This window comes from Butyrivibrio fibrisolvens, assembly GCF_023206215.1.
Lineage (GTDB): Bacteria > Bacillota > Clostridia > Lachnospirales > Lachnospiraceae > Butyrivibrio > Butyrivibrio fibrisolvens_C.
Genome location: NZ_CP065800.1, coordinates 3,689,914 through 3,805,256, shown reverse-complemented (window position 1 = coordinate 3,805,256; position 115,343 = coordinate 3,689,914). Strand labels below are relative to the sequence as shown.

Genomic DNA, 115,343 nt, shown 5'->3' with positions numbered 1-115,343 from the left:
ACCGCCTTGCAGAAAACAGAAAGCTTATAATCGGCGGCGTTGACATCCCTTATGAAAAAGGACTTGATGGACATTCAGATGCGGATGTTCTTGTTCATGCAATAATGGATGCGCTTCTTGGCGCAGCAGCTCTTGGAGATATAGGTAAGCTTTTTCCGGATACAGATCCTGAATTTAAAGGAGCTGATTCTATGAAGCTTCTGGCTGAAGTTGGCAGAAGGCTGGATGAGGCACGTTTTATAGTAGAGAATATTGATGCTACCATTATCGCTCAAAGACCTAAGATGAGACCTTATATTGACACTATGAGACAGAATATTGCTGATGTTCTGGGACTTGATATCACTCAGGTCAATGTTAAGGCTACTACAGAAGAGGGACTTGGGTTTACTGGATCTGGAGAAGGTATATCTTCTCAGGCTATATGCCTTCTGACAACTCCTATGGATGCACCGTCAAGGAATGCGACATTCCAGACCGGTGAAGCGTCAAGCGACGGAGGCTGTGCAGCCTGTCCGGGATGTGGTATGAACTCTTGATCATCAAGAGGTTAAGTTTGAAAATGTTCCATTTTCAAAACCAAATTAGTGTTGCAAGCTCCACTAATTTGAACCATTAGTCACTCGCTTTGCTTGTGGCATGAGGTTATTTTAATAGAAATACAGAAAATACTACATACGGAGAATAATAAAATGGCTCATAAGTTTACTTTTTATAATACACTTTCCAGAAATATAGAAGAGTTTAACCCCAGAGAAGAAGGCAAGGTATCTATGTATACCTGCGGACCTACTGTTTATCATTATGCGCATATCGGTAATATCAGAACTTATATCATGCAGGATGTTCTTATCAAATCCCTTATGTATGCAGGTTATGACGTTAAGAGAGTTATGAATATCACTGACGTAGGACACCTTTCATCAGATGCTGATACAGGCGAAGACAAGATGCTTGCCGGTGCTAAGAGAGAGCACAAGAGCGTTATGGAGATTGCCAAGTACTATACAGATGCTTTCTTTGCAGATTTTGATGCTGTTGGCAATAAGAGACCTGACGTGATAGAGCCAGCTACTAATTGCATCCCTGAGTTTATCCATATGATTGAAGTTCTCCTTGAAAAGGGATATGCATATGTTGCCGGAGGCAATGTTTACTTTGATACCAGTAAGCTCAAAGATTATTATGTTTTCTCTTCAGAAGTCGAGAAAGAGGCTCTTCAGGTTGGCGTTCGTGATGATGTAGAAGAGGATGCCAATAAGAAAAACAAGACAGACTTCGTCCTTTGGTTTACAAAGTCCAAATTTGAAGATCAGGCACTTAAGTGGGAAAGCCCATGGGGCGTTGGATATCCCGGATGGCATATAGAGTGCTCATGCATCGCTATGAAGCATCTTGGTGAATATATCGATATCCACTGCGGCGGCGTTGACAATATTTTCCCTCATCATACCAATGAGATCGCTCAGTCTGAAAGCTATTTGGGACATGAATGGTGCAAATACTGGTTCCATTCCAATCACCTTAACGATCAGTCAGGCAAGATGAGTAAGAGTAAGGGTGCTGTACTTACAGTATCTGTACTCAAAGAAAAAGGATATGATCCGCTTGTTTACAGATTCTTCTGCCTGCAGTCTCATTACAGGAAGCCTCTCGTATTCTCATTTGATGCACTTGATCAGGCAGCAGCTACATTCAATAAGCTTGTAAAGAGAGTAGCTGAACTTAAGGATGACGGAGCTGTAGATGAAGCTGTACTTAAGGACTTTGAAGCAAAGTTTGCAGACAGCGTATGCGGTGATCTTAATACTGCAATGGCTATCACTATATTGTATGATGCTCTTAAAGCCGATACTAATGATAAGACCAAGCTTGCTATCATAGAAAGTTTTGACAAGGTTCTGTCACTTGATCTGATAGCTCATGCTAAGGCTCTTTCTGAAGAAGGTACAAGTGTAGATCCTGAGCTTGAGAAATATGTACTTGATGCTATTGAGAGAAGAGCACAAGCCAAGAAGGCTAAGGATTTTGCAACAGCAGATGCTATCAGAAACGAGCTTCTTGAGAAAGGTATTGAGATCAAAGATACAAGAGAAGGCGTAGTATGGAAAAAGGTCTGAATGATTACAATATAGGCCCTGATAGTGAAATTATGGATGAATCTTGCGAAAGTGCCTGCATAAACAGCAGTGATATAGCTGACCTTGCAGGTGTTATCCGTGATTCATTCGGACTTAAGAAGATAGATATGAGAACGTATTCACCACTTGCGCTTGCATTTATAGGTGATAGCGTATATGAGATAATAATACGTTCTCTTGTTACTGAACAGTCCAACAGGCCTGCCAATACCCTGAACAAGGCCAAGGTGCACTATGTTAATGCTGCAGCTCAGGCATTTATAATAGACTCTATCATGGACAGATTGTCTGAAGAAGAAGCTGCAGTGTATCATAGAGGAAGGAATGCCAAGTCCTACACAAGTGCCAAGAATCAGTCGGTGATCGATTATCGCAAAGCTACAGGGCTTGAAGCTTTGTGTGGTTATCTGTATCTGGCCGGGAGACTTGACAGAGTGCTGGAGCTTGTACAATATGGTGTGAAGCTTCTTGATTCTAAAGATGGGAAATAATAGTTTATAAACAGTTTACTCTTGGAGATATATATGAGAGATAATAGTAATTTTAGAAAAAATGATCATAAAAATGATAGCAGGAATGGTAATAGAAAAGACGAAAGACATGGCAGAAGTCTTGGCAGAGTCTCAGATAGATATAACAGCAGGGAAGACGATAGAAAACGCCGCCCTGTAAGAGACATGGCAGATGATGCTGTGGACGAAGAGATTGAGGTTCCGGAGAATTCTCTTGCTATAGAAGGAAGAAATGCAGTAGTAGAAGCTTTTAGAAGTGGTAAGACTATAGACAAGCTCTACGTTCTTGATGGATGCACAGATGGCGCTGTATCTACTATCCGTCGTGAAGCCAAAAAGGCTGGAACTATCGTTAAGTTCGTTTCAAGAGAACGTCTTGATCAGATATCTATAACAGGTAAGCACCAGGGAGTTATCGCTTTTGCTGCAGCATATGATTATTCTGAGATAGAAGATATATTCAGCAAGGCAGAAGCTGAAGGAAAGGCTCCTTTTGTTCTTATTCTAGATAATATCGAAGATCCTCACAACCTTGGAGCTATCATAAGAAGTGCCAATGTTGCAGGAGCTCATGGTGTTATCATACCCAAAAACCGCGCAGTTGGCCTTACAGCTACAGTGGCCAAGACTTCTGCAGGCGCGCTTAACTATACACCTGTTGTAAAGGTTACCAATATCTCTAAGACCATAGAGGACCTCAAAAAGCGCGGAATGTGGTTTGTATGCGCAGACATGGATGGCAAGCCTATGTATGATCTTGATCTTACAGGCCCTATAGGACTTGTTATAGGCAATGAAGGATCAGGCGTTAGCAGACTGGTAAGAGAAAAGTGTGATATGATCGCATCTATCCCTGTTAATGGTGAGATCGAATCCTTGAATGCATCTGTTGCTGCCGGAGTCCTTGCATACGAGATCGTACGTCAGCGCAGAATGAAGAAATAAGAGACAGATACAGATCTTACAGGTCGCGATCATTAGTGTTTATAAACTAAGGCGTAAGACTTAATTCTGCATAATGTGGAATTTACTTTTACATTCAATCCATGATTAGTATAATGATAAAATGTACTTGCGTATTTGAACGATTTATGTTATTATTACAAAGCTGTCTATGTGGACAGCAGCACAGTCGGAAATTGTGCATTCAAAAAAGATGCGGAATTTTTCGAAAGTTTATTCAGATATAGAAAGGTGAGTAAAAAATGAAGCAGGATTTACAGCCAGAATTCTATCAGGCAACAGTTACATGCAACTGCGGCAATACTTTCACAGTAGGTTCCACAAAGAAGGAGATTCACGTAGAAATTTGTTCTAAGTGCCATCCATTCTACACTGGCCAGCAGAAGGCAGCTTCAGCTCGTGGTCGTATTGACAGATTCAACAAGAAGTACGGCATCAAGACAGAAGCTTAATAGAGCAAGACTTTGCTTGAGATTCAGTAAGGATCCAATGATGAGGTTGAGGCAAGAGCCTCAGCCTCATTTTTTATAGGTGCGCCTAAGCGCGTACCTTCTGCAAATTACTAGATGGGGGATGACTATATATGAAAAAGAAGATTACCCATTATTCGGGAATTGGAGGACAGGCAGTACTTGAGGGGGTTATGATGCGCAATAAGGACCTTTATGCAGTCGCTGTTCGCAAACCCGATGGACAGGTACATGTCGAAATAGATGAGTATCATGGTATTTTATCAGGATCGCCTCTTCTTAGGATTCCATTTATACGAGGAATTTTTGTTTTTATAGATTCACTTGTTCTTGGTACTAAGGCTCTTAACAGATCTGCGGACTTTTACGAGGATGAAGAAGAGGATGCTACAGGCGCTGACAAGGCGGCTGATGCTGTTACGGGCGGTAATGGAGATAAGTTTTTCTCTGTTTTAACTACGATATTTGCATTTGCGCTTGCTATAGGTCTTTTTCTGATACTTCCCGAAAGACTGTCTGCATGGATGAATACTTACCTTCAGAGTCAGGCGCTTCAGGCTGTAGCTGAGGGTATTATAAGAATTGCTATCTTCATTTTGTATATTCTTGCTATCACACTTATGCCTGATATTAAGAGGCTTTTCAGATATCATGGAGCTGAACATAAGTGTATTAACTGCATCGAATCAGGGCTTCCGCTTACTGTATCCAATGTAAAGCGCTCCTCTAGATTCCACAAAAGATGCGGAAGCAGTTTTATACTATTTGTTCTTGTTGTAAGTATCATATTGTTTATGTTTATCAATACCGAAAGCGTAGCGATGAAGCTTCTGTATCGTATATTGCTTCTTCCTGTTGTTTCGGGCATATCCTACGAACTTATCCGTTTTGCAGGTAAAAGTGATAATCCGGTTATATCTATTATCTCTAAGCCGGGACTTCTTCTTCAGCGTCTGACTACCAAGGAGCCGGATGATTCGATGATCGAAGTCGGTATTGCTTCTGTAGAGGCTATTTTCGATTGGAAAACCTATCAGAAGGATGTTTTCGGATTTGATTTTGCTGATGAAGATGAGGAAGATGTTCTGGAATGATTTATTCAGATATTTATAAAAATGCATCCATTAGACTAAAGGAAGCCGGTGTGCCGGAGTATCAGCTCGACGCCCGGCTTCTTCTTGAATATGTATGCGGCACTGATTATAATACGCTTCTGGTTCATGGAGACAGGGATGTGTCGCCTGAAGAAGAAAAGAAGTATAATGAACTTATAGAAAAAAGAGCGTCCAGGGTCCCTCTTGCCTATATAGTAGGATATCAGGAATTTATGGGACTTACATTTGATGTTAATGAGAATGTACTTGTGCCGAATCAGGATACAGAGACTCTTGCAGAAGAAGCATTGAGAGAACTATCTGACGGAATGCGCTTTATGGATCTTTGCACAGGATCCGGATGCGTTGCGCTTAGTATTCTTAATTATACCAATGATACAAGCTGTGTCATGACAGATATATCCGATAAGGCTATAGAAGTTGCGACAGGTAACAGGGACAGACTTGGTTTTAGCGATAGAGCTGAAATTGTTAAGACGGATCTTTTTCCACAAGATGACGATAAGAAGTTTGATATGATCGTATCAAATCCACCTTATATCAGAACTGATGTTATAGCCACGCTCCCTCCTGAAGTGGGCAAGGGCGAGCCGTATATAGCGCTTGACGGCGGACAAGACGGCCTTATATTCTATAGACGCATAATTGAAAATGCACCTAAATGGCTGTATACAAGTGGCTGGCTTATGATGGAGATAGGATATGATCAGGGCGATGCTGTTGCTGGCCTTATGAAAGATGGCGGATTCCATGAAGTGGAAGTCATAAAAGATCTGGGCGGCAATGACAGAGTTGTAAGAGGATGCCTGTATTAGTTTTGGTAAATTAATGTGATTGAATAGATTGGATTTATTATGTTAGATAAACTTGAAGCTATATTGCACAGATATGAAGAAATCGGAATGGTACTTACTGAACCTGATGTGGCATCAGATGCTGACAGATTCAGAAGACTTATGAAAGAACAAAGCGATCTTACACCACTTGTTGAGAAGTATTTAGAGTACAAAAAGTGTAAAGAAGCTATAGAAGACAGCATGCAGATGCTGGAAGAAGAGACAGATCCTGAGATGAGACAGATGCTCAAAGATGAGTGCAATGAAAACTCAGAAAGACTTCCTTTGCTTGAACAGGATCTTAAGATACTTCTGATACCTAAGAATCCGGATGATGATAAGAACGTAATCGTCGAGATAAGAGCAGGCGTAGGCGGAGATGAAGCTGCGCTCTTTGCGTCTGACCTATATCGTATGTATGTTAAATATGCTGAAAGTAAAGGCTTTAGAACATCACTTATCAACGTTGAAGAAATAGGTATAGGCGGAATGAAGACTGTAAGCTTCATGGTTGAAGGAAGCGGTGCCTATGCTAAGCTTAAATATGAAAGCGGAGTTCACAGAGTACAAAGAGTACCTGTTACAGAATCCGGCGGAAGAATTCATACATCTACAGCTACTGTAGCTGTTATGCCTGAGGTTGAGGATGATGTTGATATCGATATACCTCCGGAAGATGTTCGTATGGATATTACAAGAGCATCAGGTAATGGTGGTCAGGGAGTTAATACTACAGACTCTGCTGTAAGACTTACCCACCTTCCTACAGGTATAGTCATCTATTCACAGACAGAGCGATCACAGCTTCAGAATAAGGCTAAGGCATGGGCTCTTCTTCGTGCCAAGCTTTATGATCTTAAGATCCAGGAGCAGCACGACAGTGAAGCTGAGCTTAGACGCAGTCAGATAGGAACAGGAGACCGATCTGAGAAGATCCGTACATATAATTTCCCTCAGGGAAGAGTTACAGACCATAGGATCAAGGTTACACTTCACAGAATAGAAGATGTACTAAACGGTGATCTTGATGAGCTTGTAGATGCTCTTACAACTGCAGATCAGGCTGCAAAGCTTCTGAAGATGCAGGAATGATCTGGTCAGTATGCTAACCATACTTTGATCTGATTGTGAGCATACGCTCATAACATTAGTAATGTGGTGTTCAGATAGATATGTGATCTGATATTCTTGTATAGGAGGCTGATCATGAATGCTGAGCTTAAACAGGAACTGATAGACTGGGGCGTTAACTGGGAAGAAGTCAAAGCACGTCTTGTAGGTAATGAAGATCTGGTTGAGAAGTTCATGCTCAAATTTATAGATGATCCTAGTATGGAAAGACTTAAAAAGGGCCTTGATAACAACGATCCCAAAGAAGCTTTCCAGGGAGCTCATGCCCTTAAAGGTGTAGCCTCAAACCTTGCTCTGGAAGGTGATGGTTTTCTTAATCAGATCAAAGAAATAACTGAGATCTTAAGACCCGAGAGAATAGATAATGCTCCTCAAGTCTATGAGAAGTTAAGACCAAAGTATGACGAGCTTATAAGAATTCTTAGTAAATATAAATGATACTTTTAATAAAACGCCTGTATAGTAGCAGATACTATGCGGGCGTTTTTTGCGTCATATGCGGCGATTGGATATCAAACAGATGCCTGAAAAGAATACTGAAAAAGAATGCTTACTGCTTTCTTCGGATTAGTGTGTATTATATCTCTTCAAATTCGATATTATGAGAAGCAAGGAACCTTTTTATGCTCTCATCCCAGATCTGCTCGTAAGACTTATCTAAAGAGAATGTTCTAATCGCAGCAGCACTTGTTATAGTGGTGATACCTTCTGCAAACTTAACATTAATAACAAATGCTACATCCCTACTTGTAAGAGCTGATCCCTTCTTTTCAAGAAGCGCATCAGTATGCTCGGGCTTAACCTGCATGATAAACTTAAATCCCAAAGGTGTATGACGCCCTTTGATAAGCTCAAAGCATACACTCTTAATATCGCTCCATCTGGATAGCTCATAAGGAGCCTCTTCTGATACAAGATCTCCATAAAACTCTTTATTGATATGCCCATCTATTGTATAAGAGTTGCCGGCCTTAATAACCGCTTCTTCCAAAAGAAATTCATCAAAATCACTTCCCCTAAGCAAAGTGTTCATGAAATTTTTAGTGTGAGTAATCTGTAAAACAATCATTTCTTTCCTCGCAATAAAGATTATCCAAAATAATATCTGTATTATAATATCATTTTTGCCTTAAGAATACTATGACGCATGCAACAAAAGCATTAATAACAGCGCGGCAATGATTTATATTCTATCCGCCTCCCTCACAAAAACTTCAAGGATACTGCACCGCCCTGCTTGCACCGCCCCGGCCGCCTGTTTACCCTCCAGCTGTTAATAAAGCCGTGCCATCACATCAAGTTTTGGTTTACGCATCGTATGTTAGGTGGTATTATGTAGTAATGAGAACTACATTGCTTTATCGGAGGATATATGAGTTTTAAAATTGTATATGACAGCTGCTGCGATTTGCCTGAAGAGTATTATAGTGATCCAAGATTTCAGAGTGTCCCGCTCTCTTTGGAAGTAGGCGATTATCATATCATGGATGATGAGACTTTTGATCAGGCACAGTTCCTTAAACATGTTGCTGAAAGTGAGGAATGTCCCAAGTCAGCATGCCCTTCACCTGATAGCTACATGCAGGCATTTAAGACAGATGCTGATCATGTATATTGTATTACTCTTTCATCTAAGCTTTCAGGAAGTTATAATAGTGCACTTATTGGCAAAGACCTTTATGAAGAAGAGTATGGTGAGAAGGATATCTTTATAGTAGATTCTCTTTCTGCCAGCTGCGGTCTTGGACTTATTGCGCTTAAGATCATGGAATATGAAGAGCAGGGTCTTTCTTTTGAAGAAATTGTAGAAAAGATATCAGCTTTCAGAGATGATATGACTACATTTTTCGTACTTGATAATCTCGAGACACTTAGAAAGAATGGACGCCTATCCGGAATGAAGGCTCTTGTTGCTGCTACACTTAGCATCAAGCCTGTATGTGAAGGCGTAGAAGGAAATATTGTTCAAAGAGGACAGGGAGTTGGCATTCGCAAAGCTCTTGTGAAGATGGTTGACCTTATAGAGAAGGAAAGTCGTGATGTTGAAGATAGAATTCTTGCAGTAGCACATTGTAACAACTTCGAAAGAGCCATGCTTGTGCGTGATATGATCCTTGCCAGAAAGAAATTCAAGGACGCCATAGTAGTTGATACCAGAGGCGTAAGCTCTATGTATGCAAATGATGGTGGTATTATCGTTACTTACTGATATTACAATCCTTTTTCTTTTTTGAGCTGCTCTTTAATATGTTTATTGAATTCAAGCGAAAGCCAGAATTTGTGACCATCATCCATGATCACACTGAAGGCTTTCGTTTTTTGTATGTGTCTTATATTTATGATCGTCAGATCAGAAGCCGGGAGAAGGTAATAGAAAGGCTCCAGATCTTCATAGAACATATAGATAGTGGACAGGATAGTTATGATCTGCCCGTCTACAAGCTTTATTTCGATGCGTCCTCCGCCGTTTTTACAATGAGCATAAAGGATATCATTGCCATTGACATAGATGGTCCCGTTATCATCTCTAAGTTCTATAAGCGGTTCCTTGTTTGATCTGGATTCTTCGCAGATATCAAGAACTTCTCTGAGTCTATTCTTGAGAATGGGTTTGGTCATGAAGATGAAAACTTCTTTTTCTTCATCCGTAGCCAGACTTTCATAATCGATAGCAGAGGAACATAAGATGATCTTGCCGCTTACGTTGATCTTTCTAAGCGACCTTGCAACTTCAATTCCGTTCATTCCGCTCTCAGAGATATTGGTCATATCTATGAAGATGCCGTCATACATCTGCGGAGTCTGCATAAGAGAAGGTATGTTTCCATAAAGATCTATGAAAAATCCCTCCAGACCGTTTTTCTTGTTTGCATCAGATGCGCGCTCCAAAAGCCTTTGCATCTGCTTTCTGTCAGCTATATTGTCATCACAAACTGCTATATGCATGATTTTCCCCTTTGTCCCCTCTAAAAAACATTACATAAATCTGAAGTTTACGAAGTAGCACACTGCTATTACAGATATTACCTGCAGTATAAGAATTGTAGGCATAAAAACTACAAAGTACCAGTGTCTTGTCTTGTGCCTAAAAAAGAACATGCCTATGGTACTTCCGATGCTGCCTCCTATTAAAGCTAAGATAAATAAAGTCGCCTCGGGGATTCTGTAAGAACCTGCCTTGGCTTTATGTTTATCAATTCCCATGGCTGCAAAACCAAGAAGATTGACTATTAAAATATAAGATGTAATGAGAATGATTGAATTCATAGAAATAACCTCATGTCACGAACCAAGTGAGTAGCTAATGGTTTAATCCTCCCCCGAAGATACTAAAGCAAATTGTAACACTTAAAAAGCGCTTATCCAATGTATAGAATACACAAAAAATAGTTAATGAGCAATTAAAAAGACATTCGGAAGTGCAATACCAGCTATTGCCGAATGTCTTTTATAATGATAATGTATGTATTCATTTAAAGAAAGGCTTGTACATATCCGCTCATTTCATTCGTGGATATGAGCGGATAAGTTGCTGTGGCCTATGCTTTTTGATATGATGCAGATTTCAAATGTTACTTTTGACCATTACGTCTTGATATTGATAAGTGGTATTATTTCTTCTTTACAGAGGTCTTTGCTGACTTCTTGGCTTTTTCATCAACTTCCTGCATTTTAAGAGCGCGGACTTTGAGTGAGAGACCGAAGAGATTGATGAATCCGCTTGCATCTGTGTGATCATACATATCGCCTGTTGTGAAGGAAGCGATATCCTGATTGTAGAGTGAGTATGGTGATGTTGTTCCGGCTTTTATGATATTGCCCTTATAAAGCTTGAAGTGAACTTCACCTGTCACGTACTGCTGGGTGCTTTCAATGAAGGCCTGGACAGCTTCGCGAAGAGGTGTGAACCATTTTCCTTCGTATACAATCTGAGCGAGCTTAGCTCCCATTTCCTGTTTGAGAGCATAGGTATCACGATCGAGGATGAGCTCTTCAAGCTGCTGGTGAGCTTCATAGAGGATAGTTCCTCCTGGAGTTTCATATACGCCTCGGCTCTTCATTCCTACAACACGGTTTTCTACTATATCGATGATTCCGACACCGTTTTTGGCACCAAGTTCGTTGAGAGTGCGGATGATGTCGGAGACTTTCATCTTCTTGCCATTAACTGTCTTAGGAACACCTTTTTCAAATGTCATAGTAACATCAGTCTCCTTATCCGGAGCATCCTGAGGTGTTACACCAAGAACGAGCATATGCTTATAGTTGGGTTCCTTAGAAGGATCTTCGAGTTCGAGACCTTCATGGGACAGATGCCAGAGGTTACGGTCACGGCTGTAGCTGTTGCTGTGAGAGAATGGAAGATTGATTCCGTGCTTTTTGCAGTATTCTTCTTCATCTTCGCGGGACTGAAGCTTCCAGTTAGGATCACGCCAGGGTGCGATCACGCGGATATCGGGTGCAAGAGCCTTAAATGCAAGCTCGAAACGGATCTGGTCGTTTCCTTTGCCGGTTGCACCATGGCAGATAGCAGTTGCGCCTTCTTTTCTTGCAATCTCAACAAGACGCTTGGCGATAGCCGGACGAGCCATGGATGTTCCAAGGAGATATTTGTTCTCGTATACTGCATGAGCCTGAACACAAGGTACTACGTAATTGTCACAGAAATCATCTGTTATATCTTCTATATAAAGCTTGGATGCTCCGCTTGCTTTGGCTCTTTCTTCAAGGCCATCAAGTTCATTGCCCTGTCCGCAGTCAGCACATACACATACAACGTCGTAGCCGTAGGTTTCTTTGAGCCATGGGATGATCGCGGTAGTGTCAAGACCACCTGAATATGCAAGGATAACTTTTTCTTTTTTCTTAGTAGCCATTGATAATTCCTCCATTTACTTATGAATAAAAATTCTGTGTGATAATGTATATTTAGTAATGATAAATCTCATATTGTCCATAAAGCTGCCCGATCTTGCATAAAATCTATGCAAATAGATGAGCACTTGTATGTGTGACAAAAGTAAATATACTACTATTTGATGCATAATGCAAGAAGAAAATGTATAAATATTACAATAATTCAAAAATAATGTATAAATATTAAAATATTACTTGCATTATTATACACCCGGTCGTATACTATGACATATATTCTTATGAATGTGACAGATAAAAAGCGCATTCGGTGCACTTTCTTATATAAATAAGTTGGTATACTGGGTATTTTGTTTATACATTTAAGAATGATCAAAAAGAAAATGGAATTTTTACTATTAAATACATTATAATGAAATGGTGCGTTTTAGTAAATTTCCATCACAAAAAACAGAGTAAAATTAATCTGTATTAAGTTATTCAATATCGGATTGATGTAGTGGCTTTTAGATCATTGATCGTAAGTTCAATTAAAGAAAGTAAGACACTGCAATCGGAGGTGTGAAATGATCAAAGTTGGAATTATTGGCGCAACAGGATATGCCGGAGCAGAAATTGTAAGGCTACTTCAGATGCATCCTCAGGCAGAAGTTGTATGGTATGGCTCCAAAAGTTATATAGATCAGAAATATGCATCTATTTATCAGAATCTTTTTAAAATAGTAGATGCAGATTGTCTTGGCGAAGATATGGACAAGCTATCTGATGAAGTTGACGTGATATTCACAGCAACTCCTCAAGGCCTGTGTGCATCACTTGTCAATGAAGATATTCTTAATAAGGTCAAGATCATTGACCTTTCAGCAGATTTCAGACTTAAAGATGTTTCCGTTTATGAAAAGTGGTATAAGATCGAGCACAAAGCTCCAAAGTATATTGATGAAGCTGTCTACGGACTATGCGAGATCAACAGAGATAAGATAAAGGGCGCAAGGATCGTTGCTAATCCTGGATGTTATACGACATGCTCCATTCTTACAGCTTATCCTTTGGTCAAAGAAGGACTTATCGATCCGGATACTCTTATAATAGATGCACTTAGCGGCGTATCAGGCGCCGGAAGAGGAGCCAAGGTAGCTAACCTTTACTGCGAGGTCAATGAAAGTGCAAAACCTTACGGAGTTGCCAATCACAGACACACTCCTGAAATAGAGGAGCAGCTTGGATATGCGGCAGGCAAAGAGATACTTATAAACTTTACACCGCATCTTGCACCTATGAACAGGGGAATCCTTGCAACAGAATATGCAAGCCTTAATAAGATAGATGGTAAGCTCCCTACACCGCAGCAGATCCGTGATGTATACAATAAGTATTATGGAAAAGAGAAGTTTATAAGAATACTTGATGATGGTGTATATCCTGAGACAAGATGGGTGGAAACTTCCAATTATGTAGATATAGGCTTTAAGATTGATGAAAGGACCGGCCGCATCATTATGATGGGCGCACTTGACAATCTTGTGAAAGGCGCAGCCGGACAGGCTGTACAGAATATGAACATTCTGTTCGGACTTGAAGAGAGCATGGGACTTGATATGGTCCCTTGTTTTCCTTAACAATAGAACACGACTTTAGAAAATGCATTATGTCAGTTATCTTATGCAGGCACAGATGGCATTTGATGACTGGCAATGTGATCTTTCTTAAGTCGCCAATATTTAATAGAAATTAAAAGTGTTTTTTCACTTATGGCATGAGGTAAAGTAATGGTTCGTGTAATGACAATAGAAGATTATGACGAGGTATATGCACTTTGGATGTCGATCAAGGGATTTGGGATAAGGAGTATAGATGATTCTAAAGAGGGGATCGAGATTTTTCTAAAAAGAAATCCTACTACATGCTGTGTTGATGTAGAAGATGGCAAGATAGTTGGTGCCATACTGTGCGGACATGATGGAAGACGCGCCTGCATGTATCATGTGTGTGTTTCGCCGGATTATAGGCGAAGACATATAGGACAGCACATGGTTGACTTTTGTCTTAAGGCCCTTAAGGAAGAAAAGATATGCAAAGTCGCACTTAATGCTTTCGTTACCAATGAAGCTGGCAATGCATTCTGGAGCAAGATGGGATGGATCCTTAGAAATGACATGAACTATTACGATCATGTTATTGATCCGGATAATGTTACTATATTTAATATATGATTTTTATTTAATAAAAAAATATGTCAAAAATCATGATTCTATGATGAAGTCAGGAATTCGTAAATAAGAAATACCTACGATAGAATTTGCGATTAATAGATTTGTTTTTTAAAAACGATTGTTTATTTATATTCAGGATGAGGTTTGATATGAAGATTATAGAAGGCGGTGTTACAGCACCAATCGGCTTTAAAGCAGCAGACTTTGCAGCAGGCATCAAATACCAGGGACGTACCGATATGGCTATGGTCTATTCGGATGTGCCATGTGAATGCGCAGGAACATTTACTACCAATCAGGTCAAGGCTGCATGTGTTATGTGGGACAAGAAGATAGTTGAATCAGGATCCAAGATGCAGGCTGTTGTTATTAATTCCGGAATAGCCAATGCATGTACGGGGCAGGAAGGGTTTGATGCCTGCGAAGCTACAGCCAAGGCTGTTGAGAAAGAACTTGGAGTTCCATATGATACAGTAGCTGTTGCATCTACAGGTGTTATAGGCATGCAGCTTCCTGTAGATAAGCTTGTAAACGGAGTGACTGGCATGGCAGGGATTCTGAGTCACGACAAGGAAGCCGGAACCAAAGCTTCTAAAGCAATAATGACAACAGATACCATTAATAAAGAGTATGCTCTTACTTTTGAAGTTGGTGGTAAGACTGTAACAGTCGGAGGTATGAGTAAAGGGTCAGGAATGATACATCCTAACATGTGTACCATGCTTGGTTTTATCACAACAGACCTTTCTATTGACAAAACGCTCATGCAACAGGCACTTTCTAGCGTAGTTAAGGATACCTTCAATATGATAACAGTAGACGGAGATACCTCAACTAACGATACCCTTCTGCTTATGGCCAATGGTCTTGCGGGAAATGATACTATTACTTCCAAGAACGAAGATTATGATAAGTTTTATGAAGCTCTTTTTACTATATGCAGATTCCTTGCAAGGAAGATGGCAGGTGACGGAGAGGGCGCAAGCAAGCTCTTTGAAGCCAAAGTTACAGGAGCAAAGACTAAGGATGACGCAAGAACTCTTGCAAGAGCGATAGTAGGCTCTAATCTTTCTAAGGCTGCAATATTCGGATGCGATGCCAATTTCGGAAGGTTTTTGTGCGCTATGGGATATTCCGGGGCGAAGTTTGATCAAAATGATGTTGAACTCTTTTTTGAAAGTAAGAAGGGAACACTTAAGGTATTCGATCATGGCAATCCGATTGACTTTGATGAAGAATATGCAGTCTCTATTATGAAAGAGGATGAAGTTATGGTAGTTGCCAATATGAATGAAGGAGATCAGGAAGCAACAGCTTTTGGGTGTGATCTTACATATGATTATGTCAAGATCAACGCAGACTATAGAAGCTGAAAATATACCCAAAATATATTTTTACTGATCAAATATGAATGAGTCAGTATGCTGAATGCAAGCTACATAATCAGATCATTTGAGCTAAGGAGAATAAGACAGTGGACAAGGATATGCAGGATGTAATGAAAAAAGCTGAGGTGCTTATCGAAGCGCTTCCATATATTCAGAAATTTAATCGTAAGATAATAGTTGTAAAGTACGGCGGAAGCGCTATGAGCAACGAAGATCTTCAAAGAAATGTGATCCAGGATGTTACACTTCTTAAACTTGTAGGATTTAAGCCTATCATAGTACACGGGGGCGGCAAAGCCATCAGTAACTGGGTTGGCAAAGTTGGCAAAAAAGCTGAGTTCGTAAACGGGCTTAGAGTAACGGATTCAGAAACTATGGAAATAGCAGAAATGGTTCTGTCCAAGGTCAATAAGCAGCTTGTTACAATGGTTCAGGAACTGGGTATCAAAGCTATAGGCTTAAGTGGTAAGGATTCAGGGCTTTTACATGTTAAGAAAAAATATTCGAATGGCCAGGATATAGGATTTGTAGGTGATGTAGATAAGGTTGATCCTGAGATACTCTATGATCTTCTTGACAGAGATTATCTTCCGATCATCGCACCTATTGGTCTTGATGATAATTTTGATACCTATAATATCAATGCAGATGATGCTGCATGTGCTATAGCTAAAGCCGTAGGAGCTGAGAAGCTGGCCTTCCTTACAGATATAGAAGGAGTATATAAGGATATAAATGATAAGACATCTCTTATCAGCCGTCTGACATGCTCGGAAGCAGATGATCTTATAGCTTCCGGCCAGATAGGAGGCGGAATGCTTCCAAAACTTGGAAATTGCGTGTCTGCAGTTAGGGAAGGTGTCAACAGAGTTCATATTCTTGACGGAAGGATACCGCATTGCCTTCTTCTTGAGATCTTCACAAACAGAGGTATCGGTACCATGTTTATGAATGATACAGATGAGCTGACTTCATGTGCTAAATGATCAGAATTTAGTATATAGCATAAGAACGGAAGATATTAAGATCTGACTTTTGGCAAAAAACATATATGGGTTAAGAGAGGAATTAGTTGAATATGTCTGACAAAATGAAAGAATACATAGATGAGGCCGAGAAAGACCTCCTTCATACATATAATCGCTATCAGGTAGTTCTTGATCATGGCGATGGTGTACATTTATATGATATTGATGGTAAGGAATATCTTGATTTTGTATCAGGAATAGCCGTTTTTGCTCTTGGCTATAACAATAAAGAATACAATGATGCGCTCAAAGCTCAGATAGACAAAATTATTCATACATCCAATTATTACTATAATGTGCCTGCAATAGAAGCTGCCAAAAAACTCAAGAAAGTCAGCGGCATGGACCGTGTGTTTTTTACTAATTCAGGAGCTGAAGCTATAGAAGGAGCTTTAAAAGCTGCCCGTAAGTATGCATATCTTAAGGATGGAAAAACAGATCACGAGATCATCGCCTTAGAGCATTCCTTCCACGGAAGGACTTTCGGCGCTTTGTCTGTTACCGGCAATCCCAAGTATCGCGAAGCATTTGAGCCTATGATCGGCAATATACGTTTTGCTAAGATGAATGATTTTGAGAGCATTCTTGAAAACGTTAATGACAAAACCTGTGCTATAATCATGGAGACTGTTCAGGGAGAGGGCGGTATTTTCCCTGCCGAAGAAGAATTCTTAAGAAAAGTCAGAACTTTATGTGATGAAAAAGATATCCTTCTTATACTGGATGAGATCCAGTGCGGAATGGGAAGAACAGGCCATATGTTTGCATGGCAGAGCTATGGTATAAAGCCTGATATCATGACCTGTGCCAAGGCTCTTGGATGCGGAGTTCCTGTAGGTGCATTCCTCCTCAATGAAAAGACCGGACAGAATTCTCTCAAGGCCGGAGATCACGGTACTACATATGGCGGCAATCCTCTTGCATGCGCTGCTGTAAGTAAGGTGCTTGATTTATTTGAGCAGTACAATATAATAGACAATGTGAATTCAGTAGCTCCTTACCTTGAAAAAAGGCTTGATGAGCTTGTAGATAAATATGATTTTGTGACCAAAAGGCGCGGCAGGGGCCTTATGCAGGGACTTGTCTTTGACAGGCCTGTAGCAGATATAATTGTCAGTGCTATGGACAAGGGACTTATCCTTATTAATGCAGGACCTTCTATAATCCGCTTTGTTCCGCCGCTAGTGATATCCAAAGATGATGTAGACAAGATGATAGAGATCCTGGATTCTTGTCTTAGAGAGATCTAAAGACATTTGATGACATCTTTTATCCAGATATCGATGATACTTATTTGTACGTATGCTGCGCCTTAATAATGTTGGGAGATTTTTTGATGAATAAGAAAAAAAGACTTCTGTCAGTTATTATGGCAGTATGCGTACTTTTTGTTACTATGTTTGCGGCAGTTTATGGTGGAAGTGTACTGGCGGATGAGAATAGTTCTTTTTTTGCAACCAAGAAAACAACTATAAGACTCTGGTATGATGATGATGCGCTTACAGATTATCTGCTGCAGCTGTCAGTGACCTATAATGATACACATAAATACACAAGACTTGAACCTACACTTGTATCAGCTCTTGAATATCTTGAGAATATTTCAGCGGCATCAGCTGCCGGTGAGATGTATCCTGATCTGTATATTCTTACTAATGATTCTTTAGAAAAAGCATATCTTGCAGGACTTGCACTTCCTGTTACAAGCGACACTCTTTCAGATACCCAGTATCCATCTGCAGCTCTAAAGAGTGTGACCTATGATGGCAAGTATATCGCATATCCTTATTATTTTGAGACCAGTACACTTATCTATAACAAGACCTATCTTGAGAATGCAGCAAGAGACAGTCTTGAGAATGAATATTATATGGAGAATGTTGAAGATCCGCAGCAGGATGCTGACACTCAGGAATCAGACAGTGCTTCTTTTGAAGGCTCTGTAGAAATATCTGATGATCAGGTCGAGCAGCGTGTCGATGAGATGATCCCTGATACTATAACTGATATTATTGGATTTGCAGAGACTTATAATGCACCTGCAGAAGTTGAAGCGGTATTTAAGTGGGATGTGTCAGATATTTTTTATAATTACTTCTTTGTAGGCAATTATATCAATATAGGTGGAGATGCCGGAGACAATTCACAGCTTATAGATGTATATAATGAAGATGCAATAAGATGCATGGACCTGTATCAGCAGCTCAATCAGTTCTTTGCCATTGATTCAAAAGGCTCATCATATGAGGAGATAATACAGGATTTCATAGGTGGTAAAATCGTATTCACACTGGCTACAACTGATGCTCTTGATACAATAGCTAAGGCACAGGAAGCGGGTGAATGTCCTTATGAATACGGAGTTGTTACAATGCCGTCTCTTACTGATGATATAGGAACGAGAACTATGTCAGTTACCAGATGCATCGTTGTAAACGGCTATTCAGAACACTCTAAAGAAGCGTCAGAGGCAGCGGAATATATCTGCGGACGATATGATGACACTTTATATGAAATGACCGGTAAGGTTTCGGCCAATAAAAATGTTCAGCATTCAGAATCCGGAATCAAGGGCTTTATGGAAGCTTATGAAGGCTCTGTTCCAATGCCCAAGATGATCGCAACATCTAATTTCTGGATGCAGCTTGAGATATCCTTTGAAGAAATCTGGGAAGGCGCAGATCCTAATGAGACACTTAGAAAGGTATCCAGTCAGGTTAAGACCCAGGTATCAGGAAGTGAACAGACTATAGAAGAGTCTCCTATAGATTTTACTAATGATGTTACCTGGACGCAGGCTCAGGAATATTATGATGAGGGAATGACTGAATAATAATAGTTAATACGTTATTGTTTTATATAAAGACTTTGTAAGTTTAAAAGGACTTGCAAGGTCTTTGTTTTTGAAATAAAATAAAGTAGTATGCATGGCGGGATCCTCCAATTAGGAGGAACATGCAGTTTAAAAGATCAAAAGCCGGATTGATACCGGTACTTGTTGTTGCAACACTACTTATGTGTGGCTGCAAATCAAATGATTATCAGGTTATACAAAGTAAAGATTCATCTATAGAATCAAGTACTAAAGATTCTGTAGAAAGCGGCTCTTTGAATGAGGCTTCAATATCGAAGAACTCTATAGCGGATGCTTCTGCGACAGACGATTCTGTAGCGGGTGCTTTTGCAGATGGCAATAGTACTGATAATAGCAACTTTGATGGAAGTATATCTGATGTTATCATCAAGGTATATGTATGCGGAGCTGTTAATAACAGCGGCGTCTATGAATTATCATCCGGAGATAGGATTGCTGATGCGATTGATGCTGCAGGAGGCTTTAGCACTGAAGCTGCCACAGAATATCTGAATCTTGCAATGGTTGTTTCTGATGGTATGAAGATTCAGGTACCTACAACTGATGAGATCGAAGAACTTGAAAAGGCGGAGGCTCAAAGTAGTAGTGACAACCAGGCGGATGTCAGTGCAGATACATCATTTGTTGTGACAGGTGATGGAAAGCCCGTAGATACCAATAAACAGAATAGTGAAGCTGATAATACTTCTGCCTTGTCTTCTTGTGATAATGCTTCTGATAGCAGCAACGTACTTGTTAATATCAATACTGCAGGAGTAGATGAACTCTGTACCTTGAGCGGGATCGGTAAATCCAGAGCAGATGCCATAATCGCTTATCGTAATGAGAATGGACCTTTTAAGAGTATTGAAGATATCAAGAAGGTCAGTGGGATCAAAGACAAAGTATTTGAACAGATCAAAGATAGTATAACAGTATAGAAAGTGGGGACGATATGTCACGTAAAGCACTTGTTGTTGATGATGAAAAGTCAATTGTAAAGGGACTTAAATTTAGTTTGGAACAGGATGGAATGGAAGTTGACTGCGCATATGACGGCGCTGAAGCTTTAGAGCTTGCCAAGGCCAATAAATACGATATCATTCTTCTGGATGTAATGCTTCCTGAACTTTCAGGTTTTGAAGTATGTCAGGCAATCAGAGAATTCAGCAATGTTCCTGTTATCATGCTTACTGCTAAGGGTGATGATATGGACAAGATCCTGGGCCTTGAATACGGTGCTGATGACTATATCACAAAACCATTTAATATACTGGAAGTAAAAGCAAGGATCAAGGCTATCATCAGACGAGCAGCATCTGTAGAATCCATGTCTGAGATGGTATTTGGTGATCTTAAGATCAATAAAGAATACAGAAGAGTATTTGTAAGAGATAAGGAGATAAGCCTTACAAGCCGTGAGTTTGAAGTATTAGAGCTTCTTGCTGCACATTCAGGCAAAGTCTTTTCACGTGATGAGCTTCTTACAGATATCTGGGGTGATGAGTATCCGGGAGATGTTAGAACAGTTGATGTTCATGTCAGAAGACTTCGTGAGAAACTCGAATCTAATCCAAGCGAGCCTAGATATGTAAGAACAAAGTGGGGCTCAGGATATTATTTTCAGGCATAAATCAGTATGAATCTGAAAACATTTTTTGGTGAATTATTACATAAATTAAAAATAGTCAATATATTCAAAAGTCTGCGTGCACGTATCTTCGTACTTGTCTTTGTGACAGGCCTTATATCCTGTCAGGTTGTCCACTTTGCAATATTAGAGACATATGAAGGTCGTGCGGTTGCAGTTCGTACAACTGAGGTTCAGACACAGGCTCGTATCCTTGCTGATCATCTGATCACCTATGGATACCTGCAGGATACCTCATCTGAAGTTGTCGGTGCTGAGCTTGACATGCTTGCCAATCTTTATGATGGACGTGTCATGATCATTGATGACAATCTCAAAATTATCAAAGATACCTATGGTATAAGTGAAAAGAAGACCATTATCTCAGAAGAGGTTGTAAAGTGCCTTAAGCAGGGCGATAACGGTACAACATCTGTTTATGATGCTAATAATGGTTATATTGAGATCACTACACCTATCACTAAGAGCCAGATTGTAGAAGATGAAAACGGCAAGGAAAAAGAAATTGAGACGGTAGTAGGTGTCATACTTACCAGTGTATCTACTGATAATATCAGTACTACTCTTGACATTCTGAATAAGAACGCAAGCTCTATAGAACTCATAATAATAATTATTATCTTTATGTTTTCTTTGTTTGCAGCTAATATTCTGCTCAAGCCTTTTGACAGGATCACAAGTGCGATCAATGATATCAAGGCAGGATTTACCAATGAAGAGATCTCTGTTCCGGATTATCTTGAGACAGAGCATATAGTTACTGCCTTCAACCAGCTTCTGTCCAGGATGAAGACTTTGGATGAATCCCGTCAGGAGTTTGTATCCAACGTATCACATGAGCTTAAGACACCGATAACATCTATGAAGGTACTTGCTGATACTCTGGTGGCTCAGCCGGATGCTCCTATTGAGATGTATCAGGACTTCATGCAGGATATTAGTAAGGAAGTTGACAGAGAAGCTACGATAATCGATGATCTTCTGTCTCTTGTCAAGATGGACAAAACAGCGGCGCAGCTCAATATCTCTACTGTTGATGTCAATGAGATGACTGAGATCATACTAAAGAGACTTCGTCCTATAGCACGAAAGAATAATATTGAACTTACATTTGACTCAAGGCGTCCTGTTACAGCAGAGATAGATGAAGTCAAGCTGTCACTTGCGATTATGAATATCGTTGAGAACGCTATCAAATATAATAAGGAATCGGGCTGGGTCAAGGTAATACTTGATGCTGATCATCAGTCCTTTACTATTACAATATCAGATTCAGGTGTTGGTATACCTGAGGATTCAACAGATCTTATCTTTAACAGATTCTATAGAGTAGATAAGTCAAGATCACGAGAGATAGGTGGAACAGGACTTGGTCTATCCATAACCAAGAGTGCGATACTGATGCACAGAGGATCCATTGACGTAGATAGTGTCCTTGGTGAGGGTACTACCTTTACTGTTACGATACCGCTTAGCTATGCTAAGTAAGATGAAGTAAGGCTAAGTGTTGTTATGGATAGTGAAGTTGACTTAAGTATAGTGAAGTTAGACTAAGAATGATGAAGAAATATCAGGTATGACTACCAAAGAGTAAGTGAAAAAATACAGGGATTAAGTGAGATAACAGGGAGAATCAGAGTCAGAATGAATAGTAATATTTTTCTCTGAAAAAAAGAATATCAAAGGTCGTTAGAGGAAGAATAGTGCTTGTTCTTATTCTTGCTGTCTGCATGACTATGACCGCGTGTGCAGGTAAAATTGGAATGTCAGGTGACGCGGAAAAAGCTGATAATGAAGTTAAGATTTATTATGTCAACTCTTCTGAAACAGGGATTGTAGCTGATGACTATACTCTAACATCTGATATCAAAGATACGGATGCTGTAATAGCAGAGCTTATAGAGCAGCTTTCTCAAAATCCTGATACTTTTTCTTATGAAGCTCCTCTTGCAGGCAGGATCGCCCTAATAGATTACAAATTGACAGATGACAGCCTCATTCTTAATTTTAATGAGTCTTATAATTCTGTTGATCATGTTACTGAGATCCTTGACAGAGCTGCTATGGTTCGTACACTTACTCAGATTGATGCGGTGAAGACTGTTACTTTTCAGGTTGGCGGAAGCCCGCTTACTGATGCTTCAGGTAACGTTATAGGAACTATGACTGAAGATACCTTTATCTATAATGCAGGTAACGAGATCAATACATATGAGAAGGTGACACTTACTCTTTATTTTACAAACGAGTCTGGAGACGGACTTATCAAGGTATATCGTACTGTTGTATTCAATAGTAATATACCTATGGAGAGAATCGCGCTGGAACAGCTTATCGCCGGCCCTAACACAGATGAAGTATATCCTACGATCAACCCTGCTACCAGTATAAATTCAATAACAGTAAGAGATGGTATCTGCTATGTCGATCTTGATTCTGCATTTACGACAGAGCCTTATACTGTTACAGCTCAGACTGCAATATACTCTATAGTTAATACACTTTGTGAATTTGCTGAAGTTAATAAAGTTCAGATAACAGTTGACGGCAATAAAGATGTCAAGTTTATGGACAGCCTAAGTCTTTCAAGTACATATGAAAGAAATCTTGAGATCATAGAAGAGTAAAAATCAGTAAAAGTTAGAAAAACCAGAAAATAGAAAAATCAAAAAATAGGAAAATAAGAAAATGTTTAGAAGGCCACTATGCCTTGTTACAATGGCATTTGTGGCGGCTGTCTTTATATTTCTCTTGGTATATCCGCCGGATTATTCTGATCTGGGATATGAAAACGGAGAATATATCACAATATCGGGAAAAGTCACTTCCAAAGAGACCGGAACCGATTTCGATGACAATCAGGTTCAAGTTCTATATATCGAAGATTCTGAAAAAGAGGATACTATAGTAAAAGTATACCTTGCGTCTTCGTATCAGGATATCTATGATAATATCCCCAAAATAGGTGAACAGATAACAGTGCAAGGGGAATACTATGCCTTTTCAAGAGCAAGTAATCCCGGTGAGTTTGACAGCCGCACATATTATAAAATATTGAAAATTGAATATCAGATAAGGGAAGGTATAGTCAAATATAACAATAATGATCCGGATAGATTTAAAGAATCATTGTATAGGATGAGAGAGCATCTAAAAAAGATCATTGATGATACCTTTGAAGATGAGGATGCATCTGTAATGAAAGCAATGCTTCTTGGAGACAGAACATCCATGGATGAAGATATAAAGGGATTGTATCAGGGCGCAGGAATAATACATATTTTAAGTATATCAGGGCTTCACATATCGATTCTTGGAATGGGTCTTTATAATCTTCTTAGAAGATTAAGGCTTAGGATAATGCCTGCTGCATTGATATCTATTGCAATGATGATGTCATACGGTATAATGTGCGGAATGGGTACATCAGCGATAAGAGCTATCATCATGTTCTGTATTCATATGTTAGCTATAGTTCTGGGACGTACCTATGATATGCTGACAGGCCTGTCTGTAGCTGCCATGCTCCTTATATTCGAGGAGCCTTTGTATATCTATCATAGCGGCTTTTTGATGAGTTTTGGAGCAGTTATTGCAATAGGACTTGTACTGCCTACTCTGTCACAGGACATCATTCCAAGAGATGCGGATTATACAAAGCGTATGGATAAACTCATAAGGAATTCTGAAAACAGGACAGTCAGAGATTATCTTATGATCGCCAGAGAAAAGATCGTGGAAGGCGTATTGTCTATAGTAAGAGCATCGCTATCAGTATCTGCTGTGATCTTGCCTGTGCAGATGAATACGTATTATACATTCCCTGTATATTCTGTCTTTCTTAATATTCTGGTACTTCCTTTCATGACTATATTACTGGGACTTGGAATAGCAGTACTTACCTTGGGAAGTGTTTGCACAGGAATAGCTTTGTTTCCCGGATTTATGTGCCACATCATCCTTACCATGTACAAAGGGATATGTATAGGAAGCAGGTACCTTCCTGCAAATACCTGGTATGCAGGACATGCCGATGCATGGCAGGTGGTGATTTATTATATTCTACTTATAGTATTCATAATATCTCATAAGTATATAAGAGAATATATAAAAAGAAAACTTGATCCGGAAGATTCCGGCAAAAACGGTGTTGCAGAAAAACGCCCTGAAAAACAAAAAAGAATCATATACCCGTATCTTGTATATCTTATACCGGTGGTAGCAGTATGGATCCTGGCTATAAGAATAAGACCGGATCTGCGGCTATCATTTCTTCATGTAGGACAAGGGGACGGTATTGTAATAGAAATGGAGAACATGACCTATCTTGTAGATGGAGGCAGCACCTCAAGATCCAATGTAGGCAAGTATATATTGACACCGTATCTTAAGTATGAAGGGATAGGATATATTGATGCATGTATCATAACTCATGAAGATAAGGATCATATATCAGGTGTATTGGAATTATTGGAAGCTATGTCGTCAGGAGGGATCAGGATTGGAAGTCTTATACTTCCGGATTGTGATACCAGATGCAGAGAATCCGGCTATGAGCAGCTGGAAGAAGCTGCAATAAAAGCAGGCGTTCCGGTTTCTTATATAAAAAGAGGCGATCAGCTTCGTACAGGAAGCAGCGATATCACCATAACCTGTATAGGCCCTCCTGAGGGAATGTACACAGACGGAGCCAATGCACACTCCACTATCCTTTATATAGAGCACAAAAACTTTTCAAGTCTTCTTACAGGAGATGTAGAAGAAGAAGGACTTAGAAGTCTTAACGAATTCATGAGTCAAAACAGTAGTGAGTTTTCAGATCTTACTTTATTAAAGGTTCCGCATCATGGGTCAAGATATACGACAGATGAAGAGTTTTTGGATATACTGGATCCCCTTTGTAGCGTAATATCCGCAGGCAGGAACAATATGTACGGACATCCACATGAGCAGGTACTTGAAAGGCTTGAAGCAAGCGGATGTAAGTATTTTATAACGTATGAACAAGGCGCTATAACTGTAGATAGCGATGGCAGGGGAGATACACTCAAGTTAAAAAGCTTTCTTGCCAATAATGGATTGTGGTAAGATATAGTAAATGACTTTAGGAATATATATGCTGCATATTAAAGGTGGCATGGTATCGGGAGGCAATGATGCCGGCAAAGACATCAGAATTTAAAGCTAAGCATAGCGAGATAGTTAAAGATATAAAAGCAGAAGATTTTAAACATTGCTACCTTGTATATGGCGAAGAAGCATATTTAAGAAATCAGGTCAAAGATGAACTCAAAAAAGCTCTTTTAGGGACTGGTGATTCCATGAATATGAGCCGCTATGAAGGCAAGGATATAAATGTCATGGAAGTGATAGATATGGCAGAGACTATGCCTTTTTTTGCTCCAAGACGAGTTATAGTGGTAGAAGAGTCAGGACTTTTTAAAAACGGATGTCCGGAACTTGCCGATTATATAAAGTCGCCATCAGAGACTGCGTATTTTCTATTTGTTGAAAGCAGTGTTGATAAAAGAAAAGACATGTTCAAAGCTGCCAATTCGAAAGGACTTACCATTGAGTGTGATACGCCGGATATAGCCGATCTTAGGGTATGGGCAGGACGAAGACTCAAGAATAATGGACTTATGGTAACAGAAGCTACATTGAATTTTTTCTTCGAAAGAGTTGGAACAGATATGTCTAATGCTGCCAATGAACTTGAGAAGATCAGCTCATACTGCATGGGAAGAGATAGCGTAAGTGTTTCAGACGTTGACGCGGTATGTGCTAACTGGCTATCTAATCAGATATTCGCTATGACAGATGCTATAGTAGAACATAATCAGAAGAAGGCTATGGATCTGTATTATGATCTTCTGGCACTTCGTGAACCACCGCAGAAGATACTGGCACTGATATTCAGGCAGTTCAACATCATGCTGCAGGTCAAAGAAATGTCTGATAATCATAAAGATAAGGCAAGTATCGCATCAGCAGTTCATCTGGCACCGTTCATAGTCTCTAAATATATAAACTGGGCCAGATCATATACCATAGCGCAGCTCAAAGCATGCCTTGAAATGTGTGTTGCAAGTGATGAAGCATACAAGAGCGGTAAGCTAAATGATGTGATAAGCGTAGAAATGATAATAGTAAAGTGCTCAGCCAGATGATCTGTAACCTATATACTAAACAGATAGGTATTTTTATTTAAAAAAATATATAGAAAAAATATATAGAAAAATATTTTGAAGTTAACTTAACTTTCCCCAAAAGTTTGGGAAGGTTTAGGGATTATTATAAAATCATGGAGGACTAACATATGGAAAGACCATTACCACAGCAGATTTACAGACATTTTAAAGGGAATCTATATCAGGTTCTTACTATCGCGATTCATTCTGAAACCGGAGAAGAGCTTGTAATATATCAGGCGCTCTATGGAGATTATAAAGTTTATGCAAGACCTCTGTCCATGTTCACAAGTCCTGTCGACAGGTTGAAATATCCTGATGTTTTGCAGAAGATGAGATTTGAACTTGTGGATCCTGAAAGCTTATCTGATCAGGGAAAAGAAGATGCAGAAGCATTAAAACGTCAGGAAACACATAATACAGTAATCTTAGGCTCACATGATACATTAAGCGGATCAAAGGCTACAGGATCACCGGATATATCAAGAAGTGATGATACAGAATCTATGGATACTGTAAAAAGCTCATTTGTAGTTCGTCCTGAGAAAAAGCAGGAGCTTAATATAAATATTCAAAAAGAACCTGAAAGAGAACCTGAAAAAAAGGCTTCTGCAACTGATACTGACAGTTATTTTATGAATAAAACTATAGAAGACGAGGCTGATGAACTTAACCTTGATCCTAATGTAGTAGCTTTCCTTGATAGCGACTCTGCCAAGGCAAGGCTTCAGATCCTTGAGAAGATAAGACCTATAGTAACAGATGACATGATAGATATAATGGCTATGGCCATAGATGTGGAAGTTGAGCCGGGAGATGTGTATGACAGGCTTGCAGATCTTCGAAACTGTCTTGATACTATAGCCAGATTTGAAACAGAAAGACTTAGATAAGAACTGCTTAAAATAAGAATTATGAATATAAAAAAGCTCTTTACTTTACATGGCGTAAGGTAAAGAGCTTTTGTTATGTTAAGATCAATTATTTTTAGTAAGCACTTGTATTAAAGTCTGATCTCCTGAGTTGCAACTTCGCCGTCTTCCATAACAGGATCGATGAAGTGGATCTTCCTTAGGAAGTTAAGTGTTATATCAGAGCGATATACAACATAATACATTATAAGAGCCAGTGCTATAGCACTCACAACATCGATAACGCAGTGCTGCTTGATGAACATTGTAGATAGTACGATCGAAAGTGAGATGAAGTGTGAGCACAGTTTCCAGCCTTTGCTGAATCTCTTGCTATACTGAATACTAAATGCGCCGCCTATAGCATTGTAAACATGCATGCTAGGGAAGACATTGGTAGGCGTGTCATATTTATAAAATACAGATACAAGAGCTGTAAATATATTGTTCCTCTCAAACTGAGCCGGTCTTAGGTACTGAATAGTAGGGAAGATCGTTGATATGATAAGGAACAATGTCATACCTGTTCCGAGAAAGATCATGAATCTCCAATAATCTTCCTTCTCGTATTTGAGAAGAGGATATGCAGTACAAAAAGCGATAAAGAAGAACCATAGAATATACGGAATAACGAACACTTCCATAAATGGTATCATATCGTCGAGTCTTGTGTGCATTTCTGTAAAGTGTATGACTTTACGAGTTTCTATGTAGTTGAACCATACTAGGTATATAACGGCATATATAGCAGTGGGAATCGTCATAAGGATGGATTCTTTGATTCTTGTAGCCGTTATAGGCTTACTGAACTCATCTGCTTTGATAAAATTTTGCATAGTATTTTCCTTCTCTGATAATGTAAAATGGCATGATGTCTGAATTTACAAATACTACTATACTCGTTCATACCGGCATTATCAATATGAAACTGACTGAAAAAATATCGATATTTCGGTAAAAAATGGTCAAATATTACAAAAAATGTAAAAAAAGCAAATTCATAATAGATATCGGATTATCAGACCATGAGTTTTAGTTTAAAACCTGTGTTCTTGATCAAAATATCATCAGATTTTACGGAAACTTCGCCGTCAGTATGAACCCATAAAGGCTTTTGTGTTTTTATATGTATCTCAGAACTCTTTAGTGCATGAATTCCATTGTACTTGAACTGCTTACCTTTTTTGGCAGAAGGTAGTGCTCTCATTATGGTAAAAAAGGACATATCTCCTGCGGCACATACGTCAAAACAGCCATCGTTACAGTCAGCATAAGGGCCGAACATAAATCCGCCACCTTCAAAAGGATGAATCATCATTGCAGCAAAAATAGCTTTATCAAGGTGGAGCTTTTCACCTTCTTTGGTAGTGATATCCATAGCGTTTTTTTCTATAGAGAATATCTGATGAAGAGCTATAAGAAGATATGTGAGCTTCCCGAGATTGATTGCATTAAGGACTTTCTTGAGCCTTGAAGAAAGAGCTTCTTCGCATACTGCAGCATCGAAGCCTATTCCTGCACTGACATCAAAGTATCTTGTGGTCTTAACTTCATCATCATGAAGTCTTGAATAGGTGGATGAAATATTGTTGTATGTGATCTGGCCGATATCTGAAGTCCTAAGAACTTTACCTTCGGTAATCCTCTGGATAAGTTCTGAAGTATCAATATTAATACCAAGACCAAAGGCAAGATCCCCGGCAGATCCTCCCGGGATATATCCTAAAACGACTTTGTCAAAATCTGTGATGCCATTAATAACTTCATTCATAGTCCCATCGCCGCCTATGACTATCAGTTTTAGAGGGGATTCTTCTGAATGCATTTCCATTAGTGAAGTAGTGAGCCTTTTGGCATCTCCGGCCTTTTTGGTAGATGCAGCCTTATATTTAAGCCCTGCTACAATAAAACCTTCTTCAAGTTTTTTCCAGGTATAATATCCCCGTCCGGAACCTGATCCGGGATTGACGATTACATAATACATACAACTCCTCCTAGAAGTGCATTAGACGCACATAATAACTATATTATAGTCCGGAGATCTTTTAAGATCATCCTAAGTGGTTATCTATGATTTTGCTTTTTTTATAGTAAAAACACAGACAATGATAGTATATTCTCTAATCCTGCAAAAATGAATATATAAAAAATGTTGTTAAATACGTCATATAATTTTGACACCTATAACCCATTACAAAATTAATGTAATTTGTTTGAATATTTGGTCAAAAAATTACTTTTGTCATATAGAAATTGATGTATCTATATGCTATGATATGCCAAGTGATGCTTAAAACAGTAGAAAACCGTATAAGTCGGTAGATATGTCAGGAGAGAGAAAATGTATTCATTGGATGAAGTCAAAAAAGTTGATCCCGAAATCGCTCAGGCAATTGAGGATGAAATGCAGCGTCAGAATGATCACATAGAGCTGATCGCTTCTGAGAACTGGACCAGTAAGGCTGTAATGGCAGCAATGGGAAGCCCTCTTACCAACAAATATGCAGAAGGCCTTCCGGGTAAAAGATACTATGGCGGATGCTATGTTGTAGACCGTGTTGAGAATCTTGCCAGAGAGCGTGCCAAAGAGCTTTTTCATTGTGATTATGTAAATGTACAGCCCCATTCAGGCGCTCAGGCCAATCTTGCAGTGCAGTTCGCACTTCTTGAGCCAGGTGATACTATTATGGGTATGAACCTTAATCAGGGCGGTCATCTTTCTCACGGAAGCCCGGCCAATATCTCCGGTACATACTTTAAGGTAATTCCTTATGGTGTAGATGAAAACGGATTTCTTGATTATGACGAGATGAAGAGACTCGCCATTGAGAATAAACCAAAACTTATAATAGCAGGAGCTTCTGCATATTGCAGAACAATTGATTTTAAAAAGTTCAGAGAGGCAGCAGATGCATGCGGAGCTATCCTTATGGTAGATATAGCTCATATCGCAGGTCTTGTTGCAGCAGGGCTTCATCCAAGTCCATTCCCATATGCAGATGTTGTAACTACTACAACTCACAAGACACTTAGAGGACCAAGAGGCGGTATGATCATGTGGAATCAGGCTGCCCAGGACAAGTTTAAGTTCAATAAGGCTGTATTCCCGGGAATTCAGGGCGGCCCTCTTGAACATGTTATCGCTGCCAAAGCTATCTGCTTCAAGGAAGCACTTGATCCTTCATTCAAGGTATATCAGCAGGGAGTTATCGACAACGCCAAGGCTCTTTCAGAAGGTCTTATGAAAAGAGACATACAGATCGTTTCAGGCGGCACTGACAATCACCTTATGCTCGTGGATCTTACTAACTATGACCTTACAGGTAAGGAAGTTGAGGCATGGCTTGACGAAGCTCATATTACTGCCAATAAGAACACAATACCTAATGAAAAACAGTCTCCTTTTGTAACAAGTGGTATCCGTCTTGGTACACCTGCTGTTACTACAAGAGGCATGAATACAGAGGATATGGACAAGATCGCCGAAGCTATTGCTACAGTTATCAAGAAGAAGGAAGCCGGAATCGAAGAAGCAAAAGAGGTAGTTAAGTCTCTTACAGACAAATATCCACTTATCTGATCCTTTTTATAAGATCCTGTAAGCTTATTCTTAAATATGTATTTCAGATCCGGGGAGCTTATCCTGAATCAGAGTTTTTTCAGGTCTGGTAAGCATGCCCTAAATCTTATTACTTTAACAGATTCAGGAATATGATCTAAGTACAAAATAATAAATTGTCATATAAATAAGACAATTAAAGCCATGGCATTTGGTTATCTTAATCTTATGCTATGGCTCTTTTTATGTAACTTTTGAGATCATATGAGTTGTAGTGTCCTATATTTTCCATAGATATTAGGTTATCAAAAAGCTCTAAATGGTATAAATGTAATAGGAACGGAAGATTTGAGTTATGTTTATAATTTTCAGAAAATAATAAAATATATAAACAAATAGCAGATATTAGTACAATTAATCAATTCAATAACAGAATATAAATAAAAATAACTCAAATTGACTTGACAAATCAAAATAGCTTTAGTATACTATAATCAATCCAAACGAATTAAGTGAAGAAAATACTTCGGGGGACCGAAAGAAAGGCAGGTATACTCCAAAGACATAAGTAATTTACTATAACTGCTGGAAAGGAAGGTACGGACCACCAGACTACTTAATTTAGATTTACGATTAAGAAACAGTGTTATATTATTACAACGGCTTTAGTACATGATTAGTGGCGACGATCAATATCTACATCTTGACCACCACAGCTTTTAAAAGCAAAAGTGAATGGAAAGAGCAGGTTGAGAAATCGGAGGTACAGTCCATTGGGATGTGAAGATCCAACGCAGATATTTATTAACAGAGTAATAATTAGTAAAAAAATTTCAACAGAATGAAGAACGGTGGCTTGAAGAGAAAAGGTCGCCGTTCTTTTTTTGTGCTTTTTGTGTTAAAATGATTTTAAGTATTGTCATTACTATTTTTATTCGTTTCATCTTGTTCTTATTTCGGTTAGGGAGGGAAAAAAGATATGAGGGAAGAAAATAATAATGCAGTAGTTGAAACGGCTCAGGATTTAGAACAGGGTAATGTTCAGGAAAAATCTAAGCAGCAAAAAAGAGAAAATCGCCGCAGGCGCCGCCTAAGATCCCAAATGTTTGCATATTTAATAGTACTTGTACTGATTACAGTATCTATAACAGGGCTTGTATGGGGGATCAAGAAGGTATCAGCAGCTGTGATAGATCATCAAACACAAAAAGATGCCCGGATCGCAGCTTCAGAAAGCTCTGAGAATACAGAGATAGCTATTATCACACCTGATGATGAGGAAGTTCCGCTGGCTTCTGAAGCGGATGAAATAGTTAATAACAGAATAGATGCCACTCTTCTTAATATGACCCTTGAAGAGAAGGCTGCATATATCTTTTTTATAACACCTGAGCAGCTTACGGGTGTTGATAGCGCTGTCAAAGCAGGCTCAAGCACTCAGGCTGCACTTGAACAGTATACTGTAGGCGGAATTGTATATTCGTCTAATAATATAAAGAGCGATGATCAGATCAAAGAAATGCTTGCTACAACTTCGCAGATGAGCAGATATCCTTTACTTCTTGCTGTATCGGAAGAAGGAGGCTCAAAAAGTGTAGCTGCTACAAGTCTTGGAATTACCGGAACCAAAGCTCCATCACTTCTTGAAGGCAGTGATGATGCAGCCCAAAACGCCGGCGCTCTTGGATCCTACCTTATCAACTACGGCTTTAACATGAATCTTGCTCCGAATCTTAAACTTTCGGATGCAGAGAATTTATTTGGAACGGACGCCAATCTGACAGCTCAGATGGCTTCTGCATATATATCTTCATTAGAAACAACAGGTGTAAGCGCATGCGCATCTTCTTTCCCTGTAGCAGTATCAGATCCGGCATCAGGACTTGAAACATGTGATCTGTCAATAGAAGAGCTTCAGGCCGGAACTTTTGTACCGTTCGAATGTGCTATAGATGCAGGTGTTGATGCGATCATGGTCAGCAATATAGCATGTCCTTCTATTTCAGGTGAGGGAATACCCTGTAGCCTTTCAGGAAGTGCAATTACCGATACTTTAAGAGGAAATCTTGGATATGATGGCATAGTCATCACAGATGCCATGAACGTCCCTGCTATCACCGACGCATATACTTCTGATCAGGCTGCTGTTGCTGCTATAATTGCAGGTGCGGATATGATCTTCATGCCAGAAGACTTTCAGGCAGCTTATAACGGAATCATTGAAGCTGTAAATACAGGTATCATTACAGAGGATAGACTTAATGAGTCAGTAAGACGTATACTTCGTGTAAGATATACGTATGATGCTATGTAATTTTCGGGAAAATGCATATTGGAAATAATACGTTTTCCTTGTACAATACACCCTTGTGGTATTTAAGTCGTGCTTGAAAAATGTATTTTTCAAACTTGTAATCAAAGATGGACATATACTAATTTATTTTAAGGAGAAGACAGCATGTCAAGTATAATCACTGAATCTCAGAACTTTGACAATGAAGTTTTATTTTGCAATATTTTCTCTCAGAGAGATAAGAAAGAACTTGAGAGAATCTTTTTGAAAAACAGGATTTCTTATTATATCGATTGGCAGAAGCAGTCACTGTGGCAGAGACTTTTTTCAAGAAAAGGAAGTGACCGCATCAACTGTTTCGTTAAGATCAACAGAAGCGAAGTTGAAAAGGCATATGGCCTTGTTAAGAATATTCAGGGACTTAAGTTCAAGGATATTACAGGTGATACAGAAAGACGAGCAGTTACAAAACGTGCTCTCATGGATGAAGCAGAGGATTTAGATGAAGAGTAAAGATTCTGTTAAGGGTAGTGCAAATTTGGCCCAAAATAGTGCCAAAGCCCCAAAAAATGGCAGAGGATCCAAAATGCCCGCCTCAAAGGCTGGCAAAGGTGTACAGGGATCAAAGAAATCCATAACAAAGACTGAAAAAGGCGAAAAGAAAACAAAGGAGCCTTTTGCAAAGTCTTTAAAAGGCAGCAAGGAAGCTAAAAAGACTGTAGTAAGGTCTGAAAAGAAATCCACAAGATCAGATAATACATCTGTAACAAGTTCTAAGAGCAGATGCCCTGTATCGAAGAAGTGCGGCGGATGTCAGTTTATTGATATGCCATACCGTAATCAGCTTAAGGTTAAGCATGAAAGGCTCGAAGAGCTTCTTTCCAGGTACTGCACTGTAGGTGAATTTATCGGTATGGATGATCCTGACCATTACAGATGCAAGGTTCATGCTGTCTTTACTCATGACAGAAAGGGCAATCCTCTTTCAGGAATCTATCAGGAAGGATCTCATAAAGTAGTACCTGTAGAGTCCTGCCTCTTAGAAGATAAGAAAGCTGATGAGATCATAGCTACTATAAGAGGGATGCTCCGTTCCTTTAAGATCAAAACATATGATGAAGATTATGGACAGGGACTTTTAAGACACGTTCTTATAAGAGTTGGAAAAAATAGTGGTCAGATCATGGTGATCCTGGTTCTTACTAGTCCTATCCTTCCATCCAAGAATAATTTTGTTAAGGCACTTTTAAAGGCTCATCCTGAGATCACAACTATCGTACTCAATGTTAATGACAAGCATACAAGTATGATACTTGGTGATAAGGAGAAAGTTCTCTACGGCAAGGGCTATATCACAGATACAGTTTGCGGTATGGAATTCAAAATATCTCCCAAGTCTTTCTATCAGGTCAATCCTGTTCAGACTGAGAAGATGTATTCAAAAGCTATAGAACTGGCTGATCTTGATGGCAGTGAAGAAGCTCTCGACTGCTATAGCGGCGTTGGAACTATCGGAATCATAGCAAGTCCTCATGTTAAGCATGTTACAAGTGTTGAGATCAATGGAGATGCTGTAAGGGATGCTATATGGAATGCCAAGAACAATGACATAGATAATGTCACCTTTTATAAGAACGATGCTACAAGATTCATGCAGCAGATGGCTGATTCAGGTGACAAGGCAGATGTAGTATTTATGGATCCTCCAAGAAGCGGTGCTACAGAAGAATTCCTTAATTCTCTGTTCGTACTTGGGCCTTCCAAGGTAGTATATATATCCTGCGGACCTGATTCTCTTGCAAGAGATCTTGGTATCTTTGTAAAGAACGGATACATAGTTACGGATTGTGTACCTGTTGATATGTTCTGCCATACAAGATCGATAGAGACGATCGTGCTTCTAAAAAAGAAGCTATGAATGAGTCAGAACAGCCAACTTTAATTATCTGTAGTATTTATTGTTTTTATTGAATTTATTATTTTGATATATAAAAAAGAGCATCAATTTTTGATTTCTATGGAAATGTCAAAAAGATGCTCTTATTTTTTGCATTATTTTCCTGTACAATAGATAAACGAATGCTAATGGGGGGAGAAAAAATAAGAATGCAGATTTTTGTAAGAGATAAGAAATTCTATGCTACACTTGTAGCGTTTGCACTTCCAATAGCGCTTCAGCAGCTGATCACAGTCGGTGTCAATATGGCTGACAATATCATGTTGGGTCAGCTTGGCGAAGCTCCTATGAGCGGTGCTACACTTGCCAATAATTTCATTACAATATTCCAGATCATGTGCATGGGACTTGGTATGGGAGCAAGTGTACTTGTCAGCAGATTTTTTGGAATGAAAGAGAAGCAGAACATGAAGAAGTCTGTCAATATCATGTTCAGGCTGCTAATAGTATTCTTACCAAGGGTACGCTACGAGGAGGCGGAGATACCAAATTCCTCATGGTCGCAGATATTATCTTTTTGTGGGTTTGCAGCATACCACTTGGAGCTATCACCGGACTTATACTTAAGTGGCCGGGATTCTATGTATATATAATGCTCAGGATAGATCAGTTTATCAAATGTATAGTTTGTATTGTAAGACTACATAGCGGAAAATGGATCAAGAAGATAAACAAGACGTGAAAAAAATGGTATAACTATAGGAAGGATATTAAAGTAGCAGATAGTTCTATAATAAAAGGCCTCAAGGGAGAAAAGACTTGAACGAACAAGACGTTAGATACAGCACTGCAGAAGAAGCCATAATAGATTCTTTTTTTCTTCTATTAAAGGAAAAAGACTATGATAAGATCTCGGTCTCTGATGTTGTCAAAAAGTCAGGAATCGTGCGTAGTACTTTTTATAATCATTATGAGAATGTCACCAAGCTTATAAGCGCGGCAGAAGATAAGACTATTGATGATATCTTCAGACTTATGGAATCCTTTCATCCGCAAAATGATCATGAGCTTTGCAGGTCATATTTCCTTGCTATCTGCAATTATACAAGGGACAATCTGTTTCTTGCTGGACTTTTTAAGAGCCCTAGGGGCAATTCCTTTTTGGAAAAAGCTATGACTATGTTCCATAGATATGTATCAGGTACTGGCAAAGAAGGGGGTGCTGTCCCTAAGTCCAGAGAGCATTTTACCTTCCTTATTGCAGGAACTATTGGTTTTACAATAGGTATACTTCATAAATGGACAGCGGAGAACTTTGAGTCCCCCGCTGAAGATGTTGCAGATATTCTGGCTCAGACCTTCCTTAAGGGAGTCCTTCCGTACCTGTGGGATTGATGCAATACATCGAGACTCTTAAAAATAAATTGAGATTCATATATATAATTCAATGTCTGCCGTAAGAAATAATCTGAGATAGTTATGAAGTCTATACAGCCTTTTGGGATGACCCTGTCTGGCTATTACCAAAGCGCTTGATCTTGCCTGTAGCATTTTTTTCAAAAGGATCGTCTCGTATTATAAGCTTTGTGATATGCCTGTAGGATGGCTGCGCAGCGTTAAAATTATCTATTATGGCCTGTAAAGATTCCTGAACTGAATCTTTGGACAGGCCTTTTTGTTTGGTTACATCTTCGTCAGGATATATGGATGCTGTAAGGCCGTTATTTTCTCCGCTTACTACCACTTCACGAACTAAAGGATTTAGTGAGAGCTTATTCTCAATCTCTTCCGGGGATACATTTTCACCGTTTGATAATATGATAAGGTTCTTGACTCTTCCGTTTATATAAAGGTATCCGTCATCGTCAAGGTATCCCTTGTCGCCTGTATGCATCCAGCCATCTTTAAGAGCCTTATCTGTCTCTTCTTCCATCTTGTAGTACCCTTTCATAACACTGGTACCTCTAACAAGGATCTCACCATCTTCAAAGGACAGCTCCACATTTGCAAGCGGCTTTCCGATAGAACCTTTTTTATGATCTGTCAATGTATTGGTTGTGATAACAGGAGAGCATTCTGACATACCATAGCCTTCGAATATATCAATACCAAATTCATTGAACCTATCAATATAGTATGGATCAAGATGAGCACCTCCAGTAAAGATTATCTTAAGATTTGATCCAAATATCTTAGTAGTTAGAGCTGCATTTATAGAAGAATGCGTGCTGGTAGAAGCAGATAAGTTTATCGCAGCTGCGATCTTCTTGTACACAGATTCTATCATAAGGGGCACCATCAGCATGATATCAGGATTAAAGATACTCATATTCCTGACCATATGCATTAGTGAATCATTGATGCATATGCATGCACCTAAAGAAAAGCCTTTCATCCAGTCCATTACAAGGCAATATGCATGATGGATGGGAAGTACACTTAGAACTACTGCTCCGGGATCAGCAGTATAGTCTACGTTTACAACATTATCATACAGGTTCTTATGTGTTAACATTACTCCCTTACTCTTACCGGTAGTTCCTGAGGTGAAGATTATAGTTGCAAGGTCGTCTTCACTGGGAGATGGTAGAGATGATGTGAGAGTTCCAAGGGACATAAGATTATAAATACTATCCACCTTAAAGGATTCATCGGCAATGCCTTCCGGAGTATATTCTGACATATACCATATATCCCGTAGCTTTGGACAGTTAGCGGAAGATGCTTTTATGATATTAACAAGCTTGGGACTTACAAACAGGGCTTCGCAGTCTGCTCTGTTAATAAGATCTGTGATCTCATCTTCAGGAAGGGATGCATCAAGAGGAACTGCGATATTGCCTCCTGTTACGATTCCAAAATATGAAGCAACCCACATATATGATGATTCGCCTATTATAGCTATGTGGGAAGAGCTATAATCTTTGACTAAAAGCCCTCTTCCTATCATGCTTATCATTTCGTCAAGTTCTCTATATGATACCCTACAGATGTTCTTATGATCCAGATATTTGATGGCAGTAAGGTCTGGATAAGACTGGGCGCTTTTTTGCCAGAGATCTTTGATTGTATGTGTCATCCTGCCACCTCCGGGTTACTAATAAGATTGAGAGCTTCGTGGATAGTGCGGATATTGATGACCTTGTCTTCATCAAGACTTAGGTCAAACTCATCTTCAAGCTCTCCAAGCATTGACATAAAATCAAGTGAGCTAAGCCCAAGATCTTCACGGAATCTAAGATCATCCTTGATATCTTCGGGTTTTATCTTACAGTACTGAGCAACAATAGATTTGAATAACAGTTCTTTTTTCATAAATAAATTCCTTTCGGTTGTCGTAGGCGGAAACCCACTGCCCTTGGGCGGTGGGAGGAGCCTTGTAAATTGTTATCCAAGAACATACATGCTATAATATACTCAACAGCAAGTTTTACGAGAAAACCGTTAGGTGCGCTGTTCACCAAAGGCACTCTTTGTACATTGGCAAGTATATATGAGGTTGTAACACATAAGTCTTGGTGTTACGTAAAATATACTCAAGCATTAGCGTTTACTGTACGGCATGGGAATATATTATCCGTGAGGTTAATATATAGAGTACCTGATACAGTTACAGATAAGCATGTCTTGTCTGTAAGGGGCGGTGTCAACCGTCCCATGATGCGACCCCACGGAAGTTACACCGACAAAATGTAGGAGTTATTGCAACGAACTACAGGGGAGTCGCAAGCCACGTACCTTTAGGTGCGTGGTAGTTGACAATATTAACCTCCTTCTTTAGACCATTTTTTGACCTTATGTCGCGAGCAAAGCGAGCGGCTAATGGTTCAAATTGGTGAAGCTCGCGTCACCAATTTGGGTTTGAAAATGTTACACTTTCAAACTTATGATCTCTTCAATTGATAAGTTTGGTTGTTCTACGCCTCTAAATATGATCCTCATAAGATAATAATTTAAAAGCTCTATATCCTTTTCATTAAGAACAGCAGTCTGATAGTGATAGGAGAAGTTCATACCGCCGTCTGCAGTATGGGATACGGTGAGATACATCTTCTTGGTAGCTGCTCCGTTGGCAAACCATTTAGTGTGAAGGGGTATATCTTTAAGGTATGGATTGTCAGGCTTTACAGTAAGTGGCTGGTAAGTCAGATAGCAGCTTACATATGAAGTGTTATCCGGGGTGTTGTATCGCTTTTTGATCTCGTCCCATATAAGGGCCGGGTCATAGCTATTGTGCATATAGATGCGGTTTTGCATATTCTGGATCTCATATGCGGCAGTGAGGAATTCTGTATCAGAAGATATCACTGTCCTGCAAGGGAACATGATGGTGCGGCTTCCTCCAGAAGTCCATTCGTCTCTTGTTGATCTTCTGGATATAAAGTTTTCAATAGATATATCTTCCTGACCATTGTTTACTTTAGATAGATATGTTCGCAGTCCCAGCAGCAGGAGATTGGTCATGGACAGCTGATGGTTCATACAAAAGTCCATAAGAGTGCTACTTGATCCAGGATCAAGCTGATAATCCTTAACTGCGACGAACAGATCCTTAAGTTCTATATCTGCAGCTCTTAAGTTTTTGTTCTTATGTCTTTTTCTTGAAGCTTCTAGTACTGATGGTCCTTGAATGTCAGAATAAAGAGGCTCTCCCCATTCATCCAAAAGATCATTCCAGAATTTTTGATCCTTGGCATGCCTTTTCTCATTTGAAGCTTTCTTTAGGTCACTTGTAAGAACGCTTTCATAATCAGCCAGAGGTTCCGGATAGTCGCTTCCAAAGCGGTAATGGGTGTACAGCGACATGATGTCATTGACCATAACAACTACTGCGCAGGAATCCATAAGGCGGTGATCTATATGGATCCAAAAACCGTTGTATCCGTTAGGAAGCTTTACAAGCATGAATTCGCACATGGGGATATCATCGCCGTCAAAGGTCGTATAAGCAAGTTTTTGAAGGATGTCATCTGCCTGTGCAAGGGACATATCAGACAGATCTTTATATGATATGCTTATATTGTTTTCTTCAGGGATATACTGGCAGATAAGGCCATCTTTATCAGGCTTTGTGAACTGAACTCTAAGGCATTTATATCTTTCGAGTTCTTTTTCGATACATTTTTTTAGTATATCGAAATCAAGATCCGCTTTCAAAGATGCTACTACGCTAAGGCCGGATACCTGCTGGGTATGATATTGGCGTATCCATCTGTAGTGGAGCATCTGTGCTGCGGTTAACGGGTACTTATCAGACATTTACTAACTCCTCCCTTTTGATTATGTGATTTGTGGTTGGCAATAGAACAATTTCAACCTTTAGAACTTAAAAAACAAAATATCATAGACGAAATAACGAATCCATAGGCAAGGAGAGTTAATGAACAAACGATTAAAAATTGACCGAGACTTATCGAACAAAACGATATATTGTGTTCGATAAAAAGACTAGAGGGGCTACTTGGTTATTGAGGGGCGTTTTGTGATTTATAAAAATTGATGTAAACATTGATTGAAAATGCATTTTATTTTAATTAAATTAAGTGGTTTTTGCGTTGGCGCTACTATATCATTACAATCAGGAGGTGGTCTCTTATTTATGAAGATTGGATATAGTACTAAGATTGTGGCAGATAGTATATTATCAAGGGCGGTAAGACGCACTGTCAGTGCGCTTGAAAGAGATATCAGAAATACTTGCCTTAGAAGTGGCGGGGGATTTTTGGATATTGTATTAAAAAAAGAGAAATGTATACCAAAAGAAGAATATATACAAAAAGAAGAATATATACAAAAAGAAGAATATATACAAAAAGAATGTTTTGTTATAAAGGCGCTGGAGCATAATAAGCTCGGGATTTATGCATCAGATGATCTTGGACTTATATATGGGATATATCACATAAGTAAAACTTTTTTATCAGTTGGTGAGTTCTGGTTTTGGAATGAACAGGTATTTAAGAAAAAAAGAGGATACCAGGTTCCGGATGACTATACATATGAATCAAAGCCTTACAAGGTTAGATTCAGGGGATGGTTTATTAATGATGAGGTTTTACTTAGTGAGTGGAAGCCTGTAGTAGATGGCAGTGTAAAAGAGGATTATCCCTGGGAGATGGCTTTTGAAGCACTTCTTCGCTGCGGGGGGAATATGACGATCCCAGGGACTGATTTTAATGCAGCTAGGTTCAGAGATCTTGCAGATGAATATGGCCTATATATAACTCATCATCATGCTGAACCTTTGGGTGCAGAGATGTTTTCAAGAGTATATCCTAAGCTTGAAGCTTCTTTTGACAAGTATCCTGACTTGTTTATAGGGCTTTGGGAGAAGGCTATCGCTAAGCAGAAAAAATACCACGTAATATGGAATCTTGGATTCAGAGGGCAAGGAGACAGACCTTTCTGGGCAGATGATCCTTCTTATGATACCAAAGCTAAAAGAGGACAGCTTATATCAAAACTTATAAGAAAACAGTATGAGATGGTCAGATCTCACGATGCCGGCGCTGTATGCTGTACTAATCTCTACGGAGAGATCATGGAATTATACCAAGGAGGATACATCGACCTTCCGGATGATGTTATAAGGATCTGGGCTGATAACGGCTATGGCAAGATGGTATCAAGGAGACAGAACAATCATAATCCAAGAGTTATGGCACTTCCCGGTAGGGGTGACACAGGCGCTCATGGGATCTATTATCATGCATCTTTCTATGATCTGCAGGCAGCAGCTATGATGACTATGCTTCCTAATTCGCCGGAGTTTGTAGAAGATGAGCTTTGCGAAGTACTTAAACGTGGAGGAGACGATTCCTGGATCATTAACTGTTCTAATGTTAAGCCTCATACATATTACCTTGATCTTATGGCAGTTTTTTGGAGAGATGGAATAAGTAGGGATCAAAATGATAAAAAATATACTATAAGTAATCATCTATCTGCCTATGTAGATAGGTATTATGACTCTGCTCTAAACAAAATGGTTGAAAAGGCGTACAGCTTGTGGCCCTATTACAGCGTCAAGTACGGACCAAATGAAGATGACCATGCAGGAGAGCAGTATGCCAATCACTGCGCCAGGATCCTTGTAGATAGCTTTATAAGACAGTATCACATAATAGAAAATGATGTGGATGGGCATCATAAGATAGCTCCTTCCTTGGAATTACAGTGGGCTTGTGACAGGCATAGTCTAAAAGACCAGGTTTATTATTTCAAGGAAAAATATGAAGATGCTGTAGAAGGATACAAAGAGTATCTTGGATTTTGTATGTCAGTAGAAGATAAACTAAAAGCTGCAGGAGATAAGAAGGCAGCTATAGTTTTTGATGACAATCTGATCTGCCAGGTTCAGTACCTGTATTATAGCTATCTTGGAGCCTTGCATATATGCAGTTCTATAGAAGCGGTACTTGAAGGAACTGGAGATGAGAGGTTCATAAAAGCTTTCTATGAAGCAGGTCTTTCTTCCAAAGTCTTTAAGAAAGGTTACGATACTATGAGAAGTCATGAACATGGCATATGGAAGGGCTTTTATGCCAATGACTGCGAATCAGATATAAGGCAGTCCTACTACGTAGCTCAAAGCCTCATGTCTTATTTAAGGGTTCTTGGAGATGGTCCTCACTTTTATAAATGGCAAAGAAAATATCAGCAGGACGCTGGTGGTGACAAGGTCCTGCTGATATTAAGACTTAAATCTCATATTACAGATGACAAGATGTGGGAACTTATAGATGATCAGGCATCAAGTCTGTTTTGAATATCTTCTTCCTCTTCATCTTCAGTTTCATTTTCATCTTCTTCAAGGCTGTAGCGCTTTTCAACTGTGACTTTCTGATTGTAGCAGTCGAATACTTTATCGATATGATCTTCATTCATCTTAGGACTTAGAAGACTCACTACAGGGACGATCACAAGACCTATAGCCATGGTGAATGCGCCGGCGTTAATAGGAGATGCTATGTAGTGGAATATCATGTTGGTGATAGTGATGCCAACTCCTGATATGAAGCAGGCCCATACAGAAGCCTTGGTTGTCTTTTTCCAGTACAGACTATAGAGGAAGGGTGCAAGGAATGAACCTGCAAGCGCTCCCCATGAATAGCCCATAAGCTGAGCTATGAATGTCGGAGGATTAAGTGCTACGATAACAGATAATGCTATGAACATAACCAGAAGGATTCTCATAGTTAGAAGCTGCGCCTTGTCCGACATCTTCTTGTTGATCTGAGCTACAAGATCAAGTGTAACAGATGAACTTGAAGTAAGTACAAGCGATGACAGAGTTGACATGGAAGCTGAGAGTACCAGCACTATTACTATTCCGATAAGGATATCAGGAAGCCCTGAGAGCATAGCCGGAACTATGGCATCATAGGCAACAGAGCCGTCAGCATTAAGGATTGCAGCATTGCCGCTATAAAGTCTTGCAAAACCGCCCAAAAAGTATGAACCTCCTGCTACTACCATTGCAAAAAGTGTGGATATGATAGTCCCTGCCTTGATAGCCTTCTCATCGCGGATAGCATAGAACTTGCCAACCATCTGAGGAAGTCCCCATGTACCAAGGGATGTTAGGATGACAACGCCCATAAGGTTAAGAGGATCAGGCCCGAAGAAAGAAGTAAAGGCACCCTGCATCCCTTGTGTAACAGACAGATCTGATTCATACGTAGAGAGTGTTGTAAGCGCATGTATAAATCCTCCGTTATTATGAAGGACTGCGAGGATAACTGCAGATATACCAAAGAGCATGATAACACCCTGCACGAAATCGTTGACAACAGTTGCCATGTAGCCGCCCAGTATTACGTATACACAGGTAAGGCCGGCCATTACGATAACACATACGCCATAGGGAATATTGAAAGCCATTCTAAACAGCCTTGAAAGACCGTTATATACAGATGATGTATATGGTATCAGAAAGGCAAAAGAGATAAGGGCAGCAGCAAGTCGAAGGCTCCTACTCTCAAATCTTTTGCCAAAAAAGTCAGGCATGGTCTTAGAATCAAGATGCTTGGTCATGACTCTTGTGCGCCTTCCAAGAATACGCCATGCAAGAAGAGAGCCTATGACAGCGTTGCCGATGCCTGCCCACGTGGCAGATATTCCGTACTTGTAGCCGAACTGTCCTGCATAACCTACAAATACTACTGCAGAAAAATAGGATGTACCGTAGCCAAATGCTGTAAGCCAGGGACCGGCAGATCGTCCTCCAAGAACGAATCCTTCTACGCTACCTGCATGTTTTCTTGTTGCAATTCCGATAAAGATCATTACGCTAAAAAAGATGATTAGAAATAAGATTTTTACTGCCATTTTAGGCCTCCCCATGATAGAATAGTTTTTCTCTTGCTGTTTACTGCTTTAAAACGCAACGCTTTAAATCGTTAAAATGACTGTTATTATAAATGTTAACACAAAGAAGTGTATTAGTAAACTGAAATAGGTGAACACCAAAAAGGACCGGAACATTACATTCCGATCCTTTTGGCGGGTTGCGATATACTCTTTTGGGGAGCATTTTCTAAAGTCGTTAACTTAGCTTACGCCAAGTATTCTCTTATTATCTTCTTCCTGATCTTCCATTTGCTTTTTAAGCATTGCATTATTGACCTGATCAAGAGTCTTTGAAGTATTAAGTCCTACAGACGCAGCTGCCATATCCGCATCTTCTATACGGCTAAGAGCTGCTGCTTGATTGATCTCAGAAATAGATGCTATATTGGCTGCATGTGATGCTGCATTACTTGCAGCTCCGTTCGCGGCCATTGCAGAATATAACGAGTCTGTTGCACTTTCTATAGAGCTAAGATCAAAGCCTGATGGAGTAGCAGATGATGCCACGTCCTGTGAGATAACATTCTGTTCATTGTAGGTAGTATTTGAAAGTGAAGATACACCCTTACTTAGAACATTCATGTGATCATAGATGGTAGACTTATCACTTCCTGTCAAAGTGTCATTGGAAGCCTGTACGCTTTTTGAAGTCATATCAGACAGGTATGAATTCATACCGCTCATGGCGCCATCAGCAACATTACTCTTTAGAATCTGCGAATTATAATTGGAAGCGCTGACATTGGCACTTGTTGTAGCGCTTTTAAGCTTCTGGGCTATGGCGCTGCCAGCAGCATCGTCAGCTGCGGAGTTTATCTTTTTTCCACTTATTAGTTGTTTCATCCACTTCCCTGTGTTGGAATGGTAGCTTGAAACACCTGCTACATTCATACTCATAACTTACTCCTTAAGCCTGTCCGTAGGCTTTAAGACATATTCATAGAACTTATCTTACTAAAAACAATCATTCTATTTACTCTATTTTGATTATAAAACTCTTAATAACAATACGCAATACAAAATAATATTAAAATATGATTAAAAATATGATAAGAATGTTATGCCGATTGTAAAAATATGCATGGCTAGAGAATGAAATAAGTAAAAAAATGCCCCAAAATCCTTATGAATAATCTCATTAGACAGTACACTAGTTGATTTGCAATGAAAATTGTCTTAGAATCTATATCTATGTCCTTATATAAGGACAAGGAAGTACTTGACTTTCATAACTTTGACTGAATCCAGTAGAGTATTATAATTGAATTAATATCATTGTTAATCATATCAAGTTATGAAAGTCAGAAATAATGAGGCTTTGTAATGAGAAAAAAAACGGATAATGCGATAACAGAAGGCGTGATTTGGAAAGAGATGCTAAAGTATTTCTTTCCTCTTTTGTTTGGAACTTTTTTTCAGCAGTTATATAACACAGTAGATGCTATCATAGTAGGAAGATTTGTGGGTTCGGGAGCACTTGCTGCCGTAGGCGGCTCCGCAGCTATGATAGTTAATCTTTTTGTTGGCTTTTTTACAGGCCTTGCATCAGGTGCAACTGTAATAATAGCTCAGTATTATGGTGCAAGAAGACAGGATGATGTGACCAAGGCTGTGCATAATGCAGTAGCTGTGGCACTTGCAGGCGGTGCCATATTTATGATAGCAGGCTTAGTCCTGGCTCCCTGGGGGATAAAAGTTTTAAATACGCCTCAGGATACAGTTGAGATGTCAGTATTATATCTAAGAATCTATTTTATAGGAATGATACCTAACCTTATGTACAACATGGGCGCGGGGATACTGCGCGCGGTAGGTGATTCCAAGAGACCTTTGATCGTACTTATCCTTGCAACATTTTGTAATATAGTACTTGATATAATCCTTGTTCTTGGCCTTAACCTAGGAGTTGCCGGAGTTGCAGTAGCTACTATAATATGCCAGACAATAAGCGGACTCTTTATACTGTATATCCTGACTCACCTTGATAAGTCTTATAAACTGTATATGTCAAAGATATCTTTTGACAGGAATATACTTATCAAAACTCTGCATATAGGCCTTCCTGCAGGATTTCAGTCTACAATGTACTCCTTGTCCAATCTTGTAATACAGTCTGCTATCAATTCTTTTGGCAAGAACGCTGTTTCGGCATGGGCAGCATATGGCAAGATCGATGTACTGTTATGGATGATCACAGGATCACTTGGCATATCCGTAACAACATTTGTAGGACAGAATTACGGAGCCGGCAAATACGACAGAGTAAGGCAGTCAGTCAGACAAGGCTTTATCATAACCGCTATATTCACTATCATGTTGTCAACTTTTATGTATATCTTCAGAATGCCTCTTTTATCATTGTTTACAACAGAAGAGGATGTACTTGCTTTTGGTGATGTTATGATGTGTGCCATGGTGCCGTATTATATACTGTATATAAGTGTAGAGATGTGCTCCGGGGCACTTAGAGGTATGGGCGAAGCTATTATCCCCACTATATTAACGCTAACCGGAGTGTGCCTATTGAGAGTAGCGTGGATCATGTATGCACTTCCACTTAGGAACCAGATAACAACAGTAGTTTACTCATATCCTATTACCTGGACTGTTACATCAGTCATGTTCCTTATATATTACTTTTTTACCTCTGGCAAAAAATTAAAACGTACCCCGTCATTATAACTTTAGCAGCACCCAAAAGTACCCTCCTAACCTGATGAAAAGGTAAGAAGGGTACTTTTTTAATTTGTGGAGGTAAGGGGCATTTGTTTTTTTATAACTTCTTATGACCACTTATTGATGAAGCTGTTTAAGAAGGGCTACGAATTCGGTTTTATATGGATCATCGCCTGCAGAGTTCTGCGCACGTGCTGTCGCGTTTTCAAGATTGGCATTTTCTTTATAAGCGCTTGATGAGATTATAAGGGAGCTTTCAACAACTGCTGCTGCAAATGTGAATGATGCAGAGTTATCACCTTCTGATGGTGTTATTACATAGTTAAGTTCTACAGACTTTTCATTATCAGAGTTCTTGCCTTCCGGCTTCTTGTAACGGATAGATAGAGCCAGGATCTCATCAGAATCAGCTTCTGTAGTTGTCTGGACTCCGTTTTGGTATCTAAGATCTGAATCTGATCCTTCACCATCTGCATATACAAGTTCGTATACTACAGTTACATCCTGACCGGCACCAACTTCACCGCCGTCCTTAGTGTCATCTTTAAAATCCTGTGCTGCCATTGTTCTGTTCTCGTATCCTACAAGTCTGTAGGAGCTTATCTGATTAGGATTGAATTCTACCTGAAACTTTACATCCTTGGCTACAGTAACAGTTGATTCTGCAATCTTATCGCACAGAACTCTCTTGGCTTCACTTAGACAATCGATGTAGAAATAGTTACCATTACCTGCATCTGCAATAGCTTCCATATTGGCATCTGAGTAGTTGCCTGCGCCAAAACCAAGAACTGTAAGGAATACACCGGATTCTTTTTCTGAAGTGATAAGGTCTGTAAGCTCTGTTGCAGATGTAAGACCCAGATTCATATCACCATCGGATGCAATGATGACGCGGTTATTGCCGCCTTCTATAAAGTACTTGTTGGCAATCTCGTAAGCTGCTGTGATTCCTCCGGAGCCATTGGTGCCGCCGCCGTATTGTACGCAGCTATTGTAGGCTGCAGTTAAGGCCTCTTTGATCTGACCTTTGTCAGAGGAACCTTCGATGAGAGTTTCAGATGATCCTGAATATGTAACAACTGAGATAGTATAATTACCGGAGAGCGTTTCGAGGAATGCATTAAATGACTGTACTACAAGGCCTATCCTCTCTTCTTCAGGACTTGACATAGAACCTGAAGTATCTATAAGGAATACGAAGTTGGTTCCTGCGTTATCGACCTGAGTCTGATTGGCCTTTACGTTCATAACTAAAAGCCCGTTTTCTGTATTCCAGGGGCAGGTTCCTGTTTCGTAAGTTACGCTGAAAGCTTCCTGTACATCTGATGAGATATTCACAGCATTTGTATTTAGGTTATCATAATCGAAATAGTTGAGCATCTCTTCAACTCTGATGGATCCTTCAGGGATAGTATCAATTGTATATCCGCTATTTACAAGTCTTCTGAAATTGGTATATGATGCCGTGTCAACGTCTGCTCCAAATGTAGAGAGTGCATTATCGGATACGTTTGTGAAGCCGTTTTCGACTTGCTGGGTATATTCTTCTGTATTCATATCCGGTTCTTCATAGGCGTAGCTGTCGGTTTCACAGCCGGATGTATCAGTGCACTCGTTATCAACATAATAATCACCGGATATTTCAACACACTTATAGTCGCTGGCTGGATCTTCAATAATACAAGGACTCATTGTATTATAAGTTTGATCTGTCGCCTGATCATTAGTTGTCTCTACCTGGACGGAAGATGAGCATCCTGCAAGGATCGTGAGAGAAGTTGTCAGTGTTAGAGCTTTTACAAATGTTTTCTTCATAATATATCCTCCATTTATTTATTTGAGATGGGTGCATTTACAGGTTTATCTTTTGGGGAAGATGTACAAGCCTATACACCATATCTTTTGTTCGGTACATTTATATAGACGGAGGCATTTTTTTAAGGGTCACATATTAAGTCAAAAAATTTTTTGCTTTAATTATCATGTTTTTTGGCCGATATATTTAGTTAGTAGAGTACTGATTTAGAGAAAGGACATGGGCGTGCCGGGATTTGATGAAAAACTGAGACTGTCATCAAGACTAGTACAGGAGTTATACCATAAGTATAATTTTAATATGTATGATGATATACCCTATGGCTACGCCGTTTTGAAAGTCATCGAAACAGGTGATGATGATGGCGAGGCTTTCTTTATCTATGCCAATTCGGCCTTTTTGTCCATGACAGACAATGCGGATGCAGATGTCAAAGGCCGCTCTTACAGAGAGGTCATGGGATATCTTAGCAGCAACGTATATACTCATTTATGCAGCGCGGCTCATTGCAAAGAAAAAGCTGTATTTTTTGACAATGTCAGAAAAGATGGTCCATGGTTTGATATGATGGCTTTTGGAACTTTGCAGGATGGCTATTGTGCCATGACTTTGTTTGACACCTTTTCTCTTAATGGTAATTCTATAGAAAACGAAGATCTTGCAGAAGCTGACAGAGTTATAGTTAAGACTTCCAAGATGATCCATTCTAAAGATGATGACTTTGATATCAATATTCACAGAGCCTTGAGATTTATCGGAGACTGCCTTAAGTGTGAGAAGTCTTATATCATAGAATATTATCATGGACAGCCGATCATCAGGTACGAGTGGCAAAAAGATGAGAATATAATGGATGATGACTTTGCACCTGAACTTGTGATGGAGAGGATCGGATATGTTGAGCCGCTTATCTGTGAGGGGCAGATTCTTATCATTGAAGATATAGAGAAAATCCGTAATGAGAGCATGCCTTTATATGAACTTCTGCGCTCAAAGGGCACCAGATCCATGATACTGGCCCCCTATTATATAGACAGCAGCATAGCGGGCTATTTTATAATAGATAATTATAATGAAAAAAATATACGCGTCGTAAAATACCTCGTTGAGACAATTGCGATCACCTTTTTTGCTGAGATCCATTCAAGACGCCTTGTTGAAAAGCTGACCTTCATGGGAATCCATGACCAGCTTACCAATGTAAATAACAGGAATGCCTTTAACCTGAGAATACAAGAACTTGAAGGCATGGACTGCAGCGTAGGAATCGCATATGCTGATGTTAACGGCCTTAAGATGATTAATGATGAACTGGGGCACGATTCAGGAGATGCCAGGATCATCAAGATCGCTTCGATACTGTCCAGAGTATTCCTTAGAAGGGATGTGTTCAGAGTTGGAGGCGATGAGTTCGTAGTTATCGTACCTAATATAAGCAAAGAAGAGTTTGAGACCAAGATAGAATACCTTAAGAAAATATCAAAACAGCTGGAAAACGAGGAATCATCTTCAGCTGCAGATATCAGTATGTCCTACTCGCTTGGAAGCATATGGTCGGATACTTGTTTTGAACTTGATGCCCTGTTGAAGAAAGCTGATGAATACATGTACGAAGAAAAGAAGGAATATTATAAAAAGGTTGGCCATAGCAGATGATGACAGGTTTTTAGAATGTTTTTGTGATAGTATACAGGTTTTATAATACGGAAATTAATTTCAGATTGTGAAAAAACTCAAAGTGTGGTACAAAATGTATGGAAGCATTTACATTTTTACTACACTTTTTTGAATGGAAGGGATGTTTCAAATGGAAGATAAGAACCCTATACAGGTTGCTGACAGACTGTTTGGCGTTGTAGAGTTTCTGGCAGAAAGAGACTCCTCAGGACTTATGGAGATAGCATCAGCACTTGGACTTAATAAAAGCACAACACACAGAATACTGACATCTTTGCAGTACATGGGATATGTCAGACAGACAGAAGAAGGCAAATATGTTCTTACTATGAAAATAGTAGAGCTGTCAGGCAAAGTCATGAGCCGCGTTGATATCATAGGAGTTGTTCGTCCCCATCTTAAAAGCCTTATGGAACTTACAGGTGAGACTGTCCATTTTGTAAAAAGAGATGGTAATGAAGCAATATATATAGACAAAGTTGAATCACGTACTAATACCATACAGATGGTATCACATATAGGAAGCCGTATACCTTTGTTCTGCTCTGGCGTTGGCAAAGCTATGGCAGCTACTTTTTCGCCTGATGAAGTCAGACGTATGTGGAAAGACAGCAATATAGTAAAGCTCACTCCAAATACCATTACCGACTATCTTGACTTTGAAGAGACACTGGCAAGGGTTAGGGAAGAAGGCTATGCCATAGATGATGAGGAGAATCAGCTGGGCGTAAGGTGCGTTGCAGCAGATCTGTCTGCTCCCGGCAAACCTGCAGAATATGCTCTTAGTATATCTGCTCCTGTATCAAGAATGGATGATGGAAGACTTTTAAAGCTTGCAGATTATATGCTCAAGACCAGAAATGAGATCCTTGATGCTATAAGACCGATTTTGTGATTTTTGCATGAAAGTGTTTACAAAAATCGGTGCAAAATAACTTTATATAACTTATTGACATAAGTTTGTGAGAGATTATAATAAAACTGTCAAAACCATTATATGAAAACGAGTTTCACAATATGAAACTTTTAACTGACAATAATAGTTTTTTTAATAAGGAGAATAATTATGAACGCAGTACTTGAAAAGTTCCAGAAAATCGGAATCATCCCTGTAGTAGTCCTTGATGATGCTAAGGACGCAGAGGCACTTGGAAAGGCTCTTATGGAAGGTGGTCTTCCGGCTGCAGAAGTTACATTCCGTACAGAGGCAGCAGAGGAATCTATCCGTATCATGGCTGAGAAGTTCCCTGATATGCTTGTTGGTGCAGGAACAGTCCTTACAACAGAGCAGGTTGACCGTGCTGTAGCAGCCGGCGCTAAGTTTATCGTAAGCCCTGGACTTAATCCTAAGGTTGTTAAGTACTGTATTGAAAAGAATATCCCTGTTACTCCTGGAACTCAGACACCTACTGAGATGGAGCAGGCTATCGAGCTTGGTCTCGATATTGTTAAGTTCTTCCCAGCAGAGCCTGCCGGTGGTCTTAAGATGATCAAGGCAGTCTCTGCACCCTATACAATGCTCAAATTCATGCCTACAGGCGGAATCAATGCAGAGAACGTAAAAGAGTATCTTGCATATGACAAGATCCTTGCATGCGGCGGAAGCTGGATGGTCAAGAAAGATATGATCAAAAACGGTGAGTTCGATAAGATAAAAGAGATGGTTGCCGAGGCAGCTGCTATCGTTAAAGAGATCCGCGGATAAGGTATATTGAACTTATAGTAAGTTCAATATCAGGTTGCAGCCTGCGAATATCCAAAAGTTAAAACTATACATTAGGAGAAAATACAATGAAAGTAAATATGAATTTAAGACCTGCAGAAGAATGCAAGTTTGATGCAGTATCACTTGGTGAGATCATGCTTCGTCTTGATCCGGGCGAAGGACGTATCCGTACAGCTCGTTCTTTCCGTGCATGGGAAGGCGGCGGAGAATACAACGTAATCAGAGGCCTTCACAAGTGCTTTGGTATGAATACAGCAGTTATCACATCTTTTGCTGATAACGAAGTTGGTAAGCTCATGAAGGATTTCATCGAGCAGGGCGGTGTTGATACATCCCTTATCAACTGGAAGAAGACAGACGGAATCGGACGCCTTTGCAGAAACGGTATCAACTTCACAGAAAGAGGATTCGGTATCCGTGGAGCAGTTGGATGTTCTGACCGTGCTAACACAGCTATCTCACAGGCTAAGCCTGAAGATTTCGATTTCGACTATATCTTCGGAACACTTGGAGTTAGATGGCTTCATACAGGCGGTATCTATGCAGCTCTTTCTGAGCAGTCTTGTGAGACAGTTATCGCTGCTATCAAGACAGCTAAGAAGTACGGCACAATCGTATCTTACGACCTCAACTATCGTCCTTCTATGTGGAGCGCTATCGGTGGTCTTGAGAAGGCTCAGGAAGTTAACAAAGAGATCGCTAAGTATGTTGACGTTATGATCGGTAACGAAGAAGACTTCACAGCTTGCCTTGGCTTCAAGATCGAAGGCAATGACGAGAATCTCAAGAGCCTCAACATCGATGGCTACAAGAAGATGATTAATGAAGCAGCTAAGACATATCCTAACTTCAAGGTTGTAGCTACAACTCTTCGTACAGTTAAGACAGCTACTGTCAACGACTGGAAGGCTATGTGCTGGGCAGATGGAGAGATCTTCATGTCCAAAGAATATCCTGGTCTTGAGATCATGGACCGTGTAGGCGGTGGTGATTCATTCGCATCAGGTCTTGTATATGGACTTATGACTACAGAGGATCCTGAAGCAGCTGTTAACTACGGTGCTGCACACGGCGCTCTTGCAATGACAACACCTGGTGATACATCTATGGCATCCAAGGATGAAGTAGAAGCAATCATGGGCGGCGCAGGTGCTCGTGTAAAGAGATAATAGGACATAGAAACACATCCATGTGTTTCTGGACATGTCCGAATTACATCCTGTAATTCTTGGACATAGAAACACATCCATGCATTCCTGGACATGTCCGAATTACATCCTGTAATAAGGACATAGGAATGCATCCATGCATTCCTGGGCATGTCCTAACAACTTTTGCTAGTTTCAAAATTTCAAATACATACTTCAAAGACATGGCCGAGGATTTCCTCGGCTGTTTCTTTTTGGATAAAAGACCGATATATAACTATAGTGGGAAGTCTGTAACATACTATTTGAAAATGTAAGAGTTTTTTAATAATTGCGTCGTTGACTGGTACTGGTTTCGTTGTTACGATTGAATATGCAGGAGGAATTTGACATGAAATTTGATAAAGAATGGCTGAAGCAGAACTGGGTAGCATATTCCGTCGCTTTGTGCACAGGCATTTTATTTTTGTGATTATTTCTAATATAGGAAACATCTGGTCCGGTATTAAAGTCTTATATAGTTTTATCTCACCTATAATAGGTGGAGCTATCATTGCATATCTTCTCAATCCACTAATGGTTTTTTATGAAAAGACTCTTTTTAAAAAGATCAAAAATCATGTAATACAAAGAGGTTTATCTGTATTTCTGACTTTTGTGACCTTCGTACTTGCTATTGTTATACTTCTGATAGCCCTTATACCACAGATATTAGACAGTATTTCTACTATCATAGACAATCTTGATGTTTATGTTGCAACTTTACAGGATCTTCTTTCAAGAGTAGGGACATCTGCACAGGAACTTAAGATAGATATTCACTCTCTTACAGATATGGGCACTAACATGCTGAGCTCGTTTACAGAGAATCTCCCTGACAATATTAATAGTATAGTAAGTACTTCTGTTAATATAGGTACATCTATCATCACTTCAGTGATAGCTTTCATATTGGCGATATACTTCCTTAGTGATAAGGAACATATGGTTGGAGGCATGACAAGGCTCCTTAGCCTTATATTGACCGATAAACAGTATAAAGAGTGGTCAGATTTCTGGAGACGTTGTAATTCAATCCTTATAAGATATATAGGCGGAGATATTCTGGATGCTATACTGGTTGGCGTTGCAAATCTGATATTTATGAATTGTACTTCAATGTCATATGCAGTACTGATATCACTTGTTGTTGGAGTTACTAATCTTGCTCCGACATTTGGACCTATAGTAGGCGCAGTTATAGGCGCATTTATACTGGTACTTGTAAATCCCTGGCATGCACTCTGGTTCCTGATCTTTACAGTGATATTACAGACATTGGATGGGTATGTGATCAAACCCAAGCTTTTTGGCAATACACTTGGAATATCATCTGTATGGATACTTATAGCGATCATAGTTTTTGGAAGAGTATTTGGAATAATTGGCGTACTTTTGGCAATTCCATTTGCAGCGATCATAGATTTCAGTTATAGAGAGCTGTTTATAGTTTGGCTTGAGAAACGTAAGGGCAAGGTGTAAAATGGTTTCTATGTGCGGTTAAGGAGATGATTATCATGAGACACTATATTTATTCCTTACAGTCAGAAAAAGATTTAGAGAAGATCACTGACGATATTTATGAGCAGGATATGCTTGAATCAGCGACTTCGGTTGTTCTTGAACTTTTTTCAGCGGGTAAACACAAGGACATACTTCAAAGATTATCTGATTTTCTGATTGAAAAATATCCGGAGCTCCCAGTGGAGGCTGTTTTTGTTACAACAAGTCCGGTGAGAGAGGATGATGATGTAGATAAGACGACTCTTGTGATGATGATCCTTGAAAACTCAGAAGTGACTGATATTGGAAGCAAAAAATTCAGATCAGTATCTGAGGCCAAGCAGGATCCGCTTAGCGGAGTTTATACAAGAACCGAGATAGAACGAGTATTTGTAAAACTTGTAGAAGAGGCTGGGGTACTTAATTCTGCACTGGTCCTTCTTGATATAGACAAACTGGATCAGATCAATGTCAGCCTTGGTCATGATGCAGGAGATTATGTTATAAGAAAGACTGCTGATATCATCAAGCAGATACTTCGTGACAGCGACGTTATAGGAAGATGGGAGAGTGAGAAGTTCATGATCCTTCTTCGTGATGTGGATGCAGAGTCTACGACCAGTGTAGCTGAGAGAATCCGTGAGAAGATCGAAACTGAAGATTTTGCTGATGTTAAGGACGTGACAGCATCATTTGGTGCAACGCTTATTACTTCGGGACTGTCTTGCGAAGAAATTTTTGAAAAGGCGGACAGAGCACTTGCTATGGCCAAAGAAAATGGCCGTAACCGTTTTGAGATGCTCTGATTTGTTATAAAATATAGCTTTTATCTTTAGAAGTGAGGTGCTATTTTGGTTAGAAAAAAACTTATAAAAATCGCCGCAGCTGTTGTAAGTGCGGCAATACTGGCTGCTGCTACGCCTATGTCTTCATTTGGAGTATTGACAGGAACTCAGGTAGAGGCTGCAGCATTTGACTATCATATGGTATTTGATGCAACTTTCTATGCTCAGGCTTATCCGGACGTTGTAGCTGCAATAGGAACAGATGCTGAAAGCTTGTATCAGCACTATGTTAACAGCGGTATGCTTGAAGGAAGACAGCCGTCAGCTTTATTCAATGCACAGATCTATATGTCCAATTATGAGGATCTTCAGGCTGTATATGGTAATAATATTGCTGCATATGTACAGCACTATATCCTTGTGGGTAGTGCTGAAGGAAGAGTCGCTGATCATCTCCTTCCCGGCAAGAGTCTTGTGAGCTTTGACGCTCTTACGGCTACCGGAGTCACTCCTGCTAGTACATCTGTAGATCTTTCTACGTGGAATCTTGTCCTTGTAAATCATGAACATCCTATAAGCACAGCATATGCTCCTGAAGTAACCCTTTGTGCCAATGGCGAGTATATGCACAAAGATGTAACTCCTATAGTCAAGCAGATGATAGCTGATGCTAAAGCCCAGGGCATAAATCTATATCTTGTATCAGGTTACAGAAGTTCATCCAGACAGACTTATCTTTATAATAGAAAGGTCAATTATTATAAGCGACTTGGATACAGTCAGGCAGATAGTGAGTATCTTGCTGCAACAGTAGTTAATCCTCCGGGACAGAGTGAGCACCAGACAGGCCTTTGTATGGACATAACCGATGCAGGCTACACATCTCTTACAGAAGATCAGGAGAATACTGCAGGTTATAAGTGGGTTCTTGAACACTGCGCTGAGTACGGCTTTATATTAAGATATCCTAAGGGAAGAGAAGATGTCACAGGTATCATCTATGAGCCTTGGCATTTCAGATATGTTGGAGTTGATGCTGCCACGGAGATCATGTCTCGTGGTATAACACTTGAAGAGTATATTGCAGAGAACTCTTTATAAACTGTTTTAAAAACTAAATATGACTATATTTTAGGTAGAAAAATATACAATAAATGAAAATCCGTAATAAAAAATATTTTTTGTTGCGGATTTTCTTTTGTTAGACCAAATCTATGATATACTAAAAAAAAGTACTTGGATGGGGGAGAGCCTTATGTCATCTAGAGTGTTTGTCCGCAGGGGGCGGAACAATCTAAGAGATGAAAGAAGAGGGAGCTGGCAAGGACCTGTTTCCGTAACCCAGAGTATTAAGGGTGACGAATATGACAAGGTCACAAAGAGCGCCACGCTGTCTGATGCTATAACCCGCCCATTCAGATTTTCAACTGATTCCCTTCACAAAACAGATAATGCTATTAATATATCATTAGTATATTCCGGGGATGCCGATAAAAAGGCTTTGGCTGAAAAAGAAACTAAAATCGCCAAAGATGCAGTTGATAATAAGCATAGCAGTGACAACTACGGCGATGAGAACTCTCAAGCTAAGATAGGTAATAAGATATCTGTTTCCAAAAGCTTAGATACCAGCCAATATACAGATGGCACCGCTTCTGCTAAAGGACCGGATACTAAAGGCCCGGATACTAAAGAACTAGAAACTAAAGAAGCAGAAGTTAAAGAATCAGATACCAGGCAATCAGAAAAACAAAAATCAGATGCCAAAGAGTCTGTCGTCAAAGAAATAAATACTAAAGAATCAAATACTAAAGAATCAAGTATTAAAGAAGTCAAAAATAAAGAAACAAATACTAAAGATTTAAGTATTAATGATATTAGTATAAAAGAGTCACAAGCTGTAAATTCAGATGATATAGGATTAAAAGATAAGGAAGCTGATCTTAAGAAGCCATGCGTTAATGAAGCCTATGATACTAAAAATGGTGACGAAGAAGATGAGCCGCCCGGAAGGATAAGCGCTAAGAATTTTAGTGATATTGACCTGGATGAGATCAAAGTTGAGAATGCATCCGGGCAGTGGGTAGAATATCGCAGCCTTAGAGAAAGGCTATCTTCCTTTGATTTTAGAGACAGTTCCTTTCTTATAAAAGCATTTGTTGCAGTATTTCTTGTAGTTACAATAGTTTTCTTTTCATTTCAATGTGTAATACTAAAAAGCGAATATGACAGAATAAACGACAGATTATTAGCTCTTCAGGATGAATTTAACGATTATAAGGACAGTCTTATAGCTATTCAGGATATTGCTGATAAAGAAATGCCGCTTTCTGACAATCAGGAAGCAGTATCAGTTGTTTCCAAAAATGCGCCGGGCAACGGCGTAAGATATGTTTATCTTACGTTCGACGATGGCCCGAGCCCGTATACAGACGAGATTTTGGATGTTCTGGCTTCATATGATGTCAAAGCCACGTTCTTTGTGTGTGGGAAGTCAGGATATGATGATATGTATAAACGCATAGTGGATGAGGGACATACGATCGGTATGCATTCCTACAGCCATGATTACGAAGTATTATATGAGTCATTAGACAGTTTTCAGACAGATCTTCACAAGATTCAGAATTATATATTTGATGTTACAGGAGTATGGACTACCTATTACAGGTTCCCCGGTGGCAGTTCCAATACAGCAAGTCAGGTACCAATGTCCGAGCTGATCGGATATCTTGATCGGAATAATATTACTTATTTTGACTGGAATGTTTATGGTGGTGACAATATAGCTTCAGATATCATAGTTTCCAATGTTACTTCCAATATTTCAGGTCATGAGAATTGCATGATCCTCCTTCATGATGCAGGTGATAAGGAGGAAACAGTTGAGGCTCTTCCTAAGATAATCGAGTATGTTGAGAGCCTTCCCAATACGGTGATTGTACCGGTAACGGAGAGTACTGTACCGGTTCAACATAGCAAGAATCAATGAGAACGGAGGATAAAGATATGGGATTTTTCTCAGAGCTGAAAAAGGATCTGTCTAATGCAGTAGACGAAATAGATCCTGAAGAAAAAGCGGCTGCAGAGAAGAATGCCGGGCAGGATAACGCAGGGGTCGAGGAAGTGGATCTTGACAGCATGCTAAGTCACCTGGATAAGATTCAGGTCGAAGACATTCCTGAGCCGGAGGAAAGTGTTGCAGCTAAGGACAAGGAACCATTAAAAGAGCCTGAAGAAATGCCGGCAATGGAAAGTTTGAAAGAGCCGGAAGCAGCATCGAAAACAGAAGAAGCTTTAGAACCTGATTATGATGCTATAACATTTCCTTCAGATCCGGTAAGTTCATTTGGAAGTGTGGATGAGTCAAAAGAAGAACCGGAAGAAACTGTATCAGAGCCGGAAAAAGATAATCTGGTACAAGAAAGCTATGAAGAGCCAGAGCCTGTTAAAGAACCGGAAAATGACGATTTTGTTATACCAAGCGTTTTCCCCGCAGGACCTTCATTTGAACCAAAAGAAGATGCTCCGTATGAGGATCACGCAGAGCCAGTAGTAGAAATATCTGAACTTGATAACGTAGGCCAGGATGCGGATGACTATTCCGCTTCTGATAATATTAACGAAGACGGGGGATATATCATGATGGACACAGAACGCGTAGCAACAGACGAAACAGCATCGATCACCGAGGGTATGATTGTAAACGGTGATATCCAGACAACAGGATCACTTGATCTTATCGGCAAAGTCATCGGTAATGTAACTGCATATGGCAAACTTAATGTAACAGGTGAGATAGAAGGAAATTCTAATGCTGCAGAAATCTATGCAGAAGCAGCAAGAATCAATGGTGATATCCATTCTAACGGCAGCGTTAAGATCGGTCAGAGCTCTGTTATCATCGGTAACCTTTATGCTACAAGTGCTGTAATAGCAGGCGCTGTAAAAGGTGATATTGATGTACACGGACCTGTAGTTCTTGATACAACTGCTATTGTAATGGGTAATATCAAGTCCCAGTCAGTACAGATCAACAATGGTGCGGTTATTGAAGGTATGTGCTCACAGACATATGCAGAAGTTAATCCATCTGCTTTCTTTGAGGGCTTGAAGAATAAGAACTGATGATGGTATCATAAGACATTGAGGAATGTCTTTTGCGGACCAGAATTATTTAATGCCGGGGAGACTATTCCCGGCATTATTTATTGAAAGAGGATAAAAGCAATGAGAATTCTACTCAAACTTAGCGGTGAAGCGCTAGCCGGTGATAAGAAGACCGGATTTGATGAACCTACTGTAAGAAAGGTTGCGAAGCAGGTACAGGAGATTACACAGTCAGGAACACAGGTTGGAATTGTTATCGGAGGCGGTAACTTCTGGAGAGGAAGAACCAGTGAGAGTATTGATCGTGTTAAAGCTGACCAGATCGGTATGCTTGCTACTATTATGAACTGTATCTATGTTTCTGAGATATTCAGAAGTGAAGGAATGAATACTGCAATTCTTACACCATTTGAATGCGGATCATTCACAAAGCTTTTTTCCAAGGATCGTGCACAGAAGTATTTTTCCAAGAATATGGTAGTCTTCTTTGCAGGCGGAACAGGACATCCTTATTTCTCAACAGATACAGGCGTAGTTCTTCGTGCTATTGAGGTTGAGGCAGATATGATCCTTCTGGCTAAGGCAATTGACGGAGTTTATGATTCTGATCCGGCTGTTAATCCTAATGCCAAGAGATATGACAAGATCACTATTGATGATGTTGTAGCACAGAACCTTCAGGTTGTAGATATGACAGCATCTATTCTTGCAAGGGACAATCATATGCCAATGCGTGTTTTTGCACTTCAGGAAGAAGGAAGCATTGTTAAGGCAGTAAGTGGCAATTTTAATGGAACAACAGTTGAAGCGTGAAGGAGGAGAGGCAATGAACGAAAAGATTAAAGTTTATAATGATAAGATGAATAAAGCGTATGATTTTCTTGTAGAAGATCTTGCTACTGTAAGAGCAGGACGTGCTAATCCACACGTACTTGATAAGCTCCGTGTAGATTATTATGGAACACCTACACCTATCCAGCAGGTTGGTAACGTATCTGTTCCTGAAGCAAGGATCATCCAGATCGCTCCTTGGGAGAAGAATATGCTCAAAGAGATTGAGAAGGCTATCCTTACATCAGATATCGGAATCAATCCTACTAATGATGGAAGCGTAATCCGCCTTGTATTCCCTGAACTTACAGAGGAGAGACGTAAACAGCTTTCCAAGGACATCAAGAAAAAAGGTGAAGATGCCAAGGTTGCTGTAAGAAATGTTCGTCGTGATGGCAATGAAGCATTCAAGAAGCTTAAGGGAACAGAAATCTCAGAAGATGAGATCAGCGATCTTACAGATGAGCTTCAGAAACTTACAGATGAATTTGTAAAGAAGATCGATTCTACAATCGAAGCTAAGACTAAGGAAATAATGACAGTATGAGCGAAGAAAGAAAGATTCCCAGACACGTTGCCTTTATCCTTGATGGTAACGGACGCTGGGCTAAAGCCAAAGGAATGCCCAGAAACTATGGACATGTTCAGGGTGCAAAGGCTGTTGAACAGATGCTGTTTGATGCAGGCGAGCTTGGAATCGAGTATGTAACAGTTTATGCTTTTTCGACAGAGAACTGGAACAGACCTGAAACAGAGGTTTCTGCTCTTATGGCTCTTTTCAAAAAATATCTTAAGTCTGAGATCAAGACTTGTATGAAGAATAATGTAAGAAGCTGCGTTATCGGCGAGAGAAGTCGTCTTCCTAAAGATGTACTTAAAGTTGTGGAAGAGCTTGAAGAAACAACTAAAAATAACACAGGACTTACTTTCACGATCGCTATCAACTATGGAAGCCGTGATGAGATCACACGTGCTGCTAAAAAGATAGCTGGGAAAGTCGAAAGTGGAGAGATAAAGGCTGAAGATATCACTGAAAAGATGATAAATGATAACCTTGATACAGGTTTCATGCCTGATCCCGATCTTCTTATCAGGACATGTGGCGAGCAGAGATTGTCCAATTATCTTCTCTGGCAGCTTGCATATACAGAGTTTTATTTTACAGATATATGCTGGCCTGATTTTAACAAAGAAGAACTTGAGAAAGCCATCGATGCTTACAACCACAGAACCAGAAGATTTGGCGGGCTTAAGAAAGGTGAAGAATAAAGGAGACATTTAGAGTGAAGACCAGAGTTATAAGCAGCATAGTAATAGGCATTATACTGGCTATTACACTGGTACTGGGCGGCTATGTCCTTGGTGGAGCATCTTTGATCGTAGCGCAGATCGCTTATTATGAGATTGCGAGGGTACTTGGAGTCTTTGATGAAGATGGTAAGACAGGACTTTTATATAAAGTCGGATTTGTTGGCGTATTATTGCATTATATCCTGGTGATATATATACATGATACTAAGACATATCTGCTCTCTGTATTATTTGTATTCTTTGCAGTCATGGTTACCTATGTACTTACTTTCCCAAGATACAAGGTACATCAGGTAATTGGCGCTGTTTTTGCCTTTTTGTATGCGCCTTTAATGTTATCTTTCATATATCTGTTAAGGATACGTGAAAACGGTGAATTCCTTGTATGGATGCCTTTTGTGGCCTGGGTATGCGATTCTTTTGCATATCTTACGGGACGAGCTTTTGGCAAACACAAGATGACACCGGTGCTTTCACCACACAAGACTATTGAAGGCGGAATCGGAGGAGTATTCTTCTCGATCGTTGCAGGAGTTATATTTGGCTTTGTCATGATGAAAGTCAAAGGAGTAGATGCAGGTATCATCCCGCAGTTTATGGTGATAACTCTTGTAGCCGGTTTTATCTCACAGCTTGGCGACCTCGCAGCATCAGCTATCAAAAGGGACAGAGATATCAAGGATTATGGCAGGCTTATTCCCGGCCATGGTGGTATCATGGACAGATTTGACAGTGTTATATTTGTGACCCCATTTATTTATGGACTGGTCGTCTTTATTATGAAGTGATAAAATACATGTTACAGTTCACAAAGTTTACACATGTGGACTGTAACGTTTTTATTGTAAGCTGTTTTGCAGTAGGTACAAACAGTATTCATCTAATGAAATATAGAAAATGAGGAAATTGTGAATTATGGGCAGAAAAATTGTTCTTTTGGGATCAACCGGTTCTATAGGAACCCAGACACTTGATGTTGTCAGATCCAATCCTGATGAGCTTAAGGTTATAGCTCTTGCTGCAAGTCGTAATGTTGATCTTATGGAAAAGCAGGCCAGGGAGTTCAAACCCTCAAAGATCGCTATGTTCGATCAGGGTGCTGCCAAAGAGCTTGAAAGCAGAATATCTGATCTTGGAATAACAGTTCTTTCAGGAATGGAAGGACTTTTAGAGCTTGTCCGTGATGAAAATGCCGATACTGTTCTTACGGCTGTAGTAGGAATGATCGGAATCAGACCTACTATAGAAGCTATAAATGCAGGCAAGGATATAGCACTTGCCAATAAAGAGACATTGGTTTGTGCAGGTCATATCATAATGCCACTTGCTAAGAAGATGGGCGTTAAGATTCTTCCGGTAGATTCTGAGCACAGTGCTATATTCCAGTCTCTTAACGGAGAACCTGTAGATAAAATAGAAAAGATCCTTCTTACAGCATCAGGCGGTCCTTTCCGCAAGAAGAGCAAAGAAGAACTGGAGACTGTAACAGTTGATGATGCTCTAAAGCACCCCAACTGGGATATGGGCGCCAAAGTTACTATAGACTCAGCATCTTTAGTTAATAAGGGACTTGAAGTAATGGAAGCCAGATGGCTTTTTGATGTGCCGGTTGATAAGATCCAGGTTGTGATCCAGCCGCAGTCTATACTTCACTCTGCTGTACAGTTTGTAGACGGCGCTGTTATAGGACAGATGGGAGTTCCTGATATGAAACTGCCTATACAGTATGCTCTTTTCTATCCTGATAGAAGACCTATGTCAGAAGATAGACTTGATCTTTTTGAACTTGCTGATATGACATTTGAAAAGCCCAGAACAGATGTATTCAAGGGTCTTCCACTTGCTATTAGAGCAGCAAAGGAAGGTGGAAGCATGCCTACAGTATTTAATGCTGCCAACGAGCTTGCAGTTAAGAAGTTCTTAAAGCGTGAGATTCATTTCCTTGACATATATGATATGATTACCGATGCGATGGATAATCATCACAAGATCGAGAATCCTACTGTAGAGCAGATTCTTGAAACAGAGAGCTGGACATACAGTTTTCTTGGAGATCGTTACTGATAACTATTCAAATGACTGATTCTGTAATTGCCGGTGAGATAGGAGAGACGTATTGCTTCAGAACATCATAGTATTATTAATATTCATAGTTATATTCTGTGTACTGGTCGTATCTCATGAGGGAGGCCATTTTCTTATAGCCAAGGCTAATGGGATACGTGTGACTGAGTTCACTATAGGAATGGGGCCTGTTCTGTATCAGAAGAAAAAAGGCGATACAATGTATTCTATAAGACTTCTTCCTGTTGGAGGTGCCTGTATCTTTGATGGTATGGACGGACTCGAGGTGACAAAGCCCAGTGAAGATAGTGGATACGACGAAGAGGAAGAAAAGGCTCAGGAAAGTCGTGATGAAAGCCTTACTGGACAGATTTCATTCAGAAGGGCTAATGTATGGTCAAGAATAGCAACTGTAGTGGCAGGACCCTTAGCCAATTTTATACTCGGGTTTATTCTGGCACTTATAATAGTATCCAATACTTATTGGAGCTTTCCTACAGTAAGCGGCTTTTCTGTTGACAATTCGCCGGCTCAGGAAGCAGGACTTAGAGAAGGCGACGTCATTACAAGCGTCAATGGAAGTGCTGTCCATATGAGTGCGGAAGTTACACTTAATATGTACCTTACAGACGGTGAGGATGTTGATATCACTTATGAACGCGATGGCAAGAGTTATTCGACTACCATAACCCCTATTCTTTATGAAGATGAAGAGACCGGGGCAAGCAGATATGTGATAGGAATATATATTGGCGAGTATGACACGGTTTCAGGCGTGAAGACTTTGAAGTATGCAGGTTATATGTTCAATTATTATCTGACATCCACCTGGAAGAGCCTTGGCCTTTTAGTAAAAGGCAGAACCGATAAGGTAGAACTGTCAGGACCTGTAGGCATGGCTGAGATGGTAGATGAGAGCTATGAAACAGCAATGCAGACCGGGGGAATACTTGATGTTATACTTAATATGGTCAATCTTGCAATGCTTTTGTCTATTAATTTAGGACTTATGAATTTGCTTCCTATTCCGGCACTTGATGGTGGAAGACTTGTTTTTCTATTGATTGAGGTGATACGAGGCAAACCGGTTCCTGAAAAGTATGAGGGAATGATCGAACTTGTGGGAGTTGCGGCACTTATAGGCCTTATGGTCGTGGTGCTGTTCCATGATGTTAGTAAGTTATTCTAAGGGAGATTATGACCATGAATGGTCATAACTCCGGATCTAAAAAAACAGATCTAAGGGAGATTATGATCATAGATGATCATAACTCCGGACCCATAAAACGGGGTCAAAGGAGATTTATTATGGCATATAGAGATAATACAAAGGTTATTAAAATTGGTAATAAGGTCATCGGCGGTGGTAATCCTATCATGATCCAGTCTATGACCAATACACGTACTGAGGATGTTGATGCGACTGTTGCACAGATCCTTAAGCTTGAAGAGGCGGGTTGCGATATTGTAAGGAGTACCTGTCCTACACTTGAAGCTGCCAAGGCTATAGGTGAGATCAAAAAGCGTATTCATATTCCGCTTGTTGCAGATATTCATTTTGATTACAAGATGGCTATTGCTGCTATTGAGAACGGAGCTGACAAGATCCGTATCAATCCCGGCAATATTGGCGGCAAGGACAAGATTGAAGAAGTTGTCCGCGCTGCAAGAGAACGTCAGGTTCCTATCAGAGTAGGTGTTAACTCCGGATCCTTGGAAAAAGATCTTGTTGAGAAATACCACGGTGTTACACCTCAGGGCCTTGTAGAAAGTGCTCTTGATAAGACACATATCATTGAAGATTGCGGTTATGACAATATGGTCATAAGCATCAAGTCTTCAAATGTAATGCTTGCTGTCAAAGCTCATGAACTTCTCGTAGAGAAGACCCAGTATCCGCTTCATGTAGGTATAACAGAAGCAGGAACTGTATATTCAGGAAGTGTCAAATCTTCCGTAGGTCTTGGTATTATTCTTAACGAAGGAATAGGAGATACTATCCGCGTATCTTTGTCAGGAGATCCTGTTGAAGAGATCAAGGCTGCCAAACTGATACTCAGAGCTCTTAATTTAAGAGGCGGCGGAATAGATGTTGTATCATGTCCTACATGCGGACGTACCAAGATAGACCTTATAGGACTTGCTAATAAGGTTGAGGAACTTGCTTCCCATTATCCTCTCAACATCAAAGTTGCAGTTATGGGATGCGCAGTAAACGGCCCAGGAGAAGCCAAAGAGGCTGATATAGGCGTTGCCGGCGGAGTAGGCGAAGGACTTCTTATCAAGAAAGGCAAAGTTATTCGCAAGATGCCCGAGGATCAGCTTCTGTCAGCGCTCAAGGAAGAGCTTGATCACTGGGGCGAATGATCTTTTTATATATAGAAATTTAGGAAACAACGGGGGAAAGATATAAATGGCCAAAGCTTTTTTTGAAGTATTTCCACAGCTTAAATTAAGTGGACATACTAAAGAACTTATGGAAGAAACTACAGTTGAGAAAGTTTCTGCCACAAGGAAGCAGGATTTTATCCGCATTTATATTTCCTCTGAACGTCTTATAGATAAACAGGAAATCGTAAAAGTAGAAAAAGAGATAAGGTCTCAGCTTTTTCCAAATGTATCTATAGTTATAAAGATATATGAGCGATTTCATCTCTCTGCACAGTATACTCCGCAGAACCTTATGGATATCTACGGAGAAAGTATTCTGCAGGAATTCAGAACTTATAATCCAATAGAATATACACTTATGAAGGGTGCCGAATTCAGGTATCCTTCTTTGGATGCAATGGAGATTGTCCTCGAAGATACGGTCACATCTACACAGGAGGCACCTGAGATAGAACGTATCATGGACAAGATCATCAACGAAAGATGCGGCCTTAATATAAGGATTAAAACTGTTTTTGAGGCCAAAAAGGACAAGAAAAAGTCAGGAGCTCCTGATTACAGTGCAGAATCCGAAAGAATGTCTGCCAAGCTTGAAGCTGCTCTTGAAGCTAAAAAGGCTAAAGAGCAGGAAAAAGGCAAAAAGGATGCATCAGGTTCTAAATCTGCCTCAAAGAGCGTCGCTGCGCCTAAACAGGCGGTTGATGGTGCTAATACAAAGCCTTCTGATGCTAATATTGAGGTTCAGAAAGCCGCAGAGGCAGCTGCAGCTGCTATGGCCAGTGATGAAGCTAAAGGTAAAGGCGGAACAACAAGCCCCGGCGAAGGCGGTGTCAATCAGAACCGCGCGCCTTCAGGTTTTGGCGGCAAGAAGTTTGGAACCTGGAAAAAAGGCAGCTTTGGAAGTGGCATGAAGAAGTCTGACGATCCCAATGTTATATACGGCCGGGATTTCGATGACGATCCGATGCGTATTGTCGAAGTAGATGGAGAGATCGGTGAAGTTACTATACATGGTAAAGTCATCCGTTACGAAGAAAAGCCTCTTCGAAATGGTGAAAAGACTATTGTTATGTTTGATCTTACTGACTTTACTGATTCTATTACAATTAAACTATTCGTAAAGAATGAAGATCTTAAAGATCTTAACAAAGACCTTAAGGTTGGTGCCTTTATCAAGGTTAAAGGTATCACTATGATCGATAAGTTCGACCATGAACTTACCATAGGATCAGTTGGCGGTATCAGAAAGACGACTGACTTTACAGTTAAGCGTAAGGATAATGCGCAGGTTAAGAGAGTAGAGCTCCATTGCCATACCAAGATGAGTGATATGGACGGAGTATCTGAAGTTAGCGATATAGTCAAGCAGGCATACAAATGGGGAATGCCCGGAATCGCTATCACAGATCATGGTGTTGTTCAGGGACTTACAGTAGCCAATCATGTATGGGAAGACCTCTACGGCGCAGCTTGTAAAGAAGCCAAGGCAGCAGAACTTCCTGCTCCTGACAGACAGAACTTTTTCAAACTCATACTCGGCGTAGAAGGTTATCTTGTTGATGACCTTGTTGAGATAGTCAGAAACGGTAAGGGGCAGCAGATCAAGGATACTACCTTTGTAGTATTTGATATAGAGACAACAGGTTTTTCACCTCTTAAGAACAAGATAATAGAGATTGGTGCCGTTAAGGTTAGAAATGGCGAGATCCTTGAAAGATTCTCAGAATTCATTAACCCTCAGGTTCCTATTCCTTATCGTATAGAAAAGCTCACATCCATAAGTGATGACATGGTAATGGGAGCTCCTACCCGTGATGTAATAATCCCTAAATTCGTTGATTTTTGTAAGGACTCAGTTCTTGTAGGACATAACGTTGGATTTGATATCAGTTTCATTAACCAGAACTGTAAAGAGCTTGGAATAGAAGTTGATTTTACAACAGTAGATACCATGTGGCTTTCACGTGTGTTTTTTCCTCTGCAGGCCAAGCATACACTTGATGCTACAGCCAAGACTCTTAATGTAGTACTTGATCACCACCATAGAGCGGTAGATGATGCGGAGTGTACTGCTTATATTTTCCTAAAGTTCCTTCCTATGTTGGAAAAAGAGGGTATAGCAGACCTTACCAAAATGCAGGAATTCGGTCAGTCTACACCTGAAATGATCAAACACCTTCGCCCGCACCATGTTATTATCCTTGCTAAGAACACACTGGGAAGGTGTAATCTGTATACCCTTATAAGTAAGTCTCACCTTGACTACTTCAGGCGTTTTCCGCTTATACCTAAGTCTGTACTTAGCCAGTACAGAGAAGGTCTTATTATAGGTTCTGCCTGCTGTGCAGGTGAACTCTACGGAGCTGTTGTAGAAGACAGACCTGAAACAGAGATTGCAAGAATAGTTAATTTTTATGACTACCTTGAGATACAGCCTGTTGGCAACAACCACTTCATGGTTGATTCAGAGAAGTATGACAGTATCGAAAGTGATGATGACATCAGAGAAGTTAACAAGAAGATCGTTAAGCTTGGAGAACAATTCCATAAGCCTGTAGTAGCTACCTGCGATGCTCACTTTTTAAATCCCGAGGATCAGATATACAGGACTATCATTCAGGCAGGACGAGGCTTTGATGATGAAGAGCCTGCAGATCTGTATGTCAGAACAACAGCCGAGATGCTCTCGGAATTTGATTACCTTGGAGGAGACAAGGCATTTGAAGTATGCGTGACCAACACCAGGAAGATCATGGAGATGTGCGATAGCATATCACCGGTTCGACCCGATAAGTGTCCTCCTGTTATCGAAGATTCTGATAAGACACTTGAGAAGATATGTTATGACAAGGCTCACGAGATATACGGAGAAGAGCTTCCGGAAGTAGTAGATGCAAGACTTAAAAGAGAGCTTAATTCAATTATCAAAAACGGCTACTCGGTTATGTATATTATCGCCCAGAAGCTCGTTTGGAAGTCCAACGAAGACGGATATCTGGTTGGTTCCCGTGGATCAGTTGGAAGTTCTTTTGTTGCGTTTACATCAGGTATTACTGAGGTTAATGCACTTGCTCCGCATTATGTATGCCCACGCTGTCATTACAGCGACTTTGATTCTGAAGAAGTCAAAGCTTTCGGCGGTAAGGCCGGAGTGGATATGCCTGATAAAAGATGCCCCAAGTGTGGACATATGCTTTATAAGGACGGATTCGACATTCCTTTCGAAACCTTCCTTGGATTTAAAGGAGATAAGGAGCCTGATATTGACCTTAACTTCTCAGGTGAATATCAGTCCAAGGCCCATAAATATACTGAAGTTATCTTTGGCTATGGTCAGACCTTCAGAGCAGGAACTATAGCTGCGCTTGCAGATAAGACTGCTTTTGGATATGTCAAAAAATATTATGATGAGATAGGCGTTCCTAAGCGAATGGCCGAAATTAACAGAATAGTTGCAGGTTGTACCGGTATAAGACGTGGTACAGGTCAGCATCCTGGCGGTATCGTAGTTCTTCCGGTGGGAGAGGATATCAATACCTTTACACCGGTTCAGCACCCGGCTAATGACCAGACAACAGCTACCATAACAACACATTATGATTACCACTCCATCGATCATAACCTGCTCAAGCTCGATATACTCGGACACGATGATCCGACCATGATCAGATTCCTTATGGACTGCACAGGCGTAGATCCCAAAGATGTACCTTTTGATGATCCACTTGTAATGGAACTCTTTGAAGATACAGGTTCTCTTGGCATAACTCCTGAGCAGATAGGCGGAACACCACTTGGATGTCTTGGAATCCCTGAATTTGGTACTGACTTTGCTATGAACATGGTTGTTGAGGCTAAGCCTACATCACTTAGTCACCTTATAAGAATCTCAGGTCTGTCACACGGAACCGACGTATGGCAAGGCAACGCTCAGGTTCTTATCAGTAACGGAACTGCAACGATTGATACAGCTATCTGTTGTCGAGACGATATCATGATCTACCTTATCCAGAAGGGTCTTGATCCATCTGATTCTTTCAAGATCATGGAGTCAGTCCGTAAGGGTAAAGTCGCTAAAGGCAAAGAGCCCAAGTGGGAGCAGTACAAAGCAGATATGAGGGCTCATGACGTTCCTGAATGGTATATTGGTTCATGTGAGCTTATCAAATACATGTTCCCTAAGGCGCATGCTGCCGCATACGTTATGATGGCCTGGCGAATTGCTTACTTTAAGGTATATTGCCCGCAGGCATTCTATGCAGCATGGTTCTCGATAAGAGCGAAAGCTTTTTCATACCTTGATATGTGTCAGGGAGAGAATCACCTTCATGGAAGAATGCAGGAACTCAAGAATAAAGAAAAAATGTCACCTGTTGAAGAAGCAGAGTATTATGACATGAGACTTGTCGAAGAGATGTATGAAAGAGGTATTGAATTTGAGCCTATTGATATATTCAAGGCCAAATCCCGTCTCTTCCAGGTAGTCGGCAACAAGATCATGCCTTCTCTTACTGCCTTCGATGGAATGGGTGAAAAGGCAGCAGATGCAGTAGTAGAAGCTGCCAAGGACGGACCATTTCTTTCTAAGGACGACTTTAAGGAAAGAACCAAGTGCCCTCAGAAAGTAGTTGATGCAATGGCAGAAATGGGCCTTCTTGGAGATATCCCTGAGTCCAACCAGATCTCTTTGTTCGATTTTATGAAGTAGTAATCCGTGCCTTATAAAAAGCCGAAATATATTTATGGGGTTAGGAACTGATGAAGAAGGAATAATATGATAATAGCAAAATACTTCGTAGAATTTATAGTTTACAGCTTTCTGGGCTGGGTATACGAATGCACATATTGCAGCATTAAGTCCAGACACTTTAGTAACAGAGGATTTCTTTATGGTCCTGTATGCCCCATATACGGATTTGGAGCGATCGGCTGTTCTATAGTGTTTGGAAATTTTAGTCTCACCATAGGCGGCAAGACGCCGCTATGGGAGATATTCGTTATATGTGCCTTCGGCAGTGCTATACTGGAATATGCGACTAGTTATTTTCTTGAAAAAAGATTTAACGCCATGTGGTGGGATTATTCGAATACTCCGCTTAATCTAAACGGAAGGATATGCCTTCCTGCAACCCTTGGTTTTGGACTTGCCGGAATGCTTATAGTTAAGTTTGTCCTGCCGGTCTCCGAGAATATTAAGGGACAGATGGAACCTGTTTTTGCAGAAATACTTGCCCTTTTTCTTATGGGAGTACTTGCTGCGGATACAGCACTTACCGTACAGTCGCTGGTTGATCTGACCCAGAAACTTGACAATTTTGAGCTTGGTTTTAATAATAAAGTAGAAGAGAATATTAAGGCGATATATGAAATGCCCGGAGAGATACGTGAAAAATACGAGGCATTTACTGCTAAGCTTACACAAAGGCAAAAGTATGCTCTTTTTTCTATAAAAGGATATACGTCGCAGTCGAGAAGTTATATGGCTGCGCGTGTTAGAGAATATTTGGAAAATATAGGTTCTAAGATCAAGAAGAGTCTACCGGAGAAGACGCAAGACAGATCAGGAGACTTAAAATAGGATTGAGTATCAGTTATGACCAAAGTTGAAAGAGAAATACATTTTAAACTGCTTGTGGATGAGATTGCTAAGGATGCAAGATCACAGCAGATGAAAAAATATATACAGCATGGCAGGATAACAACATTTGATCATTGTATGAGAGTAGCAAGACTTTCTTATGCTTTGGACAGAGCGTTTAGACTTAGATCAAGTGAGAGAGAGCTTATTAGAGGTGCTTTTTTGCATGATTATTTTCTGTATGACTGGCACAAAGATTTCGTGATCAAGAAGGCGCCGGAGAACTGGATCCTTCCTTTTAGACTTATGCACAAGTTTTTTCATCTTCATGGATTTACACATCCTCAGTCAGCTATGGAGAATGCGTTAAGAGATTTTGATCTTACAGATAAAGAGGCGCAGATAATCCGTAGTCACATGTGGCCACTTACTTTTTTGCATCCGCCAAAATCAAGAGAGGCGATACTTGTATGCGCAGCAGACAAGATCGTATCACTTCAGGAAACAGTGGCTATGCGCTGATAAAAATATTTTTTTTGAAAAAATTCAAAATAATGCTTGCATTATTATAGATAACATGGTATCTTGTTCAAGTCGGTTCAATGCACCGACAAAAACATGGCTCGTTGGTCAAGAGGCTAAGACGCTGCCCTCTCACGGCAGAATCACCGGTTCGATTCCGATACGAGCTATTCTGCAATTTATAACTGTTTATTATGGCTCGTTGGTCAAGAGGCTAAGACGCTGCCCTCTCACGGCAGAATCACCGGTTCGATTCCGATACGAGCTATTCTGTATCTTATAACTGTTTTATTATGGCTCGTTGGTCAAGAGGCTAAGACGCTGCCCTCTCACGGCAGAATCACCGGTTCGATTCCGATACGAGCTACTGACTGTTTTAAACCGCTGAAGCGGAAAAGAGCAGCCCAACCCGAAAGTTACCGCAGATTGAAATTTGCGGTATATTTTTTGCCCTGATGCAAGGCTTTGGACTTACTTTTGGGAAGTTTTTAACCTGCCATTACAAAACTTGACGTTTTTGCATAAAGGTGGTATGGTTATAAAGTAATTATGTGGTTTTTGGGAAGTGGACTTTCGCGAGTCCGCTTTTTTGTTGCACAAGACCGGCAAGCGAATGGATGCTTGCATACAAATTCATTTGCCGGTTGTAAGAACATGGAGCACGAAGTGCGGAATGTTCGTGTGCGAAATCGAGTAGGAGTCAGCCTACTCGATTGCATAAGGCGAATTTACCAAGAAGTAAGATCATGATTGCAATAAGTATTATGTGAAAGGTGGCATATGTCGAGAAAAGAAGATATTGAGAGAAGAACTGAAGAGTTACTTACTCCTATTGCCCAGAAGCATGGCACAACTGTTTATGATGTTGAATATGTCAAGGAGGCAGGAGACTGGTATCTTCGCGCCTATATTGACAAGGAAGGCGGAGTTAACATTGGCGACTGTGTTGATGTGAGCCATGATCTGTCGGATGCGCTTGATGCAGACGATTTTATTGAAGACGCTTATACACTTGAGGTTTCAAGCCCTGGTCTTGGGAGACAGCTCAAAAAGGACAGACATTTTGAGAACAGTCTCGGTCAGGAAGTGGATTTAAAAACTTATAAACCTGTAGATGGCTGTAAAGAGTTTACAGGAATCCTGAAGGCATTTGATGCTGATAACGTTACGATCACAATTCAGGATACAGACAAGATTTTTTTGAGAAAAGATATTTCAGTCATTAGACTGTCACTGGATTTTTAATGGTGATGCGCTAAGGCGCAGAAAGGAAGAAGAGGAAAAGACATGAGTAAAGAACTTATGGAAGCACTTGATGCATTGGAGAAAGAGAAGAATATCAGTAAGGAAAGCCTTTTTGATGCAATTGAGAATTCTCTCATGACCGCATGCAAGAACAATTTTGGCAAGGCGGACAATGTAAAAGTTGAGGTCGACAGACAGACCTGTGAATTCCATTTATATGCCGAGAAGACTGTAGTGGAGACAGCTGATGATGTTATGGATCCGGCTGAGGATATATCACCGGAAGATGCTGCCAAGATAGACAGACATGCCAAAGTCGGCGATATAGTAAGAGTTCCGCTTGACTCTAAGAACTTCGGTCGTATTGCGACACAGAATGCCAAGAATGTCATTCTTCAGAAGATCCGTGAAGAAGAGCGCGGCGCTATCTATAATGAATATTTCGAGAAGGAGCATGACATCGTAACAGGTGTAGTACAGCGCTTCATCGGACGTAACATCTCCATAAACCTTGGACATGCTGATGCTATTCTTACAGAGAATGAGCAGGTTAAGGGTGAGAGCTATCGTCCTACAGACAGGATCAAGGTTTACATCCTTGAGGTTAGAAATGGCAACAAGGGACCTCGTATCCTTGTTTCACGTACACACCCTGATCTTGTAAAGCGTCTCTTTGAGCAGGAAGTTACTGAGATCAAGGATGGTACTGTAGAAGTTAAGGCTATCGCAAGGGAAGCCGGAAGCCGTACTAAGATTGCCGTATATTCTCAGAATCCTAATGTAGATCCTGTAGGAGCATGCGTTGGTGTTAACGGCAGCAGAGTAAACCTTATAGTAGAAGAGCTTCGCGGTGAGAAGATCGATGTTATCGAATGGGATGAAAACCCCGGTAACCTTATTCAGAATGCTCTTTCACCTGCTAAGATCGTTGCAGTATTTGCTGATCCTGATGAGAAGACAGCTAAGGTTGTTGTTCCTGATTATCAGCTTTCACTTGCAATTGGTAAGGAAGGACAGAATGCCCGCCTTGCTGCAAGACTGACAGGATACAAGATTGATATTAAGTCTGAGACTCAGGCTAAGGATGCTCCGGGATTCCGTTATGAAGATTATCTTGATGACGAAGAAGAGTATGAAGATGAGGAGTTCTCAGAAGACGAGGTCGATGAAGCTGTTGAAGAAGTTCTTGATGAAGAGGTTTCTGATGAGGCTTCTGAAGAATCATCTGACGAAGAGTAATGTTTCGTTTCCTTTTTTAGGGATGAATATTTATTAAAATAAATATTTCAAATCAGTATTATTCGAAATAAGTTATCTGGATTTGATATAAACTTGTTTCGGTAACAATAAAGGAGTCTGAATGGCAAAAAAGATACCGATGCGTCAATGTATCGGATGCGGTGAGATGAAAGAAAAAAAAGAACTGATAAGGATCATAAAGACGCCGGAAGGCGAGCTGGTTCTTGATAAGACGGGCAGACAAAACGGCAGGGGCGCATATATTTGCAATAATGCTGAGTGTCTTGCAAAAGCCCGTAAGAGCAAAGGGCTTGAACGTTCTTTTAAACAAAGTATCAACGCTGAAATATATGATGCGCTGGAGAAGGAGCTTTTAGGAACATGACCAAAGAAGAACAAGGAATCTATTCTTTCCTGGGCTTGTGCATGAAGGCCGGTAAGGTGACTTCCGGTGAGACCGGAACCCTTCAGAATATCCAGTCGGGCAAGGCGAAGCTTGTAATAGTAAGTCTTGACGCTTCAGACAATACAAGGAAAGAAATGCTAAACAAATGTAAGTCCCATAATGTAACGGTCCAAGTCTTCGGACAGAAAGACCTTCTGGGGCTTTCGATAGGCAAATCGGAGCGGAGCAGCCTGGCGATCACTGATCAGGGGCTTGCCAAAGCTCTTTTACAGAAACTGCAGACCATAGAACAGAACGGAGGGGAAACGAATGTCAAAGATTAAAATATCCGAACTTGCTAAGGAGCTTGGAGTAGAGAGTAAGGAAGTTGTAAGCTTCTTGCAGGAAAAAGGCGTTGAATCTGCAAAACGTTCCACCAGTTCTGTTGAGGATGATGATGCAGACAAAGCCAGAAAACATTTTGGCAAAAACGGTGCATCTAATGCACCACAGTCTAAGGCTGCAGATAGTGCCTTAGATGATAACAAAAGCGAAAAAGAAGTAAAGGAAGATAAGAACACGATAGCAGCAGATAAAACACCAAAGGCCGGTCAGGCAGCGGCTGATAATCAGCCTAAAAAGAAAAAGAAGATCATTATTGTGAGCAATCAGGGAAATGCCAGAGGTAACTCTTTTGGTTCATCCCATAATAACTCATCCAATCAGAATCAGAAGAGAGATCGTTCTGATAATCAGAGAAACGGCCAGGGAAGAAATGGCCAGAATGGAAGAAACAATTCATTTGCTTCAAGCCAGAATGTATATCATCCTATCAAGCCTAAGACAGCACCATCTCAGCTTGAGTATGAATCAAACATTCGTAAGACAGAGGATAAGCCTGCGGCACCTAAGAATGTGCAGCCGGTTAAGCCTGCTAATACAGAAACAGCTCCAAAAGCTCAGGAGGCTGCTCCTTCAAAGGTTGAGACTGAAGTTAAGACTGAAGTCAAGACTGATGTCAAGAATGATGTAAAGAAGCCTCAGGTTAATGAGACCAAGCAGACTGAATCAAATCAGTCAGCTCAGCCTCGTGATAACAAGAATTCCGGTAATCAGGGCAGAAACTTTGAAGATCGCAGACAGGGGCAGAACAGAAATGACAGAAATGCCGGCGGCTTTAGAAACGGTCAGGGCAGAAACGATCGTAACGATCGTAATGACAGAAACTCTCAGAACGGTGGAAGAAACTTTGACAGAAACTCTCAGGGCGGCGGAAGAAGCTTTGACAGGAACTCTCAAGGTGGAAGACCGGGCCAGGGCGGCATGGGTTCAAGACCTTCATTTGACAGAAATGGTCAGGGCGGTGGAAGAAGCTTTGACAGAAACTCTCAGGGCGGAAGACCGGGAGCAGGAAGAGGAGGTCAGGGAGCTTCATTTGCAGCAGCTTCTGATGCACCTACAGAGAAGTCCAATCGTCACAATGATCGTAGATTCGACAAGGACAAGAAGACCAAGAAGGATTATGAAGAGGAAGAGATGCCACGCAGCAAGCGCGTAGGCCGCTTCATTAAGCCTGAGGTCAAGAAGGAAGAGGAGCCTGTTGAGCAGATCAAGACAATTACTATTCCTGAAAGCCTTACTATCAAGGAACTTGCAGAGAAGATGAAGATGCAGCCATCTGTTATCATCAAGAAGCTCTTCCTTGCAGGCCAGATCGTTACAGTTAATACAGCTCTTTCTTATGAAGAGGCTGAGAATATTGCAATCGAATATGACATCATCTGTGAGAAGGAAGTTCAGGTTGACGTTATCGAAGAACTTCTTAAAGAGGATGAAGAGGACGAGAAGGATCTTGTACCAAGAGCTCCTGTTGTCTGCGTAATGGGTCACGTCGATCATGGTAAGACATCACTTCTTGATAAGATCCGTGATTCAGCTGTTACTGAGAAGGAAGCAGGCGGAATCACACAGAAGATCGGTGCTTATATGGTATCTGTCAAGGATAGAAAGGTTACATTCCTTGATACTCCCGGTCACGAAGCATTCACAGCTATGCGTATGCGTGGTGCTAACTCTACTGATATCGCAGTACTTGTTGTAGCTGCAGATGATGGTGTTATGCCTCAGACAGTAGAAGCTATCAACCATGCTAAGGCTGCCAATATCGAAATAATCGTAGCTGTTAACAAGATTGATAAGCCAAGTGCTAATATTGATCGTGTTAAGCAGGAACTTACAGAATATGGTCTTATAGCTACAGATTGGGGCGGATCAACAGAATTCGTACCTGTATCAGCTAAGACCGGCGAGGGAATCGATACTCTCCTTGAGACTATCATTCTTACAGCAGATATCCTTGAACTTAAAGCTAATCCTAACCGTACAGCAAGAGGTCTTGTACTTGAGGCCAAGCTTGATAAGGGTAGAGGCCCTGTTGCTAACGTACTGGTACAAAAGGGTACACTTCATGTTGGAGATTTCATCTCTGCAGGAGCTAGCTCAGGCCGTGTACGTGCTATGGCTGATGACAAGGGCAGACGTGTTAAGGAAGCAACTCCTTCACAGCCGGTAGAGATCCTTGGTCTTTCAGACGTACCTAATGCAGGTGAAGTATTCATAGCTCATGATTCCGATAAGGAAGCTAAGCAGTATGCTAACATCTACATGCAGCAGCACAAGAAAGACCTTATCGAAGAGACTAAGGCTAAGATGTCTCTTGATGATCTGTACTCAAAGATTGAGGAAGGTAAGCTCAAAGAACTTGATATCATCATCAAGGCGGATGTACAGGGTTCTGTAGAAGCTCTTAAGGCAAGCCTTATGAAGCTTTCCAACGAAGAAGTTATGGTTAAGGTAATCCATGGCGGCGTTGGTGCTATCACAGAGTCTGATGTATCACTTGCATCTGCTTCTAATGCTATTATCATTGGTTTCGATGTAAGACCTGATGCAACAGCTAAGTCTATGGCTGAGCACGAAGGCGTAGAGATCAAGCTTTATAAGGTTATCTATCAGGCTATCGATGATGTAGAAGCTGCCCTTAAGGGAATGCTTGCTCCTGTATACGAAGAGAAGATCACAGGTCATGCAGAAGTTCGTCAGATATTCAAGGCTTCTTCTATTGGTAATATCGCAGGTTCATTCGTACTTGACGGTAACATTCAGAAGGGCTGCAAGGTTCGCGTAAGAAGAGGCGATGAGATGATCTTCGAAGGCGATCTTAAGTCACTCAAGCGTTTCAAGGACGATGTTAAGGAAGTTAAGGAAGGCTACGAATGTGGTCTTGTATTTGACGGATTTGACGGCATGAATGTTGGCGATAACATTGAAGCTTATATCATGGTAGAAGTTCCGAGGGACTAAGCTTATGAGAAAAAACAGTATAAAAAACAGCCGTATCAACGGCGAAGTTATGAAGGTTGTAGCTGAAGCAATTCGTTTTTCCAAGGATCCCCGTATCAGCCCTATGACATCCGTAATGGATGTCGAGGTTGCTCCGGATCTTAAGACCTGTAAGATATGGGTTAGTGTCCTTGGCAACGACGAAGATCGCCAGCAGACCATGGAAGGACTTTCAAGTGCTTCCGGATATATACGTTCTACACTTGCGCGTACTATTAATCTTCGTAATACACCACAGCTTCGATTCATAATGGATGATTCAATAGAATATGCTATTGACATGACCAAGAAGATCGATGAAGTTACAGCTCATGATAATGAAGTAAGAGCTGCTCGTGGTGATGAGGAAATAGAGGAAGAAGATGAGAATTGAAGAAGTTATCGGAAGCGCTAAGACTATAGGAATCACTGGGCATGTAAGACCTGATGGTGACTGTGTAGGCTCATGTATTGGAATGTATCTGTACCTTAAGAAGGTATATCCGGCTGCCAGAATTGATGTATTCCTTCAGGAGATACCGGAAGTGTATTCGTTCCTTACCGGAACTTCTGATGTTAATACAAGTTTTGAAACAGATGTTGATAGTTATGATGCATTTATAGTTCTGGACACCGGCAAGGGTCGTACAGATGGCGCTGAAGCCTTTTTTGACAAGGCCAAGATAAAGATCAACATAGATCATCATATATCCAATAAAGAAGGTACCGGAGATGTCAATTATATATATCCCGAGGCAAGTAGTGTGTGCGAGCTTTGTTATGAAGTGATGGATCCTGAAGTTATCGACGTGGATATTGCTAAGGCATTATATACAGGAATGGTAACAGACACAGGAGTATTCAAATACTCTGATACATCACAAAAGACAATGGAGATCGCAGGTAAGCTGATCACTTACGGATTTGAATTCGATAAGCTTATAGATCATGTCTTTTTCGAAAAGACATATACACAGATGCAGCTTTTGGGAAGAGCGCTTCTTGACAGTAAGCTTATGCTGGATGGAAGACTTATCGTATCTTCAACAGATCTTAAAACCCTGAATGAGTATAATGCCAAGGGAAGCGATCTTGAAGGAATTGTAAGTCAGCTCAAGCTCACTGTAGGCGTAGGATGTTCACTTTATGCACATCAGCTTTCAGAAAATGAGTACAAACTTTCTCTTAGAAGTGATGGATCTGTCAATGTTGCCAAAGTTGCCGAAAGCTTCGGTGGTGGCGGACATGACAGAGCTGCCGGAATCACAATGCAGGGAGATCTTGAAGATATTTTTGCAAAAGTGATTTCAAAGATTGAAGAACTTATGCAGTGATAATGATAGGGGAACGATGAACAGTCGTTCCCCTTTTGTGGCACAAGAGATTAGTGCTGCGACTCATTCATGATCAGATTAAATTTAGTAATGATCTGGCTGATTAAAATAATATCTTTTGAAAGGTTTTTATGGCTAATAATTATAATGGTCTTATAAATATATATAAAGAACCGGGATTTACATCTAATGACGTAGTTGCCAAGATGCGTGGAATCCTTAAGATGAAGAAGATAGGGCATACGGGAACACTTGATCCCGAAGCCGTAGGTGTCCTTGTCTGCTGCGTAGGAAGCGGTACCAAGCTTGTTGAAGAGCTGACAGATCATACCAAAGAGTATATAGCTGTATGCAGGCTCGGAGTAGAAACTGATACCCAGGATATGACAGGAACAGTTATTAGAGAGTATCCTGAGGATACTATACCTGATGTAGATGCTCTTAATGAGGCGGCACAGGCTTTTGTCGGTGACTATGATCAGATTCCGCCTATGTATTCTGCGATCAAAGTTGGAGGCAAGAAGCTCTATGAACTTGCAAGACAAGGCAAGGAGATAGAGAGAAAGCCTAGAAGGATACATATTGATTCTATTTCGATCCTTGATACAAGCCACCTTGCCGATAGGCATGAGTTTACAATGGAAGTCAGGTGCAGTAAAGGAACCTATATCCGTACACTTTGTAATGATATAGGTCTTAGGCTTGGATGCGGCGGTGCGATGGCACATCTTACACGAACTGCTGTTGGAAGCTTTCACCTTGATACCGCCATCACGCTTGGACAGCTTGAGAAGCTCCGTGATGAAGATAAAGTAAATGATGTGGTGGTTCCTGTGGAAGACTTCTTTAAGGATCTTGATAGTGTTCATGTAAAGAGCTCTTGCTGTAAGCTTATAGAGAACGGCAATCCTTTTACGGTTATGGATATCTGCGATGCAGAGCCTGACAAAGCACAGGATTCTCAGAAAAAGGATGCGATGTACGAGGATGGAACAAGAGTTCGTGTATATGATCAGGACGGTTTGTTTTTTGGAGTTTATAAATACAATGCAAAGATAAAGCGTTTCTGCGTTGATAAGAATTTCTATACTCCATAACAATATGAGCGTGTTAGAAGATGCGTCCATATTACATCGTGTAATTGGGAATGTATGGAAGTGCATGGATAGCTCGAGATAAATTCAGAGTTTACTATATATTTACTGAAAGTAGAAAAACAATGGAAATAATAAAGGATACAACTGATTTTCATATAGAAGGTCCGTCAGCAATTGCTATCGGCAAATTCGACGGAATACACAAAGGCCACAGGAAACTGCTGTCAGACCTTATAGAGGAGAAGAATAACGGAAGAAAGACTGTGATCTTTACTTTTGATCCGTCTCCGGCATCTTTTTTTGCAGGACATGTAGTTCCCGGACTTACTACAAGAGAAGAAAAAAGAGAATGGTTCTTGCAAAATGGTATAGATGTTCTGATAGAGTTCCCTATGAATGAACAGACTGCAGCTACAAGTCCTGAGGAGTTTGTAAAGCGTTATCTTGTGGACCAGATGGGTGCTAAGTATGTTGCAGCAGGAATGGACGTTTCATTTGGAGATAAAGGAAGAGGTGACTGGAAGCTCCTTTCGGCTCTTGGCAAGGAATATGATTTTGAGACACATTTTATTGACAAGGTCGAGCTTGAGGGCAAAGAAGTCAGTTCAACCCTTATAAGGCAGGAAGTTACTAATGGCAATATGGAAAAGGTTGCAAGACTACTCGGATGCCCATATACAATACACGGTGTTGTAAGCCACGGACGTGCCCTTGGACGTACGATAGGTATTCCTACAGTCAATGTAATACCTTCTAAAGAAAAGCTCCTTCCGCCAAACGGTGTATATTATTCTGTAGTCCATGTTGGAGATAAGATACTCAGAGGTATGACCAATATTGGTACTAAACCGACTATTACAGATGAAGACGTTGTTGTATCTGAAACATATCTGTATGACTTTTCGGGAGATCTTTATGATAAGGATATCTCTGTATCACTTCTGTCATTCAAAAGACCTGAAATGAAGTTTAACGGTATAGATGAGCTCAAAGCACAGATGAGCAGTGACGTAGAGAATGGAAGAATATATCACCACAATATGGAAACATCTAAACATAATTGGAGCGAGTAGGGATACATATAAGCAAGATTCATAAATAAAATACGATAAATCAAAAGATACTTTACAATTTGTTCTAGATGTGATAAGTTTAAATAGCTGTCCTTATATTTTAAGGGCATAATAGAAATGACCTTTACCTGGTTTATGGATCTCCGACCCGGACCCGGTAACAGGCGACTTGTATAAAGGAGAAAAGAAATGATTTCAAAGGAAAAGAAAACAGAGATTATCAACAAGTACGCTGTAAAGCCTGGTGATACAGGATCACCGGAAGTACAGGTAGCAGTTCTCACAGAGAGAATCGCTGAGCTCAATGCTCACCTTGACAAGAACCCTAAGGATCACCACTCAAGACGTGGTCTTCTTAAGATGGTTGGTCAGAGACGTAATCTTCTTGGATACCTTAAGGCAAAGGATATTGAGAGATATCGTAAGCTGATCCAGGAACTTGGTCTTAGAAAGTAATTCTGTTCACAAGGGCGGGGAGACTGTATCTTCAGTTGTCCCTGCCTTTTTGCTTATATCAGAAATTTTGAATAAGCCGTAAATATAGTAGAAGAAAAGAGAAGAAGAGTACTGCACACGCGCCTCTGAAAAACGGGGATTGCGGATGAGCAGCACAAGAAGGAGAAAAAATGGTAAAAACTTACACAATGGATCTTGCCGGACGTACTCTCAAGGTTGAGATAGGCAAGGTTGGTAAACAGGCAAACGGATGCGCTTTCGTTCAGTATGGCGATACAACACTTCTTTGCACAGCAACAGAAGCTAAGGCACCTCGTGACGGTGTTGATTTCTTCCCACTTAACATCGAGTACAGTGAGAAGTTCTATTCAATCGGTAAATTCCCGGGCGGATTTAATAAAAGAGAGGCTAAGCCATCAGAGAACGCGATCCTTACAGACCGTATGATCGACCGTCCTATGAGACCTCTTTTCCCTAAGGATATGAGAAATGACGTAACTGTTGAGAACATGGTTATGGCAGTTGATCCTGCATGCAGGCCTGAGCTTGTTGCAATGATCGGATCATCCATTGCTGTAGCTATTTCTGATATTCCATGGGATGGTCCTTGTGCATCTACACAGATCGGTCTTGTTGACGGACAGATGATCATCAATCCTTCACAGGAACAGTGGGACAACGGAGATATGAAGCTTACAGTTGCTTCTACTGCTGAGAAGGTTATCATGATCGAAGCCGGAGCTAAGGAAGTTCCTGAGCAGGATATGATCAGATACATCTATGAAGCAGATGCTGTCAACAAGCAGGTTGTTAATTTCATCAACTCTATCGTTGCTGAGATAGGTAAAGAGAAGCAGCCTTATGTTTCTGCAGCAGTTCCTCAGGAGATCTTTGATGCGATCAAGACTATCGTAACTCCTGAAGAGATGGAGAATCTTGTATTTACTGACGACAAGATGGTCAGAGACAAGAACATGGATGATGTAACAGAGAAGATCCTTGCAGATCCTCGTTTTGCTGAGAATGAAGAATGGGCAGCTTTCGTAGGCGATGCTGTATATCAGTATGAGAAGAAGACTGTTCGTAAGATGATCCTCAAAGATCACAAGAGACCTGATGGACGTGAGATCACACAGATCAGACCTCTTTCAGCTGAGATCGATCTTATACCTAGAGTACATGGCTCTGCTATGTTCACTCGTGGACAGACTCAGATCTGTGACGTAGTAACACTCGCTCCCCTTTCAGAGGCTCAGAGAGTAGAAGGCCTTGATCCTTTCGTTACAGAGAAGAGATATATACACCAGTACAATTTCCCCGCTTACTCTGTAGGTGAGACTAAGGTTTCAAGAGGACCGGGACGTCGTGAGATCGGACATGGAGCTCTTGCTGAGCGTGCTCTTCTTCCAGTACTTCCTTCAGTAGAAGAGTTCCCTTATGCAATCCGTGCCGTATCAGAGACATTTGAGTCCAATGGATCTACATCCATGGCTTCAACATGTGCAAGCTGTATGGCTCTTATGGCTGCAGGTGTTCCTATTAAGGCTCCTGTTGCAGGTATCAGCTGTGGTCTTGTTACAGGCGATACAGATGATGATTTTGTACTTCTTACAGATATCCAGGGTCTCGAAGACTTCTTCGGCGATATGGACTTCAAGGTAACAGGTACACACAAGGGTATCACAGCTATCCAGATGGATATCAAGATCCATGGTCTTACACGTGCCATCGTTGAGGGCGCTATCGGAAGATGTAAGGACGCTCGTGAGTTCATCATGAACGGAGTAATGCACGATGCTATCGCTGAGCCTCGTAAGGAAGTATCCAAGTACGCTCCTAAGATCATCTCTATGGAAGTACCTGTTGATAAGATCGGTGATGTAGTTGGTCAGCGCGGTAAGACTATCAACGAGATCATCGCTCGTACAGGTGTTAAGATCGATATCACAGATGATGGTAAGGTTTCTATCTGCGGCGAAGATCAGGCAAAGCTTGATGAAGCTAAAGAGATGATCAGAATCATCATCACAGATTTCGAGAAAGGTCAGATCTTCAAGGGCAAAGTTGTAAGTATCAAGGAATTTGGTGCATTCATCGAGTTCGCTCCCGGAAAAGAAGGAATGGTACACATTTCTAAGATTTCTAAAGAAAGACTTGATCATGTAGAAGACATCCTTACACTTGGCGACGAAGTAACTGTTGTATGCCTTGGCAAGGATCGTATGGGCAGAATCAGCTTCTCTATGAAGGATGTAGCTCAGAACTGACATTAAAAATAAGAGATTGCCTGATAAGCTTTAGAGCTTTGAAGACAGTCTCTTTATGTTGTGTAAATTGGCCGGTGTGGAAAAAAACATACCGGCTTTTATTAGGCCCCGGCACAAAAGGGCTTAATTAGAGTTTTGAAAGATATGTGTAGATAAGCTACCGGATGATCAGTATCATCTATGTAGACTAGGATTAATAGAGGTTTATTTAACAATGAGTGATAAGAAGACAGCAGCAGAAATAGCAAAGCGCAGAACCTTTGCCATTATATCCCATCCTGATGCAGGTAAGACAACACTTACTGAGAAGTTCCTTCTCTATGGTGGAGTTATCAATCAGGCAGGTTCTGTTAAAGGTAAGGCAACTGCCAAGCATGCAGTTTCTGACTGGATGGAAATAGAAAAACAAAGAGGTATCTCAGTTACCTCATCAGCACTTCAGTTTAATTTTGAAGATCATTGTATCAATATTCTTGATACACCAGGACACCAGGATTTCTCTGAGGATACATATCGTACACTTATGGCTGCAGACTCTGCTGTCATGGTTATAGATGCAAGTAAGGGTGTTGAGGCACAGACCAAGAAGCTCTTTAAGGTTTGTACCATGAGACACATTCCGATATTCACATTCATCAACAAGCTTGACCGTGATGCCAAGGACACATTTGATCTGATGCAGGATATCGAAGATAACCTTGGAATAGAGACTTGCCCAGTTAACTGGCCTATCGGTTCAGGTAAGAACTTTAAGGGTATCTATGAAAGAAAAGAAAACAGGATAGTTACTTTCTCAGGTACAGAGAAGGGAACTAAAGAAGGCGAAGAGAACTTCATAGATTTTAATAATGAATCTGCTGTTCTTGATCAGATTGGTGAAGATGCTTATGAGAAGCTTCAGGAAGAAATGGAACTTCTCGATGGCGCAGGAGCTCAGTTTGACCTTGATGCAGTTCGTGCAGGACAGCTTACTCCTGTATTTTTTGGTTCAGCTCTTCAGAACTTTGGTGTGGAGATATTCCTTCACAACTTCCTGCAGATGGCTACACTTCCTACAGGCCGTGTGTCAGGTGATGAAGTTATCGATCCTGTAGAGCATGATTTTTCTGCATTTGTATTCAAAATTCAGGCCAACATGGATGCAAGACACCGTGACCGTATCGCATTCATGAGAATCTGTTCAGGAAGATATGATGCAGATAAGGAGATCAAGCACGTTCAGTCAGGACGTACATTCAGATTGTCTCAGCCACAGCAGCTTATGGCTGATGAAAGAAAGATCCTCTCTGAGGCATATGCAGGAGATATCATCGGTGTATTTGATCCGGGTATCTTCTCAATAGGTGATACTGTATGTATGCCAAAGGACAATGTTAAGTATGAAGGAATCCCGACCTTTGCGCCTGAACACTTTGCAAGAGTTCGTCAGGTTGATACCATGAAGCGTAAACAGTTCGTTAAAGGTATCCAGCAGATAGCTCAGGAAGGTGCGATCCAGATTTTTCAGGAGTTCAATACCGGACTTGAAGAGATTATCGTAGGTGTAGTTGGTATACTTCAGTTTGATGTTCTTAAGTTCCGCTTAAAGAATGAGTACAACGTTGATATCATTTTGGAGAATCTCCCTTATGAATATATAAGATGGGTAGATTCTGATACAGATATGTCTTCGCTTGTCGGAACTTCTGACATGAAGAAGATTAAAGATATGAACGATCGTCCACTTCTTCTTTTCATTAATGAGTGGAGTGTTGATATGACTATTAAGCGTAATGAGGGACTTGTACTTTCAGAATTCCGTAAGAACTGATTTTGAGATTATATATTGATCACCAATGTCGGGCCATTAGCCACTAGCCTTGCTCTTGGCATGCGGTTGTGAGTTGATCTAGGATTAACGAGGTTGGGAGATGTCAAAAAAAGGAAAAACGGTAACGAACGGATCTGGAAACTTTATATCATGCATAAAAACGTTGATCATTGCTGCTGTCTGTCTATTCATAAGTGCATCGCTTACAGCATGCAGTCTGGATGACGCAGTGGATATTGCCGGTGAACTTGCAAGTGATATTGGTGAAGGCGCGCAGATTGCAGGCCGTGAGATAGAAGATATATATGAAGAACTTACGGATACAACTGCAAAAGAAGGCGCGACTTCCCCGGAACAAGACGGCAGTAGTGGTCATAACAGTACTTCAGACCTCTATGAAAGTATAATAGAAAGTACTGCAACAGGGGATTATCCTACAAGTCAGATGCAGGAAGATCTGGATGATATCGGACTATCTGAGGATAGAATCGGTGATATAAAGGCTGAGCAAGAAGGATATTATTATTTTGATCAGCTTAATAGTGATCAGCAAAGTCTTTATGCTCAGATATTACATATCATGTCTTGTCAGGCAGACGATATTTATGTAAGCACTACGGATATGGATGAAGTTGAGACTGTGCAGCAATGCGTTCTGAATGATCATCCTGAGATCTTCTATATAGACGGATATGTTTTGAAAAGGTATATGGATGCTGATACGCAAGAGATCAAAGCTCTTACTTATGGCGGTAATTATACTCTTTCATCAGATCAGATATCTGAAAGAGAGGATGAGCTTGTAGAAGCTGCTGATATCATAATAGAGGGAATGCCTGATACATCAGATGAGTACGAGATCGTCAAGTATTTCTATGATTACATAGTACTTAATACGCAGTACAAGATAGGATCAGAGGATAACCAGAACATCTGTTCTGTACTATTGAATAAAGAAAGCGTCTGTCAAGGCTATGCCAAGACATTACAATACCTTCTTCAAAAGGTTGGGATCACCTGTGAGATGGTATCAGGAACAGTTGATAATGGTCAAACAACGTCCACACATGCATGGGATATTGTAAAGATAGATGGAAACTGGTATTATGTTGATCCTACCTGGGGAGATTCTTCTTTTTCAGGTTCTGTAGCGAGTGACACAGAAGTGGTCAATTATGCATATTTATGCGTTACTACACAAGAGCTTTCTGCAACCCATAAGATAAATGAGATTGTCCAAATGCCTGTGTGCACAGCAACTAAAGACAACTATTTTGTCAAAGAGAATGCGCTTTTTGACAGCATCGATACAGCAAAACTGAGCAGTCTTTTTACACAGGCTATATCAGATGGCAGTAGTAGTGTGACATTTAAGTGCACCGACGCTGATACGTTCAATGAGATGAAGACATATCTTTTTGCAAGTGACGCAGGAAATGTATTTAATTACCTTCCGGCGATGTCTACAAGAGCAGTATATCTTGCTCAGGATGCGACACTTACATTTATTATATGGCTTCAAAGCCCTTAAATGCGCCTTCTTTGCAAAATGCATAAAAACAGTTATAATCATTATTGATTATATTTTTAAAATCTATGATTCTAAAAATACAGAAATATAGCTAATTTAGTATTATTCTATTTGAAAGGGAGATTGTTATGGAAAAGACAACTGATAACAGCTCTTTTAATTTGAGAGAGAATTCAGACATCGGAAGTGTTAAGATCGCAAATGACGTTATTGGGATGATAGCAGCACTTGCTGCTATGGAGATAGATGGAGTTTCCGGAATGCCGGGTAATATTACATCTGAGTCACTTCAAAAGAGTGGCAAGAAGCTCACTAAGGGCGTAAGAGTACAGCTTAGCGGTAAGAATGTAGTTGTTGACCTTGCTCTTTTAATGGGATATGGTTTTAACATCCCTGCAACAAGCCAGAAGGTTCAGACTCGTGTTAAGAGCACGGTTGAGAACATGACAGGCTTAAACGTTACAGATGTTAACGTACACATTTCAGGTATTACCGTAGCTGAAGCGTAAGTTTTTGTAGTTGAACATTGAAAAGGAAATAGTTTATGAAAAGAAGTGAAGAAAGAGAGCAGGTATTTAAGCTCCTGTTTCGTGTAGAATTTAATCCTATAGAGGAGATGGCAGAGCAGGAACAGCTCTTCTCAGAGGATCTCCCTGAATCAGAAGACCTTTTTATGAATTCTGATGCTAAGAGATTAGCAGAAAAAGATGCAGATAAGATCAGAGATAAATATGAGAAGATCGCTGCAAAACTGCCACAGATTGACGAGATGATCAATGAGAAGACACTTGGCTGGGATACAGAACGTATGGCCAAGGTTGATCTTACTATCATCCGCCTTGCGGTATATGAGATTAAATTTGATGAAGACATACCTACAGGAGTAGCTATTAACGAGGCAGTTGAACTTGCCAAGAAGTTTGGTCAGGATGGATCTGCTTCATTCGTTAACGGAGTATTGGCTAAATTTGCTTAAGAATAATGTTTATACCGTAGCACAGGTAAATTCATATATTAAGGGAATGTTTAACCAGGACTTCCTTCTCAGGAAGCTCACGGTTAAGGGCGAAGTCAGCAATTGCAAGTATCATTCTTCGGGTCATATCTATTTCACTTTAAAGGATCCGTCAGGAACTCTTAATTGTGTTATGTTTCGTGGAAACAGAAACGGCCTTAAGTTTCAGATGACAGAGGGCCAGCAGGTGCAGGTAACCGGAAGCTGTGACGTATATGTCAAAGGCGGAAGTTACCAGCTCTATGCTACAAATATAGAGCCAGACGGGACCGGACAGCTGTATGAGAAGTATGAACAGCTGAAGAAGAAGTTGGAAGAACTTGGAATGTTCTCACCTGAGTACAAGCAAGAGATTCCAAAATACATACGTACACTTGGAGTTGTGACTGCTCCCACAGGAGCTGCAGTGCGTGATATCATCAGCATTACAAGAAGGCGCAACCCCTACGTGCAGATTATTCTCTACCCTGCGATCGTGCAGGGAGTTGATGCTCCTGCCAGTATAGTCAGAGGGTTGCAGGTTCTTGCAAGCACTGATGTTGATGTGATAATAGTTGGACGAGGCGGAGGATCTATCGAAGATCTGTGGGCTTTTAACGATGAGTCTGTTGCACAGGCTATATTTGATTGCCCGATTCCCATCATATCTGCAGTTGGACATGAAACAGATACAACAATAGCTGATTATGTAGCAGACCTTAGGGCACCAACCCCGTCAGCAGCGGCAGAACTGGCTGTGTATGAATATCAAAGGTTTATGTCAGATATAGAGGATTATAGGAATATCCTTTACGGACAGTTGGATGCGACGCTAAGTTCATATAAGCATGAGCTGAAAGTAAGACAGGGTATGCTAAGAGCGTATTCTCCATGGGCCAGAATAAGGGACAGGAGGATGAGGCAGGCTGATTATGTTGATACTTTAAATCTGTTATGGAAACAGCAGCTTTTGAAAAAAAAGAATATGCTGGATATCCGAATTGAGAAGATGAAGGGGCTGTCTCCACTTGATAAGCTGAAAAGCGGTTTTTCATATGTGGAAGATGAAAATGGCAACAACATAAAAAGCGTAAGTCAGACTGCTCCGGGCAAGGATATTAAAGTCAAAGTCACAGATGGAACTATATATGCCAAAACTATATCAACTGATACACATAGTATGTTTTCTTAAAATAATCCATATTCAAGAATGCATAGAATGAGGTGGGAGATGCCTGCAGCAAAGAAAACTAAACCAAACACAGTCAAAGATGAATTTAATAAAGAAGACCTTGAAAATATAAGCATAGAAGAAGCTTTTAAAAGAGTTGATGACGTTATTTCTGCAATGCAGGAAGATGATATTACATTGGAAGACTCCTTTCGAAGATACAAGGAAGGAATGGATCTTCTAAAGACAGCCGGAAGTCTGATCGACAAGGTTGAGAAAGATGCACTCAAGATATCTGAAGACGGAGACCTTGAGATTTTTGAAGATGATGAAGAATAAAGAGATTATGGCCATGTATGGTCATAACTTTGGACCTAAAAACCAGATCTAGAGATAAAGAGTGAATTATAAATAATTTACTTAAGATGTAAAGGCAATAATGGAGGAAAATATGTCAGATCCCGATGAAACTTTTGAAATTAAGCGTCAGGAGAGAATTGAAGCGGCAGAGCATATTATAACAAGCTATCTGCCAAGAGAAGAAGGTCGTCAGAAAACAGTCATTGAAGCTATGAATTACAGTGTTCTTGCCGGCGGCAAGAGACTAAGACCTGTTCTTATGCGCGAAGCATATTTTATGTTCGGTGGAAGAAATGAGATGATCATTGGACCTTTCATGGCTGCACTTGAGATGATACATACATACTCTCTTGTGCATGATGATCTTCCGGCGCTTGACAATGATGAATTCAGACGTGGAAAAAAGACGACACATGCTGTTTATGGCCCCGGTATAGCAACTATCGCCGGAGATGGTCTTTTGAATTTTGCTTTTGAGACAGCCCTTCAGGCTGCTCAGGAGTGCAAGGATCTTCCGGAGTATGATGGAAGTGTATCAAGCCGTATGCTGGCAGCGCTTACTGTTCTTGCTGAAAAAGCGGGAATATATGGCATGATCGGCGGTCAGTGTGCAGATATTGAGGCTGAGAACAGACAAGATGTGACACCTGACGATCTTCTCTTCATACATGAGAACAAGACAGGAGCACTTATTGAGAGTGCGCTCATGATCGGTGCTATCCTTGCAGGTGCAAGCGCAAGTGATGTTCATAAGATGGAGCAGATAGGTCAGAATGTTGGTGTTGCCTTCCAGATTCAGGACGATATACTTGATGTTATCGGAGACCAGGACAAGCTTGGTAAGCCGATAGGTTCTGATGAGAAGAATGACAAGACAACCTATGTCACATTTTATGGACTTGATAAATCAAAAGAGGAAGTAGCTAGACTTTCTGATGAAGCTCTTGAACTTTTAAGAGAGCTTGAAAGCCAGGAAGGTCATGAAGATATTTTCCTGGAAGAGCTTATTACCTGGCTCATTCACAGAGATAACTAATAAAGCTGCGTGAAAGAAAATGGATAAAATTATACTTGATAAAATAAATAAGACCGGAGATGTAAAAAATATACCTGAGAACGAACTGCCTATGCTTTCGCAGGAAATACGTGATTTCCTTGTTCAAAAGCTCAGCGTTACAGGTGGCCATCTTGCATCAAATCTTGGAACTGTGGAGCTTACTATCGCTCTTCACAGAAGCCTTAATCTACCTGAAGATAAGATCGTATGGGACGTAGGACATCAGTGCTATACCCATAAGATACTTACAGGAAGAAAGAATGATTTTGATAACCTTCGTAAGTTCGGAGGTATAAGCGGTTTCCCTAAAAAGTCTGAGTCTGATACAGACTGCTTTGATACAGGACACAGCTCAAACTCTATTTCTGCCGGCCTTGGAATGGTCAAAGCAAGAGACCTTAGAGGAGAAGACTATACAGTTGTATCTGTAATAGGTGACGGAGCACTCACTGGCGGTATGGCTTATGAGGCTCTTAATAATGCTGCCAAGCTTGAGACTAACTTTATAATCATCCTCAATGATAACAACATGTCTATATCCGAAAGTATCGGAGGTATGTCCAAATATCTGGGACATATACGTACTATGGACGGATATCTCAACCTCAAGGCTGATGTATACAAGCAGCTCTCGGGTCAGACACGAGTTATCGAGAAGATCCGCCACGTCAAGAATAACTTCAAGCAGTTCTTCGTGCCCGGTATGCTCTTTGAAAACCTTGGTATTACTTATCTGGGCCCTATAGATGGCCATAATGAAGCTCTTCTTGAACATGAACTTCAGGAAGCCAAGAAGGTTAAGAAAGCAGTTATGCTCCATGTTATTACCAAGAAAGGCAAGGGCTATGAGCCTGCAGAAAAGCATCCTTCAAGATTCCACGGAGCAGAGCCTTTTAATATAGAAAATGGTATCCCTGCGCACCACAGAAAGGTTGCAGCATATCAGGATATATTCTCTACAGTTATGTGGAAACTTGGTGAGCGTGATCCAAGGGTATGTGCAATCACAGCTGCTATGGCTGATGGAACAGGACTAAAAAGGTTCAGGAACAAGTTTCCTGACAGGTTCTTTGATGTGGGAATCTCTGAAGAGCATGCTGTAACATTTGCAGCAGGACTTGCAGAAGGTGGCATGAGACCTGTTTTTGCAGTATATTCGACTTTCCTTCAAAGAGCTTATGACCAGATCATAGAAGATGTATGTCTTCAGAATCTACCTGTAGTTCTGGCGATTGACAGAGCAGGACTTGTTGGCTCTGACGGCGAGACTCATCAGGGAATATTCGATCTTTCATATCTATCAAGTATGCCAAACATGCATATCATGGCGCCTAAGAACAAGTGGGAGCTGTCCGATATGCTGAAGTTTGCAGTTAATTTTGACGGGCCTATAGCAATAAGATATCCAAGAGGAGAGGCTTATGCAGGTCTTGTTGACTGGAGAGCACCTATTGAGATGGGCAAGGCTGAGCCAATATTTGAAGAAGGAGGAGTACTCCTTCTCGCAGTAGGAAGCATGGTCAAGACAGCAGTAATGGTGCGCGAGATCCTTGCCGCTCAGGGAATAGCCTGCTCTCTTACCAATGCCCGATTTGTAAAGCCTATTGACGAAGAGTATATCCTCTCAGTAGCTGATAAGCATCCTCTTATCGTGACCATGGAAGAGAATGTTCTCTCAGGCGGATTTGGCGAAAAGGTAAGAAGTCTTCTTGGTGAAAAAGGTCGTAATACCAAGATCATGAATATAGGTATTCCTGATCAGTTTGTAACACACGGAAGCCCTGATACTCTTATGGCAATGCTTGGAATTGATGAGAAGTCTATAGCCCAGAAGATCAAAGCAGAGCTTGACAGGATGGAGGACAAGAGATAATGCCTAAAACCAGATTAGATGTACTTTTGGTTGAAAGAGGGCTTGTAACGTCCAGAGAAAAGGCCAAAGCTTTGATCATGGCAGGAGATGTTTTTGTCAATGGTCAAAGAGAAGATAAACCGGGAACTTCCTTTCAGGAAGACAAGATAAAAAATATCGAAGTAAAGGGCGCTACGATTCCGTTTGTGAGTCGTGGAGGCCTTAAGCTTGATAAAGCTGTAAAGACATTTGAACTTGATTTTACAGGCTTTACATGCATGGATATAGGAGCTTCTACAGGAGGCTTTACCGATTGTATGCTTCAAAATGGAGCATCTAAGGTATATTCCGTAGATGTAGGTCATGGACAGCTTGATTGGAAGCTTAGAAGCGACGAAAGAGTCGTATGCATGGAGAAGACTAACTTTAGATATCTGACCAGAGACCAGATTGATGATGATATAGACTTTGCTTCATGCGATGTATCTTTTATCTCACTTACAAGGATACTGGTGCCTGCCAGAAAGCTTCTCAAGGACGGCGCTCAGATGGTGGTACTTATAAAACCACAGTTTGAGGCAGGTCGTGACAAGGTTGGCAAAAAAGGTGTCGTAAGAGATAAAAAGGTCCACGAAGAGGTTATAAACAGAATAGTTGACTTTGCAGATGCTGTAGGCTTTAAGATACTTCATCTTGACTATTCGCCCATAAGAGGCCCTGAAGGCAACATAGAATACCTTCTTCATCTTCAAAAAGATGCTTCCAGAAATGAAGAAGTATCGCTTTACGACGAGGCTACAGCCCTTAAGAAGTTTGGCACTATAGAAGACGAAGGCACGGGAATATCTAAGACATCACAGTACGTAACACTAATACATAATGCTGTAGAAGCAGCGCATGGGGAGCTGGAAGTTTGAAAGTGTTTCACTTTCAAACCCAAATTGGTGTAGTATACCCCACCAATTTAAAACAATAACAACTCGCCTTGCTCGTGACATGAGGTTAAGTTTAATGAATCACTTTTTGATTTTTACTAATAAAAGCAAGGACAAGGATCTGGAATTAACACACAAGGTTAAGGATTTTCTGGAAGCTCATGGCAAGGTGTGTCAGATAGCTCAGTTTGAAGAACCGGGCAACAAAACTTTAAGACCGGATGCGGTAATGTTCAAAACACAGGTGCCGCCTGATACTGAGTGTTGTATAGTCCTTGGCGGCGACGGAACGATGCTTCAGGCTGCAGTTAATGTCAGAGATATGGACATTCCGCTTCTTGGAATCAATCTCGGGACTATGGGATATCTCACCGAAATTGATAAAAATCATATAAATGAAGCCCTTCAGAGGCTTATAAGTGATGACTATGTTATCGAAGAGCGAATGCTTCTGTCAGGTACTAAGATAACTGGTGAGAGAAAAGAATTTACAGCACTTAATGATATTGTTATCGCAAGAAAGGCTGCAGTTCAGATCATCAAGCTTGTGGTATATGTTGATAACAGGCTTCTTACTACCTATCTTGCAGACGGTGTTATTATATCAACACCTACCGGCTCTACCGGCTATAATATGTCAGCAGGAGGTCCACTAGTAGCACCGCAGTCCAATACAATAGTGATCACTCCGATATGTCCTCATTCACTTACTAACAGAAGTATAGTACTTCCTGCAACCGAGACAGTAACAATAGAGCTTGGTGCAGGCAAGGCTGACAGAATACAGGAAGCCGAAGCCAGCATAGATGGTCATTATGGAACGTCTATAGCAACAGGTGACAGGATAGAGATAAGGAAAGCCGCCAAGACATCCAAGATCTTAAGAATGAATCAGGTAAGCTTTGTTGAAATATTAAATCAGAAGCTTTTATAAAATAACCTTAGACAGGGGGGGACATGAAAAAAAACAGACACAGTAAAATAATAGAACTAATTGAGAATAATGAAGTAGAGACTCAGGAACAGCTTGCAGACCTTCTTAAAAAGGACGGATACGACGTAACTCAGGCTACAGTATCCAGAGATATAAGAGAACTGCGCCTTACTAAGGTTCAGACCGGTGATGGACGCCAGAAGTACCGTGTTATGGATCACAATGATGAAGAACTCCAGGACAAGTATATCAAAGTCCTTCAGAGCGGATTTGTATCTATGGACAAGGCTGGCAATATGCTGGTACTTAGAACCGTATCAGGTATGGCAATGGCAGTTGCAGCAGCACTGGATGCTCTGCATCTTTCACAGATAATAGGCTGCATTGCAGGTGATGATACTATCTTTGCTGCAATCAGAACAGAAGAGGATGTACAGGAAGTTATTGACAGAATCAGAGAGATGCTCTGATATCTGACACATGAAGCGCTTATAGAAGCTTTTGGGGGAATAAATGCTATATTCATTACATGTCAAAGATCTTGCACTTATCAAAGAGCAGGAAATAGAATTTGGAGAAGGGCTCAATGTACTTACAGGTGAGACAGGAGCCGGAAAGTCGGTCCTTATCGGATCTGTTAACCTTGCATTGGGGAGTAAGGCAGACAAGGATCTTATAAGAACAGGTGCAGATTATGCACTTGTAGAGCTGACTTTTTTTGTTGATAACGAGATAACCAAGTCAAGGATCAAAGAGATGGATCTTCCTATAGAAGAGGATGGAACTGTGATCCTGAGTCGTAAGATAATGGACGGCCGTAGTATCTGTAAGGTCGGAGGAGAGAATGTCACAGTTCGCCAGCTACGCCTGCTTGGCGAACTTCTTATCAATATTCATGGTCAGAATGATAATCAGACCCTTCTTCAGAATAAAAAACATCTTGAAATACTGGATAGTTTTGCCGGTGACAAAGTTCTAGAACATAAGAAAAAGTTAAAAGAAGTCTGGAGCCTGCATGAAAAGATAAAAGCAAAACTTGAAGAAACTGACATAGATGAAGCTACCAGAAAACGTGAGCAGGATCTTGCTATGTTCGAACTTGAAGAGATCCAGGGCGCTGATCTTAAGGAAGGCGAGGATGAAGAGCTTGAAACAAGATATCGTCGTATGGCCAATAGCCTTAAGATTACAGAGGCTGCAGGAGAAGCAAGGCAGCTTCTTTTTGGAGAAGAAGGAGAGAGTGCATCAGACGCAATCTCCGGTGCACTTCAAAAGCTTATAGCTGTAAGTGCATATGATGAGAGCGTCAAAGAAGTTACAGATCAGCTGGGAGATATCGATAATCTCATGACAGACCTTGGACACAGCCTGTCAGCTTATCTGTCGGATCTTGAATTTGACGACGAAGAATTTAAAAATACAGAAGACAGACTGGACCTTATCAATCATCTGAAGGATAAATATGGTAATAGTATAGGCGATATCTTAAAGTATGCTGATGAAAAGCAAAAGCAGCTTGATATCCTATCTAATCTTGAAGAAGAAAGAGCAAGGCTTCAAAAAGAACTTGGAGATTGCCTTGAAGAAGCCAAAAAGATCTGTGGGAAGATATCCGAAATCAGAAAAAAGAATGCCAGGGAACTTGCAAGCCAGATGAAGCAGGCTCTTATAGATCTCAATTTCCTTGATGTACAGTTTAGAATAGATGTTATTCCGGATGAAGAGCATATTACATCATCAGGATATGATGAAGTTGTATTTATGATATCTACTAATCCGGGCGAACAGTTAAGATCACTTTCTGAGATAGCAAGTGGCGGTGAACTATCAAGAATCATGCTGGCACTTAAGACAGTATTTGCAGATCAGGATGATATAGCTTCTCTTATATTCGATGAGATAGATACCGGTATTAGCGGTGTTACAGCCTGGAAGGTTTCTGAGAAGCTTGGAAAGCTTGCGGCAAGCCATCAGATAATATGCATCACACATCTTCCTCAGATTGCAGCAATGTATGACAGACACTTCCTGATTCAAAAGGGTCTGTCTGACAGCCGTACTATCACAAGTATCAGCAGGCTTTCAGATGATGAGAGCATTGACGAACTCGGCCGCATGCTCGGCGCCGGAGAAGTGACGGATGCTGTAAGACAGAATGCAAGAGAGATGAGAAATAAGGCACTTAAAACTAAGGTATGAAAGGACACCCATGACAATTAATACAGATGATCTGATCAACAGCATAATTGACAGCCTTGACCGTATAGAAAATGTACAGCTTTCGGATATCCCGAATATGGATTTGTATATGGATCAGCTTACCACTTTTATGGATGAAAGGCTTCATAAGACTACCCGATATCCCGGTGAAGACAAGATCCTTACCAAGACCATGATCAATAATTATGCCAAGAATGATCTGCTTCCCCCTCCCATAAGGAAGAAGTATTCCAAGGATCATCTGATTCTTTTGATATTTATATACTATTTCAAAACAGTTCTTTCAATAAGTGATGTTCAGACGCTCCTTGATCCTCTTAAGAAGAGATTTCATATAAGTGATACAGATGGTCTGACATTGTCTGAGATCTATCAGACAATATTTGATATTGAGGAAAAAGAGGTTGATCCTCTTAAGGAAGATCTTTTGAAAAAGGCTGATATAGCCAACAGCCTTTTTGAAGATGCAGAAGACGCAGATAAGGATGAGATGAAGCTCTTTGCTTTCTTAAGTCTCCTTGCCTACGATGTATATGTCAAAAAGCTGATAATAGAAAAGGTGATTGACGGAATTGATGAGAAATCCGGCAAGAACAAATCCAAAGAACAGTTAAAGGAAGAAAAGCGTGCCGCAAAGGAAGCGGCAAAAGCCAAGAAGGCAGCTGCCAAAGCGGCTTTAAAGAAAGGAAAGGAATAAACTCTCTTGAGTATTTACGATACACTTAACGTTGAACAAAAAAAAGCAGTACTTCAGACTGAAGGTCCTGTCCTGATATTGGCAGGTGCCGGATCAGGTAAGACAAGAGTACTGACACACAGAGTTGCTTACCTTATAGATGAATGCGGAGTCAATCCATGGAATATCATGGCTATTACTTTCACCAACAAGGCAGCAGGAGAGATGCGCGAGCGTGTTGACAAGATAGTAGGATTTGGTTCAGAGAGTATCTGGGTCACAACCTTCCATTCTACCTGTGTAAGGATCCTTAGAAGATATGCAGACAGACTTGGATATTCCAATAACTTCACGATCTATGACAGTGATGACTCTAAATCTGTGCTAAAAAATATAGTCAAGCAGTACAATCTTGAAACAAGAGACTTAAAGCTTAGACAGATTCAGAACACGATCTCGAAATGTAAGGACAATCTTGTAACAGCTAACTCATATACACTTTCAAGCGGTAATGATTTCCAGAAGCAGAAGATCGCAAAAGCTTATCAGGAGTACCAGATATCTCTGAAGAAGAATAATGCGATGGATTTCGATGATCTTATCATGAATACCGTAATTCTTTTTCGTGAGAATAAAGATGTACTTGAAAACTATCAGGAACGATTCAAGTATATTATGGTCGATGAGTATCAGGATACCAATAATGCCCAGTTTGAGCTTATAAGACTCCTTGCAGACAGATACAAGAATCTGTGCGTTGTAGGTGATGATGACCAGTCAATCTATCGTTTTAGAGGCGCCAACATCAGGAATATTCTTGATTTTGAAAAGAACTATCCGGATGCAACAGTAATAAAGCTCGAGCAGAACTACCGCTCTACTCAGAACATCCTTGATGCTGCCAATACTGTTATCAAACATAACAGAAGCAGAAAAGAAAAGGCGCTTTGGACTGATGAGGGTGAAGGCTCTAAAGTGAGATTCTGTGAGTTCGAACAGGCACCGGAAGAAGCCAATTTTATTGCTGATGACATCTCTAATAAAAAGAGACAGGGCAAGCTCTCCTACTCTGAGACTGCAGTTCTGTACAGAACAAATGCCCAGTCAAGACTTATAGAAGAGCGATTTGTAATGTATGGTATCCCTTACAATGTTGTAGGCGGTACCAACTTCTATGCAAGACGTGAGATCAAGGACCTTCTGGCATACCTTAAGACAATCGATAATGGAAGCGATGAACTTGCTGTTCGTCGTATCATAAATATTCCCAAGAGAGGAATAGGTGCTACAACTCTTAATAAGATTGCTGATTATGCAGGCACACATGATATGAATTTCTACGATGCCATCGCTCATGCAAACGAGTTCATCACAGGTAAGACTGTAGACAAGCTCCATGACTTTGATCTTATGATCAAGGCATTCAGGGCCAAGCAGAAGATGATGAGTCTTGAAGAACTCATACATGATGTAATAGATGTCACTGACTTCGAGGAATACCTTAAGAGCCTTGAAGAAGATGATGAGAACAATGGAAGCCAGGACAATGACAGAAGACAGAACGTTCAGGAACTTATAGGTAAAGTCATATCCTATGAGGAAAAAGCTGATGAGCCTACTTTGTCAGGATTCCTTGAAGACGTAGCTCTTGTAGCAGATATAGATAATGTTGCAGAAGGTGATGAGAGAGTCCTTCTTATGACACTTCACTCTGCAAAGGGACTTGAATTTGAGCACGTATACCTTGCCGGGCTTGAAGAGGGTACGTTCCCAAGTTATATGACTATCAATGCAGAGGATTCCGATCCTATGGCTATGGAAGAAGAAAGACGTCTTGCCTATGTCGGAATCACAAGAGCCAAAAAAGAGCTGACTATATCCTGTGCTCATAGACGTATGGTCAGGGGATCATTTGAATCTCTTGCTGTCAGCAGATTTGTAGATGAGATACCGGAGAGACTTCTGGACAGGTCAGGATCGAGCGTGATGCCTTCATTCCTCTTTGAAGGCGGCGATACAATAGAAGATGATGATGACTACGACTATGATGCTGATGCATATATGCCAAGTTCTAGAGGTAATAATACCCGCAGGACCTTTGGCAACTCCAGTGGATATTCGGGTTCATCATATACTAGAGCTGATTATGCAGACAGATCCTATGGTCACAAGAATTTCAGCTCAGGAAGTGCTTATAACAGCGCTGCCAATACCAGTTCAAGGCTTGGCGGATTCAAGAGTAATGCCAATGACAGATCTTCTGAGAAAATAGATCATGTTCCCGGCAGCAGTATATACGGCCCTGTAGGTAAGCCCAAGGCGACTATCGGCAGAAAGCCTGCGGCAAGAACACCTGTCTCCAAGCCCTTTATAGCAGGAGCTGCCTCATCTCATAAGAGCGCCGGCAAGGGAAGCCTTAACGGTATCTCTAAAGGCCTTCAGAAGCCTTCATCACTTGATTATAAAGAAGGCGACAGAGTAAGCCATATCAAGTACGGCGAAGGCGTTGTAAAAAGCATAGAAGATGGAGCTCGCGATTATAAGGTTACGGTTGAGTTTGATGATGCAGGGCAGAAGATAATGTTTGCAGCCTTTGCAAAATTAAAAAAGCTTTGAAGAGTAAGAACAAGCACGTAACTTTGTGGTACAATATAACGTAGTAGGTCCTTTGCAATACTATATAATGTTATTATGAAAGGGGTCGCATATGGATAGACTTGATGAAGTATTGGAACTTAAAAAGCTCAATGAACTATTAGGACACAAGGAAGAAAAGGAAGACAAGTTTCCAAAGACTATTCTCTGGATTCTTGCACTTATAGGTGTTATTGCTGCTGTGGCTGCAATAGCATATTGTGTATATCGTTATCTGACACCTGTTTATGATGACGATTTTGATGATGATTGGGACGATGATTATGATTTTGATGATGATCTTGACCCAATCGCTGTAAAGGCAGCAGCTAAAGCCGCTAATGAGGCTAGCAATGTATAAGGCGCTTCAACACGAGTGTTGAAACGCTAGACGGCGACATCTTCGATGTCGACGTCCAATAATAGAAATATTGACGGGAGCAGTGAGCCCTGGGGGGCGGCTGCTCCCGTTTTTGGGGCATGGCGCTGTTGGTTAAAGTGCATTGACAGTAATGCTGATTGCTAATGTATATTGATAAGATAAACATGGTTAAAGATGCGGATAGTTAATGTATACTGATAAGATAGATATGTTTTTACACTAAGAGTGTGGACAATACTCTTAGTAATAAGTTTGTAATTGGAGATTTATAATGAGAAAAAGGCAGATAATAGAAGGAACAGTTATAAGACGCGACTTCCCTAACAAGGGAATTGTCAGTGATCTTATAAAAGTATCAGCTGATGATGCAGTTGAAAATGAGAAGATGGAGGGTAACTGTGTTATCAAAAATACCCTTCCCGGGCAGCGCGTTCGAGGCATTGTAACTAAGAGCGGCAAGAACAGACTTGAAGCAAGGCTCTTAGAAGTATTAGAAGAAGCTCCTGATGCTATCGAAAGTCCATGTCCGCATTTTGGCATATGCGGAAGCTGCCATTATCTGTCTATGACTTACGAGCAGGAACTTGCCCTTAAAGAAGAGCAGGTCAAAAAGCTATTATCCGATGCCTTCAAAAGACAGGAGACAGAGCCTGTATGGGATGGCATCAAGAAGAGCCCTATACGATTTGAATACAGAAACAAGATGGAATTTTCCTTCGGTGATGAAGTCAAGGACGGCCCACTTTCTCTTGGTATGCACAAAAGAGGAAGTATGCATGATATAGTGACTGTTAAGGGATGCCAGATCATTGATGCTGATTACAGGAAGATACTGACATGTGTACTTGACTACTTTGCTGACAAGTACGCACCACTTTCAAATGAACCCGTTACTTTTTATCATACAATGCAGAAGAAAGGATACCTCCGTCACCTTCTGGTACGTAAGGCAAGAAAGACAGGCCAGATTCTTGTAGACCTTATAACTACCACTCAGGAAGAGCATGACCTTAATCCTCTTAAAGATGCACTTCTTTCACTTGATCTTGATGGTGAGATAGTGGGCTTTCTTCATACTAAGAACGACAGCCTTTCAGATGCAGTAGTAGACCAGGGCACAGATATTATCTATGGTCAGGACCACTTTACAGAAGAGCTTCTGGGCCTTAAATTCGATATAACTCCATTCTCCTTCTTTCAGACCAATTCGCTGTCTGCAGAGGTACTCTATGATACAGTAAGAGATTATGTCAGAGAAGGAATGAAAGAACAGGGCAGAGACAAGGCACATATCCTGTATGATCTCTACTGCGGAACAGGTACTATATCTCAGCTTATGTCTCCTGTTGCCGATAAAGTCATAGGCGTAGAGATAATCGAAGAGGCCGTTGAAGCTGCCAAGATTAATGCAAAGCGCAATAACGTTGATAACTGCGAGTTCATAGCAGGTGACGTACTCAAAGTATTAGATGAGATTGAAGAAAAGCCTGACTACATAATACTCGATCCTCCCCGCGATGGAATACATCCTAAGGCTCTAAGGAAGATCATAGACTACGGCGTAGACCGTATGGTATACGTATCCTGTAAGCCTACAAGCCTTCAAAGAGACCTTGTAGAGCTTCAGGCAGCAGGCTATCGCATAGAGCGAGCCTGCGCAGTAAATCAGTTTCCTTGCACTGTGCATGTGGAGACTGTAGTGTTGCTCACAAGAGTGAACTAATAGAAATCCTTGAATTTACGCACTTTTTCGAGCATTTCACGTTTGATAAGCGTGACAAGAATGAATGTAATAATGGAAAAGTGCTGTTTATAAAAATGGGCAAATGTATGATTAGCTTCCTGTATATGCGAAGTTAAAGTAAAATGAGCTTTTCTGCACTCAACCAGCGGTAGAGTTGCAGGAAATCAACCTACGGTTCGTGTAAAAATATGATGATACCGGCTATGCTTGAGTCATGAAAGGAGGTGCCCGATATGGATCAAATCAAAATTGGAAAATTCATAGCATCCTGCAGAAAGGAACAGGGCATGACTCAGGCAGTCCTTGCCGAGAAGCTCGGAATCAGTGACCGGGCGATATCAAAATGGGAGACTGGAAAGTCTATGCCAGATTCCGGGATTATGTTGGAGCTGTGTGAACTTCTGAAAATTAACGTCAACGAACTCCTGTCGGGCGAAAGAATTATGGCAGAAGCATATGACAAACGGGCAGAAGAAAACCTGCTGACAATGAGGCGAGAGGTTGAGGAAAAGAACAGACAGATGCTTAAGACGGAATACTGGATCGCGTTTCCTGCCGTCATTTCCGGACTGGTCATGGTGTTTGTGGCTTCATTTATAGAGATGCCAGTCTGGCCGCGAATTGCACTTATCGTGTTTGCTCTCATAATGATTTTTACGGTCGCTTTTATCGCCGTGGGCATTGAGCAAAAGGCTGGATACTATGAATGCCAGAATTGCCACCACAGATATGTTCCTACATACTGGCAGACAAATTTTGCTATGCACATGGGACGGAGAAGGTATATGAAATGCCCGGAGTGTGGAAAAAGAAGCTGGCAGAGAAAAGTTCTTACAAAAGAAGAGTAAGCAGACCAAGGCTCCTCGCTACTGATTAGGTTCAGTGGCAAGGAGCCTTTTTATGCTTAGATTTCGATTGTGATCCCGGACTTGAATTCCACGGTGAAGTGGTTGGCGAAGACAGTGATCTTCTCGATATGCTCCATACGCCTTCATGTGCCAAAAAGCAAGTTGACAGTGACACAGTGCAGAATTACAATGGTGTCAGAAAGCGAGGTGGCACAAAATGAAGATTACAACTCTTGATGAAGCCCTTGAAAGAATAAAGGAATTAGAAAAAGAGGTTGCCGAGCTTAAAGCGGAAAATGAAAAGCTTCGAAAGCGTAACTTCGGTGGTCGAAAAAAACATGATGAAGCTTGGATGGCAGCATACAATGATTTCATATTGAAGTATGAGAGTGGCATGACTCTTATGGAGATTGTGGCAGAGGGGGATGTCAGCAGAAGAACAGCCTATCGTTATCTGGCATATTATAAAGAACTGCAGAAAATTGTAGGAGATTCAAAAAGTGTTCAGAAATGAACATTTTAGATTTTAAGTTTAAGACGTAGAATCTTGAGGTCAAAAAATTTGACCTCAAGAATTGGAAAGGAAAATATGTACGATAAGAAGAAGGAAGTGGTCGGAAATACTGAAATAGTTCCAGTAGAAATCACAGAAGAACTCTTGAAAGAAAAACTATATGAAGTACGTGGTGTAAAGGTGATGCTTGATTCAGATTTGGCAGAAATATATGGATATGAAACCAAGAACTTTAACCGCCAGGTGAAGAATAATGCTAAAAAATTTGAGGGTGACGAGTTTATGTTTCGCCTTACAAAAACAGAATTTGATGAAATTTTGAGGTGCAAAAACTTCACCTCAAGTTGGGGCGGTTCGCGCTATACCCCTTATGCATTTACAGAGCAGGGCGTATATATGCTGATGACTGTTTTAAGAGGTGACCTTGCAATTAAGCAAAGTAGAGACCTAGTACGAACCTTCAAAAAAATGAAGGATTATATTTTAGGCAATCAGAATCTGATTGGACAGCGTGAGGTTATGCAGCTTTCAATACAGACCATGGAGAATACAACCGAGATTTCTAATCTTCGCATGAATCTTGGCTCCGTTGAAAAACAAATGTCAGATGTAATGGAACAGCTTGAGGATGTAGTTACTAAGTCAGAATTGGCGGATATGATGAATGGCTTTGTCAATAACGAGGACAATGGCTGGCTTATGTTTAATACCAAGTATTGCAGTGCAGATGTGGCTTATTCATCTATTTATAGCCAAGCAAAGAAATCTGTTTATCTGGTTGACAACTATATAGGTCTTAGGACGTTGGTGTTACTTAAAAATACACCAGGTGGAACTGAAATTAAAATATTCAGTGATAATATTGGAAGCGGTAAACTTCATAACGTTGAGTATACTGATTTTTGTAAAGAATACCCTAATATAAATCTTACTATGCAGCATACAGGTGGAATATATCATGACAGATTTATCGTTCTTGATTATGGAACCAAGGACGAACGCGTATTTTTATGTGGAGCGTCGTCAAAAGATGCAGGTGGTCGTATTACAAGTATTGTAGAGGATTTTGGAATAGATAAGTATAAACCTATGATAAAGCAGTTGTTGCAAAATAGTGCATTACAACTGACCTAAGAGGGGGGATAGTGAAGAAACAACAGAAATGTTATATCTAAATGAAGTATAAAGCATTGTAATAGCATGAAGGCTAAAAATTTTACATGGATTTTACATAACCATGTCCATACATTTTACTTTTAAATTCTATGGTAATAGGTGGCAAAGAATGACTTCATAAATGAGATTGCCAAAATCCGCACTGGTTGTGGGTTTTGTAAGAACATGATTTAAGATGTCATAGAATTTGAAAGGAATATGTATGGACATTTTTAGTGTATTAAATATGATTGGAGGCTTATCACTTTTTCTATACGGAATGAGTATTATGGGTGATGGCCTTTCTAAAATGGCTGGTGGTAAGCTTGAAACAATACTTGAATCGCTTACTAAAAAGCGGATTTTCGCAGTACTTCTTGGAGCGGGAGTTACTGCTGTCATACAATCTTCATCAGCTACTACTGTTATGGTGGTAGGTTTTGTAAATTCAGGAATTATGAAACTATCCCAAGCTGTAGGTATTATCATGGGTGCAAACATTGGCACCACAATCACATCGTGGATGTTATCTCTTACAGGGATAGAAGGAAGTACCATTTGGTTGAAGCTACTTAAACCTTCTTCCTTTTCACCGGTTCTTGCAGCTATTGGTATTATCTTTGTGATGACAAGTAAGGAAGAGTCCAAAAAGAAGGATGCAGGAGGAATATTACTTGGCTTTGCAATCTTGATGTTTGGTATGGAGACCATGAGTGGGGCAGTATCGGGACTTGCGGATAATCCTTCTTTTACCAAGATAATGACTGCATTTAGTAATCCGATCCTTGGAATGATAGTTGGCGCAGTTTTTACAGCGATCATCCAGAGTTCATCAGCTTCTGTAGGTATATTGCAGGCTCTATGCGCGACAGGTGCAGTTCATTACGCTGTGGCTCTGCCGATTATCATGGGACAGAACATTGGAACATGCGTTACATCGATTATCTCTTCCATTGGAGCAAGTAAAAATGCCAAAAGGGCAGCTATGATACATTTGTATTTCAATCTTATTGGAACAACAGTTTTTATGATAGCCTTCTATACAATAAATATATTTGTGGACTTTGCCTTTTTACAAAGCTCTGCTAATGCAGCAGGGATAGCCCTGATACACAGCCTTTTTAATATAGGTGCGACGATTTCCTTATTTCCAATTTCTGATGGCCTTGTCAGATTAGCAGAAGTTACGATATCCGGTGATAGTGAAAAAGAAGCCACTGAAGATAATAGTGTTTATATTGATGAGAGATTTCTTGAAAGCCCTGCTTTTGCCATGGAATTATGTAGGGCAAAAGTAAGAGAAATGGCAGAACTAGCTCAGAAATCAATTGTACTGGCGACAGAAGTTCTTTTGGATTATGATTCAGATAGTGTAAAAGAAGTTATCAGACTTGAATCAATAGTGGATAAGTATGAAGATGTGCTTGGATCATATCTTGTAAAGCTATCAACCAAAAATATATCAGCGGTAGATAGCAAGAGTATGTCGGTAATTTTACATAGCATAAGTGATTTTGAGAGAATTTCAGATCATGCCCTTGATATTGCACAATCGGCAAAAGAGATTCATAAAAAGGAACTATCTTTTTCCAAATCTGCAAGGCGCGAAATTGCGGCAATAAACAAGGCAGTGAGAGATATCTGCACTCTGACAGTAGATAGCTTTTGTAATGATGATAATAGTAAGGCTTCTCATGTTGAGCCGTTAGAGGAAGTGATAGATACTCTTACGAAGCGAATAAAAGAGAATCATATAAAAAGGCTCAAAAAGGGAAAATGTTCCATTGAGATGGGATTTATTCTTGAAGATATTTTGACAGGTTTGGAAAGAGTTTCTGATCATTGCTCAAATATTGCATTAGAGCTTATCACTATTTATGATAACGACTATAATACACATGGATATTATAAGAATTTTTCTGATGAAGAGAGAGCTTCTTTTTACAATGAATATGAGAAGTTACTAAAAATATATCCATTAACGAAGAAAGAAATAAAGAAATTAGAAAAGGCAGAGTAGGATAATGGCACTGATCTATATTATTGAAGATGATGATAGCATAAGGGAAATAGAAGAGTTCGCCCTTATGAATGCAGGGCACAAAGTGTTGGGATTTAACTGTGCAAAAGTTTTTTACAAAAAATAGAGGAAGTAATACCCGACTTATGTCTGATAGATATCATGCTGCCTGATGAAAACGGTAATGAGATTGTAAGGCATCTGCGAAGAAAAACGGACACTAAGAAATTGCCAATTATAATGGTAACGGCTAAGACATCTGAGCTTGATCTGGTAAAGGGCATTGAGGATGGGGCAGATGACTATATCAAGAAGCCGTTTTCTGTCATGGAACTAATATCAAGAGTCAAAGCATTACTTAGAAGAACTATAGCTGATGAATTGAAAGAATTATGCCTTGATGGACTCATAGTCAATAATGCTAAACATGAGGTCTCAATTGATGGAAAGCCGGTAGAATTAACATACAAAGAGTATGAGCTATTGTCGCTATTTATTACTAATAGAGGGATTGTGCTGACCAGGGAAATAATAATGGATGAGGTCTGGGGAACCGATTACGAAGGTGAAACAAGAACAATTGATATGCATGTGAAAACTCTTCGCAGGAAGCTGGGAGATTATGGTTCCAGAATAAAAACCATTAGAAATGTGGGCTATGTGATCGAATGAAAAGTAAAATAAATAAAAGACTAGCTGGAATTGCCGTTCTTGCGGTAATTGCCACAGTCGTAGGGATTACAATTATATATTATGGACTGTTTCAGAGACAGGTGAGGGCAGACTTATCTGTTAGTGCAAAGCTTTTAAGAGATACCCATTATTTTGAGTCGGTTAATATTGATACAGATGATATTGACCTGTCTACAGATATCGAAGAGCTTCGCGTTACATGGGTAGCAGAAGATGGAACGGTACTCTATGATAATGATGCTTCGGCCAAGCTTTTGACCAATCATAATGACAGACCCGAGATACAGGAAGCCTTTACTGATGGAGTTGGCGAGGCAGTTAGAAAGTCTGACACCATGAATCAGAATACCTTCTATTATGCAGTTTTGCTGGATAATGGAACGGTTCTTAGAGTTGCTACAAATGCGCAAAGTCTTTGGTCAGTATTTATGTCGGTGGCACCGATTATTATCCTTATCATTCTTATCATTATTACTATTTGTATATTAATTTCTCATTTACTAACAAGGCAGTTAATAAGACCAATTGAAGTAATGGTTTCAAATCTGGAGAATGCAGACTATGAATCACCTTACAAGGAACTTGATCCTCTATCTGAAATGCTAAGATCCCAGCATACAGATGTGCTTGCGGCTGCAAAAGCCAGACAGGATTTTACTGCAAATGTATCCCATGAGTTAAAGACGCCGCTTACAGCAATCTCCGGTTATGCAGAGCTGTTAGAAGGCGGGATGGTCTCAGAAGATAAGCAGAATCATTTTTATCATGAAATACGTAAAAATGCGGACAGACTCTTAGCACTTATCAACGATATCATCAAACTTTCAGAATTAGATAGGGTGGACCATGGGATAGCATTCGAGCAAATTGATCTGTATGAGGTGGCAAAAGAGTGCGTTAATGAATTATCAGTAAGTGCCAAGCTTAAAGATATTAGTATAGACATTGATGGTAAAGAAAGTTCTATACATGGCAACAGAGAACTGATAAAGGAACTTATTGAGAACCTGGTTCAAAATGCTATTAGATATAATAATCCTGGTGGAAAAGTGATGGTAACAGTTAATACTATAGATAATTCCACATGCCTTATAGTAAAAGATAATGGAATAGGAATTCCAGCAGCAGATCAGCAGAGAGTTTTTGAAAGATTCTATAGAGTTGATAAAAGCAGATCAAAAGCCACAGGCGGCACAGGCCTTGGACTTGCGATTGTAAAGCATATTGTTGAAATTCATGATGCTAAACTCCAGCTCGATAGCGCTCCGGGGGTAGGTACGACTATATCAGTTTTGTTTTAGTATATCTGGATCCATAGTCTTGTATTTATTCCTCATAATTTAAAAGGAGCTGTTCCTGAAAAAAAGGAGGATGCATCACCTTTAGAAGCCCAGTCATTTGACCAATTCCCAAGAACTTATATAGAAGTTGCTGAGTTCGACAGCCTTCATGATGATGGAGTTCTTCTTGCAGATAGGTTAAGAGAAGAAAAAAATTCCGGTAGAATTTCATAAATAAAATCCTTTCGGTTGTCGTAGGCTCCTCCCACTGCCCTTGGGCGGTGGGAGGAGCCTTGTAAATTCGTAGCTATTAACCTTGGTTCTCGATATATTTTTGTATAGTTGTTGAGGATACTTCGCCTATACTGCAAGCAAAATAACCATCTGACCAAAATATCTTATGCTTCCAGTAACACTTAGATAAAAAGTTTGGATATTTCTGCCATAGATAGTGTGTGGTCTGTTGCTTAATAAGCTTTACTATGTCGCATACTCTATCTGTAGTATCGTAACTTATCAGAAAATGTATATGGTCTTTGTCGGTTTCCATAGCTATAATGCCGTAACCTTTAGAATTACAGATATCATATATTTGCTGTTTAGCATCGTCAGCAATAGAGCCTTTAAGTATCTGTTTGCGGTACTTAGTGACTAGAACTATATGCACTTTTAGACTGTACTTGCGTCTGTTGCGATGATTATATCTGTTGTCCATAGGATGTATTTACGGCAAAGCTTCGATTTTTACAGCGACTCCATTATTGGTGTCGTAATCATCTACTATTAGCATTCTGTTATCAATTTCAACGTCATAGCCTGCATCTTGCAAAGCTTTGATTATTTTGTATTTAACTTGGTTTTCCTTGTAAAATCGCCTTACAAATAATTGATTTTCACTAATAAATATTGTATTATATATTTAGTGAAATAACAATGAGGTACACTATGGAACAGATGACAGTTACAGCTAAAATTCAGATATCTGTTAATGCAGACAGTAAGGTTTTTCTTGATGAAACCATGTCTGTTTATTCTGATGCCTGTAATTATGTATCTGACTATGTGTTCTGCACTCACGACCTAAAGCAGTTCTCACTTAACAAGGCTTTGTACTCTACACTCCGAGAAATGTTTGGACTCAAATCTCAGATGGCTCAGTCCGTATTTAAGACTGTCATTGCAAGATATAAGACCATCCTCGAAAATCAGAAAGAGTGGATTCAGCCATCCTTCAAAAAACCACAGTATGACCTTGTTTGGAACAGAGATTATTCCCTTACACAAAACTGCTTTTCAGTAAATACACTGAATGGACGTGTTAAGTTGCCCTATTTCGCTGAAGGCATGGCAAAATACTTTGATCACGACATCTATAAGTTTGGAACTGCCAAGCTTGTAAATAAGCATGGTAAGTATTTTTTGCATATCCCCGTAACCTACGATGTCGAAGAAAGTAATGTTTCTGACATCTGTAATGTCGTTGGTATTGACAGAGGTATAAACTTTGTCGTTGCTACTTATGACAGTAAGCACAAGTCTGGATTTGTAAGCGGTAAAGCCATCAAGCAGAAACGTGCTCACTATTCTAAGCTTCGTAAAGAACTTCAAATGTGTCAGACACCATCTTCAAGACGTAGATTAAAATCTATCGGTCAGCGAGAAAACCGTTGGATGCAGGATGTTAACCACCAGGTATCAAAGGCACTCGTTGAATCCAACCCGAAGCATACGCTCTTTGTTCTTGAAGATTTGTCAGGCGTTCGTAATGCTACAGAGCGTGTCAGAACCAAAGACCGCTACGTTTCCGTATCGTGGTCTTTCTATGACCTTGAACAGAAACTTATCTACAAAGCCAAGCAGAATCAGTCTACTGTTATTAAGGTTGACCCTCGTTATACGAGTCAGTGCTGTCCTGTATGTGGACACATTGAAAAAGCCAATCGTGATAAGAAATTGCATCTGTTTACTTGTAAGAACTGTGGCTATAAATCAAACGATGACCGCATTGGAGCTATGAATCTGTACCGCATGGGAATCAACTATCTTGAAGATAGTCAAGTACCTGATACAGTTACGGCAGAGTAAATCTTTGTCGTAAGGGGTGGTGTCAACCGTCCCATGATGCGACCCCACGGAAGTTACACCGACAAAATGTAGGAGTTATTGCAACGAACTACAGGGGAGTCGCAAGCCACGTACCTTTAGGTGCGTGGTAGTTGACGAAGTGAAAGGTTCTTGCCATGGCTATGAAGTGGCACTTGGTAGTAGAATTGTAAAGGATGCGCTAGATAGACGTATAAGCTGGATTCAGGCAGTCTATGCTTCTGTTTCATCTTCATGATGAAACAGAAGAAATGGTTAGGTGCACCGACAGGCGCACGAGCGCACTAATATTACTTTTTGAAATTCTTAAATGAAAGTGCCTTCTTAGGGCAGGCCTTAACGCATTCGCCGCAGCGTATACATTCAGCACTGTTGGCATTCTTTACAGGGTTAACGTTCATCTTGCAGACTTTAGAACATGCACCGCAATTAACGCAGGCACTGCCGTCAAAATGAAGTCTTAAGATACTAACCTTCTGGAATAGCGCATAAAAGGCTCCTAATGGACACAAGTACTTACAAAATGGTCTGTAGATGAAGATAGAAGACAGGATGCATACGATCAGAATAGCAAACTTCCATCTAAACAGTGAACCAATAGCTTCGCGCATACCACTTGCAAGAAGGACAAGCGGGATGCCGCCTTCAAGCGTTCCAACAGGACACAGGTACTTACAGAAAAACGGATCACCTGCTCCATAGCTGCTGCGATAGAAGAAGGGCAGCAGGAATACTAAAACCAGTAGAACAACATATTTAGTATATCTAAGCACCTTATCGATCTTTTCAGGAACCCTGATCTTGGGAGTTGGGATCATGTACAAAAGCTCCTCGATAAGACCAAAGAGGCACAGCCATCCGCAGATGAATCTTCCAACCAAAAGGCCGATAGTAGCCAGAAATCCTACTACGTAGAAAGCGAATTTCCTTCTTCGGGCGTCAAATAATGACTGCATGGCACCAATAGGACATGCGCCCAAAGCTCCTGGACATGAATAGCAGTTCATGCCGGGTACACAGAACCTTTTCAAAGGTCCTTCATAAATAGTTCCTTTTAAAAATCCCGGAATATAGCCATTAGTCAGAAGTCCCCAAACTGACTGAACAGCCTTCCTTATAACCTTATGTTTTTTTATATTATTAGCCAATTCCAATACACTCCATACATATATTTGCTGCCTTGCGATATACAGTCCTTACTTCTCCTCTGTATACGCCAAATATCAAGGAGGATACTGATGCGATCAGCAGGATCACTGTTACCCAGATGGGTACTTTTCTTTTATTGTCCATGTAAATCTCCAACGCACACAAGCAGCAACTAATTTTTTCCCACTCCTATATATTCTTGATTGAAGTGTTCAAGAATAAAAAAGTAATGGACAATTAGTTGCTGCCGGTTTTATTTTATGATTCTATTATTTTATTACAATTAGTTTACAGCTGCCAGAGCTTCCTCGATGTAAGCTTCCCACTCTTCCTTACTGTGAGAACCAACAATAGGACTTGTAAGAAGACGTCCTTCGGAATCAACAAAGAATGTAGTAGGATATGCTGTAAGCTGAGCATAAGTTCTGAGCTCAACACTTGCGATGAGAATAGGATACTCAACACCTGTATCTTCAATGATATCCAGAGCATCAAGAACGATATCTTCCTGATAGTTGCCTTCTGAATCATATACATCGCAGGTCATACCAACGATCTCAAAGCCCTGATCCTTGTATTCCTGTTCAATCTCAGCAAGATAAGGCATCTCATTGATGCAAGGTCCGCAGAAAGTGCCCCAAAAGTTGATCATTGTTACCTTGTTGGAAGAAATATAATCGCCGGATTTAACAGTGTTGCCATCAAGATCTGTTAATTCAAAATTAAGAAGAGCTTCGTTGTCGAAGTCATCTGCTCCAAGAGCTTCTGGAATAAGGAAATCAACAAAAGTGATATTATCGATCAGCTCTGATGAATATGATAAAAACTCAATGTACTCAGCTTTTCTGTCTTCATCAAGATCAGCCAGAACGTTTTCATCAAAGTATGATGAATCACCTTCATACCAGGTATCTTCTCTATAAGCATAGTAGTTAAATCCTCCATTGCTGCCAAGATCAGCAACAACGTCTGTAGTGATGCCATAGTCCTCATAGACAAGATCCTCAACATTTACAGGATTGACATCTGCTTCGAGATCAACAATCTCATATCCTGTGTTATCAGGGTCATCCGGATTGATCCAGTAAATACTTGCATATCCAAACTCATCAGTTACAGAACCTCTGATACCAATACTGTCAGCCTTGTCCTTGAGCTCTTCAGGAACCTCGATCACAACACCAAGACCTGAAAGATCAATCTGACCATCAACTACACTGGCAGTAAACTTTCCATACTTCCACT

102 protein-coding genes and 3 tRNA genes (2 of these 105 only partly in view) are annotated in these 115,343 nt (G+C 40.4%); 89 read left to right on the top strand and 16 right to left on the bottom strand.

Translation table 11 applies throughout. The annotated features are described in order from the left end of the window. The 9 genes from ispF to I7804_RS15905 all read left to right on the top strand — a co-directional run. Positions 1-539, top strand: the 3' portion of a protein-coding gene (gene ispF / locus I7804_RS15945; RefSeq protein ID WP_248404153.1) for a 2-C-methyl-D-erythritol 2,4-cyclodiphosphate synthase. 28 nt of this gene lie to the left of the window's left edge; only the last 539 of its 567 coding nucleotides appear in the window; its start codon lies off the left edge, out of view; its stop codon occupies positions 537-539. 153 nt (positions 540-692) lie between these two features. Next, complete coding sequence (gene cysS / locus I7804_RS15940; RefSeq protein ID WP_248404152.1) at positions 693-2,120, top strand: cysteine--tRNA ligase; 1,428 nt, start codon at positions 693-695, stop codon at positions 2,118-2,120. After that, positions 2,105-2,632: a Mini-ribonuclease 3 gene (locus I7804_RS15935; RefSeq protein WP_248404151.1), complete on the top strand. Its 528-nt coding sequence runs from the start codon at positions 2,105-2,107 to the stop codon at positions 2,630-2,632. Before cysS ends, I7804_RS15935 begins: the two co-directional genes overlap by 16 nt. A gap of 186 nt (positions 2,633-2,818) precedes the next feature. Beyond that, positions 2,819-3,598, top strand: coding sequence for a 23S rRNA (guanosine(2251)-2'-O)-methyltransferase RlmB (gene rlmB / locus I7804_RS15930; protein WP_034463782.1), 780 nt, complete (start codon positions 2,819-2,821; stop codon positions 3,596-3,598). A gap of 260 nt (positions 3,599-3,858) precedes the next feature. Further along, positions 3,859-4,068, top strand: coding sequence for a 50S ribosomal protein L31 (gene rpmE, locus I7804_RS15925; RefSeq protein WP_022754550.1), 210 nt, complete (start codon positions 3,859-3,861; stop codon positions 4,066-4,068). 131 nt (positions 4,069-4,199) lie between these two features. Further along, positions 4,200-5,180: a DUF1385 domain-containing protein gene (locus I7804_RS15920; RefSeq protein WP_248404150.1), complete on the top strand. Its 981-nt coding sequence runs from the start codon at positions 4,200-4,202 to the stop codon at positions 5,178-5,180. Then, entirely contained in the window at positions 5,177-6,016 is an 840-nt protein-coding gene (prmC, locus tag I7804_RS15915) for a peptide chain release factor N(5)-glutamine methyltransferase (RefSeq protein ID WP_027205331.1), read from the top strand. The genes I7804_RS15920 and prmC overlap by 4 nt, the downstream gene beginning before the upstream one ends. A gap of 39 nt (positions 6,017-6,055) precedes the next feature. Further along, positions 6,056-7,129 carry a peptide chain release factor 1 gene (gene prfA, locus I7804_RS15910; RefSeq protein WP_022754552.1) on the top strand — a complete coding sequence of 358 codons (1,074 nt, stop codon included), beginning with the start codon at positions 6,056-6,058 and terminating at the stop codon, positions 7,127-7,129. Between the two features lie 114 nt (positions 7,130-7,243). Further along, on the top strand, positions 7,244-7,606 hold the full coding sequence (locus I7804_RS15905; RefSeq protein WP_248404149.1) for an Hpt domain-containing protein: 363 nt from the start codon (positions 7,244-7,246) through the stop codon (positions 7,604-7,606). A gap of 139 nt (positions 7,607-7,745) precedes the next feature. Here the strand turns inward: I7804_RS15905 and I7804_RS15900 are convergent, their stop codons facing one another. Next, positions 7,746-8,237, bottom strand: a complete 492-nt coding sequence (locus I7804_RS15900; protein WP_248404148.1) for a DUF5721 family protein — start codon at positions 8,235-8,237, stop codon at positions 7,746-7,748. Positions 8,238-8,540: 303 nt separating this feature from the next. Between I7804_RS15900 and I7804_RS15895 the strand changes: the two genes are divergently transcribed. Further along, a complete protein-coding gene (locus I7804_RS15895) occupies positions 8,541-9,377 on the top strand; it encodes a DegV family protein (protein ID WP_248404147.1) in 837 nt (278 codons plus the stop codon). A gap of 2 nt (positions 9,378-9,379) precedes the next feature. On the opposite strand, the gene I7804_RS15890 is transcribed toward I7804_RS15895, so the two are convergent. From I7804_RS15890 to I7804_RS15880, 3 genes are all read right to left on the bottom strand, one after another. Further along, positions 9,380-10,114, bottom strand: coding sequence for a LytR/AlgR family response regulator transcription factor (locus I7804_RS15890; protein WP_027207724.1), 735 nt, complete (start codon positions 10,112-10,114; stop codon positions 9,380-9,382). 30 nt (positions 10,115-10,144) lie between these two features. Further along, entirely contained in the window at positions 10,145-10,435 is a 291-nt protein-coding gene (locus I7804_RS15885) for a DUF1294 domain-containing protein (RefSeq protein ID WP_022754557.1), read from the bottom strand. Positions 10,436-10,779: 344 nt separating this feature from the next. Beyond that, positions 10,780-12,045, bottom strand: a complete 1,266-nt coding sequence (locus I7804_RS15880; RefSeq protein WP_022754558.1) for an argininosuccinate synthase — start codon at positions 12,043-12,045, stop codon at positions 10,780-10,782. Positions 12,046-12,609: 564 nt separating this feature from the next. Here I7804_RS15880 and argC point away from each other — a divergent pair. The 13 genes from argC (at position 12,610) to I7804_RS15815 (ending at position 28,261) form a co-directional block, all read left to right on the top strand. Beyond that, positions 12,610-13,662: an N-acetyl-gamma-glutamyl-phosphate reductase gene (gene argC / locus I7804_RS15875; RefSeq protein ID WP_022754559.1), complete on the top strand. Its 1,053-nt coding sequence runs from the start codon at positions 12,610-12,612 to the stop codon at positions 13,660-13,662. Between the two features lie 150 nt (positions 13,663-13,812). Further along, positions 13,813-14,256 (top strand): GNAT family N-acetyltransferase, encoded by a 444-nt coding sequence (locus tag I7804_RS15870; RefSeq protein WP_248404146.1) that lies wholly within the window; start codon positions 13,813-13,815, stop codon positions 14,254-14,256. 149 nt (positions 14,257-14,405) lie between these two features. Next, positions 14,406-15,629 carry a bifunctional ornithine acetyltransferase/N-acetylglutamate synthase gene (argJ, locus tag I7804_RS15865; RefSeq protein ID WP_248404145.1) on the top strand — a complete coding sequence of 408 codons (1,224 nt, stop codon included), beginning with the start codon at positions 14,406-14,408 and terminating at the stop codon, positions 15,627-15,629. 113 nt (positions 15,630-15,742) lie between these two features. Beyond that, on the top strand, positions 15,743-16,630 hold the full coding sequence (gene argB, locus I7804_RS15860; RefSeq protein WP_034453649.1) for an acetylglutamate kinase: 888 nt from the start codon (positions 15,743-15,745) through the stop codon (positions 16,628-16,630). A 92-nt stretch (positions 16,631-16,722) separates the two neighbouring features. Beyond that, positions 16,723-17,922: an aspartate aminotransferase family protein gene (locus I7804_RS15855; protein ID WP_248404144.1), complete on the top strand. Its 1,200-nt coding sequence runs from the start codon at positions 16,723-16,725 to the stop codon at positions 17,920-17,922. An 86-nt stretch (positions 17,923-18,008) separates the two neighbouring features. Further along, positions 18,009-19,505: a sugar ABC transporter substrate-binding protein gene (locus tag I7804_RS15850; RefSeq protein ID WP_248404143.1), complete on the top strand. Its 1,497-nt coding sequence runs from the start codon at positions 18,009-18,011 to the stop codon at positions 19,503-19,505. A gap of 122 nt (positions 19,506-19,627) precedes the next feature. Further along, positions 19,628-20,467, top strand: coding sequence for a helix-hairpin-helix domain-containing protein (locus I7804_RS15845; protein WP_248404142.1), 840 nt, complete (start codon positions 19,628-19,630; stop codon positions 20,465-20,467). 14 nt (positions 20,468-20,481) lie between these two features. Continuing rightward, positions 20,482-21,159, top strand: coding sequence for a response regulator transcription factor (locus I7804_RS15840; RefSeq protein WP_022754566.1), 678 nt, complete (start codon positions 20,482-20,484; stop codon positions 21,157-21,159). 6 nt (positions 21,160-21,165) lie between these two features. After that, entirely contained in the window at positions 21,166-22,665 is a 1,500-nt protein-coding gene (locus I7804_RS15835; protein WP_022754567.1) for a sensor histidine kinase, read from the top strand. Between the two features lie 215 nt (positions 22,666-22,880). Further along, positions 22,881-23,804, top strand: coding sequence for a GerMN domain-containing protein (locus tag I7804_RS15830; protein ID WP_248404141.1), 924 nt, complete (start codon positions 22,881-22,883; stop codon positions 23,802-23,804). A gap of 61 nt (positions 23,805-23,865) precedes the next feature. After that, the gene (locus I7804_RS15825) at positions 23,866-26,265 is read left to right on the top strand and encodes a ComEC/Rec2 family competence protein (protein WP_248404140.1); all 2,400 of its coding nucleotides are present in this window, start codon (positions 23,866-23,868) and stop codon (positions 26,263-26,265) included. A 68-nt stretch (positions 26,266-26,333) separates the two neighbouring features. Beyond that, entirely contained in the window at positions 26,334-27,347 is a 1,014-nt protein-coding gene (gene holA / locus I7804_RS15820; RefSeq protein ID WP_022756680.1) for a DNA polymerase III subunit delta, read from the top strand. A 149-nt stretch (positions 27,348-27,496) separates the two neighbouring features. Continuing rightward, entirely contained in the window at positions 27,497-28,261 is a 765-nt protein-coding gene (locus tag I7804_RS15815) for a DUF1653 domain-containing protein (protein WP_248404139.1), read from the top strand. Between the two features lie 110 nt (positions 28,262-28,371). Here I7804_RS15815 and I7804_RS15810 read toward each other — a convergent pair whose 3' ends face one another. Together I7804_RS15810 and I7804_RS15805 are read right to left on the bottom strand one after the other, a co-directional pair. Next, positions 28,372-29,115, bottom strand: coding sequence for a phosphatase PAP2 family protein (locus I7804_RS15810; protein WP_022756678.1), 744 nt, complete (start codon positions 29,113-29,115; stop codon positions 28,372-28,374). Between the two features lie 182 nt (positions 29,116-29,297). Then, the gene (locus I7804_RS15805) at positions 29,298-30,263 is read right to left on the bottom strand and encodes a diacylglycerol/lipid kinase family protein (RefSeq protein WP_248404138.1); all 966 of its coding nucleotides are present in this window, start codon (positions 30,261-30,263) and stop codon (positions 29,298-29,300) included. A 357-nt stretch (positions 30,264-30,620) separates the two neighbouring features. Here I7804_RS15805 and glyA point away from each other — a divergent pair, with 357 nt between their 5' ends. From glyA to I7804_RS15775, 6 genes are all read left to right on the top strand, one after another. After that, positions 30,621-31,859 carry a serine hydroxymethyltransferase gene (glyA, locus tag I7804_RS15800; protein WP_248404137.1) on the top strand — a complete coding sequence of 413 codons (1,239 nt, stop codon included), beginning with the start codon at positions 30,621-30,623 and terminating at the stop codon, positions 31,857-31,859. Positions 31,860-32,817: 958 nt separating this feature from the next. Continuing rightward, positions 32,818-34,152 carry a glycoside hydrolase family 3 N-terminal domain-containing protein gene (locus I7804_RS15795; RefSeq protein ID WP_248404136.1) on the top strand — a complete coding sequence of 445 codons (1,335 nt, stop codon included), beginning with the start codon at positions 32,818-32,820 and terminating at the stop codon, positions 34,150-34,152. A 144-nt stretch (positions 34,153-34,296) separates the two neighbouring features. Then, on the top strand, positions 34,297-34,644 hold the full coding sequence (locus I7804_RS15790) for a hypothetical protein (protein WP_022754576.1): 348 nt from the start codon (positions 34,297-34,299) through the stop codon (positions 34,642-34,644). After that, entirely contained in the window at positions 34,634-36,049 is a 1,416-nt protein-coding gene (gene rlmD, locus I7804_RS15785) for a 23S rRNA (uracil(1939)-C(5))-methyltransferase RlmD (protein WP_248404135.1), read from the top strand. The genes I7804_RS15790 and rlmD (I7804_RS15785) overlap by 11 nt, the downstream gene beginning before the upstream one ends. A 188-nt stretch (positions 36,050-36,237) precedes the next feature. Continuing rightward, positions 36,238-36,681 carry an MATE family efflux transporter gene (locus I7804_RS15780; protein ID WP_248404134.1) on the top strand — a complete coding sequence of 148 codons (444 nt, stop codon included), beginning with the start codon at positions 36,238-36,240 and terminating at the stop codon, positions 36,679-36,681. Between the two features lie 166 nt (positions 36,682-36,847). Further along, positions 36,848-37,423: a TetR/AcrR family transcriptional regulator gene (locus tag I7804_RS15775; RefSeq protein WP_248404133.1), complete on the top strand. Its 576-nt coding sequence runs from the start codon at positions 36,848-36,850 to the stop codon at positions 37,421-37,423. Between the two features lie 91 nt (positions 37,424-37,514). Here I7804_RS15775 and I7804_RS15770 read toward each other — a convergent pair whose 3' ends face one another. The 3 genes from I7804_RS15770 to I7804_RS15760 form a co-directional block, all read right to left on the bottom strand. Further along, positions 37,515-39,107, bottom strand: a complete 1,593-nt coding sequence (locus I7804_RS15770) for an AMP-dependent synthetase/ligase (protein WP_248404132.1) — start codon at positions 39,105-39,107, stop codon at positions 37,515-37,517. Next, the gene (locus tag I7804_RS15765; protein ID WP_027205316.1) at positions 39,104-39,343 is read right to left on the bottom strand and encodes an acyl carrier protein; all 240 of its coding nucleotides are present in this window, start codon (positions 39,341-39,343) and stop codon (positions 39,104-39,106) included. Before I7804_RS15765 ends, I7804_RS15770 begins: the two co-directional genes overlap by 4 nt. A gap of 555 nt (positions 39,344-39,898) precedes the next feature. Beyond that, positions 39,899-41,287 carry a condensation domain-containing protein gene (locus tag I7804_RS15760; RefSeq protein ID WP_248404131.1) on the bottom strand — a complete coding sequence of 463 codons (1,389 nt, stop codon included), beginning with the start codon at positions 41,285-41,287 and terminating at the stop codon, positions 39,899-39,901. Positions 41,288-41,627: 340 nt separating this feature from the next. Between I7804_RS15760 and I7804_RS15755 the strand changes: the two genes are divergently transcribed. Further along, positions 41,628-43,796, top strand: coding sequence for a glycosyl hydrolase 115 family protein (locus tag I7804_RS15755; RefSeq protein WP_248404130.1), 2,169 nt, complete (start codon positions 41,628-41,630; stop codon positions 43,794-43,796). Here I7804_RS15755 and I7804_RS15750 read toward each other — a convergent pair. Together I7804_RS15750 and I7804_RS15745 are read right to left on the bottom strand one after the other, a co-directional pair. Then, entirely contained in the window at positions 43,775-45,358 is a 1,584-nt protein-coding gene (locus tag I7804_RS15750; protein ID WP_248404129.1) for a sodium:solute symporter family protein, read from the bottom strand. The two genes, I7804_RS15755 and I7804_RS15750, sit on opposite strands and share 22 nt — an antisense overlap. Before the next feature lie 222 nt (positions 45,359-45,580). Beyond that, complete coding sequence (locus tag I7804_RS15745) at positions 45,581-46,276, bottom strand: flagellin (RefSeq protein ID WP_022756667.1); 696 nt, start codon at positions 46,274-46,276, stop codon at positions 45,581-45,583. A 426-nt stretch (positions 46,277-46,702) separates the two neighbouring features. Between I7804_RS15745 and I7804_RS15740 the strand changes: the two genes are divergently transcribed. Next, positions 46,703-48,061, top strand: a complete 1,359-nt coding sequence (locus I7804_RS15740; RefSeq protein WP_248404128.1) for an MATE family efflux transporter — start codon at positions 46,703-46,705, stop codon at positions 48,059-48,061. Positions 48,062-48,172: 111 nt separating this feature from the next. Here the strand turns inward: I7804_RS15740 and I7804_RS15735 are convergent, their stop codons facing one another. Then, positions 48,173-49,873, bottom strand: a complete 1,701-nt coding sequence (locus tag I7804_RS15735; protein WP_248404127.1) for a vWA domain-containing protein — start codon at positions 49,871-49,873, stop codon at positions 48,173-48,175. Positions 49,874-50,174: 301 nt separating this feature from the next. Here I7804_RS15735 and I7804_RS15730 point away from each other — a divergent pair, with 301 nt between their 5' ends. The 57 genes from I7804_RS15730 (at position 50,175) to I7804_RS19430 (ending at position 111,080) form a co-directional block, all read left to right on the top strand. Further along, the gene (locus I7804_RS15730) at positions 50,175-51,530 is read left to right on the top strand and encodes a sensor domain-containing diguanylate cyclase (RefSeq protein ID WP_248404126.1); all 1,356 of its coding nucleotides are present in this window, start codon (positions 50,175-50,177) and stop codon (positions 51,528-51,530) included. Positions 51,531-51,681: 151 nt separating this feature from the next. Next, positions 51,682-52,446 (top strand): IclR family transcriptional regulator, encoded by a 765-nt coding sequence (locus I7804_RS15725; RefSeq protein WP_022755393.1) that lies wholly within the window; start codon positions 51,682-51,684, stop codon positions 52,444-52,446. 171 nt (positions 52,447-52,617) lie between these two features. Further along, positions 52,618-53,256 (top strand): bifunctional 4-hydroxy-2-oxoglutarate aldolase/2-dehydro-3-deoxy-phosphogluconate aldolase, encoded by a 639-nt coding sequence (locus I7804_RS15720; protein WP_022756663.1) that lies wholly within the window; start codon positions 52,618-52,620, stop codon positions 53,254-53,256. A gap of 86 nt (positions 53,257-53,342) precedes the next feature. Further along, entirely contained in the window at positions 53,343-54,446 is a 1,104-nt protein-coding gene (locus I7804_RS15715; RefSeq protein WP_248404125.1) for a sugar kinase, read from the top strand. 387 nt (positions 54,447-54,833) lie between these two features. Continuing rightward, positions 54,834-55,946 carry an AI-2E family transporter gene (locus I7804_RS15710; protein ID WP_248404124.1) on the top strand — a complete coding sequence of 371 codons (1,113 nt, stop codon included), beginning with the start codon at positions 54,834-54,836 and terminating at the stop codon, positions 55,944-55,946. Positions 55,947-55,981: 35 nt separating this feature from the next. Next, positions 55,982-56,773: a GGDEF domain-containing protein gene (locus tag I7804_RS15705; RefSeq protein WP_248404123.1), complete on the top strand. Its 792-nt coding sequence runs from the start codon at positions 55,982-55,984 to the stop codon at positions 56,771-56,773. A 45-nt stretch (positions 56,774-56,818) separates the two neighbouring features. Then, on the top strand, positions 56,819-57,853 hold the full coding sequence (locus tag I7804_RS15700) for a M15 family metallopeptidase (protein ID WP_248404122.1): 1,035 nt from the start codon (positions 56,819-56,821) through the stop codon (positions 57,851-57,853). A 154-nt stretch (positions 57,854-58,007) separates the two neighbouring features. Further along, complete coding sequence (locus I7804_RS15695; protein WP_248404121.1) at positions 58,008-59,744, top strand: polysaccharide deacetylase family protein; 1,737 nt, start codon at positions 58,008-58,010, stop codon at positions 59,742-59,744. Positions 59,745-59,761: 17 nt separating this feature from the next. Next, on the top strand, positions 59,762-60,880 hold the full coding sequence (locus I7804_RS15690; protein WP_248404120.1) for a polymer-forming cytoskeletal protein: 1,119 nt from the start codon (positions 59,762-59,764) through the stop codon (positions 60,878-60,880). A gap of 102 nt (positions 60,881-60,982) precedes the next feature. Further along, the gene (gene pyrH / locus I7804_RS15685; protein WP_248404119.1) at positions 60,983-61,675 is read left to right on the top strand and encodes a UMP kinase; all 693 of its coding nucleotides are present in this window, start codon (positions 60,983-60,985) and stop codon (positions 61,673-61,675) included. A gap of 13 nt (positions 61,676-61,688) precedes the next feature. Further along, positions 61,689-62,240, top strand: coding sequence for a ribosome recycling factor (gene frr, locus I7804_RS15680; protein WP_022755384.1), 552 nt, complete (start codon positions 61,689-61,691; stop codon positions 62,238-62,240). Continuing rightward, on the top strand, positions 62,237-62,962 hold the full coding sequence (locus I7804_RS15675) for an isoprenyl transferase (protein WP_022756655.1): 726 nt from the start codon (positions 62,237-62,239) through the stop codon (positions 62,960-62,962). Before frr ends, I7804_RS15675 begins: the two co-directional genes overlap by 4 nt. A gap of 14 nt (positions 62,963-62,976) precedes the next feature. Continuing rightward, positions 62,977-63,792 (top strand): phosphatidate cytidylyltransferase, encoded by an 816-nt coding sequence (locus I7804_RS15670; protein WP_022755382.1) that lies wholly within the window; start codon positions 62,977-62,979, stop codon positions 63,790-63,792. Between the two features lie 127 nt (positions 63,793-63,919). After that, the gene (locus I7804_RS15665) at positions 63,920-65,068 is read left to right on the top strand and encodes a 1-deoxy-D-xylulose-5-phosphate reductoisomerase (protein ID WP_248404118.1); all 1,149 of its coding nucleotides are present in this window, start codon (positions 63,920-63,922) and stop codon (positions 65,066-65,068) included. A 52-nt stretch (positions 65,069-65,120) separates the two neighbouring features. Next, on the top strand, positions 65,121-66,257 hold the full coding sequence (gene rseP, locus I7804_RS15660; protein WP_242829467.1) for an RIP metalloprotease RseP: 1,137 nt from the start codon (positions 65,121-65,123) through the stop codon (positions 66,255-66,257). 119 nt (positions 66,258-66,376) lie between these two features. Further along, positions 66,377-67,435: a flavodoxin-dependent (E)-4-hydroxy-3-methylbut-2-enyl-diphosphate synthase gene (gene ispG / locus I7804_RS15655; protein WP_022756653.1), complete on the top strand. Its 1,059-nt coding sequence runs from the start codon at positions 66,377-66,379 to the stop codon at positions 67,433-67,435. 46 nt (positions 67,436-67,481) lie between these two features. Continuing rightward, the gene (locus tag I7804_RS15650) at positions 67,482-72,167 is read left to right on the top strand and encodes a PolC-type DNA polymerase III (protein ID WP_248404117.1); all 4,686 of its coding nucleotides are present in this window, start codon (positions 67,482-67,484) and stop codon (positions 72,165-72,167) included. 66 nt (positions 72,168-72,233) lie between these two features. Beyond that, positions 72,234-73,037 carry a putative ABC transporter permease gene (locus I7804_RS15645; RefSeq protein WP_022755377.1) on the top strand — a complete coding sequence of 268 codons (804 nt, stop codon included), beginning with the start codon at positions 72,234-72,236 and terminating at the stop codon, positions 73,035-73,037. Between the two features lie 15 nt (positions 73,038-73,052). Then, complete coding sequence (locus I7804_RS15640) at positions 73,053-73,559, top strand: HD domain-containing protein (RefSeq protein ID WP_110072966.1); 507 nt, start codon at positions 73,053-73,055, stop codon at positions 73,557-73,559. 98 nt (positions 73,560-73,657) lie between these two features. Next, a tRNA-Glu gene (locus I7804_RS15635) sits at positions 73,658-73,729 on the top strand. 26 nt (positions 73,730-73,755) lie between these two features. Further along, positions 73,756-73,827, top strand: a tRNA-Glu gene (locus I7804_RS15630). A 27-nt stretch (positions 73,828-73,854) separates the two neighbouring features. Next, positions 73,855-73,926: transfer RNA gene (locus I7804_RS15625), tRNA-Glu, on the top strand. Between the two features lie 413 nt (positions 73,927-74,339). Beyond that, positions 74,340-74,804 carry a ribosome maturation factor RimP gene (rimP, locus tag I7804_RS15620; protein WP_022755070.1) on the top strand — a complete coding sequence of 155 codons (465 nt, stop codon included), beginning with the start codon at positions 74,340-74,342 and terminating at the stop codon, positions 74,802-74,804. 42 nt (positions 74,805-74,846) lie between these two features. Further along, on the top strand, positions 74,847-76,043 hold the full coding sequence (gene nusA / locus I7804_RS15615; protein ID WP_248404116.1) for a transcription termination factor NusA: 1,197 nt from the start codon (positions 74,847-74,849) through the stop codon (positions 76,041-76,043). A gap of 121 nt (positions 76,044-76,164) precedes the next feature. Next, complete coding sequence (gene rnpM, locus I7804_RS15610) at positions 76,165-76,428, top strand: RNase P modulator RnpM (protein ID WP_022755068.1); 264 nt, start codon at positions 76,165-76,167, stop codon at positions 76,426-76,428. Next, entirely contained in the window at positions 76,425-76,772 is a 348-nt protein-coding gene (locus I7804_RS15605; protein WP_022755067.1) for a L7Ae/L30e/S12e/Gadd45 family ribosomal protein, read from the top strand. The genes rnpM and I7804_RS15605 overlap by 4 nt, the downstream gene beginning before the upstream one ends. Continuing rightward, positions 76,759-79,791: a translation initiation factor IF-2 gene (infB, locus tag I7804_RS15600; protein WP_248404115.1), complete on the top strand. Its 3,033-nt coding sequence runs from the start codon at positions 76,759-76,761 to the stop codon at positions 79,789-79,791. The genes I7804_RS15605 and infB overlap by 14 nt, the downstream gene beginning before the upstream one ends. Before the next feature lie 4 nt (positions 79,792-79,795). Then, positions 79,796-80,203 (top strand): 30S ribosome-binding factor RbfA, encoded by a 408-nt coding sequence (gene rbfA, locus I7804_RS15595; protein ID WP_022755065.1) that lies wholly within the window; start codon positions 79,796-79,798, stop codon positions 80,201-80,203. After that, complete coding sequence (locus I7804_RS15590) at positions 80,193-81,143, top strand: DHH family phosphoesterase (RefSeq protein WP_248404114.1); 951 nt, start codon at positions 80,193-80,195, stop codon at positions 81,141-81,143. Before rbfA ends, I7804_RS15590 begins: the two co-directional genes overlap by 11 nt. Positions 81,144-81,274: 131 nt before the next feature. Next, positions 81,275-82,240 (top strand): tRNA pseudouridine(55) synthase TruB, encoded by a 966-nt coding sequence (truB, locus tag I7804_RS15585; protein ID WP_248404113.1) that lies wholly within the window; start codon positions 81,275-81,277, stop codon positions 82,238-82,240. 122 nt (positions 82,241-82,362) lie between these two features. Continuing rightward, positions 82,363-83,313: a riboflavin biosynthesis protein RibF gene (gene ribF, locus I7804_RS15580; protein ID WP_027207695.1), complete on the top strand. Its 951-nt coding sequence runs from the start codon at positions 82,363-82,365 to the stop codon at positions 83,311-83,313. Positions 83,314-83,502: 189 nt separating this feature from the next. Further along, positions 83,503-83,769 (top strand): 30S ribosomal protein S15, encoded by a 267-nt coding sequence (rpsO, locus tag I7804_RS15575; RefSeq protein ID WP_022755061.1) that lies wholly within the window; start codon positions 83,503-83,505, stop codon positions 83,767-83,769. A gap of 170 nt (positions 83,770-83,939) precedes the next feature. After that, entirely contained in the window at positions 83,940-86,036 is a 2,097-nt protein-coding gene (locus I7804_RS15570) for a polyribonucleotide nucleotidyltransferase (protein ID WP_022755060.1), read from the top strand. 214 nt (positions 86,037-86,250) lie between these two features. After that, on the top strand, positions 86,251-87,846 hold the full coding sequence (locus I7804_RS15565) for a peptide chain release factor 3 (protein ID WP_248404112.1): 1,596 nt from the start codon (positions 86,251-86,253) through the stop codon (positions 87,844-87,846). Between the two features lie 100 nt (positions 87,847-87,946). Then, positions 87,947-89,377 carry a transglutaminase domain-containing protein gene (locus I7804_RS15560; protein ID WP_248404111.1) on the top strand — a complete coding sequence of 477 codons (1,431 nt, stop codon included), beginning with the start codon at positions 87,947-87,949 and terminating at the stop codon, positions 89,375-89,377. A 128-nt stretch (positions 89,378-89,505) separates the two neighbouring features. Then, complete coding sequence (locus tag I7804_RS15555) at positions 89,506-89,886, top strand: Asp23/Gls24 family envelope stress response protein (RefSeq protein ID WP_022755057.1); 381 nt, start codon at positions 89,506-89,508, stop codon at positions 89,884-89,886. 35 nt (positions 89,887-89,921) lie between these two features. Further along, a complete protein-coding gene (nusB, locus tag I7804_RS15550; protein WP_022757513.1) occupies positions 89,922-90,353 on the top strand; it encodes a transcription antitermination factor NusB in 432 nt (143 codons plus the stop codon). Between the two features lie 46 nt (positions 90,354-90,399). Next, positions 90,400-91,563: an exodeoxyribonuclease VII large subunit gene (xseA, locus tag I7804_RS15545; protein ID WP_051145365.1), complete on the top strand. Its 1,164-nt coding sequence runs from the start codon at positions 90,400-90,402 to the stop codon at positions 91,561-91,563. Between the two features lie 39 nt (positions 91,564-91,602). Then, a complete protein-coding gene (xseB, locus tag I7804_RS15540) occupies positions 91,603-91,881 on the top strand; it encodes an exodeoxyribonuclease VII small subunit (protein ID WP_248404110.1) in 279 nt (92 codons plus the stop codon). Positions 91,882-91,993: 112 nt separating this feature from the next. Then, positions 91,994-92,938 carry a polyprenyl synthetase family protein gene (locus I7804_RS15535; RefSeq protein ID WP_022755053.1) on the top strand — a complete coding sequence of 315 codons (945 nt, stop codon included), beginning with the start codon at positions 91,994-91,996 and terminating at the stop codon, positions 92,936-92,938. A 28-nt stretch (positions 92,939-92,966) separates the two neighbouring features. Then, complete coding sequence (dxs, locus tag I7804_RS15530; RefSeq protein ID WP_248405982.1) at positions 92,967-94,832, top strand: 1-deoxy-D-xylulose-5-phosphate synthase; 1,866 nt, start codon at positions 92,967-92,969, stop codon at positions 94,830-94,832. After that, positions 94,832-95,728 (top strand): TlyA family RNA methyltransferase, encoded by an 897-nt coding sequence (locus I7804_RS15525; RefSeq protein ID WP_022757518.1) that lies wholly within the window; start codon positions 94,832-94,834, stop codon positions 95,726-95,728. The genes dxs and I7804_RS15525 overlap by 1 nt, the downstream gene beginning before the upstream one ends. A gap of 79 nt (positions 95,729-95,807) precedes the next feature. Next, positions 95,808-96,680 (top strand): NAD(+)/NADH kinase, encoded by an 873-nt coding sequence (locus I7804_RS15520; RefSeq protein ID WP_248404109.1) that lies wholly within the window; start codon positions 95,808-95,810, stop codon positions 96,678-96,680. A 23-nt stretch (positions 96,681-96,703) separates the two neighbouring features. Then, positions 96,704-97,150: an arginine repressor gene (locus I7804_RS15515; RefSeq protein ID WP_248404108.1), complete on the top strand. Its 447-nt coding sequence runs from the start codon at positions 96,704-96,706 to the stop codon at positions 97,148-97,150. A 43-nt stretch (positions 97,151-97,193) separates the two neighbouring features. After that, positions 97,194-98,879, top strand: a complete 1,686-nt coding sequence (gene recN / locus I7804_RS15510; RefSeq protein WP_248404107.1) for a DNA repair protein RecN — start codon at positions 97,194-97,196, stop codon at positions 98,877-98,879. Positions 98,880-98,889: 10 nt separating this feature from the next. Further along, positions 98,890-99,597 (top strand): DUF1836 domain-containing protein, encoded by a 708-nt coding sequence (locus tag I7804_RS15505; protein WP_248404106.1) that lies wholly within the window; start codon positions 98,890-98,892, stop codon positions 99,595-99,597. A gap of 6 nt (positions 99,598-99,603) precedes the next feature. Beyond that, the gene (locus I7804_RS15500; protein WP_248404105.1) at positions 99,604-102,192 is read left to right on the top strand and encodes an ATP-dependent helicase; all 2,589 of its coding nucleotides are present in this window, start codon (positions 99,604-99,606) and stop codon (positions 102,190-102,192) included. 91 nt (positions 102,193-102,283) lie between these two features. Then, on the top strand, positions 102,284-102,571 hold the full coding sequence (locus tag I7804_RS15495; RefSeq protein ID WP_022755045.1) for a hypothetical protein: 288 nt from the start codon (positions 102,284-102,286) through the stop codon (positions 102,569-102,571). Positions 102,572-102,863: 292 nt separating this feature from the next. Then, a complete protein-coding gene (gene rlmD / locus I7804_RS15490; RefSeq protein ID WP_248404104.1) occupies positions 102,864-104,315 on the top strand; it encodes a 23S rRNA (uracil(1939)-C(5))-methyltransferase RlmD in 1,452 nt (483 codons plus the stop codon). A gap of 254 nt (positions 104,316-104,569) precedes the next feature. Then, positions 104,570-105,184, top strand: coding sequence for a helix-turn-helix domain-containing protein (locus I7804_RS15485; protein ID WP_022756242.1), 615 nt, complete (start codon positions 104,570-104,572; stop codon positions 105,182-105,184). Positions 105,185-105,401: 217 nt separating this feature from the next. Next, positions 105,402-105,698 (top strand): resolvase, encoded by a 297-nt coding sequence (locus tag I7804_RS15480; protein ID WP_248404103.1) that lies wholly within the window; start codon positions 105,402-105,404, stop codon positions 105,696-105,698. A gap of 75 nt (positions 105,699-105,773) precedes the next feature. After that, positions 105,774-106,832, top strand: coding sequence for an ORF6N domain-containing protein (locus I7804_RS15475; RefSeq protein ID WP_248404102.1), 1,059 nt, complete (start codon positions 105,774-105,776; stop codon positions 106,830-106,832). 244 nt (positions 106,833-107,076) lie between these two features. After that, positions 107,077-108,873, top strand: coding sequence for a Na/Pi cotransporter family protein (locus I7804_RS15470; protein ID WP_248404101.1), 1,797 nt, complete (start codon positions 107,077-107,079; stop codon positions 108,871-108,873). A gap of 4 nt (positions 108,874-108,877) precedes the next feature. After that, entirely contained in the window at positions 108,878-109,000 is a 123-nt protein-coding gene (locus I7804_RS19150; protein ID WP_331477821.1) for a hypothetical protein, read from the top strand. Between the two features lie 35 nt (positions 109,001-109,035). Next, positions 109,036-109,545, top strand: coding sequence for a response regulator transcription factor (locus I7804_RS15465; protein ID WP_331477820.1), 510 nt, complete (start codon positions 109,036-109,038; stop codon positions 109,543-109,545). Further along, positions 109,542-110,867 carry a sensor histidine kinase gene (locus tag I7804_RS15460; RefSeq protein WP_248404100.1) on the top strand — a complete coding sequence of 442 codons (1,326 nt, stop codon included), beginning with the start codon at positions 109,542-109,544 and terminating at the stop codon, positions 110,865-110,867. Before I7804_RS15465 ends, I7804_RS15460 begins: the two co-directional genes overlap by 4 nt. Before the next feature lie 3 nt (positions 110,868-110,870). Beyond that, positions 110,871-111,080: an alpha/beta hydrolase fold domain-containing protein gene (locus I7804_RS19430; protein WP_420314867.1), complete on the top strand. Its 210-nt coding sequence runs from the start codon at positions 110,871-110,873 to the stop codon at positions 111,078-111,080. Positions 111,081-111,156: 76 nt separating this feature from the next. On the opposite strand, the gene tnpA is transcribed toward I7804_RS19430, so the two are convergent. Further along, positions 111,157-111,561: an IS200/IS605 family transposase gene (gene tnpA / locus I7804_RS19305; protein WP_073384813.1), complete on the bottom strand. Its 405-nt coding sequence runs from the start codon at positions 111,559-111,561 to the stop codon at positions 111,157-111,159. A gap of 230 nt (positions 111,562-111,791) precedes the next feature. Here tnpA and I7804_RS15445 point away from each other — a divergent pair, with 230 nt between their 5' ends. Next, a complete protein-coding gene (locus I7804_RS15445) occupies positions 111,792-112,931 on the top strand; it encodes a transposase (protein WP_248404099.1) in 1,140 nt (379 codons plus the stop codon). Positions 112,932-113,239: 308 nt separating this feature from the next. Here the strand turns inward: I7804_RS15445 and I7804_RS15440 are convergent, their stop codons facing one another. From I7804_RS15440 to I7804_RS15430, 3 genes are all read right to left on the bottom strand, one after another. Beyond that, positions 113,240-114,097: a 4Fe-4S binding protein gene (locus I7804_RS15440; protein WP_248404098.1), complete on the bottom strand. Its 858-nt coding sequence runs from the start codon at positions 114,095-114,097 to the stop codon at positions 113,240-113,242. After that, complete coding sequence (locus tag I7804_RS15435) at positions 114,090-114,242, bottom strand: CD1871A family CXXC motif-containing protein (protein ID WP_110072987.1); 153 nt, start codon at positions 114,240-114,242, stop codon at positions 114,090-114,092. Before I7804_RS15435 ends, I7804_RS15440 begins: the two co-directional genes overlap by 8 nt. A 139-nt stretch (positions 114,243-114,381) precedes the next feature. Next, positions 114,382-115,343, bottom strand: partial view of a TlpA family protein disulfide reductase gene (locus tag I7804_RS15430; RefSeq protein WP_248404097.1) — the 3' portion only. Its footprint extends 178 nt past the window's final position; 962 of the gene's 1,140 nt are visible here — the last part of the coding sequence; its start codon lies beyond the right edge, outside the window — the gene reads right to left on this strand; it ends in the stop codon at positions 114,382-114,384.

Excerpts from the sequence above, each read along its gene's own strand:
- I7804_RS15740 (WP_248404128.1), top strand. The coding sequence starts at position 46,703 with ATGAGAAAAAAAACGGATAATGCGATAACAGAAGGCGTGATTTGGAAA.
- I7804_RS15795 (WP_248404136.1), top strand. The coding sequence starts at position 32,818 with ATGAGGGAAGAAAATAATAATGCAGTAGTTGAAACGGCTCAGGATTTA.
- I7804_RS15805 (WP_248404138.1), bottom strand. The coding sequence starts at position 30,263 with ATGTATTATGTAATCGTCAATCCCGGATCAGGTTCCGGACGGGGATAT.
- argC (WP_022754559.1), top strand. The coding sequence starts at position 12,610 with ATGATCAAAGTTGGAATTATTGGCGCAACAGGATATGCCGGAGCAGAA.
- I7804_RS15515 (WP_248404108.1), top strand. The coding sequence starts at position 96,704 with ATGAAAAAAAACAGACACAGTAAAATAATAGAACTAATTGAGAATAAT.
- I7804_RS15460 (WP_248404100.1), top strand. The coding sequence starts at position 109,542 with ATGAAAAGTAAAATAAATAAAAGACTAGCTGGAATTGCCGTTCTTGCG.
- I7804_RS15480 (WP_248404103.1), top strand. The coding sequence starts at position 105,402 with ATGAAGATTACAACTCTTGATGAAGCCCTTGAAAGAATAAAGGAATTA.
- nusB (WP_022757513.1), top strand. The coding sequence starts at position 89,922 with ATGAAAAGAAGTGAAGAAAGAGAGCAGGTATTTAAGCTCCTGTTTCGT.
- I7804_RS15765 (WP_027205316.1), bottom strand. The coding sequence starts at position 39,343 with ATGAAAAAAGAACTGTTATTCAAATCTATTGTTGCTCAGTACTGTAAG.
- I7804_RS15845 (WP_248404142.1), top strand. The coding sequence starts at position 19,628 with ATGCAGTTTAAAAGATCAAAAGCCGGATTGATACCGGTACTTGTTGTT.
- holA (WP_022756680.1), top strand. The coding sequence starts at position 26,334 with ATGCCGGCAAAGACATCAGAATTTAAAGCTAAGCATAGCGAGATAGTT.
- I7804_RS15640 (WP_110072966.1), top strand. The coding sequence starts at position 73,053 with ATGACCAAAGTTGAAAGAGAAATACATTTTAAACTGCTTGTGGATGAG.
- I7804_RS15890 (WP_027207724.1), bottom strand. The coding sequence starts at position 10,114 with ATGCATATAGCAGTTTGTGATGACAATATAGCTGACAGAAAGCAGATG.
- I7804_RS15735 (WP_248404127.1), bottom strand. The coding sequence starts at position 49,873 with ATGAAGAAAACATTTGTAAAAGCTCTAACACTGACAACTTCTCTCACG.
- I7804_RS15720 (WP_022756663.1), top strand. The coding sequence starts at position 52,618 with ATGAACGCAGTACTTGAAAAGTTCCAGAAAATCGGAATCATCCCTGTA.
- cysS (WP_248404152.1), top strand. The coding sequence starts at position 693 with ATGGCTCATAAGTTTACTTTTTATAATACACTTTCCAGAAATATAGAA.
- I7804_RS15810 (WP_022756678.1), bottom strand. The coding sequence starts at position 29,115 with ATGCAAAATTTTATCAAAGCAGATGAGTTCAGTAAGCCTATAACGGCT.
- I7804_RS15730 (WP_248404126.1), top strand. The coding sequence starts at position 50,175 with ATGTATGATGATATACCCTATGGCTACGCCGTTTTGAAAGTCATCGAA.
- I7804_RS15485 (WP_022756242.1), top strand. The coding sequence starts at position 104,570 with ATGGATCAAATCAAAATTGGAAAATTCATAGCATCCTGCAGAAAGGAA.
- I7804_RS15645 (WP_022755377.1), top strand. The coding sequence starts at position 72,234 with ATGATAATAGCAAAATACTTCGTAGAATTTATAGTTTACAGCTTTCTG.
- I7804_RS15710 (WP_248404124.1), top strand. The coding sequence starts at position 54,834 with ATGGCTGAAGCAGAACTGGGTAGCATATTCCGTCGCTTTGTGCACAGG.
- rpmE (WP_022754550.1), top strand. The coding sequence starts at position 3,859 with ATGAAGCAGGATTTACAGCCAGAATTCTATCAGGCAACAGTTACATGC.
- frr (WP_022755384.1), top strand. The coding sequence starts at position 61,689 with ATGAACGAAAAGATTAAAGTTTATAATGATAAGATGAATAAAGCGTAT.
- I7804_RS15920 (WP_248404150.1), top strand. The coding sequence starts at position 4,200 with ATGAAAAAGAAGATTACCCATTATTCGGGAATTGGAGGACAGGCAGTA.
- I7804_RS15650 (WP_248404117.1), top strand. The coding sequence starts at position 67,482 with ATGGCCAAAGCTTTTTTTGAAGTATTTCCACAGCTTAAATTAAGTGGA.
- I7804_RS15445 (WP_248404099.1), top strand. The coding sequence starts at position 111,792 with ATGGAACAGATGACAGTTACAGCTAAAATTCAGATATCTGTTAATGCA.
- prfA (WP_022754552.1), top strand. The coding sequence starts at position 6,056 with ATGTTAGATAAACTTGAAGCTATATTGCACAGATATGAAGAAATCGGA.
- I7804_RS15905 (WP_248404149.1), top strand. The coding sequence starts at position 7,244 with ATGAATGCTGAGCTTAAACAGGAACTGATAGACTGGGGCGTTAACTGG.
- I7804_RS15605 (WP_022755067.1), top strand. The coding sequence starts at position 76,425 with ATGACCAAAGAAGAACAAGGAATCTATTCTTTCCTGGGCTTGTGCATG.
- I7804_RS15815 (WP_248404139.1), top strand. The coding sequence starts at position 27,497 with ATGGAAAGACCATTACCACAGCAGATTTACAGACATTTTAAAGGGAAT.
- I7804_RS15715 (WP_248404125.1), top strand. The coding sequence starts at position 53,343 with ATGAAAGTAAATATGAATTTAAGACCTGCAGAAGAATGCAAGTTTGAT.
- I7804_RS15850 (WP_248404143.1), top strand. The coding sequence starts at position 18,009 with ATGAATAAGAAAAAAAGACTTCTGTCAGTTATTATGGCAGTATGCGTA.
- xseB (WP_248404110.1), top strand. The coding sequence starts at position 91,603 with ATGCCTGCAGCAAAGAAAACTAAACCAAACACAGTCAAAGATGAATTT.
- rimP (WP_022755070.1), top strand. The coding sequence starts at position 74,340 with ATGTCGAGAAAAGAAGATATTGAGAGAAGAACTGAAGAGTTACTTACT.
- tnpA (WP_073384813.1), bottom strand. The coding sequence starts at position 111,561 with ATGGACAACAGATATAATCATCGCAACAGACGCAAGTACAGTCTAAAA.
- rnpM (WP_022755068.1), top strand. The coding sequence starts at position 76,165 with ATGGCAAAAAAGATACCGATGCGTCAATGTATCGGATGCGGTGAGATG.
- I7804_RS15675 (WP_022756655.1), top strand. The coding sequence starts at position 62,237 with ATGAGCGAAGAAAGAAAGATTCCCAGACACGTTGCCTTTATCCTTGAT.
- I7804_RS15565 (WP_248404112.1), top strand. The coding sequence starts at position 86,251 with ATGAGTGATAAGAAGACAGCAGCAGAAATAGCAAAGCGCAGAACCTTT.
- I7804_RS15470 (WP_248404101.1), top strand. The coding sequence starts at position 107,077 with ATGGACATTTTTAGTGTATTAAATATGATTGGAGGCTTATCACTTTTT.
- I7804_RS15560 (WP_248404111.1), top strand. The coding sequence starts at position 87,947 with ATGTCAAAAAAAGGAAAAACGGTAACGAACGGATCTGGAAACTTTATA.
- rlmD (WP_248404135.1), top strand. The coding sequence starts at position 34,634 with ATGAAGAGTAAAGATTCTGTTAAGGGTAGTGCAAATTTGGCCCAAAAT.
- ribF (WP_027207695.1), top strand. The coding sequence starts at position 82,363 with ATGGAAATAATAAAGGATACAACTGATTTTCATATAGAAGGTCCGTCA.
- I7804_RS15525 (WP_022757518.1), top strand. The coding sequence starts at position 94,832 with ATGCCTAAAACCAGATTAGATGTACTTTTGGTTGAAAGAGGGCTTGTA.
- I7804_RS15665 (WP_248404118.1), top strand. The coding sequence starts at position 63,920 with ATGGGCAGAAAAATTGTTCTTTTGGGATCAACCGGTTCTATAGGAACC.
- recN (WP_248404107.1), top strand. The coding sequence starts at position 97,194 with ATGCTATATTCATTACATGTCAAAGATCTTGCACTTATCAAAGAGCAG.
- I7804_RS15755 (WP_248404130.1), top strand. The coding sequence starts at position 41,628 with ATGAAGATTGGATATAGTACTAAGATTGTGGCAGATAGTATATTATCA.
- truB (WP_248404113.1), top strand. The coding sequence starts at position 81,275 with ATGGCTAATAATTATAATGGTCTTATAAATATATATAAAGAACCGGGA.
- I7804_RS15745 (WP_022756667.1), bottom strand. The coding sequence starts at position 46,276 with ATGAGTATGAATGTAGCAGGTGTTTCAAGCTACCATTCCAACACAGGG.
- I7804_RS15520 (WP_248404109.1), top strand. The coding sequence starts at position 95,808 with ATGAGGTTAAGTTTAATGAATCACTTTTTGATTTTTACTAATAAAAGC.
- xseA (WP_051145365.1), top strand. The coding sequence starts at position 90,400 with ATGTTTAACCAGGACTTCCTTCTCAGGAAGCTCACGGTTAAGGGCGAA.
- I7804_RS15780 (WP_248404134.1), top strand. The coding sequence starts at position 36,238 with ATGCAGATTTTTGTAAGAGATAAGAAATTCTATGCTACACTTGTAGCG.
- I7804_RS15790 (WP_022754576.1), top strand. The coding sequence starts at position 34,297 with ATGTCAAGTATAATCACTGAATCTCAGAACTTTGACAATGAAGTTTTA.
- argB (WP_034453649.1), top strand. The coding sequence starts at position 15,743 with ATGCAGGATGTAATGAAAAAAGCTGAGGTGCTTATCGAAGCGCTTCCA.
- I7804_RS15885 (WP_022754557.1), bottom strand. The coding sequence starts at position 10,435 with ATGAATTCAATCATTCTCATTACATCTTATATTTTAATAGTCAATCTT.
- rlmB (WP_034463782.1), top strand. The coding sequence starts at position 2,819 with ATGGCAGATGATGCTGTGGACGAAGAGATTGAGGTTCCGGAGAATTCT.
- I7804_RS15570 (WP_022755060.1), top strand. The coding sequence starts at position 83,940 with ATGGTAAAAACTTACACAATGGATCTTGCCGGACGTACTCTCAAGGTT.
- I7804_RS15900 (WP_248404148.1), bottom strand. The coding sequence starts at position 8,237 with ATGATTGTTTTACAGATTACTCACACTAAAAATTTCATGAACACTTTG.
- I7804_RS15725 (WP_022755393.1), top strand. The coding sequence starts at position 51,682 with ATGGAAGATAAGAACCCTATACAGGTTGCTGACAGACTGTTTGGCGTT.
- I7804_RS15435 (WP_110072987.1), bottom strand. The coding sequence starts at position 114,242 with ATGGACAATAAAAGAAAAGTACCCATCTGGGTAACAGTGATCCTGCTG.
- I7804_RS15880 (WP_022754558.1), bottom strand. The coding sequence starts at position 12,045 with ATGGCTACTAAGAAAAAAGAAAAAGTTATCCTTGCATATTCAGGTGGT.
- rlmD (WP_248404104.1), top strand. The coding sequence starts at position 102,864 with ATGAGAAAAAGGCAGATAATAGAAGGAACAGTTATAAGACGCGACTTC.
- ispG (WP_022756653.1), top strand. The coding sequence starts at position 66,377 with ATGGCATATAGAGATAATACAAAGGTTATTAAAATTGGTAATAAGGTC.
- I7804_RS15895 (WP_248404147.1), top strand. The coding sequence starts at position 8,541 with ATGAGTTTTAAAATTGTATATGACAGCTGCTGCGATTTGCCTGAAGAG.
- pyrH (WP_248404119.1), top strand. The coding sequence starts at position 60,983 with ATGAGAATTCTACTCAAACTTAGCGGTGAAGCGCTAGCCGGTGATAAG.
- I7804_RS15690 (WP_248404120.1), top strand. The coding sequence starts at position 59,762 with ATGGGATTTTTCTCAGAGCTGAAAAAGGATCTGTCTAATGCAGTAGAC.
- I7804_RS15770 (WP_248404132.1), bottom strand. The coding sequence starts at position 39,107 with ATGACACATACAATCAAAGATCTCTGGCAAAAAAGCGCCCAGTCTTAT.
- I7804_RS15555 (WP_022755057.1), top strand. The coding sequence starts at position 89,506 with ATGGAAAAGACAACTGATAACAGCTCTTTTAATTTGAGAGAGAATTCA.
- infB (WP_248404115.1), top strand. The coding sequence starts at position 76,759 with ATGTCAAAGATTAAAATATCCGAACTTGCTAAGGAGCTTGGAGTAGAG.
- I7804_RS15855 (WP_248404144.1), top strand. The coding sequence starts at position 16,723 with ATGTCTGACAAAATGAAAGAATACATAGATGAGGCCGAGAAAGACCTC.
- I7804_RS15840 (WP_022754566.1), top strand. The coding sequence starts at position 20,482 with ATGTCACGTAAAGCACTTGTTGTTGATGATGAAAAGTCAATTGTAAAG.
- I7804_RS15465 (WP_331477820.1), top strand. The coding sequence starts at position 109,036 with ATGCTGCCTGATGAAAACGGTAATGAGATTGTAAGGCATCTGCGAAGA.
- argJ (WP_248404145.1), top strand. The coding sequence starts at position 14,406 with ATGAAGATTATAGAAGGCGGTGTTACAGCACCAATCGGCTTTAAAGCA.
- I7804_RS15760 (WP_248404131.1), bottom strand. The coding sequence starts at position 41,287 with ATGTCTGATAAGTACCCGTTAACCGCAGCACAGATGCTCCACTACAGA.
- I7804_RS15705 (WP_248404123.1), top strand. The coding sequence starts at position 55,982 with ATGAGACACTATATTTATTCCTTACAGTCAGAAAAAGATTTAGAGAAG.
- prmC (WP_027205331.1), top strand. The coding sequence starts at position 5,177 with ATGATTTATTCAGATATTTATAAAAATGCATCCATTAGACTAAAGGAA.
- I7804_RS15495 (WP_022755045.1), top strand. The coding sequence starts at position 102,284 with ATGGATAGACTTGATGAAGTATTGGAACTTAAAAAGCTCAATGAACTA.
- I7804_RS19150 (WP_331477821.1), top strand. The coding sequence starts at position 108,878 with ATGGCACTGATCTATATTATTGAAGATGATGATAGCATAAGGGAAATA.
- I7804_RS15590 (WP_248404114.1), top strand. The coding sequence starts at position 80,193 with ATGAGAATTGAAGAAGTTATCGGAAGCGCTAAGACTATAGGAATCACT.
- I7804_RS15935 (WP_248404151.1), top strand. The coding sequence starts at position 2,105 with ATGGAAAAAGGTCTGAATGATTACAATATAGGCCCTGATAGTGAAATT.
- rpsO (WP_022755061.1), top strand. The coding sequence starts at position 83,503 with ATGATTTCAAAGGAAAAGAAAACAGAGATTATCAACAAGTACGCTGTA.
- I7804_RS15475 (WP_248404102.1), top strand. The coding sequence starts at position 105,774 with ATGTACGATAAGAAGAAGGAAGTGGTCGGAAATACTGAAATAGTTCCA.
- I7804_RS15870 (WP_248404146.1), top strand. The coding sequence starts at position 13,813 with ATGGTTCGTGTAATGACAATAGAAGATTATGACGAGGTATATGCACTT.
- I7804_RS15695 (WP_248404121.1), top strand. The coding sequence starts at position 58,008 with ATGTCATCTAGAGTGTTTGTCCGCAGGGGGCGGAACAATCTAAGAGAT.
- I7804_RS15505 (WP_248404106.1), top strand. The coding sequence starts at position 98,890 with ATGACAATTAATACAGATGATCTGATCAACAGCATAATTGACAGCCTT.
- nusA (WP_248404116.1), top strand. The coding sequence starts at position 74,847 with ATGAGTAAAGAACTTATGGAAGCACTTGATGCATTGGAGAAAGAGAAG.
- I7804_RS15835 (WP_022754567.1), top strand. The coding sequence starts at position 21,166 with ATGAATCTGAAAACATTTTTTGGTGAATTATTACATAAATTAAAAATA.
- I7804_RS15750 (WP_248404129.1), bottom strand. The coding sequence starts at position 45,358 with ATGGCAGTAAAAATCTTATTTCTAATCATCTTTTTTAGCGTAATGATC.
- I7804_RS15535 (WP_022755053.1), top strand. The coding sequence starts at position 91,994 with ATGTCAGATCCCGATGAAACTTTTGAAATTAAGCGTCAGGAGAGAATT.
- I7804_RS15825 (WP_248404140.1), top strand. The coding sequence starts at position 23,866 with ATGTTTAGAAGGCCACTATGCCTTGTTACAATGGCATTTGTGGCGGCT.
- rbfA (WP_022755065.1), top strand. The coding sequence starts at position 79,796 with ATGAGAAAAAACAGTATAAAAAACAGCCGTATCAACGGCGAAGTTATG.
- glyA (WP_248404137.1), top strand. The coding sequence starts at position 30,621 with ATGTATTCATTGGATGAAGTCAAAAAAGTTGATCCCGAAATCGCTCAG.